81 protein-coding genes, 2 tRNA genes and 2 riboswitches (1 of these 85 running past the window's edge) are annotated in these 115343 nt (G+C 56.2%); of the genes, 36 read left to right on the top strand and 47 right to left on the bottom strand.

Going from position 1 to position 115343, the window contains the following annotated elements; genetic code table 11:
- Positions 1-647: the 5' portion of a hypothetical protein gene (locus OQH67_RS00415; RefSeq protein WP_215437211.1), read on the bottom strand. 139 nt of this gene lie to the left of the window's left edge; the window shows 647 of its 786 coding nt (coding positions 1-647); its start codon is at positions 645-647; its stop codon lies beyond the left edge, outside the window.
- 223 nt (positions 648-870) lie between these two features.
- Here OQH67_RS00415 and nspC point away from each other — a divergent pair, with 223 nt between their 5' ends.
- A complete protein-coding gene (gene nspC / locus OQH67_RS00410) occupies positions 871-2073 on the top strand; it encodes a carboxynorspermidine decarboxylase (protein ID WP_215437213.1) in 1203 nt (400 codons plus the stop codon).
- Positions 2074-2096: 23 nt separating this feature from the next.
- Positions 2097-4034 (top strand): biosynthetic arginine decarboxylase, encoded by a 1938-nt coding sequence (gene speA, locus OQH67_RS00405; RefSeq protein WP_215437215.1) that lies wholly within the window; start codon positions 2097-2099, stop codon positions 4032-4034.
- Between the two features lie 54 nt (positions 4035-4088).
- Here the strand turns inward: speA and OQH67_RS00400 are convergent, their stop codons facing one another.
- Positions 4089-5180, bottom strand: coding sequence for a tyrosine-type recombinase/integrase (locus OQH67_RS00400; protein WP_215437217.1), 1092 nt, complete (start codon positions 5178-5180; stop codon positions 4089-4091).
- A gap of 393 nt (positions 5181-5573) precedes the next feature.
- Here OQH67_RS00400 and OQH67_RS00395 point away from each other — a divergent pair, with 393 nt between their 5' ends.
- The 3 genes from OQH67_RS00395 to OQH67_RS00385 all read left to right on the top strand — a co-directional run bounded on the left by OQH67_RS00395 (position 5574) and on the right by OQH67_RS00385 (position 14263).
- Positions 5574-7643: a glycoside hydrolase family 2 protein gene (locus OQH67_RS00395; RefSeq protein ID WP_215459005.1), complete on the top strand. Its 2070-nt coding sequence runs from the start codon at positions 5574-5576 to the stop codon at positions 7641-7643.
- 21 nt (positions 7644-7664) lie between these two features.
- The gene (locus tag OQH67_RS00390) at positions 7665-11534 is read left to right on the top strand and encodes a glycoside hydrolase family 2 TIM barrel-domain containing protein (RefSeq protein WP_215437232.1); all 3870 of its coding nucleotides are present in this window, start codon (positions 7665-7667) and stop codon (positions 11532-11534) included.
- 149 nt (positions 11535-11683) lie between these two features.
- Positions 11684-14263 (top strand): glycoside hydrolase family 2 protein, encoded by a 2580-nt coding sequence (locus OQH67_RS00385; protein WP_215437235.1) that lies wholly within the window; start codon positions 11684-11686, stop codon positions 14261-14263.
- Here OQH67_RS00385 and OQH67_RS00380 read toward each other — a convergent pair.
- The gene (locus tag OQH67_RS00380) at positions 14258-15637 is read right to left on the bottom strand and encodes a replication-associated recombination protein A (RefSeq protein ID WP_251828273.1); all 1380 of its coding nucleotides are present in this window, start codon (positions 15635-15637) and stop codon (positions 14258-14260) included. The two genes, OQH67_RS00385 and OQH67_RS00380, sit on opposite strands and share 6 nt — an antisense overlap.
- A 165-nt stretch (positions 15638-15802) precedes the next feature.
- On the opposite strand from OQH67_RS00380, the gene OQH67_RS00375 reads away from it, so the two are divergent.
- The 4 genes from OQH67_RS00375 (at position 15803) to OQH67_RS00360 (ending at position 20998) form a co-directional block, all read left to right on the top strand.
- Positions 15803-17443, top strand: coding sequence for a beta-N-acetylhexosaminidase (locus OQH67_RS00375; RefSeq protein ID WP_215437238.1), 1641 nt, complete (start codon positions 15803-15805; stop codon positions 17441-17443).
- Positions 17444-17761: 318 nt separating this feature from the next.
- A complete protein-coding gene (locus tag OQH67_RS00370) occupies positions 17762-18436 on the top strand; it encodes a hydrolase (protein WP_215437241.1) in 675 nt (224 codons plus the stop codon).
- 92 nt (positions 18437-18528) lie between these two features.
- Entirely contained in the window at positions 18529-19113 is a 585-nt protein-coding gene (locus OQH67_RS00365; protein ID WP_215711578.1) for an antibiotic biosynthesis monooxygenase, read from the top strand.
- A gap of 22 nt (positions 19114-19135) precedes the next feature.
- Positions 19136-20998 carry an amidohydrolase gene (locus tag OQH67_RS00360; RefSeq protein WP_251828274.1) on the top strand — a complete coding sequence of 621 codons (1863 nt, stop codon included), beginning with the start codon at positions 19136-19138 and terminating at the stop codon, positions 20996-20998.
- 106 nt (positions 20999-21104) lie between these two features.
- Here the strand turns inward: OQH67_RS00360 and OQH67_RS00355 are convergent, their stop codons facing one another.
- The 4 genes from OQH67_RS00355 to OQH67_RS00340 all read right to left on the bottom strand — a co-directional run bounded on the left by OQH67_RS00355 (position 21105) and on the right by OQH67_RS00340 (position 25337).
- Positions 21105-21392 (bottom strand): putative quinol monooxygenase, encoded by a 288-nt coding sequence (locus OQH67_RS00355; RefSeq protein ID WP_215437250.1) that lies wholly within the window; start codon positions 21390-21392, stop codon positions 21105-21107.
- 80 nt (positions 21393-21472) lie between these two features.
- Positions 21473-22408 carry a hypothetical protein gene (locus OQH67_RS00350; RefSeq protein WP_215437254.1) on the bottom strand — a complete coding sequence of 312 codons (936 nt, stop codon included), beginning with the start codon at positions 22406-22408 and terminating at the stop codon, positions 21473-21475.
- Positions 22409-22568: 160 nt separating this feature from the next.
- A complete protein-coding gene (locus OQH67_RS00345; protein WP_215437257.1) occupies positions 22569-23813 on the bottom strand; it encodes a 6-phosphofructokinase in 1245 nt (414 codons plus the stop codon).
- A 417-nt stretch (positions 23814-24230) separates the two neighbouring features.
- Entirely contained in the window at positions 24231-25337 is a 1107-nt protein-coding gene (locus OQH67_RS00340) for a GntR family transcriptional regulator (RefSeq protein WP_167506785.1), read from the bottom strand.
- Between the two features lie 964 nt (positions 25338-26301).
- Between OQH67_RS00340 and OQH67_RS00335 the strand changes: the two genes are divergently transcribed.
- A complete protein-coding gene (locus OQH67_RS00335; RefSeq protein WP_215437260.1) occupies positions 26302-27528 on the top strand; it encodes a hypothetical protein in 1227 nt (408 codons plus the stop codon).
- A gap of 309 nt (positions 27529-27837) precedes the next feature.
- On the opposite strand, the gene OQH67_RS00330 is transcribed toward OQH67_RS00335, so the two are convergent.
- Positions 27838-27920, bottom strand: a tRNA-Leu gene (locus tag OQH67_RS00330).
- 130 nt (positions 27921-28050) lie between these two features.
- Positions 28051-32028: an autotransporter outer membrane beta-barrel domain-containing protein gene (locus OQH67_RS00325; protein WP_215437263.1), complete on the bottom strand. Its 3978-nt coding sequence runs from the start codon at positions 32026-32028 to the stop codon at positions 28051-28053.
- Positions 32029-32062: 34 nt separating this feature from the next.
- Positions 32063-32200, bottom strand: a riboswitch (cobalamin riboswitch).
- Between the two features lie 54 nt (positions 32201-32254).
- Here OQH67_RS00325 and OQH67_RS00320 point away from each other — a divergent pair.
- Positions 32255-33370, top strand: a complete 1116-nt coding sequence (locus OQH67_RS00320) for an acyltransferase family protein (RefSeq protein WP_336296841.1) — start codon at positions 32255-32257, stop codon at positions 33368-33370.
- Positions 33371-33377: 7 nt separating this feature from the next.
- Here the strand turns inward: OQH67_RS00320 and OQH67_RS00315 are convergent, their stop codons facing one another.
- From OQH67_RS00315 to OQH67_RS00285, 7 genes are read right to left on the bottom strand one after another with little or no spacing between them, the layout of a single operon-like run.
- On the bottom strand, positions 33378-33956 hold the full coding sequence (locus tag OQH67_RS00315; protein ID WP_215435816.1) for a bifunctional adenosylcobinamide kinase/adenosylcobinamide-phosphate guanylyltransferase: 579 nt from the start codon (positions 33954-33956) through the stop codon (positions 33378-33380).
- Positions 33940-34752, bottom strand: coding sequence for a cobamide remodeling phosphodiesterase CbiR (gene cbiR / locus OQH67_RS00310; protein WP_215435815.1), 813 nt, complete (start codon positions 34750-34752; stop codon positions 33940-33942). The genes OQH67_RS00315 and cbiR overlap by 17 nt, the downstream gene beginning before the upstream one ends.
- Entirely contained in the window at positions 34749-35492 is a 744-nt protein-coding gene (gene cobS / locus OQH67_RS00305; RefSeq protein WP_215435814.1) for an adenosylcobinamide-GDP ribazoletransferase, read from the bottom strand. Before cobS ends, cbiR begins: the two co-directional genes overlap by 4 nt.
- Before the next feature lie 16 nt (positions 35493-35508).
- On the bottom strand, positions 35509-36549 hold the full coding sequence (cobT, locus tag OQH67_RS00300) for a nicotinate-nucleotide--dimethylbenzimidazole phosphoribosyltransferase (RefSeq protein ID WP_215435813.1): 1041 nt from the start codon (positions 36547-36549) through the stop codon (positions 35509-35511).
- Complete coding sequence (gene cbiB / locus OQH67_RS00295) at positions 36546-37547, bottom strand: adenosylcobinamide-phosphate synthase CbiB (protein ID WP_215435812.1); 1002 nt, start codon at positions 37545-37547, stop codon at positions 36546-36548. The genes cobT and cbiB overlap by 4 nt, the downstream gene beginning before the upstream one ends.
- Before the next feature lie 3 nt (positions 37548-37550).
- Entirely contained in the window at positions 37551-40148 is a 2598-nt protein-coding gene (locus OQH67_RS00290) for a cobyric acid synthase (RefSeq protein ID WP_215435811.1), read from the bottom strand.
- Positions 40145-40705, bottom strand: a complete 561-nt coding sequence (locus OQH67_RS00285; protein ID WP_215435810.1) for a phosphotransferase-like protein — start codon at positions 40703-40705, stop codon at positions 40145-40147. The genes OQH67_RS00290 and OQH67_RS00285 overlap by 4 nt, the downstream gene beginning before the upstream one ends.
- Before the next feature lie 351 nt (positions 40706-41056).
- Between OQH67_RS00285 and OQH67_RS00280 the strand changes: the two genes are divergently transcribed.
- A complete protein-coding gene (locus OQH67_RS00280) occupies positions 41057-41974 on the top strand; it encodes an IS1595 family transposase (protein WP_215435808.1) in 918 nt (305 codons plus the stop codon).
- A gap of 101 nt (positions 41975-42075) precedes the next feature.
- On the opposite strand, the gene OQH67_RS00275 is transcribed toward OQH67_RS00280, so the two are convergent.
- Positions 42076-42699, bottom strand: a complete 624-nt coding sequence (locus OQH67_RS00275) for an outer membrane beta-barrel protein (RefSeq protein WP_215435806.1) — start codon at positions 42697-42699, stop codon at positions 42076-42078.
- Positions 42700-42873: 174 nt separating this feature from the next.
- Between OQH67_RS00275 and OQH67_RS00270 the strand changes: the two genes are divergently transcribed.
- From OQH67_RS00270 to OQH67_RS00260, 3 genes are all read left to right on the top strand, one after another.
- A complete protein-coding gene (locus OQH67_RS00270; RefSeq protein ID WP_215435805.1) occupies positions 42874-43221 on the top strand; it encodes a hypothetical protein in 348 nt (115 codons plus the stop codon).
- 208 nt (positions 43222-43429) lie between these two features.
- Complete coding sequence (locus OQH67_RS00265; protein ID WP_215435804.1) at positions 43430-43723, top strand: hypothetical protein; 294 nt, start codon at positions 43430-43432, stop codon at positions 43721-43723.
- Positions 43710-44627 carry a hypothetical protein gene (locus tag OQH67_RS00260; RefSeq protein ID WP_215435803.1) on the top strand — a complete coding sequence of 306 codons (918 nt, stop codon included), beginning with the start codon at positions 43710-43712 and terminating at the stop codon, positions 44625-44627. Before OQH67_RS00265 ends, OQH67_RS00260 begins: the two co-directional genes overlap by 14 nt.
- Here the strand turns inward: OQH67_RS00260 and OQH67_RS00255 are convergent.
- Entirely contained in the window at positions 44624-45031 is a 408-nt protein-coding gene (locus tag OQH67_RS00255) for a hypothetical protein (protein ID WP_215435802.1), read from the bottom strand. The two genes, OQH67_RS00260 and OQH67_RS00255, sit on opposite strands and share 4 nt — an antisense overlap.
- 415 nt (positions 45032-45446) lie before the next feature.
- Positions 45447-45584, top strand: a riboswitch (cobalamin riboswitch).
- 37 nt (positions 45585-45621) lie between these two features.
- On the opposite strand from OQH67_RS00255, the gene OQH67_RS00250 reads away from it, so the two are divergent.
- The 3 genes from OQH67_RS00250 (at position 45622) to OQH67_RS00240 (ending at position 52625) form a co-directional block, all read left to right on the top strand.
- Positions 45622-47619, top strand: a complete 1998-nt coding sequence (locus OQH67_RS00250; protein ID WP_215435801.1) for a TonB-dependent receptor plug domain-containing protein — start codon at positions 45622-45624, stop codon at positions 47617-47619.
- Positions 47620-47769: 150 nt separating this feature from the next.
- Positions 47770-49902, top strand: a complete 2133-nt coding sequence (locus tag OQH67_RS00245; RefSeq protein ID WP_215435800.1) for an ABC transporter substrate-binding protein — start codon at positions 47770-47772, stop codon at positions 49900-49902.
- Between the two features lie 380 nt (positions 49903-50282).
- Positions 50283-52625, top strand: a complete 2343-nt coding sequence (locus tag OQH67_RS00240) for a beta-galactosidase (RefSeq protein WP_215435799.1) — start codon at positions 50283-50285, stop codon at positions 52623-52625.
- Positions 52626-53074: 449 nt separating this feature from the next.
- Here OQH67_RS00240 and OQH67_RS00235 read toward each other — a convergent pair whose 3' ends face one another.
- Positions 53075-53677: a porin family protein gene (locus OQH67_RS00235; protein WP_215435798.1), complete on the bottom strand. Its 603-nt coding sequence runs from the start codon at positions 53675-53677 to the stop codon at positions 53075-53077.
- Positions 53678-53822: 145 nt separating this feature from the next.
- On the opposite strand from OQH67_RS00235, the gene OQH67_RS00230 reads away from it, so the two are divergent.
- Positions 53823-55145: an amidohydrolase family protein gene (locus tag OQH67_RS00230; protein ID WP_215435795.1), complete on the top strand. Its 1323-nt coding sequence runs from the start codon at positions 53823-53825 to the stop codon at positions 55143-55145.
- A gap of 160 nt (positions 55146-55305) precedes the next feature.
- Positions 55306-56694 carry a dihydrolipoyl dehydrogenase gene (gene lpdA / locus OQH67_RS00225; protein WP_215435793.1) on the top strand — a complete coding sequence of 463 codons (1389 nt, stop codon included), beginning with the start codon at positions 55306-55308 and terminating at the stop codon, positions 56692-56694.
- A gap of 298 nt (positions 56695-56992) precedes the next feature.
- Here the strand turns inward: lpdA and OQH67_RS00220 are convergent, their stop codons facing one another.
- Positions 56993-57850 (bottom strand): glycosyltransferase, encoded by an 858-nt coding sequence (locus tag OQH67_RS00220; RefSeq protein WP_215458954.1) that lies wholly within the window; start codon positions 57848-57850, stop codon positions 56993-56995.
- An 814-nt stretch (positions 57851-58664) separates the two neighbouring features.
- Here OQH67_RS00220 and OQH67_RS00215 point away from each other — a divergent pair.
- The 5 genes from OQH67_RS00215 (at position 58665) to OQH67_RS00195 (ending at position 66933) form a co-directional block, all read left to right on the top strand.
- The gene (locus OQH67_RS00215) at positions 58665-60953 is read left to right on the top strand and encodes a PA14 domain-containing protein (protein ID WP_215458955.1); all 2289 of its coding nucleotides are present in this window, start codon (positions 58665-58667) and stop codon (positions 60951-60953) included.
- The gene (locus OQH67_RS00210; protein ID WP_215458956.1) at positions 60889-64401 is read left to right on the top strand and encodes an RHS repeat domain-containing protein; all 3513 of its coding nucleotides are present in this window, start codon (positions 60889-60891) and stop codon (positions 64399-64401) included. Before OQH67_RS00215 ends, OQH67_RS00210 begins: the two co-directional genes overlap by 65 nt.
- Positions 64392-65426, top strand: a complete 1035-nt coding sequence (locus OQH67_RS00205; RefSeq protein WP_215435789.1) for a hypothetical protein — start codon at positions 64392-64394, stop codon at positions 65424-65426. The genes OQH67_RS00210 and OQH67_RS00205 overlap by 10 nt, the downstream gene beginning before the upstream one ends.
- Before the next feature lie 343 nt (positions 65427-65769).
- A complete protein-coding gene (locus OQH67_RS00200; RefSeq protein ID WP_215435788.1) occupies positions 65770-66057 on the top strand; it encodes a hypothetical protein in 288 nt (95 codons plus the stop codon).
- A 240-nt stretch (positions 66058-66297) separates the two neighbouring features.
- Positions 66298-66933 carry a hypothetical protein gene (locus tag OQH67_RS00195; RefSeq protein ID WP_215435787.1) on the top strand — a complete coding sequence of 212 codons (636 nt, stop codon included), beginning with the start codon at positions 66298-66300 and terminating at the stop codon, positions 66931-66933.
- 864 nt (positions 66934-67797) lie between these two features.
- Here OQH67_RS00195 and OQH67_RS00190 read toward each other — a convergent pair.
- The 5 genes from OQH67_RS00190 to OQH67_RS00170 all read right to left on the bottom strand — a co-directional run bounded on the left by OQH67_RS00190 (position 67798) and on the right by OQH67_RS00170 (position 73437).
- Positions 67798-68826: a hypothetical protein gene (locus tag OQH67_RS00190; protein WP_215435786.1), complete on the bottom strand. Its 1029-nt coding sequence runs from the start codon at positions 68824-68826 to the stop codon at positions 67798-67800.
- Positions 68827-69750: 924 nt separating this feature from the next.
- On the bottom strand, positions 69751-70290 hold the full coding sequence (locus OQH67_RS00185; protein ID WP_215435785.1) for a hypothetical protein: 540 nt from the start codon (positions 70288-70290) through the stop codon (positions 69751-69753).
- A 248-nt stretch (positions 70291-70538) separates the two neighbouring features.
- Positions 70539-70613: transfer RNA gene (locus tag OQH67_RS00180), tRNA-Gly, on the bottom strand.
- Positions 70614-71181: 568 nt separating this feature from the next.
- A complete protein-coding gene (proS, locus tag OQH67_RS00175; RefSeq protein WP_215435783.1) occupies positions 71182-72702 on the bottom strand; it encodes a proline--tRNA ligase in 1521 nt (506 codons plus the stop codon).
- A 42-nt stretch (positions 72703-72744) separates the two neighbouring features.
- The gene (locus tag OQH67_RS00170) at positions 72745-73437 is read right to left on the bottom strand and encodes a site-2 protease family protein (protein ID WP_067569936.1); all 693 of its coding nucleotides are present in this window, start codon (positions 73435-73437) and stop codon (positions 72745-72747) included.
- 100 nt (positions 73438-73537) lie between these two features.
- On the opposite strand from OQH67_RS00170, the gene OQH67_RS00165 reads away from it, so the two are divergent.
- The 6 genes from OQH67_RS00165 (at position 73538) to OQH67_RS00140 (ending at position 79658) form a co-directional block, all read left to right on the top strand.
- Positions 73538-74260: a hypothetical protein gene (locus tag OQH67_RS00165; RefSeq protein ID WP_215435782.1), complete on the top strand. Its 723-nt coding sequence runs from the start codon at positions 73538-73540 to the stop codon at positions 74258-74260.
- A gap of 75 nt (positions 74261-74335) precedes the next feature.
- Positions 74336-75244: a nucleotidyltransferase family protein gene (locus OQH67_RS00160; protein ID WP_251828234.1), complete on the top strand. Its 909-nt coding sequence runs from the start codon at positions 74336-74338 to the stop codon at positions 75242-75244.
- A 9-nt stretch (positions 75245-75253) separates the two neighbouring features.
- Complete coding sequence (locus tag OQH67_RS00155; RefSeq protein ID WP_067569930.1) at positions 75254-76348, top strand: phosphotransferase enzyme family protein; 1095 nt, start codon at positions 75254-75256, stop codon at positions 76346-76348.
- Between the two features lie 30 nt (positions 76349-76378).
- Positions 76379-77305 (top strand): NAD-dependent epimerase/dehydratase family protein, encoded by a 927-nt coding sequence (locus OQH67_RS00150; protein WP_215435781.1) that lies wholly within the window; start codon positions 76379-76381, stop codon positions 77303-77305.
- A 367-nt stretch (positions 77306-77672) separates the two neighbouring features.
- The gene (locus OQH67_RS00145) at positions 77673-78059 is read left to right on the top strand and encodes a hypothetical protein (RefSeq protein WP_215435778.1); all 387 of its coding nucleotides are present in this window, start codon (positions 77673-77675) and stop codon (positions 78057-78059) included.
- A gap of 210 nt (positions 78060-78269) precedes the next feature.
- Positions 78270-79658 carry a replication-associated recombination protein A gene (locus tag OQH67_RS00140; protein WP_215435822.1) on the top strand — a complete coding sequence of 463 codons (1389 nt, stop codon included), beginning with the start codon at positions 78270-78272 and terminating at the stop codon, positions 79656-79658.
- Positions 79659-79822: 164 nt separating this feature from the next.
- On the opposite strand, the gene OQH67_RS00135 is transcribed toward OQH67_RS00140, so the two are convergent.
- Complete coding sequence (locus OQH67_RS00135; RefSeq protein ID WP_215435777.1) at positions 79823-81244, bottom strand: GDSL-type esterase/lipase family protein; 1422 nt, start codon at positions 81242-81244, stop codon at positions 79823-79825.
- 102 nt (positions 81245-81346) lie between these two features.
- On the opposite strand from OQH67_RS00135, the gene OQH67_RS00130 reads away from it, so the two are divergent.
- Complete coding sequence (locus OQH67_RS00130; RefSeq protein ID WP_215435776.1) at positions 81347-81514, top strand: hypothetical protein; 168 nt, start codon at positions 81347-81349, stop codon at positions 81512-81514.
- Positions 81515-81517: 3 nt separating this feature from the next.
- Here OQH67_RS00130 and OQH67_RS00125 read toward each other — a convergent pair whose 3' ends face one another.
- From OQH67_RS00125 to OQH67_RS00105, 5 genes are all read right to left on the bottom strand, one after another.
- Positions 81518-82732, bottom strand: a complete 1215-nt coding sequence (locus OQH67_RS00125; RefSeq protein ID WP_215435771.1) for a hypothetical protein — start codon at positions 82730-82732, stop codon at positions 81518-81520.
- Between the two features lie 27 nt (positions 82733-82759).
- Positions 82760-84988 carry a discoidin domain-containing protein gene (locus OQH67_RS00120; RefSeq protein WP_215435768.1) on the bottom strand — a complete coding sequence of 743 codons (2229 nt, stop codon included), beginning with the start codon at positions 84986-84988 and terminating at the stop codon, positions 82760-82762.
- A gap of 125 nt (positions 84989-85113) precedes the next feature.
- Positions 85114-85662, bottom strand: a complete 549-nt coding sequence (locus OQH67_RS00115) for a manganese efflux pump MntP (protein WP_265145545.1) — start codon at positions 85660-85662, stop codon at positions 85114-85116.
- Between the two features lie 57 nt (positions 85663-85719).
- Entirely contained in the window at positions 85720-85896 is a 177-nt protein-coding gene (locus OQH67_RS00110; protein WP_215458957.1) for a hypothetical protein, read from the bottom strand.
- A gap of 142 nt (positions 85897-86038) precedes the next feature.
- The gene (locus tag OQH67_RS00105; protein WP_215435765.1) at positions 86039-86764 is read right to left on the bottom strand and encodes a GDSL-type esterase/lipase family protein; all 726 of its coding nucleotides are present in this window, start codon (positions 86762-86764) and stop codon (positions 86039-86041) included.
- A gap of 136 nt (positions 86765-86900) precedes the next feature.
- Here OQH67_RS00105 and rpoN point away from each other — a divergent pair, with 136 nt between their 5' ends.
- Both rpoN and OQH67_RS00095 read left to right on the top strand, forming a co-directional pair.
- Entirely contained in the window at positions 86901-88295 is a 1395-nt protein-coding gene (gene rpoN, locus OQH67_RS00100) for an RNA polymerase factor sigma-54 (protein WP_215435763.1), read from the top strand.
- 159 nt (positions 88296-88454) lie between these two features.
- Entirely contained in the window at positions 88455-89606 is a 1152-nt protein-coding gene (locus OQH67_RS00095) for an MFS transporter (protein WP_215435762.1), read from the top strand.
- 93 nt (positions 89607-89699) lie between these two features.
- Here the strand turns inward: OQH67_RS00095 and OQH67_RS00090 are convergent, their stop codons facing one another.
- Entirely contained in the window at positions 89700-90659 is a 960-nt protein-coding gene (locus OQH67_RS00090) for a zinc-binding metallopeptidase family protein (protein ID WP_215435761.1), read from the bottom strand.
- On the bottom strand, positions 90656-91924 hold the full coding sequence (eboE, locus tag OQH67_RS00085) for a metabolite traffic protein EboE (protein ID WP_215435760.1): 1269 nt from the start codon (positions 91922-91924) through the stop codon (positions 90656-90658). The genes OQH67_RS00090 and eboE overlap by 4 nt, the downstream gene beginning before the upstream one ends.
- Positions 91925-92029: 105 nt before the next feature.
- Here eboE and OQH67_RS00080 point away from each other — a divergent pair, with 105 nt between their 5' ends.
- The gene (locus tag OQH67_RS00080; protein WP_215435759.1) at positions 92030-94414 is read left to right on the top strand and encodes a glycoside hydrolase family 95 protein; all 2385 of its coding nucleotides are present in this window, start codon (positions 92030-92032) and stop codon (positions 94412-94414) included.
- 366 nt (positions 94415-94780) lie between these two features.
- Here the strand turns inward: OQH67_RS00080 and OQH67_RS00075 are convergent, their stop codons facing one another.
- The 7 genes from OQH67_RS00075 to pheA all read right to left on the bottom strand — a co-directional run bounded on the left by OQH67_RS00075 (position 94781) and on the right by pheA (position 105446).
- Positions 94781-96226 carry a Gfo/Idh/MocA family protein gene (locus OQH67_RS00075; RefSeq protein WP_215435758.1) on the bottom strand — a complete coding sequence of 482 codons (1446 nt, stop codon included), beginning with the start codon at positions 96224-96226 and terminating at the stop codon, positions 94781-94783.
- A gap of 536 nt (positions 96227-96762) precedes the next feature.
- The gene (locus OQH67_RS00070; RefSeq protein ID WP_215435756.1) at positions 96763-97368 is read right to left on the bottom strand and encodes a hypothetical protein; all 606 of its coding nucleotides are present in this window, start codon (positions 97366-97368) and stop codon (positions 96763-96765) included.
- Between the two features lie 160 nt (positions 97369-97528).
- Positions 97529-98770, bottom strand: a complete 1242-nt coding sequence (locus tag OQH67_RS00065) for a DEAD/DEAH box helicase (RefSeq protein ID WP_215435754.1) — start codon at positions 98768-98770, stop codon at positions 97529-97531.
- A gap of 447 nt (positions 98771-99217) precedes the next feature.
- Positions 99218-99826, bottom strand: a complete 609-nt coding sequence (pgsA, locus tag OQH67_RS00060; protein ID WP_067952083.1) for a CDP-diacylglycerol--glycerol-3-phosphate 3-phosphatidyltransferase — start codon at positions 99824-99826, stop codon at positions 99218-99220.
- Between the two features lie 417 nt (positions 99827-100243).
- Positions 100244-102556 carry an NAD-dependent DNA ligase LigA gene (ligA, locus tag OQH67_RS00055; protein WP_215435752.1) on the bottom strand — a complete coding sequence of 771 codons (2313 nt, stop codon included), beginning with the start codon at positions 102554-102556 and terminating at the stop codon, positions 100244-100246.
- 24 nt (positions 102557-102580) lie between these two features.
- Positions 102581-104233, bottom strand: a complete 1653-nt coding sequence (locus OQH67_RS00050; protein ID WP_215435750.1) for an alpha-L-fucosidase — start codon at positions 104231-104233, stop codon at positions 102581-102583.
- A gap of 55 nt (positions 104234-104288) precedes the next feature.
- The gene (gene pheA / locus OQH67_RS00045; RefSeq protein WP_067952082.1) at positions 104289-105446 is read right to left on the bottom strand and encodes a prephenate dehydratase; all 1158 of its coding nucleotides are present in this window, start codon (positions 105444-105446) and stop codon (positions 104289-104291) included.
- A 453-nt stretch (positions 105447-105899) separates the two neighbouring features.
- Between pheA and OQH67_RS00040 the strand changes: the two genes are divergently transcribed.
- Entirely contained in the window at positions 105900-106436 is a 537-nt protein-coding gene (locus tag OQH67_RS00040) for a TlpA family protein disulfide reductase (protein ID WP_215435748.1), read from the top strand.
- A 45-nt stretch (positions 106437-106481) separates the two neighbouring features.
- On the opposite strand, the gene OQH67_RS00035 is transcribed toward OQH67_RS00040, so the two are convergent.
- From OQH67_RS00035 to dnaA, 7 genes are all read right to left on the bottom strand, one after another.
- Positions 106482-107456, bottom strand: coding sequence for an RluA family pseudouridine synthase (locus tag OQH67_RS00035; RefSeq protein ID WP_251828276.1), 975 nt, complete (start codon positions 107454-107456; stop codon positions 106482-106484).
- A gap of 13 nt (positions 107457-107469) precedes the next feature.
- Positions 107470-108243 (bottom strand): Nif3-like dinuclear metal center hexameric protein, encoded by a 774-nt coding sequence (locus tag OQH67_RS00030; protein WP_215435745.1) that lies wholly within the window; start codon positions 108241-108243, stop codon positions 107470-107472.
- Positions 108244-108259: 16 nt separating this feature from the next.
- The gene (locus OQH67_RS00025; protein WP_215435743.1) at positions 108260-110326 is read right to left on the bottom strand and encodes a DUF4340 domain-containing protein; all 2067 of its coding nucleotides are present in this window, start codon (positions 110324-110326) and stop codon (positions 108260-108262) included.
- A 27-nt stretch (positions 110327-110353) separates the two neighbouring features.
- On the bottom strand, positions 110354-111931 hold the full coding sequence (locus OQH67_RS00020; RefSeq protein ID WP_215435740.1) for a DUF7088 domain-containing protein: 1578 nt from the start codon (positions 111929-111931) through the stop codon (positions 110354-110356).
- A gap of 40 nt (positions 111932-111971) precedes the next feature.
- Entirely contained in the window at positions 111972-112754 is a 783-nt protein-coding gene (locus OQH67_RS00015) for an ABC transporter permease subunit (RefSeq protein WP_130083518.1), read from the bottom strand.
- Positions 112755-112803: 49 nt separating this feature from the next.
- The gene (locus OQH67_RS00010; protein ID WP_215435738.1) at positions 112804-113739 is read right to left on the bottom strand and encodes an ABC transporter ATP-binding protein; all 936 of its coding nucleotides are present in this window, start codon (positions 113737-113739) and stop codon (positions 112804-112806) included.
- Positions 113740-113899: 160 nt separating this feature from the next.
- Positions 113900-115306, bottom strand: coding sequence for a chromosomal replication initiator protein DnaA (gene dnaA, locus OQH67_RS00005; RefSeq protein WP_215435737.1), 1407 nt, complete (start codon positions 115304-115306; stop codon positions 113900-113902).
- Positions 115307-115343 lie beyond the last annotated feature (37 nt).

Raw genomic sequence — 115343 nt, 5'->3', positions numbered from 1 at the left:
GCATCTTCCACATCCGTATTGACATCGGCATTAGCGGCCGGCGGAGCGGCGGCAGGTTTGCCGGCAGGGGCTGCCGGAGCGGCTTCCTTGGGCGGAACGACTACTTTGACGGCGGGAGGCGCCGGGATGGGGGTGGTCAGGCCGTCAGCCTTGCGGGTGCTGACGCGCAGTCCGTCGGCATAGGCCAGGTTCTTCAGGATGGCGTAGCCCAGGGCCGGAGCCTTGTCCGTGGTGTTGACCAGCATGTTGAAGTGGTTGTTGACGGAAATCTTGCGCGCGTCCTTGCCGTTACGGAAGGGAATGATGCCTGCGAGGTTGCCGTCGTTGTCCGTGCAGATGGCCCAGAAGGAGCGGTCCACCTGGACGAAGTACTGCGGCCGGATGTAATCGGCCTTTTTCCATTCGGCTCCCTTGATGTATTCCGTCATGGCCCGGCGCGCGTTGGCCGGCATGCCGCCCCAGTCCGCATATACTCTGCTGGTCAGCGTTTCGCGGCCGTTGTACCCGTGCACGGATACGTTCTGCGCGGTGGCGAACTGGCGGGCGTAGCTCTCGGGAGAGGTAGGTTGGCAAGAGCTGGTGAAGAGCGCTGTCCCTGCGGTCAGGATGCAGGCTGCTGCTGTGGTGAAGGGATGAATGTTAGTCATGGCAATCGCAATGGTTGTGTTATAAAAGAGGAAAATCCACCCCATTTCAAGGAAAAGAATGCGGGTTGTGCCGTTTTATGGCGTTTTTTTACGGTTCCGCTTGCTGGAGAAACGTGCCGCCTGGGCCGGAAGTCTTTGGTATATCTTAAATTGGAGGTATGATGGGAAATTACTAAAATTTTTCTCGCAAATAGTTGCAGATCGCTTAGGTTGTCGTTGCTTCATGTCCGCCTTTATCGTCAGCCAGCCAGCATTGGAACGCAACGCCCGCATCCTCAGGGAGGTAGCGGATGCCGCGGGGTGCCGGGTCGTGCTGGCTCTGAAGGGGTTTTCCACCTGGCCCTGTTTTGAGGACCTGCGCCCCCTGCTGGACGGCTGCTGCGCGTCCGGACTGTGGGAGGCCCTTCTGGCCCGGCGCAGGTTCGGCAAGCATGTGCTGACCTATTCTCCCGCGTACGCCCCGGAGGAGATTGCGGAACTGGCGGAGATTTCCGACCACCTTGATTTCAACAGCCTGACCCAGTGGAACCGCTTCCGGAAGGAGGTGACGGCGCATCCCCGCTTCCTGTCCGGGGAACTGAAGTGCGGCCTGCGCATCAATCCCAAATTTTCCACGGGCCATACGCCCCTTTACGATCCCTGCGCGCCCGGCTCCCGTCTGGGTGTGACGCCGGAGCTGATGCGGGGCGCGGACCTGTCCGGAATTTCCGGGCTTCACTTCCATACCCTGTGCGAGCAGAGCGCGGAGGACCTGGCGGATACGTTGGAAGCCGTGGAACAGTACTTCGGCTCCATCCTGTCCCGGCCGGAGATCACCTGGCTGAACATGGGCGGCGGCCACTGGATCACCAAGCCCGGCTACAACCGGGAACTGCTGGCGAACCTGGTGCGCGGCATCCGCTCCCGCTACGGCGTGGACGTATGGCTGGAGCCGGGGGAGGCGGTCGCCATCCATTCCGGCGTGCTGCGCTGCCGGGTGCTGGACGTTTTTTCCTCCGAGGGGGTGGAACACGCCATTCTGGACGTTTCCGCGTCCGCCCACATGCCGGACACGCTGGAAATGCCCTACAGGCCGGATGTGTTTCAGATTTTGAAAGACCCCTCCCTGCGGTCCGGACAGCAGCCCGCCGTCGTGATGGAGGGGGAAAGCTATGCCGTGGCCGGGGAGCCGGGTGAAGGGCCCTTCGCCTACCGCCTGGGGGCGCCGACGTGCCTGGCCGGGGACCGCCTGGGGGATTATTCCTTTGCGGAGTCCCTTTCTCCGGGAGACGAGCTTGTGTTTGACGACATGGCCCATTACACGATGGTGAAGACCACCTTTTTCAACGGCGTGCGCCATCCGGACATAGCCGTGCAGAAGCACGACGGCTCCGTGGAGACGGTGCGCCGTTTTTCCTACGAGGATTTTGAAGCCCGCCTGGGCTGAAACATTTGACCAGACCTATTGACATGGCAGCAGCTAAAGAAGGCATTAAACAGAAAGTCCGGGGGTGGAGCCATCATGATTCCGCAGATTTGTACGGCATTGACGACTGGGGCAACGGCTATTTCCGGATCAGCAAGAAGGGGGAGGTGACCGTCCGCCTGAATGATGAAGACGGCGGCAAGAAGGACATCAGCCTGTGCGACCTGCTGGAAGGGCTGAACGAGCGCGGCACGACCGTTCCCGTCCTGTTCCGCTTCCGCGACCTGTTGCGCAGCCGCATTGCGGAACTGAACGAAAGTTTCCGCAAGGCGATCAAGGAGGCGGATTACCAGGGCCATTACCAGGGCGTTTACCCCATCAAGGTGAACCAGCAGCGCCAGGTAGTGGAGGAGATCGCGGAATACGGCACCAAGTACGACTATGGGCTGGAGGCCGGCTCCAAGCCGGAACTGATTGCGGCCATGGCGCACATGCACAACCCGAACGCCTACCTGATCTGCAACGGGTACAAGGACGACGAGTTCATCGACCTGGCCCTGACGGCCCAGAAGATGGGGCTGAACATTTTCATCGTGCTGGAGATGCCTTCAGAACTGGATGCCATCTTCGCCCGCGCCAAAAAGATGGACATCCGCCCCAATCTGGGCCTCCGCGTGAAGCTGGCGGCCAAGGGGTCCGGCCTGTGGCATGAATCCGCCGGGGACAAATCCGTCTTCGGCCTGAACGCGGCCCAGGTGCTGGACGTGGTGGACAAGCTCAAGCAGATGGAGGCCCTGGATTGCCTGAAGCTGCTCCATTACCACCAGGGTTCCCAGATTCCGAATATTTCCGTGGTGCGCGAGGGATTGACGGAAGCCGCCCGCATTTACGTGGACCTGGTCAGGGAAGGGGCTCCGCTGGGCACGCTGGACATGGGCGGCGGCCTGGCCGTGGATTACGACGGCTCCAAGACCAACTTCCATTCCTCCTGCAACTATTCCATTGCGGAGTTTGCCCGCGACGTGGTGGAAGTGGTGGGGGACATGTGCACCAAATACGAGGTTCCGCACCCCACGCTGGTGACGGAATCCGGCCGCGCGGTGGTGGCCTATTATTCCGTGTTGGTGTTCAACGTGCTGGACGTAACCAGCGCCCCGGGGGAGGAACCGCCCCCGGAACTGCCGGAAAACGCGCCCGAACTGCTCAAGGCCTTTGCGGACACGGACAGGACCCTGGCCCGGAAAAACATGCAGGAATGCTACAATGACGCCTGTTATTACCGGGACCAGCTCCGGGCCCAGTTCTTTTACGGAAACGCCACCCTGCGGGAACGCGGGCTGGGAGAGGCGTATTACTGGCACATCCTCAGCCGCATTTCCCGGATGCTGGCGGAGATGGAAACCATTCCGGAAGACCTCCGGGAGCTTTCCTGCTCCATGGTGGATTTCTATTACGGCAATTTTTCCCTGTTCCAGTCCCTGCCGGATTCCTGGGCCATCCGCCAGCTTTTCCCGGTCATGCCTCTTCACCGCCTGAACGAGCGGCCCACGAACAAGGCCGTGCTGGCGGACATCACGTGCGACTGCGACGGGAAGATCGACCATTTCATTGACCGCGAAGACGTGGCCACGGCCCTTCCCCTGCACGCCATCAAGCCCGGCGAGGAAGACTACTACATCGGCGTGTTCCTGGTGGGAGCCTATCAGGAGACCCTGGGGGACTTGCACAACCTGCTGGGGGACACGAACGTCGTCGGCGTGCACTTGGAAGGCGGCCGCCCCGTGTACACGCATGAGGTGGAGGGAGATACGGTGGCGGACGTGCTTTCCTACGTGGAATACGATCCCAAGGAACTCGTCAACAAGTTCCGCATTTTTGCGGAACAGGCCGTAGCTTCCGGAAAAATCACGCCGTCCGAACGCCGCCGCGCCCTGGAAGTATTCCGTTCCGGGCTGAATGGCTATACCTATTACGAACTGTAGGGAAAAGCCCCGCTCCGGCGCGGCGGAACCTTCCGAACCCTGCCGGAACAACGGTTACTGGGGCATTTCCGCAGGGGCCTCCATTTCCTCGATCACCTTTGCCGGAGTCAGGGCCCAGAAGCGGTTGGCCGTCTGGACGGAAATTCCCTTCATGTTCAGGTACCGGGTGCGGAGCAGGGAGGAGGAGCGGTGCCCCATTTCCATTTGCAGCAGGTTGTAGTCCTTGAAATGCTTGGCGTGATAGCTGGCGTAGGTATGCCGCAGGCAGTCCGGCACCCATGATCTTTTTCTGCTGCCCCATCCCGCTCTTCTCCGGATTTTGCGCCATTTGATCGTCCATCCCTTCGGGCAGATGGGCGTGAGCGGGCCCGGCTTTGTCCTGTCGCGGCAGAATTTGAGCCATTTGGCCAGCACGGGCAGAATGGTGACGTGGCGCGCGCCGCCCGTCTTGGTATGTTTGGAATTCAGGATCACGCAGCCGTCCCGGATGGCGATGTTTTCCCAGAGCAGGCGCTCCACTTCCTGCGGCCGGATGCCCGCAAAAATCATCAGGGCCGCGCCGGCAACGCAGGTTCCGTTGAATTCGTCCATGCATGTCTTGAGCAGGAGTGTCACTTCCTTCAGCGTCAGGGCGGGAATTTCCTGCTCCTTCAGGAACGGCGTGTCCACCCTCAAGATCGGGTTTTCGTCGCACCAGCCGCGTTTGACGGAGAAGGAAAAGATGCCGCTCAGGATCAGTCTTGCCTTGTGCCTCTGGCGGGAGGTGGTGAAGGTATTCATCAGGATGCTCTGGCAGTCCTCCACGCTGATGTTCCGCAGGGGCGTCTGTTCCAGTTCCGGATTGCTTTTCTTGAGCTTCTGGATGATGCTCCTGATGTCCGTCAGCGTGCGGGGCCTGCGGTGGCTTTTGGAACGCAGGCATTCCACCGCTGCCGTCCCGAAGCTAACCGTATGGTGCTTGTTCTTGATGGCGTTCAGCCCCAGGGAAACGACTTCCCGGCATCTGTTGATAGTGCAAATTTCGTCACCCAGGGCCTCCTTGATTTCCAGTACCAGCCTGGCTGCCTGAATCAGAGTAACGGATTCATCCTCCAGGAGCGCGGCTCCAACATATCGCAATTTATTCGTTTTCGGTGTTTTTCTCATATTGGTTCACGTGTTGTCACAAACACGGGTTTAACGAAAAAGGCATTCCTTATAGTAAAGAAAAATTATGTTTTCTATCGGAAAACGCGTAACCAACAAGGTTATGTTGTTACTTCCGATTTCTTTGATCCGATCGGAAAAATCAAGGTTCCAGAAAAGCAGTGGGAAAAATGTTGGAAGCCGGCGGCCTTCCTTAATTCCGTGCGTAAAGCCGCCGGAACGCTTATTCCGGTAAAAAGCGTCCCCTGGCGGAATGCCGGCCCGGTATCATGAAAGATATTGACGGCAGAGAACGTATGCAGTAAACTCATTATCCATACCATGGTTATCCGAATTCATTCTCTCACTGTGCCATGCGCAGGGCTGTGCTGCGCTCTGGGTTCTCTCCTGGCAATGGCGGATGCGCGTGAAGTGTATCCCCTGACCGGTTCCTGGGATTACCGTTTTGACGGAGGCCCTTCTGAAAAAGTAACCGTGCCGCATACCTGGAATGCGTCGGATGCCGCGGACGGGGTGAAAGGGAAGCGCGGAGACGCCAAGTCCGTCAACAGCGACGTTTACCGGCGCGGCCCCGCCGTTTATACCCGTACTCTTCCGGTGGCTCCCAAGCCGGGCAAGAGGTATTTCATCCGCGGCGGGGGCGCCAGCATCGTTTCCGAGGTTTCCGTCAACGGGAAGCCTGCCGGCAGGCATGAGGGAGCATTCACCGCATTTTGCTATGAAATCACCCCTCTCCTGAAAAAAGGCGCCAATACGGTTTCCGTGCTGGTGGACAATACGCAGCGGGACCACATCGCGCCCCAGCGCGGGGATTTTTCCATGTTCGGCGGACTGTACCGGCCCATTGAACTGATTGAGACGGACGGCGTCTGCATTGACCCCCTCTTTTACGCCTCTCCCGGCGTTTTCATTACCACGAAGTCTCTGGACAAATCCAAAGCGGAAGTGGAGGTGAAGACCCTTCTCAATTCGGACGGGAAGGCGGGGGACGTGGATGTGGCCGTGGAAATTCTGGACATGAAGGGCAGGAAGGTAGCCGGAAAGACGGTGAAGGCCGCCGCCGGGGAAAAGAAGAATCTGGAAGTTCCCGTAACACTGGCGATTCCCAATCCCGTGCTCTGGAACGGTGTCAGGAATCCCTACCTCTACCAGGTGAAGACCTCCGTCAGGACGGCGGACGGCCAGACGGATGAAATGGTGCAGCCGCTGGGGCTGAGGACCGTTTCCGTCAATCCCAAGGAGGGGTTTGTCCTGAACGGAAAACCCATGCAGATCAAGGGAGTCAGCCGCCACCAGGATATGAAGGGGAAGGGCTGGGCGCTCTCCCCGGAGGATGAGGAGCGGGATATCAGGCTGATTGCGGATATGGGGGCGGACGGTTTGAGAACGGGCCACTATCCCGCCTCCAGCAACGTTTACGACCTGTGCGACAAGACGGGGCTGGTCGTCTGGTCCGAGGTGCCCAACGTCAACCTGGTGCGTGATACGCCGGAGTTCCGGGAGAATAACCGCCTCCAGGCCCGGGAGATGATTTACCAGAACTGGAACCATCCATCCATCTGCATGTGGGGCATTTTCAATGAGATAGGCCACCAGCCGGAGGCTTCCTCCAAAGGGGTGGACATGGAGGCCGAATTGACGGAGCTGAACAAGTTCGTGAAAGAGACGGACCCCTCCCGCATGACGGTAGGGGCCAGCAACCAGGCGGGCCGCAGGAAGCTGAACAATATTCCGGACCACATCGCGTTCAATACCTATCCCGGGTGGTACGGGGGCGGCCCTGAAACCATGAAGGGCAACCTGAACGGCTACATCCGCGACTACGGCGGCAAGATGGGCATCGCCGTCAGCGAGTACGGCCATGGCGCCAGCACGGGCATGCATGAGAATCCGGCAAAGAGGCCGTCCCCCACGGGATTCTGGCATCCGGAGGAATGGCAGTCCCAGGCGCATGAGATCAATTACAAGTGCATCAGGGAGAGGCCCGAGGTGTGGGGCTCCTTCGTCTGGAACATGTTTGACTTCGGTTCCGCCTCCCGCTTTGAGGGAGAAAGCCCCGGCATCAACGACAAGGGACTGGTGACCTATGACCGCAAGACGCCCAAGGACGCCTATTTCTTCTACAGGGCCAATTGGAGCCCGCAGCCGACCGTGTACATTACGTCCCGCAGGTTTGCGGAGCGCACGGGAAAGACGGTGCCCGTGAAGGTTTACAGCAATGCCCCCATGGTGAAGCTGGCCGTCAACGGGAAGGCCGTGGGAAGCGTCAAGCCGGATGAATTGAAGCGCGCCGTCTGGCCTGAAGTAACTCTCAAGCCCGGCGTCAACACCATCACGGCCACGGCCTCCGTGGGCGGGAAAACGTATACGGATTCCTGCAAATGGACCTTGAAGCTTTCCGGAGAGGATGGGAAGAAGGGGGGCGAGCGCTATCAGGACCCGTCCATCAACAAGTATAAGTAACCATTCAGCACCCAACCCGAAATGAAGACGGCACGAGCATTCCTGTTTTCCATGATGTGCCTGGCCCCGGCCCTTCCCCTGCTGGGGGAGGCCCCGGAGTGGGAAAATGAAGAGGTGACGGGAATCAACAAGGAGGCTCCCCGTGCCTCCGTTCTCCCGGCGGCAGACAAAACGCTGAGCCTGAACGGCGACTGGAAGTTCAAGTTTTCCATGACGCCGGACAAAAGGCCCGCCGATTTCTTCAAGCCTTCCTATTCCGTTTCCGGATGGGATACGATCAAGGTGCCTTCCAATTGGCAGCTTGCGGGCTATGGAACGGCCATTTACACGAACGTTCCGTATCCTTTCAAGGCGAATCCGCCCAAAGTGATGGGGGAACCGCCCAAGAACTGGCCGGCATACAAGGAGCGCAATTCCGTAGGCTCCTACCGCCGGGATTTCAACCTTCCCGCCTCCTGGAAGGGAGAGCAGGTGATGATTCGGTTTGACGGAGTGGAGTCTGCCTTTTACGTGTGGGTGAATGGCCGCAAAGTCGGCTATTCCGAGGATTCCTATACCGGTGCCGAGTTCAACCTTACTCCCTACGTGAAGCCGGGCAGGAACACGATTGCCGTGGAGGTGTACCGCTGGAGCGACGGCTCCTATCTGGAGGACCAGGATTTTCTGCGCCTTTCCGGCATCTTCCGGGACGTGACCCTGTTCGCCCAGCCGCAGGTGCACGTGCGCGACCTGTTCTTGAAAGCCGGGCTGGACAAGAAGAATTACACCACGGGCGCCTTGGACGGAACCTTCACCATCCGCAATTCCGGGAAAAAGGACATTCCCGCCGGGATGAAGCTGGAATATTCCATCGACGGGGTTTCCACCAATCTGAACTGGGAAGGCAAAAGCGGTTCCGGCAGCGTGAAGACGGACAACAAGGGCAGGCTGGATTCCGGTACGCTCACGGTGCCTGCCATTCCCGCCGGAGGGGAAGTGCAGGTTTCCCTGAAAAAGGAATATCCCGGCGTGAAGCCGTGGACGGCGGAAACGCCCAACCTGTACAGGGTGACCTATTCCCTGAACGGCAAGGATTCCCGTTCCGTCAACATCGGATTCCGCACCGTGGAAATCGCTGACGACGGAGCCGTGCTGGTCAACGGCAAGGCCGTCAAGTTCAAGGGGGTCAACCGCCATGAATCCCATCCGGACTATGGCCGCGCCATTCCGCGGGAGGTGATGGAGAAGGACGTACAGATCATCAAGGCGCACAACATCAACACCGTGCGCTGTTCCCACTATCCCAACCACCCCTATTTCTACGACCTGTGCGACCGCTACGGCCTGTACGTGATGGATGAAGCCAACTGCGAGGCCCACGGAATCCGCAACAGCGGCATGGACATTTCCAGAAAACCCTCCTGGAAGAAGGCGCACGTGGAGCGCAACATGAGCATGGTTCACCGCTCCAAGAACCATCCCTCCATCGTCTTCTGGTCCCTGGGCAACGAGTCCGGCAACGGCCCCAACTTCGTGGCGGCCTCGGAAGCCATCAGGGCCTATGACGATACGCGCCCCCTCCATTACTGCGAATTCCCGCACGGCCACAAGGCCGTGGATATGGATTCCGCCATGTATCCGCCCGTGGACCGGGTGGAAAACTGGGGGAAGCAGAAGACCTCCCGCCCCTTCTTCGTGTGCGAATACGCCCATTCCATGGGGAATGCCCTGGGCAATTTCAAGGAGTACATGGAAGCCTTTGAGTCCTCCCCGCGCATGGTGGGCGGGGCCATCTGGGATTTTGTGGACCAGTCCCTCCGCGCCAACCCTGCCGGAAACGGGATTTACAAGCCCGCGCCCTTCAAGGGCGTGACGCAGGCTTACGGCGGCATGTTCGGGGACAGGCCCAACCAGGCCAATTTCTGCGACAACGGCATTATCCTGGGCAACCGGAACACCACGGCCAAGACGAAGGAGGTGAAGAAGGTGTACCAGTACATGGCCTTTGTCCGCAAGGACGGCTCGCTGACCGTGCTGAACAAGTATTTCCACAAGCCGTTGAAGGGGTATGCGCTTTACCTGGTGTCCCTCGCGCCCGGCGGCAATCATGCCGTGGAGCGCATGGCGTTGCCGGAAATAGCTCCCGGCAAGTCCGTGACGGTGAAACTGCCTTCCGCCGCCATGCAGACGGGTTCCCTGATGGTTCTGGCGGACGCCCGGTTCAAGCTGCCGGAAGACGTGAAGGAGCTTTCAGCCAAACAACTGGAACATGTGGCGGACGAGTGCGAAGCTTACGAGTGGTTCCCGGCGACCGTGGAGAAGGAGGCCTCCGTGAAGGCTCCGGCGGTTCTTCCCGCCGTCTCCGTGCGCCAGGGCGATCCCGTGGTGGTGCAGGGGAAGGGCTTTTCCGCCTCCTTCAAGGACGGGATGCTTTCCGCCCTCCGGTACGGCAGCCAGGACCTGATTCTGCCCGGCTGTCCGGTGGCGCTCCAGGCGTACCGTTCCCCGGTGGATAACGACGCCTGGATCAGGGGCAAGGTGGAAGGGAAGATGAAGATGCAGAACATGAAGGCGGAGTATTCCGACGTGAAGGCCGCCGTCATTTCCCCCGGCGTGGCCCGCATCACGGCGCAATTCCGGACGAAAGGCTCCGACCTTTCCTTCTCCGGGGAGGTTGCCTGGACGGTGTTCGGCAACGGCATCATCAATGCCTCCGTCAGAATGTATCCCTCCGCCAAAGGGGAAGAGCTTCTGCGGCTGGGCGTCACTTTCGGGATTCCTGCCGCCTATGACCAGGTGGAGTACCTGGGACTGGGGCCGTGGGACAATTACCGGGACCGCCGCACGAGCTGCTGGAAGGACGTCTTCCGCACTTCCGTGGACGACATGTTTTTTGCCTATTCCCGGCCCCAGGACATGGGCAACCGCATGGAGACGGACTGGGTGGCCCTGTCCAAACCCAAGGCGGCTCCCGCGCTATGGGTGGGTTCCGCCTCTCCCAGGGCTCCGCTGGAGGTGTCCGTCCTGCGCTATACGCCTAAGGAGCTCAACAACGCCAAAAGCCTGGACAGGCTGCCGGAGAAGGACAAGGTGATCGTGAATCTGGACGCCTTCCAGATGGGGCTGGGCGGTTCCTCCTGCGGGCCGCGCCCCCTGGCAAAGTACCAGACGCTGAGCGAGGCCACCCCCCTGGGTTTTGTGCTGGCCCCCACATCCGCCCTGCTGAACCTGGCGCGCGCGGGCCTGGGCGTGCCCCATTCCCCCGTGATTGAACGGGACGGGGACGGCATGGTCAGCCTGGTTTCCTCCACGCCCGGAGCGGAGATGAAGTATTCCGTCAACAAGGGGCCGGAGAAAACGTACCGGAAGCCCTTCAAGCTTCCCGAAGGGGAAGTCAGGGCCTGGGCCGCCGCCGGGAAGTCCGGCAAGGTGCCTCCCACGTCTCCCGGCGAGCGGAAATTTCCCCTCGTCAAGGGGCAGGGCGAATGGAAGATTCTGAGTGCTTCCTCGGAAGAACCGGATACCGGGTTTGCCCACTTCGCCATTGACGGGAATCCGGATACCTACTGGCACACGTCGTACACGAACGGCCTCCCGGGCTTCCCCCATTCCATTGCCGTGGACATGGGAACCAGGATGAAATTCACGGGGTTCATCTACACGCCCAGAATGGACAAGGACAAGGGCCTCATCAGCCAGTACACGTTCTCCGTTTCCGATGACGGCCAGAACTGGAAGGAAGTGAAGAAAGGCCAGTTCACGTACCATTATATCAGGAAGGACCCCGCGGTTCAGCGCATCGACTTCGGCAAGCCTGTGGAGGCCCGCTATTTCAAGCTGGATGCCCGGTCCCCGGTGAAGGGCGGTGAGCAGAGCGCCACCGTGGCGGAACTGAATATCATCACCCAGTAATGGATCCGCGGGAGCGCCTTTTTCCCGAATGAAGGCTTTTTCCAGCCGTGCAGCCCGGAAGGGGTGCACGGCTGGTTGTTGTGGACGCTTCAAGGCGCGGAAATGTTTTTTGATTGAAAGAAAGAGCACAGGGGAGTGGTAGCATACACATGTTCAAGATTGTTGCCTGCATGCTGGGCGCCGCCGTTCTGAGCCTCTCCGCGGCTGGTGCGGAAACAGGCGTTTCTACCGCTGGGGAAGCTTCCTCCCCCTGCAAGAGGATGGTCTGGAACCGCGGCTGGGAGTTCCGGCTGGAAGACGACCCCGGAAAGAGCGGCTGGCAGACGGCGCATCTGCCCCATACGTTCAGCCTGCCCTATTTCATGTCCGACTCCTTTTACACGGGGCGCGGTTCCTACCGCAAGAAACTCGTTGTGCCGGAGGAATGGCTGGGGCAGAAGGTTTTTCTGGATTGCGGCGCAGCCTTCCAGGTGGCGGAGGTGACGGTGAACGGGAAGGCGGCAGAAAGGCATGAAGGGGGGTATACGGCGTTCCGGACGGATTTGACGCCTTTCCTGAAGCCTGGAGAGAATTGGGTGGAAGTGCGCGTGGACAACCGCTGGAATCCCCGCATCGCCCCGCGGGCCGGGGAACATACTTTTTCCGGCGGCCTGTACCGGAACGTGCATCTGCACGTGTGTTCCCCCGTGCATATTCCGGCCCACGGCGTGTGGGTGCAGACGCCGGAAGTGACGCCCTCCCGCGGGAAGGTGTGCATCCTGACGGAGGTGAAGAATGAGTCCGTGGAAATGAAGAAGTTTTCCGTGCGCCACACCGTGCGCGAGGAGAAGGGCGGTCGTGTGGTTTTGCGCGGAGAGAAGCCCGTGAAGCTGGCTGCGGGAGGGGCGGACCGCATTCAGACGGACCTGCCTCCGCTGGCCGCTCCCAAATTATGGAGTCCGGCAGCGCCCAACATGTACCGCGTGACGACGGAGCTGGTGGACGAGAAGGGGAAGACGCTGGACCGGACTGAAAGTCCCCTGGGTTTCCGCTCTCTGGAGCTGACGGCGGACAAGGGGATGCTGATTAACGGGAAGCCCGTTTATCTGCAAGGGGCCAATGTGCACCAGGACCATGCCGGGTGGGGGGATGCCGTGACGGATGCCGGGGCGCGCCGTGACGTGCTGCTGATGAAGAACGCCGGGTTCAATTTCATCCGCGGCTCCCATTATCCCCATTCCCAGGCTTTTCTGGACGCCTGCGACCGGGAAGGCATGTGCATGCTGAATGAAGGCATTTTCTGGGGCATGGGCGGGTTTAAGAAGGACAACCGCTACTGGAATTGCGACGCCTATCCCTCCGATGAAAAGGACCGGGCCGCTTTTGAGGAAAGCTGCATGCGCCAGGTGAGGGAAATGGTGCTGCAATTCCGGAACCATCCTTCCATCGTCATCTGGAGCATCAGCAACGAGCCGTTTTTCACCCAACATGCGCAGGAGTCCAGGGAACTGTGCTCCAGACTCATCGCGCTGGTGAAGGAGCTGGACCCGACGCGCCCCGTGTGCGCGGGGGGAGGCCAGCGCGGGAATTTTGACAAACTGGGGGACCTGGCCGCTTTCAACGGGGACGGCTCACGCGTGAAGACGCCCGGAAGGCCCAGCATGGTGACGGAATACGGTTCCGTGAGCTGCAAGAGGCCGGGAGCGTACGCGCCGGGCTGGGGGGACATGAAGAAGGACAAGGACGCCGGCGTCCGCTATCCCTGGCGCATCGGCGAGGCGGTTTGGTGCGGGTTTGACCACGGCAGCATCTGGCCTTCCGGCGGCCGCATGGGCATTGTGGATTATTTCCGCATCCCCAAGCGCGCCTGGTACTGGTACAGGAATGAGTTCAAACGCATTCCCCCGCCGGAATGGCCTGTGAAGGGAACGCCCGCGCTGGTGAAGCTGTCCGCGGACAAGAAGGTGATCAGCCCGGCGGACGGCACGGACGACGTGCACGTGACCGTGAAGGTGGCGGACGCTTCCGGGAGGCAGATAGCCAATGCCGTTCCGGTGACGCTCACGGTGGAGTCCGGCCCCGGGGAGTTCCCCACTGGCAAGAGCATCACGTTCACGCCCGGAACGGACATTGACCTCATTGACGGCTGCGCGGCCATTGAGTTCCGGTCCTATTATGCCGGAAAAACGGTCATCAAGGCATCTTCCCCCGGATTGAAGGGGGACAACCTCCAAATCGTTTCCCGGAAGGCCCCGGCGTACGCGGCGGGCAGGAGCGCGGAAACGGGCGACAGGCCCTACAAGCGTTTCACCGCACAGGAAAGGGACGCCCAGCTGGCGCGGTACGGCCAGTCCGGAACCGGGGAAAAAGCCAATCTGGCGGCATTGAGGCCCTGTTCCGCTTCATCCAATGTCCAGGACGCGATGAAGGCGTCCGACGGGGACGCCGCTTCCGCATGGAAGCCGTCCGCGGATGACAAGGAGCCGTGGTGGCAGCTGGACATGGAGTTTGAATTCCGCCTGGACCGGGTGGAGGCGAAGGCCGCCGGAAACTGGAAGGGGCAGCCCCCCGTGGTGCAGGTCAGCAGGGACGGCAACACCTGGAAGGACGTCAAAACCGTTCTGAACAAGGATGGGACGGGGCTGACCGCAGCGTGTCCGGAGGACGCCGGAGCTAGGTATGTCCGCATCCGGCTGTCGCCGGGGCAGGGGATTGCGGAAGTGGCCGTATGGCCGGCGGATGCCTCATGAGGGCTCCCGTTCCTCCGGAGCGGGAGGCTTTTTCCGGCTTCTCCGCGTTCCGGAGCCGCCGGAATCCTCTTCCGCCCGCTGGCGGCGCAGCTTGTCCCAGTACGCCAGCCGCTTGTTGATTTCCCGCTCAAAGCCCCGTTCCGGCGGCTTGTAGAACTGGCGGCGGGGCATCTTGTCCGGAAAGTAGTTCTGTCCGGAAAAGGCGTCCGGCGCATCGTGGTCGTAGGCGTAGTCCTTTCCGTATCCCAGTTCCTTCATCAGCCTGGTGGGGGCGTTCAGGATGTGCGCGGGCGGCATCAGTGAGCCGTGTTCCCTGGCGGCTTTTTGAGCGGCTCCCCATGCAGTGTAGGCACTGTTGGACTTGGGGGCGCACCCCAGGTAGATGACCAGTTCCGCAATGGCCAGCTCCCCTTCCGGAGAGCCCAGCCGTTCGTACGTGTCCCACGCGGCGATCGCCATCTGGAGCGCAGCGGGGTCCGCCAGGCTGATGTCTTCCATCGCAAAGCGGGTCAGGCGGCGCAGCAGGTAGAGAGGGTCCTCCCCGCCCTGGAGCATGCGGGCGGCCCAGTACAGGGCCGCGTCCGTGTCCGAACCGCGCAGGGATTTGTGCAGGGCGCTGATCAGGTTGTAGTGGCCTTCCCTGTCCTTGTCGTACACCGGGGCGCGCTGCTGGACGATTTTCAGCAGGGCCTCCGTGTCCAGGACGTCGTCCGGCCTGCACAGGTCAAAGACGCTTTCCATCAGGTTGATAAGGTAGCGGCCGTCGCCGTCCGCCAGGTCCACCAGGGTGGCGCGGGCTTCCGGAGTGAGCGGCAGCTTCCGCTGGAGGAGGGATTCCGCCCGTTCAATGATGCTGTCCAGCGCTGCGGCGTCCAGAGCGTGCATGACGAAGACCTTGCAGCGCGAGAGCAGGGCGCTGTTGAGTTCAAAGGAGGGGTTTTCCGTGGTAGCGCCCACCAGCGTGACGGTGCCGTTTTCCACATAGGGGAGGAAGCCGTCCTGCTGGGCGCGGTTGAAGCGGTGTATTTCATCCACGAACAGGAGGGTGCCTTCCCCGTATTCCCGGCGTTTGGCCGCCTCGTCAAAGGCTTTCCGGAGGTCCGCCATGCCGGAGAAGACGGCGGAGAGCGCCACGAAGTGCATGGACGTGCGCGTGGCCAGAATGCGCGCCAGCGTGGTTTTTCCGCAGCCGGGCGGCCCCCACAGGACGAAGCTGGTCAGTTTGCCGGAGTCCGCCATGCGCCGTATGGGGCCGTCTTCCCCCAGAAGATGGTCCTGCCCCACGATTTCAGCCAGTGCGGACGGTCTCAGGCGGTCCGCCAGGGGACGGTCCGCAAAGGCGGCGAACAGGCTGGGGGCTTCATCTTTTTTCATGGTGCCCATCGTACGCCGCCCGGAGGGGAAAGGCAAGGGAGGGATGGCGGCACGGTTGCTGTTTGTCGGTGCCGGCGTGTCATGGGAACTGTCCGGAAAGGGTTTTTGTGCCTGGACGCAGGAAAAGAGAAAGACATGGAGGGGAAAGTGTGTATCATGGCTGCCATGATGCGCTTTTTCCGCCCCTTTTTCGTGCTGATGCTTTCCGGCGCGGCCTGCATGGCCGCGCAGGGGCAGGAGCAGATCATTCCCCGGCCCGTTTCCGTGAAGTATGGAGAAACGGGGCCGGAGGGAGGCATCGTTCTGGATGCCGGAAGCCGCGTCGTCTGCCGGGAGAAGGACCCCGGATTCCAGAAGCAGGCCCGTTTTCTCCAGCAGTTTTTAGCACAGGGAACCGGGCTTGCTTTGGATGGGCCGGGTGGAACTAATGCCATCCGCATTGAGAAGGATGCCTCCCTGAAGCAGTACGGGCCGGAGGCCTACAGGCTGGAAGTAAAGCCCGGACTGATTTCCATCCGCGCCGCTTCCCCCAGAGGCGTCTATTATGCCGGGCAGAGCCTGGCGCAGATGCTCCCGCCAGCCTTTTTCCAGAGCAGCGCGGACAAGTCCGCCGTGGCCTGGAAAGTGGCGGAGAAGCCGTTTTCCATGCTGGATTACCCCCGGTTTTCATGGCGGGCCTTCATGCTGGATGAGGCGCGGCATTTTTTCGGAGAGGAAGAGGTCAGGAAGCTGATCGACCAGATGGGGCTGCTGAAGATGAACGTTCTGCACTGGCATTTGTCCGATGATGCGGGATGGCGCATCCAGATTAAAAAGTACCCCAAATTGACGTCCGTGGGCAGCAAAAGGAAGGATACGGAAGTGGAGACCTGGGGGAGCGGCAAGTATGCCGGCAAGCCCCATGAAGGATTTTATACGCAGGAGCAGATCAGGCGCATTGTGCGCTATGCGGCGGAGCGCAATATCACCATTGTGCCGGAGATAGACGTGCCCGGCCATTCCGCCGCGGCCATCGTCTCCTACCCGGAACTGAAGCTTTCCGCTCGCCCCCTGCCGGAGATTCCCGTCAGCTTCAACGACGGAGCGGCCTTTGACCCCACCAGCGAGCGCACCTACCAGTTCATCGGGGACGTGATGACGGAGCTGGCCTCCCTCTTTCCGGGGGGAATCATCCACATTGGCGGCGACGAAGTGCGCTACAAAAAGTACTGGGAGGGTGTTCCCCATATTGAGGCGTTCATGAAGAAGAAGGGCATCAAGACGTTCCCGGACCTCCAGATTATGTTTACGAACCGCATTTCCGGGATGCTCGCCAAAAAAGGGGTGAGGACGATCGGCTGGAATGAAATCCTGGGTACCGACGTTCACCATGACGGGGGCCAGGGAGCTGCCCTGGGACGTCTGGATGGAAAGGCGATCATCCATTTCTGGTACGGGTCCGACAAGATCGCCACCAAGGCGATCGAGGACGGCCACCAGGTGGTCAATTCCACCTCCCACATGACCTACATCAACAAGGACGAGCAGAAGCTGCCTCTGTCCAAGTCCTATTCCTTTGAGCCCGTTTTCCCCGGATTAAAGCCCAGGTATCATGACCAGGTCCTGGGGCTGGGATGCCAGGTGTGGACGGAATGGATTCCGGATGCGGACAAGCTGGAACGGCGTGTGTTCCCGCGCATAGCCGCTTATGCGGAGACGGGATGGAGCCGGAAGGAAGACAAGAATTACCCGGATTTCCTGAGGCGCCTGAAGAGGTATGTGGAGATTCTGGATGCACGGGGCATCAATTACGGGGAAACCCGCTAGGGCCGCCGGAGGGGGCGGCAGAGGCATGGTTTCTCCGCTGTTCCCGCAGTGCGATGATCCGGGAATTCTCTTTTTGACGGGGATTCCGGGGAGGTGTTTTTGAGCGTTTTTTCCGCCGTGGCATGACACGGACGGAAGGCGCTTGCGGATCATGAGTTGCTGTTTTTCCCGGATTTGTTCCTGCGTCACCCTCCGGCATGAAATCAACAAATGTGCCAAATCCTTTCTCCAACTGGCAAGGGATGCAGTTTAAAAAGACCGTTTGAATCCCGGATACAACCATCAATATAGATATAGGAGAATCATAGGATGTCATTCATGTCGTCACACTATCATCAGCTTTACACCCCGGAAGATACTGCCGTGGTATTCATTGACCATCAGCCCCAGATGACCTTTGGCGTAGCCAGCATCAACCGGGCGGACCTGATCAACAACGTTACCCTGCTGGCCAAGGCTTCCAAATTGTTCCAGGTGCCCACCATCATCACCGCCGTGGAAACGGAAAGCTTTTCCGGGTATGTCTGGCCGCAGCTGCTGGACGTGTTCCCCGGCCAGCACGTGATTGAACGCACCTCCATGAATTCCTGGGATTCCGACGAGTTCCGCAAGGCCATCAAGGCGACGGGACGCAAGAATATCCTGCTTACCGGTCTTTGGACGGAAGTGTGCGTCACCTGGCCGGCCATTGAAATGATGGGCGACGGATACAACATTTACGTGGTGGAAGACTGCTGCGGCGCCACCTCCCGTGATGCCCAGAAGGCCGCCCTTTCCCGCATTACCCAGGCGGGCGGAACCCGGCTGACGACTATTGCCGCCATTCTGGAATTCCAGCGCGACTGGAAGAACAAGGAACATTACGATGCCCTGATGAATCTGCTCAAGCAGCAGGGCGGAGCCTACGGCGTGGGCGTGGAATACGCCTACACGATGATTCACCACGCTCCCCAGTCTGCGGTGTCCCCGCAGGTGGTGAAGCATGATCATTAATTGATCCAGGAGCATTCCCCTGCCGGAAAGTCCGTGTTTGCGGGCTTTCCGCCGGAGGAAGCTCCGGAAACACTGAACACTGCATGAAGGCCATGGACCCTTCCGATGAAGTGACTGTAGTCGTGCGCCGGCACATTCTGCCGGGCCATGAAGCCCAGTTTGAGCATGCCATGAGGGATTTTGTCAATTTTGTACTGGGTTGTCCCGGGCATGTGGGCATCAGCGTCTTGAGGCCGAACGACGGGAACGGGGAATATGTGGTGGTGGACCGTTTTGCCAATGCCGCCGCCAGAAAGGCCCTGGTTTCCTCCCCTGAGTATGAACGCTGGATGAAGTTGCTGGGGGCCCATACGGAAGGCGAACCGGACATGCAGGAGATGAATGGGCTGGACGCCTGGCTGAACCAGCCGGGCAGCCCCATGAAGACGCCTCCGCGTTACAAGACGGCAGTGGCCACCTATCTGGGGGTGTGCGTCGTCATTTTTCTTTTGAATATTACTGTGGGAGACCTGATTCACAGCCTGCCCGCATGGCTTTCCTTTCTCTTCTTCAATGCCTGCGTGGTGGCTCTGCTGACCTGGGTGTTCATGCCGCTGATCAGCCGCATGCTGTCTTCCTGGCTTTTCAGCCCGGCTGCGGAGACAATCCCTAACCATAATGAAAATAGTGAAAAATAATGAAAAAGTTTACGCCGATTTGATGATCTCAAACGGCAAGATAGCAACGCTGGATGAACGCGGCACCATGGCCGAAGCCGTTGCCGTGAAGGATGGAAAAATTCTGGCTGTCGGTTCCGACGAAGACATCGCCAAATACAAGGGGCCGGATACCCAGGCCATAGACGCCGGGAAAAGAACAGTTATTCCCGGCCTGAACGATTCCCACCTCCACGTCATCCGCGGCGGCCTTAATTACAACATGGAACTGCGCTGGGACGGCGTGCCCTCCCTGGCGGACGCCCTCCGCATGCTCAAGGAGCAGGCCAGAAGAACCCCTCCCGGCCAATGGGTGCGCGTGGTAGGCGGCTGGAGCGAGTTCCAGTTTGCCGAACGCCGCATGCCCACGCTGGAGGAGATCAATGAAGTGGCTCCGGATACGCCCGTGTTTGTCCTGCACCTGTACTGCCGCGCCATGCTCAACAAGGCCGCCCTGCGGGCCTGCGGGTACACGAAGGATACGCCCAACCCTCCCGCCGGAGAAATCCAGCACGACAGCGACGGCAACCCGACGGGCCTGCTGATTGCCCGGCCGAATGCCACCATTCTTTACGCCACGCTGGCCAAGGGACCCAAGCTGCCCGTGGAGCACCAGATCAATTCCACCCGCCATTTCATGAGGGAACTCAACCGTCTGGGATTGACCAGCATCATTGACGCGGGAGGCGGCTACCAGAATTATCCGGAGGATTACGAGGTGATTGAAGAATTGCACAAGCGCGGGGAAATGACCGTGCGCATTGCCTACAATTTGTTCACCCAGAGGCCCAAGGAAGAGAAGGAAGATTTTGCCAAGTGGATCAAGATGACGGAACCCGGGGAAGGGGACGATTATTACCGCTGCAACGGCGCGGGCGAAATGCTCGTTTTTTCCGCCGCGGATTTTGAAGACTTTCTGGAACCCAGGCCGGACCTTCCCGCAGATATGGAGTCCGAATTGAAGGGCGTAGTCAGCCTGCTGGCCGCCAATAAATGGCCGTTCCGCCTCCACGCCACCTATAATGAGAGCATTTCCCGCTTTCTGGATGTGTATGAGGAGGTGAACCGGGAGATTCCCTTTGAAGGGCTGCACTGGTTCTTCGACCACTGCGAGACCATCGACGAAAAGAACCTGGAACGTGTGAAGGCGCTGGGCGGGGGCATTGCCGTGCAATGCCGCATGGCCTACCAGGGCGAATATTTCATGGACCGCTACGGGAAGGAAGCGGCGGAACATACTCCCCCCGTCCGGAGGATGCTGGAAATGGGCATTCCCGTGGGAGCCGGAACCGATGCCACCCGTGTGGCCAGCTACAATCCCTGGGTGTCCCTGTACTGGCTGACCACCGGGAAGACCGTGGGCGGCGCGCGCATGTACCGGGAGGAAGATTGCCTTTCCCGCGAGGAGGCTCTGCGCCTGTACACTCAGGGCAGTACCTGGTTTTCCTCGGAAACGGGCAAGAAGGGAGCCATTGCCCCCGGGCAGCTTGCGGACATGGTCGTTCTAAGCGAGGATTATTTCACCGTTCCGGAGGAAGATATCAAGAAGATCGAGTCCGTGCTGACCATCATGGACGGCAAGATCGTTTACGCCACGGGTCCGTTCAAGGATCTGGACCCGGAACCCATTCCGGTGCTGCCGGAGTGGTCGCCGATTGCGGTATTCGGCGGTTACGGCGCGCCTCTGCACCCGAAAAAGGCGGCCCGCGCGGGCGTACCCTTCCAGCAGGAACATCAGCATTCCTGCCATTGCCATGAACATGGCTGCATGCATTCCGCTTTCATGCTGATGGAGGGGATGGCCAATGCCTCCCGTCCCAAATACTCCGATTTCTGGGGCTCCGGGTGTGGATGCTTCGCGTTCTGACGGTAAACTTATGCGAAGCTCCGGCGCTCCGTCTCCTGCAAAGGGACGGAGCGTTTCCTTTTTCCGGAAAAGAGGGGAAATGCGGGGCCTTGCCCGTTTCCGGCCCCTACAGGACTTCCCGGTACAGGGAAATCTCAATGGCTTCTTCCGTCATGTCGCTGAGCAGGGGGATGATGCGCTGGAAGTGTTCGGAATCCGCGTGGACGTCCACGGCCGCCTGGTCCTTCCATTCTTCAATGAAAGTCAGGATATAGGGATCGTCCATGTCCTCGTACAGGTGGTAGGATATATTGCCGGCTTCCGCGCGGCTTTTTTCCACCAGTTCCCTGGCGGTAGCGATGAATTGGTCCCTGGCTCCGGCTTTGACGGTGCTTTTGGCGGTGATTTTGATCATGGCTGTCGATAATTTGGCTTCCGGCAGAGTAAGGGGGGCCGGGAGGAGGTGTCAATCATCCTTTTGGGACGTTCCGGTCATTATTCCACCTCGTGGAGATTTTTCAGCAGTCTGGCCCGTGTCTCCCGGGTGTGTTCCACTCCGGGCATGCAGGAGCGCCCGCGGTAGAGGCCTATGATTTCCAGTCGATTTTCAATGTCCGGACCGTACAGGTCCTCCGGGTCCGCAGAGGGATAGTTGGAGGAAGGGCCTCTCAGCATTTTGACCTGCATGGTGGCCAGATTGAGCAGGCATATCTGGATTTCATTGGTGAAGAGAAGACTGCCTTCATTCCGGCCCCCGGCAGGCCGCAGCCTGTAGATGGTAATGGCGCTTCCTCCTCCCGGGTTGATCAGGATGGAAGGGAAGACGTACTTGTGTCCATTCGCGTTCCGGACGACCAGGTCGAAGTCGCTTTCCCCAAAGAACCTGTTGGTGACGCGTGAGGAAATGAGGATTTCCGGCGCGTTTTCCTCCGGCAGGGGAATGGGCGTGGATATCAGGAACGCGGAGCCCGGAGGCAGTTCCGGCACCGGGAGGGTGATCGTGAAAAGGTCAATGATGAAAATGATGACGCCGATGATCAGAAACAGGCAGATTCCCCTGTTCCGGAGCCGGCAGGCCAGTCTGGCCGTGCTTTCTCCCGGATTCAGCGTGTCTTTGATGCCGTCACGGTGCATGTAGTAGTTAGTCAGCCGGGAGATAACGGCCAAGGCTCCCGCCAGGGCCAGTAGCCGTGCCAGTATGAAAACCGCTTCTTCCCAGGTTTTCCCCGTGCGGATGGCGGAAAAAAGGCATGAGACGAGAAAGGTCAGCACCGTAAGCAGGATGATGAACGCCAGGCAGCCGGAAGGGGCGGCGCGGACCGGAATCCATTCCCTGCCGCGTTTGCTGTAGTGGTGGAGAATCAGCGCGGCGAGCAGGAACGCGATGATGGCCAGAGTGGAATAAAAATGCTGAAACAGGTAGTCAGGCATGGAGGCTGATGATGCTTGCGCATTGTGTCTTTTGTAACTGGCTCCGCGCCCGGTTCCGGGAAAAGGGGTACGGGGAAGGGACCGCTCCGGGGTGCGGAACGGCTGGATGTGTTCCGGATTCCTCCGTTATACGGAAAAACCCGGAGGAAAGGGAAGATTGTCAGTTCCGGACCGGTTCCGCCTGGATTTTTTTGAGCTTCGCGAAACGGGGAAGGGAGTGTTCCTTCCGCATGGACGTTTCCCCCTGGATGAGCGGAAGAACATAGTCGATGAACGGCTGCTCCATTCCGTTGCCGCGGGGATTGATCCATTCGCGCGGCACCAGTTTTTCCACGTTGGCTACGTCCGTGAGGCCGATGAGCTTGGCCTTGCAGACGTACTGCCCGTTTTCCGTGCTTCTCTCGAAAGCCACCATTTTGTCCGTCTGCCCGGCCACGGCCGCTTCCACAGCGGCCTTTCCGGCCATGTAGGCTTCGTCAATGTCCGTTTTGGAAGCGACGTGGGAGGCGCAGCGCTGGAGCAGGGAGAGTTCAATGCTCCGGACCTTGGCCCCGGTCTGTCGTTTGACGGATTCCGCCAGCATGGCGCCCAGGCCGCCCAGCTGGGTGTGGCCAAAGACGTCCTTGTCTCCTGATTCCGCGATGAAACGGCCATCCGCGTGCCGCACCCCTTCAGAGACGGCCACCATGCAGCTTCCCTTGCTCCGGTAAATGCCGTTTACGTTCTGCCAGAATTCTTCCATGTTGAACGGAACTTCCGGCAGGTAAACCAGGTCGGGGCCGGCTCCGGCATAAGTGGCCAGGGCCGCGGACCCGGCCAGCCAGCCGGCATGGCGGCCCATGATTTCCACGATGGTGACGCGACCCTTGTCGTACACGCGCAAGTCCTGGTGCACTTCCATGCAGGAAGTGGCTATGAATTTGGCGGCGGAGCCGAAGCCCGGACAGTGGTCCGTGCCGTAGAGGTCGTTGTCAATGGTCTTGGGGATGCCGATCACGCGGCATTCATACCCGGACTGCTGCATGAATTTGGAAATCTTGTTGCAGGTGTCCATGGAGTCGTTGCCGCCGTTGTAGAAAAAATAACGCACGTCGTACTTGCGGAATACTTCCAGAAGGCGGCGGTAGTCCGCATCGTCCACGGAGGGATCAGCCATTTTGTAGCGGCAGGAGCCCAGGGCGGATGCGGGGGTGTATTTAAGCAATTCCAGTTCTTCCGGGTCCTCCAGGGCCATGTCGTACAGGCGTTCGTTCAGCACTCCTTCAATGCCGTTGGCGGCCCCCAGCACGCGCGTAACATGCTCGCATTGCAGGGCTGTCTGAATGGCTCCCAAAGCGCTGGCGTTGATAACGGCGGTAGGACCGCCGGACTGCCCGATGATGCATGCTCCTTTTAATGCGTTCATGGAGGAATGTTGGATGAGAGAGGTGCCTGTTTTCGCCTCCGCCGCCGTGTTTCCGCGCCGGGAACAAAATCAAGTTTGACCCTATCCGCACGCCGGAGGGATGTCAAACATTATCAGCCTCCGGGTTTTTCCCCCGAATGCCGGAAAATGCGGGATATGGCGGCCGCCGGGATTTTTCCGTTTCTTTTTCAGAGCGGGATAAAGCATTCGGCAAGGGAGGATGTCGCAGACAAACGGATAAGAGCGTTCCGTGCGCTGCCTCATGCCCCGATCCCGGAAAGCGGAGCATGATGGATACGGGGAATGTGCCGCCGTATGCGGAAGGAAGGCGGATGCCTTTTCTCTCTTTTCAATAGCCGACGGGGACGTCCGTTGAATTGCCCGGCTTTTTGCGGGAACGAAAGCAACGCAAGACGGTCACGAGGATGCCGGGACGGGACGCTGGATGACGGATTGCCCCGGATGGAGTTCCGGAATGACGGAGATGCTTTTGAGGTGCTTGCCGGAGATCAGGGAACGGAGCATCCGGATGAGCTTGTGGACCGTTTTGGTAGAATTTTCCTCGTAATAGGTAATGGCGGGAAACAGCCGTTCCATGAAAGGCTCATACGTCAGGCTTACCAGGCTGAGCTGGCCGGGGATGCTCAACTGGCGGGCCTCCACGTAGGAAAGGATGGGAATGATCTGGTTGCCGCGCGTAGCCACCAGGGCGGACATGTCCGGGTGTTCCGTGAAAGCCCTGGTCAGGTGTTCGAAGAAAGCAGGGGTTTCAAAGGGAGTGGGAATCAGAACGGGATTCCAGCCCTGTTCCGAAAAACCGAAGAAGCCTTTCTGCATCAGGTGGTGGCCTTTCAAAGGATCCGGAGGGAGGCACAACCCTACGGTTCTGTGCCCCTTGTTCCACAAATGCCGTGCCGCATGATGGGTGGTTGCGGCCCAGTGGCGGTCCAGATAGGGCAGGTTGCTGCTTTGATAGGAAGTCCCGCGGACAATGCAGGGAATGCCGTGTGTCTTGAACCAGAGCTGGGATTGCTCCGAGGAACGGTGAAGAATCCAGCAGACGCATTCCGATTTGCCCACCAGCTTGGCAAGCCGTTTGTCCGGATTGTTGCCCAGAAGCCAGGGGGCTTCAAAGATGCGCACGCTGATTCCGTCCTCCTCCAGAATTTTCAGGATGGTATATACTTCCACCAGGACGCTTTGCGCCAGTCTTTTGATTGGCTGAGACGTCAGAAAGCCAATGGTGGCCTTTTTTTCCTGGATGGGGAAGGAGGAGGCGTCCGGCCCCATGTTGTCTGCGGCGGCTTTCAGAATACGTCTTGGCACCTTGATTCGTGCCGGGGCAATCCAGTTTTCCTTCTCCAGAATGGTCAATGCCTTTCTGACCGTCTCCCGGCCCACGGATAATCTGTTGCCCAGTTCCCGCTCGCCGGGCAATACGTTGACCAGGCTTCCGCTGAGAATCATTTGCTTGATTTTATTGGCCACATTTTCTGCCAGTGAAAGGGCTGGTGCTGGATTCATATATTCTTCTAGTACGTCTTGAAACACGGGAATTCGAGCCATTTGTTGAGTCTTTCCGACCGGAAAGGTTCGGCTGCGTCGTCCGCATATTGATAAGACATTCTATCTCTGTTAAATATTCAGATTATTGTGAAGTCTGGTCTTTTTTATTCGGAGGAGGATGTCCGGGCACTTCCATATAGTGTTTTTGTTGAAAGATTTATAATATCTCCTGAAACAGTCGGAAATGAAGGGACATGTTTTTTATATTCTTATTACAAGCATATTATAACTATTTGTCCGTGATTTGCGTTTTTATATGCGGAGACAGTCCCGTTTTGAACGATTTCCGAACATGGCTTTCTAAAGGGTTTGCACGGTCCGCCTTTCAAGTGGAATATTCCTGGATGAGCATTAAAGGAGCACTGCACGTCCGTACCTGGCAAGGCTCCGATGGGACGACTTGAGATGAAGGGCCGAGTTGTTCCGATACGATGTTTTATGCAAGTATGGGGTTGTCCGGTCACAACTGGCATCTGCCATTTGTCTTGATTGAGCTTATGTTTGTTCTATTCGGTTCTTTCAGTATTTCCACAGGGAAGCACCATCATTTATCATTGGTCCAAACAGCTCATCAATATTCGCACATGGGGAACAGCAATGGGACGGTTTTCGATGGAACTTGAGATGATAGAGCATTAATAATCAACATAATATCCCAGGAATTATTCATAAACAGGGGGGTGTAATCGCTGTTCCTCCTGATGGATAATTTCCGGGGAGATTCTGCATAAAGATATAGCCGGAATTCTGAAGCGATTGGATGATTGCCGCATCTGGGAAAACCTTACGTGTCTGATTGGAATAAATAAATGAAGGTGTCCTTCATTGCCATTTTCTCCGATGAAAGAAAACTGCCCCAGGTTGCGAACGGTAAGGCAATGAAGTATTCGACTCATTCATAGACAATAATCAAAGAATAATCATGAATAAAATTACTCCTACCGACGGAAGCTCGCGGCATCTCAGAATGAACTCTCAGAATGAACTGAATGGGCCTATGGAGAATGGCAGCCCCCATGTTACAGAAAAAAAAGATATCGCGCGGGCCGCCCAGGCAAATATTTACGCAGTTGATTCCAAATCAGCTATGGCAGCCTCTAATACGTATGTCGGGCATACATCCATTTATATCACAGACGAAGAACGTAAAATGTGGAATGCCAAGCAGGATACTCTTGTGAACGCTTCCGGCAATATGGATTTTGCGGGTAATCTCACGGCCCGTGGGGGCATCGATATTCCCCTCGACGTTTCCCCCATTACCTCCACCAGCGGCATCAACAGGTTGCTGGCTTCCGGTCTGTCTGTCGTTTCCGAGGCGTTCAGTCCTCAATCCTACTTGTCGTCTTTCAAAACTTATGGGGACAATGTATCTGTGCAACAGCCCGTTCCGGGCATGTGCTGGCAGTTGTTTAATTCGGCTTCGCCTCTCGCTCCAGTTCCAGGGACGGTTGAGGTTAATTATTTATCTCCGTTTGTTGGAGTTAACAATTATTCGGGCTGGCGGGGATTTTTGCTTCCTGTCATGCTTGGTACCAACGGCGAACGAACGCCACGTAAGTTAACATTTTATGTCGGTTCCTTATCTCTATTTGAATGTGTGGTATCTACAGCAGCGGATATCGACACTTTCACCGTCAGTCCCAGAAATGGTACGGGTTTTCCTTTTGCCCGTATTTTTGACGTAACGTTTTACATGATTAAAGATTCAACACTTTCTCCCGAAGGGTATCCGGTGAGGGTGCGTGAGTTGATTTACGACAAGGAAAGCGCCCGATATATGCTCCATACTACTGTATCTGTCATTCCTTCCTTCAATACCAATCCGTCCTGCAATATGTTCATATCCTATCAGCAGGCAAATTTGTCTGCGGCCAATCCTGCCGGATTATGGATAGGAAGCAATGGCTATGATGGGCAAAGATTATTGAGGATTGCCGATTTGCACGCAGTGAGAGATACATTTGGCTATATGGGTAGGAATAACATCTATTGGGATTGTGGCGCAGGGATGATTTATCTTGGCGCACTCCGGCATATTTTGGCCCTGGGCAATAGTCAGCCCAATGGGGCTTATTACGCTTTCAAGTCATTGGAGACCAGATTGATCCAATCAACTTCAACGGAAGAGTTTATATCTTATGAATAAGGTAGGGATTCAGATATGATTCTCTTTCTGCGGAGAGGGGGCAAGTTTTAACTTGCCTTCCCTCTACGGTGACGCGGAGGGATACGCGCATGCCAGTTTTCATCCTCCGGGTGGTATTCCCGTCCAAGGACTATTTGGTTTTTGTGGATGGATGGCAAAGGAGAGAATGGTATCAATAGTATGCTCATTTTGCCAGGTGCATCATGAGTTTTATGAGTTCGTTCTCTTGCTCGGATTTGCACAAATGATTTATGAGAAGTTTAAAAAATAAAAACCCGCTTCGCAGGAGACAGGTATTTTAGATGATTTTGGTACCGACGGTGGGACTCGAACCCACACTCTTTTGGAACTCGATTTTGAGTCGAGCGCGTCTACCATTCCGCCACGTCGGCATGTGCAGTGCGGGGATTAAGCATCAACCGCCGGGGAGAGTCAAGAATTTACTGTGGAATGAATGTGGGGCCGTTCCGGAAAAACGGAGGGAATCCGCCGTGGATTCCCTCCGTGTGTCTTTTCAAATAATCAGAACGAGTAGCGCACGGTGGCGGTGACGCTCTGGTTGGTCATGTTTTCCCGGCATTCCAGGTGATAGAAGGCTCCGGCGCTCCAGGCGCCGGAGATGGCCCAGTTCAGCCCGGCGTTGACGATGAGGGCGTGGCGTCCGGGATAGATGCCATCCACCCGGAACGCGCTGCCGAACGCATCCGTTTTCACGGATGCGTTCCGTCGGGAGACGTCTCCCGCGTACGCGACAGTCGCTTGAGGCATAAGAATTTGTCCTTTGCCAACTGCGATTTGTTTTTGCCAGGTGAAGCCGACGGGAATGCTCCAGTTCTGTACGGAACCGTCCCGGTACCAGGCGGCGCCGGAACCGGAACGTTCCCCGAAGGAGCCTTGGGAACCGTTCAGGAATTCGATTCCTGCGAAGGGCTTTAGGATGTCCGTGTTACTGAGCCGGATGTTCCAGGTCCCTTTCAGGCCGAAGCCGTAAATATCATCGTTCCAGGAGGCTGTAGTGGGGCTGTCTCCCAGTGTGCCGTCCGCGTCGTTGTCCATGCGGCCATAGGTGAAGTAGCCGTCGATGTCCAAGCTGTTTCCCCCGTGCAGGTCGCGGTGGTAGCGCTGGTAGAGCGCGAACATCAGCCCGTCCTGGTCCGCCTTGAACTGCTTGTCCGCAGAGTGGAAGGAGCCGAAGGTCTGGCCGAAGGCCGCCCCGGTAATCCAGCCTTTTACGCAGGAGTAGTCCATGCCCAGGGCATAGCCGCCGCCCTTGTAGTCAAGGCCGGAGATTCCTGCGGATGAGGATACGTTCATAAAATCCCCCAGGCCGGAGAACCAGACGTTGCGCCTGCCCGGACCGCGGAAGTCAAGCTGGGAGGCCGCCGTATGGGCGAAGCTGTCCACTACCCGGACGGAGGACCACAGCGTGTTGGCGATGCGGGAGGCTTCCTGCCCGCGCAGGGCTTTCACGGCGTCCAGATTGATTTTCCCGTTGAAGATCAGGTGCAGTCCGTCAGCGGATACGGTGAAGCCGGTGTCCGTAACCAGGTCGGTGCGTCCTTTCAGCGTGGGGGCGATGCCGGTCAGGTCCCACAGGTCTCCGTCCGGATCAATAACGGTGCCGGGATCCAGGTTGACCAGGGACAGGGAGAAGCTCTGTTCCGAGTTGAAGAGCAGATTGTCCCCGATGACCACGTTGACGTGGGCTCCGTCCACATAATAAGTGGAAGAGACGTTCAGTTGGGAATAGGTGTCCGCACCGGTATGGGCGGCGTCTGCCGGAGTCGTTCCGTTGACGAAGAACGTGAATTCCTGCACTCCTCCCCAGGCGTTGAGGCCTCCTTCATAGTTGTGGCAGCCGGCGGAGGATTCTCTGCCCAGAACCAGTTCACTGCCGTAGTATTTGACGAGTCCCTTGAAGGTGCCGGAGCCGGATATGGAGGAACCGCTGTTGGTTTCCACGGCGGACAGGACGGTGGAGCCGTTCAGCACCAGGTGTCCGGGAACGTCCGGACGGGCGAATGATTCCCCCAGGGTGACGGTTCCGCCTTCCACGCCCAGGCTGGCATCCCTGCCGTCCAGAATGAGGGTGGCGTTGTTCGTGATGGCGACGTTTTCCGCCTTGTAGGAGCCGCCGGCGACAATCGTGCCATCCCTGGCGGTGACGTTGAGATTTCCGAAGGCTCCTTCGTTTGCGGCGGAGGCATGGTAACCGGCCGTGCCGGAGTTTTCCCAGTTCAGGGTTTGTTCCTCCGACAGCGTGAGCTGGCCGGAAGTGCCGCTGACGGAGCCGGAAGAAATGACGGCGTCCGACTGGCTCAGATCCGCTTCACCGCCTTCCAGAACGATGCCATGTTCGGGCAGGTCCTGTCCGATGATGACTTTGGATCCTTCCCCTATATGGATGCTTTCTCCGGGCTTCACGATGACGGGAGTGCCTTCACCCAGGAATACCTGGCCCTGGAGGCGGTAGGTCATGTGGTAGTTGTCCAGGTCAAAGCCGCCAACCTTGGGGGTGTACATGTCCTTGATACCCTGCCTGATCTGGTCCAGCGTGACGACCCAGGCGGTATCCGTGGTGTTGAGTACCGTGGTTCCCACCGTAGCGTTTTCGGCCAGGTCCAGATTGATGTCCAGACCGTTGGTTCCCACTTCCAGGGCGGTTCCCGCTGCATTCTGCACCAGGGTTCCGCTGATCAGCGTCATGTCTTTCGCAATGGTAAGCGTGCCTGTTCCGGACAGGGTGCCCAGATTGTTGACAAGGGCTCCGTCACGGAGAATTTGGGAGTCTCCGGTCAGGGTAACATTAGAGCCGTAGGCCACGTTGAACCGGTTGACCAGCCCGGCGGCTTTTTCCGTGGAGATGGTCCAATTTGCCTTGTTGTCCGCACTGCCTGCATTGAGCGTAACGGAGGAGTGGTGGGTGGCGGTATCCGACTTGTTGGTGTTGACGGTCGTCCGCACCGTGTAGTCGAACAGTCCGGGATCGCTTCCCGTGCCTGAGAGCAGCGTGATGGTATCCACGGAGCTTTCCTTGCCGGAACCGCCCAGTTCCCAGATGCCGGTGATGGAGGCGCCTGCGTGGACGGTGATGTTGTCCGCGGTGTTTTCCGTAGAAAAGTCGGAGTTCGTATAGGAGCCGCTGTACAGGGCATAGGCCGTTCCGCCGTCTCCCGTTGCCGCGGCTTCAACCATACCGGTGGATCCGATGGTTGTTGTGATGCCGGCACCCCCCATCAGGGCTGCGGCCGTGCCGCCGGCGGTTGTCGCGCTGACGGTTCCGTTGATGGTACCTGTGGTGAGGGAGAATTCCGCCAGTAGGCCGTGCGCTGCCGCGTTTCCCGTGGAGGCGGCGGAAATGGCGCCGCTGATGTCACCCACGGCCAGGGAGCCTGTGGCGGAAGCCCCGGCGGCCGTACCGGCCATGGCCTCGGCCCGGATGGTTCCGGCTACGTTGCCTATGGTGATGTTGGAATGGGTTTGGTTGCCTGATTCCTCTCCTGCGTAGATTCCATAGGCATCCATGCCGCCGGAGGCGGCGGTAATGGCGGCCGCAGCGCTGATGTTGCCCAGCGTGATCTCTTCTCTGGCCTCAATGCCGAGAGCGGAGAATTTCCCGCCGGCATCAGTGGATCCGGAATTAGCGGTGATTTGCCCGTCGATTTGGGAAATATTCACCCGTCCGTAATTGGACTGGATACCTCTGGCTCCATATCCGGAAGTTGTCACTGCGGAGATGTTGCCGGTAGCCGAGATGGTGCCGATTTCGACATCCTTGTAGCGCGGTCCCTGGTAGTCCATGGTGTTTCCGTAGGAATACAGTCCCCTCGCAAAGTTCCCGGTACCCAGGGTGACGGAAATTTGCCCCGCAAAGGTGCCGATGTCCAGTCCTCCCTGGTAGGCATAGATGCCGTTGGACGAGAAGTTGGCCGTAATGGTCATGACGGAGGATTCCGCCATGGTTCCGATGTTGATCATCTTGCCGTAGCTTCTGATGCCCGTGGCATTGGTATTGGCTGCGGAGACGTTGAACTTGCCGGCGATGGTTCCGATGTCCAGGCTGGCTCCCGATGACGTATCAATGCCAAAGGCATTGTTTCTGGTAGAGGAAACGTTGAAAACGGCTTCTTCCGCAATCGTGTCTATGCTGAGGGGATCGGATTTGCCCCAAATTCCGCGTACGTTGCTGGAACCGGTCACATTGATGGTGGCGGAGACCGTTCCCAGAGCCGGGTCTGATGCGGTTCTTTCCACTGTGGCGTCACGGGTTCCGTTCAGGTTTTCCCTGCCGGCGTCCTGTGCGTGGACCGGGGCCAGCATGCCAAGGCAGGCCAGAGTCATGGCCACGGCCTGCATTTTATGCCTGGTGTGGCAGGAGTCCGGTGCGGCGTACGTGCCGCAGGAGGGAAAGTCCGCAAAAGCGGGGGAAATCCCGGCCGCCAAGGGGGCCGGGCCATCATGGTCTGCTCCGTTCAAGCGGAGCGTTTTTAATGAATGCATGTGTATGGTCTGAATGCCGGAATACTCGCCGACGGTTCATAAATACTTCGAGGCTGGCGATCTGGCTCATTGCCCGGTTGTATTCCGGACAACATACAGTGGCGGTACCGCTCCGGATTCACACCGGATTCCCCATTTATTTCCTGCTCGTGCCGCGAGCTTCCCAGAAGTGCCTCCCGTATTTACGGAGGCAGGGCATGCCTAACATACCGTGCCGCGGCTGTCAATGGGAAGTTGTACAACGTCCGGAGGGTCGGTTTCTCTTGTCATGGAACATCGTTGTGGTAAAATCATCCCTCCCATTTGGGTACTTTGTTGTTTTATAAATGGAATAAAATTAATGAGTTATTTACCCCCCCCCCCCCCCCCTCTTTGTTTATCCGGTGCAGATAATGGAATAAAGCCCAGGGATGCCTGGGTGGATATTATGCGGGTTCTAGCCATGCTTTTCATAATGATTCAGCATACTCCTACTCATCATAGTCCTGTGACTGGTATGACTCGTGCGGGCGTGTTTTTCTTTTTTATGGCGGCGGGTTATTTCCTGGCCCGGAATTATGCCGCCGCTTCTTCCCCGGTATCCTGGCTGAACTGGAAAAAGGCAGCTTTGATTTTATGCGCCTATGTGTTTTGGATTTTCGTTTCCATGGCTCTTTTCGGATTTCCTTCCACCCTGCTGGGATGGATGGCAAATATGGGGATCGGACACGTTCCGCTGGGAGTAATTTTATGGTTCCTAAGGGACTTAATGGTTTTTGTACTGATTTCGGGCATATTGTTCCGGATTCCGAGACCCTGCCTGGCCGTTCTCTGCCTAGCCGCCCTGATCCCGTTCAGTACGGAAAGTTCTATCAGGCTGACGTTCCAGTACGGGGACATGGCCTGCAACATCATTCATCCCAGAGGATTGGGCGCATTTGCCCTGGGGATGCTTTTAAGCCCTTATTCCCTTAAAGAGTTAAAGGATATGGTTGAAAAGGCTTGGGTGTATGTCCTGATTGTTTTTCCGGCGGTTTTTGCATGGGAAGTGTACCACAGGGGGCATGAGTCCGCATTGTTCCTCTGCATGGGAGTGTTGTGGATAGCGTCGTGTTCCTTGCTGGCGACGCGGTATTTCCGGAAATTTTCGTCTTTTTGCGCACGCCTTGGGCCTTCCATCTTTCTTGTATATGCCGCCCATACTCTGGTGTATCGCTTCCTGATCCGGCTTGGATTGCCGGAGGGAAGTTATTGGATGTGGGGACTTGCTGTGCCTGCGGTTTTTCTTGTTCTCAGCGGCGTGTATTTCCTGCTGGGCAGGATCTGTCCGGGTGTGTTGAGGTATATTGCGCTGAAGAGTTGAGCTTCCGTCACTTTTTTACGGTGACAGGCAGCCCCGCCACCATCAAGTAAACTTCATCCGCGCTTTTTGCCAGGAGCTGGTTGGCGATGCCCAGACCGTCGCAGTAGTGGCGCGTTTCCGGGTCCGGCTGGACGATGCCCATGCCGGTTTCCGAAGAGACGAGCACCCATGGTACGGGAGACCGGGAAATGAGTTCCTTCAACGCTTCTATTTCCCGGATCAGGGCATCCTGAAACGGAAGGTATTCCGCAGGGTCTTTCTGGTCATACAGGATGTTGGAGGCAAGCAGGGTGATGCATTCCAGAATGACGCCGTCCACTTGCTCCAGAAGACCGGACGCCTGTACGGTGGCGGCCACGTTGCGCGGGCATTCCAGCGTGGGCCATTCCTGCGGGCGGCGTTCGCGGTGCTTGCGGATGCGGTATTCCAGGGAGCCGGAGCCGTCCCAGACTTCCGCCGTGGCAACATACAGGATTTTTTTCCCGAAGCCGGAGGCGATTTTTTCAGAGTACTGGCTTTTGCCGCTTCTGGTGCCCCCTACGACGAGCGTCATGCGGGGGCGGGAGGTGTCAGTGTTTGGAGACATGGCGTTGATAGGATTCCAGCATGGCCTGGTGGGAGTTCAGGAAGTCATCCAGACTGAATACTTCCAGCGTGATGAGGGGGGTGAAGCTGATGTCCCACATGGGGTGGAGCAGGGCGTCCAGCACGGAGGCGGGCATGTGGTGCAGGGATTTGTGGTCCCTTTTTTCCAGTCCGTGCAGATGGCACATGCGGATGTCCGGCAGCCAGAGGGGAAGGAGTTCCTCCGGTTTCAGCCCTTCCTTCCAGACATGGCCGATGTCGAAGCAGCGGGAATGTTCCGTGGCGGCGACCAGCCCGTCCAGATAGTCCGTAGGGTGGCGTTCCAAGTTTTCCAGAGCCAGGTATTCCGGTGCGGGCAGATAGGGCGTGATTTGCTCCAGGGAGCGGAGGATTCTTTCCGTCTCCTCCTCCGTCAGATGCGGCCGCATGTCCGGTCCGGGGATGTGGTCCGTGACCACGTGCATGACCCAGGTGTGCGGCTCCAGTTCCCGCGTGAGTTCGATGGTGCGGATGATGTTTTCCGTGTACTGGCGGCCAGATTCGGGCGTGGCGAATCCCCCGTCCGTCGGCAGGTGGATGTTCCACGTTATTCCAGCGTCCCTGGCGATGCGGCCCAGTTCCCTGATTTCCGCGAGGGTGATGAGGCTTTCCCCCTTGCTGCCCGCCTCCAGCAGGAGCAGGGCGATGTCGTCCGCATAACGGACACATTCCCTGACGGCGGGAACGTAGTAGTCCGGGATGATGAAGGAGGTGCAGCCGATGTTAAGGCCGGGAATGCGGCATTTATGCGGGGTCATAGGGCGGTGCAGAAGGTAAGCAGTACAATCCATTCCGTGCATTCCACGGTGCAGCCGAATACGTCCCCGGTGACGCCGCCCAGCCTGCGCCGGGCATACAGGAGCAGGGCCAGGGATGCGGCCAGAGCGGCCCCCAGGGCATACAGGCCGGACCAGCCTGCCAGGACGCAGGCACCCAGGGTGACGGCGGCGGCAATCAGGGCGTGGACGGGGCGCGTGCCCTGCCTGAAGGCTTCCCCCATGCCGCCGGGCCGCGCGCCGGGAAAGCGCATGGCGATGAAGATCTGGCTGCGGGCCAGGAGTCCGGCCAGGATGCAGGCCGTGAGCAGGAGAGGCCATGAACCGGAGGCCGCCAGCACGGCCAGGGCGGCCGCCTTGAAGGCCAGATTGAAGAAGAGGGCCGTGCCTCCGAAGGTTCCCAGCCGGGAGTCTTTCATGATTTCCAGCCTGCGTTCCTGCGTGACTTCCACCGGGAGGCCGTCCCCGCAGTCCGCCACGCCGTCCAGATGCAATCCCCCTGTGACGGCCACCCAGCAGGCGCAGCCGATGACCCCGCAGAGGAGGGGGGAAAAGAGAAGGGAAGAAAGGAAGGTGAGTCCTCCGACCAGTCCGCCCACCACAATGCCGACCAGCGGAAGCCATGCGGAAATTCCGTTCAGGTCGTTTTGCAGGGGCCACGGCCCCACGGGTAGGCGGGTCAGGAAGCCGAAGGCGGAGCGGATGGCGGTGATGACGGTCATCTGGGGAGGTACAGTATTAGCGGGGCACGGTGATGTCCAGTTCCGGCAGGGTCTTCATTTCTGAAAGAACCCGCGTGGCGGCGTCCAGCACGGGGAAGAAGAGGGCCGCGCCCGTGCCTTCTCCCAGGCAGAGGCCCAGGTCCATGTACATGGTGACGCCGATGTGGTCCATGATGAGTTTGTGCCCAGGTTCCGCGGAGTTGTGGGAACCGAGGAAGTACCGGGCCGCCTCCGGGCGGATTCCCTGGGCAATGGCCGCCGCGGCCCCGGCGATGAAACCGTCGATGACGATGGGAACGCGCAGGGATGCCGCCCCCAGCATCAGCCCCGCCATGGCCCCTATTTCCGGGCCGCCCACCTTGGCGAGCACATCGATGGCATCGGCGGGGTCCGGCTTGTTCAGGGCGATTCCCCGTTCAATGAGTTCTATTTTTTTGCGGATGACTTCTCCTTTGACGCCGGAGCCGCGCCCGGTCACCGTTTCCACCGGGGTTCCCGTGAGAACGGCCACAATGGCGGAGGACGGCGTCGTGTTGCCGATGCCCATTTCCCCGGCGGCCACGATGTCCAGCCCCCTGGCTTTTTCCTCCCGCGCGATGTCAATGCCCACTTGCAGGCATTCCAGAGCCTGCTCCCGGGTCATGGCCGGACCTTTGCTGAAATCATTGGCGCCGTGCATGACTTTTCTTTTGACGAGGCCCGGCAGGTCGCCGAAGTCGTAGTTCACGCCCACGTCCACCACGGTCAGGCGTGCTCCGGCATTGCGCGTAAAGGCATTGATGGTCCCCCCTCCCTGAAGGAAGTTGCGCGTCTGGATGTACGTTACGTCCGTGGAGGTCAGGCTGAGGCCGTGGTCGGCAATGTGGTGGTCGGAGGCGAAGAGAACCACCGTCTTGTTTTTCAGGCGCGGAGCGGGGTTGCCGGTCATGGCGGCTATCTGGATGGCTACCGGTTCCAGCTTTCCCAGCGCAAGCGGCGGCTTGGCCAGAATTTTCTGATGCTCCAGGGCGGCCTTGGCGGCCTGTTCGTCCAGCGGGGGTATGTGCAGTTTGTTCATGATGGTTGCAAGTGAGGAAGGGCAAGGATGAGGGAGAAGAGGAGCGTGCCTATGGCCGTAGTGAGCCACATGAGCCGTATGGCGCGGTCCAGGTCGCCGGCCGTGGCTTCTTTCCGTCCGGAGCCTATCCAGGGATAGTCTGCGGGCATACCCTTGTAGGAGACGGGGCCGCCGATGCGGAGTCCGAGCGCCCCGGCGAAGGCCGCCTCGCTCCAGGCGGAGTTGGGGCTGGCGTGGGCGCGGCGGAAGGTCCAGCCCACGGTGAGCGCGTGGCGGGAGGAGGCGCCCGGAAGGAACAGGGCCGCCAGGGAAATGCAGGACAGGATGAGACGAGCGGGAATGAAGTTGAGGGTGTCGTCCGTGCGGGCGGCGAAGGTGCCGAAGTGTCTGTATTGTTCGTTTTTCTTTCCCCACATGGCATCCAGGATGTTGAAGACGCGGTGGACGAGCGCGGCGGCGGCCGCGCCGAGAGCGCCCCCTATCAAACACCCTGCGGCGGCCCAGAACAAGGTGGAAAAGACGCCGTCCATCAAATTTTCCGCCACGCTTTCGATGGCGGCCCGCGCCACGCCGCGGGAGTCCAGCCGTTCCGTGTCGCGCCCCACGATCATGGAGACGGCTTGCCGCGCTTCTTCTCCGTTTTCTCTGCGCAGGGCGGAGGCCACCCGCGCCGCATGTTCCGCCAGTCCGCGCGGAGCCATGCAGATGTAAACGGCCAGAACGGCGGGAATCCACGGTAGCCAGGGAGATGCCGTCAGGGAGGAAAGCGTGAAAAAGGGAAGAAAGAGCAGAAATAGCCCGCATTCCGCAGCGGCGCAGACACCCAGGGCCGCCAGCATGCCGGCCTTGAAACTTCCTCCCCACAAACGCCGCGCCGCAGGTTCGAGACGGCGCGCGCACCAGCCGATGAGGCAGACGGGATGCCGCCGGTTGGGCGGATCCCCGAAGAGAATGTCCAGCAGCAGGGCCGCGGGCAGCAGCAGGAGGCACGGAATCATGGTTCAGCGTTTCAGTTGCAGGAGGCGGTAGATAGCGTTCACATCCAGATGTTTCCGGACGATGTCCGCCAGACGGTCAAGAGCGCCGTCAACATCATGGGATACGTGCAGGGAAGGTTTGGGCGGCAGGCCGGAATCCACCCGGACCCTGTTGATGAATGCCCGCCGGAATTCGTCGCCGTCCAGAAAGCCGTGCAGGTACGTGGCCCAGACGCGGCCCTTTCCGTAACCGCATGGAGAACTGTCTTCCCGGAACATGAGGGGTTCGCAAGGGGATTCATGGCTGGTGATGCCGTGGTGGATTTCATAGCCGGAGGCGTCCGGGGCCAGAGGCGTTCGGGCGCGGCGTACATTGAGCAGGGTCTTGACGGGGGAGAAAGTAGTGGTCAGTTCCAGCAGTCCCAAGCCGGGAGTGCGTTCCTCCGCCGATTCCTGATGATGCGGGTCCAGAATTTCCTTTCCCAGCATTTGCAGGCCGCCGCAGACGCCCAGGATCCATTTTCCTTTTCCGGCGTGTTTCCGTACCAGGCTGTCCAGTCCGGCCCGGCGCATTCTTTCCAGGTCCGCCGCCACGCTTTTGGTTCCGGGCAGGATGACCAGGTCCGGCTGGCCCCACTCGTCCCCGGTCCTTACCTGCCGCAGCCGCACGTCCGGTTCCGCCGCCAGCGGGGCGAAGTCCGTGAAGTTGGAGATGTGCGCGGGCATCACGACGGCTACGTCCAGCGAGTCCGCGTGTTTGGAGCTTTCATCGTATTCAAAGGGGAGGACTGCCCGGTCCTCTTCCGGAATGTTGATGTTCCGTATCATGGGGATGACTCCCAGCACGGGTTTTCCCGTGTGTTCCTGCATGTAACGGTGCGCCGGGGCAAGCAGGGAGGAATCCCCTCGGAATTTGTTGACCACGAATCCCGCCAGCAATTCCCTTTCCCACGGGGAGAAGGTCATCCACGTGCCCAGGAAGGAGGCGTACACGCCGCCCCGGTCAATGTCCCCGGTGAGCAGGACTTTAGCGCGGGCGTAGCGGGCCATGTTCATGTTGACCACGTCCGCGGATTTCAGGTTGATTTCCCCCGGACTTCCGGCCCCTTCCAGGCAGACCAGGTCGTATTCGTCCGAGAGGGAGTCGTAGGCGGCGCGGACGTCCGGCCAGAACCGGCGCTTGGCCGTGAAGTATTCCCCGGCTTCCATGTGCCCTACCGCCTTTCCCATCACGATGACCTGGGAACCCGTGTTGGAGTGGGGTTTGAGCAGGATGGGATTCATCCGGGCGTCCGGATCGATCCGGCAGGCCTGGGCCTGGACCATCTGGGCACGGCCCATTTCCTCCCCCAGCGCGGTCACGCCGGAGTTGAGGGCCATGTTCTGCGCCTTGAAGGGGGCCACGCTGAAGCCGTCCTGATGGAAGATGCGGCAGAGGGCAGCCGTCAGCACGCTTTTGCCCGCATCGGAACAGGTGCCCTGGATCATCAGCGCCGACTTGGGGGGCCTGCGCAGGATGGCGGGAGCATGTTTGTCCAGTTCCACGCGAAGCGCCCGTTCCAGAAGTTCATGTTCTTCCGGAGTCCGGACTCCGGCGCGGAACCAGCCGCCCGTTTCCAGGCCCGGATAATTGGAGCAGTCCCTGACGGCAATGCCGTGTTTTTTCAGCAGCAGGGAAGCCAGGCCGGAAGGAGCGCCGGAAAGGCGGAAGAGAAGGAAGTTGGCGCAGGAAGGCAGGACGGCAGCTCCCGGCAGCGCGGACAATCTGTGGAACAGGTCTTTCCGGCGTTCCCTGTTCAGGGTGCGTTCCTGTTCCGCCCAGGAAGAGGGCTGTTTCAGGATGGCCCGTACCGCCGCCGCCGCGAAGACGTTCACATTCCATGCGGGAAGATTTTTTCGCAGCCGTTCCGCCAGAGGGGCGCAGCACACGGCAAAACCGCAGCGGATACCCGCCATGCCGTAGAATTTGGTCAGGGAGTGCAGAATAACAAGGTTGGGAAGGGTGGCTGCGTCAGGAAGAAGGGATTTTTCCCCTCCCGCGTAGTTAATGAATGATTCGTCCAGAATCCAGACGGTTCCCGGGTTCTCTTTTATTGTCTGAAACAGCTCCTTTTTATCCAGCAGGCCGCCGGACGGATTGCAGGGATTGGCCAGGAAGACGGCAGTTTCCTGTTTTTCCCCTTTATGATTTGTTCCGACGCGTTCCGCCAGAGCGGACAGAGAGGGAGTAAAAGACGTTTTCTCTCCGGCAGGAACGGAGTCAATTTCCACTCCGTGACGCAGGCAGGCCAGTCGGTATTCGGAAAAGGCAGGTTCCGGAATGACGGCACGTTTCAGGTTCAGGGCGCAGGGGAGGGCATGAATCAGCTCGTTGGCCCCGTTTCCGAAGACGAAGCATTCCGGAGACAGACCGTAGTGCAAGGCGGCTTTTTCCCTCAGTTCCTGCATGTCCGGAGAAGGGTAGGGCGTGACGCCGTTCATGGCGCGCCACAGGGCGCACGTGATGAATTCCGGGGGGCCTTCCGGTCTCAGGTTGACGCTGAAGTCCAGAATGTCGCGTTCGGGGCGCCGGGCATCCGCCGCCAGGGATTTCAGGTTTCCTCCGTGTGAAAAGTCGTTCATGCCGTTGTTGTTAAAGCTGTATGGCCTGCGTGTGGAACCAGCAGGGCCGCCGCCTGCTGCGGGGAAAGACGGGTGGTGTCTATCTCCAGGTCGTAAAAGAGCCCTTCATGAATGGACGTGTGCTGCCGCAGGGCGTGGAAGACATCCGCTTTCCGGTCCGTGCGGGCATGTTCCCGGCGGACCAGTTCTTCCACGTCGCAGGCGACTTTCACAAGGAGAAGTTTTGCTTCCCCGCATTGACGGCGGAGTTCGTCCGGCCAGTCCGGAGATTCTCCGATCACATGGTCCACCAAAACGAAGGGCGCGTGCAGGGAGGCCCGGAATACGGTTTCATGAAAAGACCGGACGAGTTCCGGTCCTATCTTGCGGACGGCGTGGATCAGATGCATGCCGCCCATTCCGTTGGCATCCAGGAAATCATCCACGGAAAGGAGGACGGAGCCGGCAGGAAGCAGGGACAGCAGTGCCTTGCACAGGCTGGTTTTGCCGGAACTGGAAGCCCCGTTGAAGATAAAGATGCGCCCGGAATGTTGAAAAGGGGACGGAGGGCGGATCATGGGCGCATCATGTTCCGGCGGGGAATGCAATGACAAGACAAAAATGGCGGTGCGGTTCCGGAGGCGTTCTGGGTTTGCCGGGTAAAAAGGGAATGGGAAATTGCCCGTTTGTCTATGCGCGGAACAGAGAGAAATGTTCCTCCGTGCTCCGGAAGGGATTGAGCAGCGGAACTGGAGATTTCCATTCCGGGCAGAGATGGGGCGGAAAAAATGATGGAAGATGTGGCCGCCCAAAAGATGCTCCTGTTTTTTCATCAGTGGAACGTAAAAGTTTTTCGGAACTATATACTTTAGTCTTGTAATCCCTCTCTAATTTGTTACACTACTCCTAGAAAAAGAAAGGAGTAGAACATGACGTACCTCGAGTTTATTGAAAAATTCCCTGATGATGAAAGTGTGGCAAAATATCTCATTGAAAAACGGTTTAAGGGGAAAATAATCTGTCCGTTTTGCGGGAAAACAGAGAAGGTTTATCATGCTCACTATAACTGCCGCAATGCCTATTGCAACAACTGTAAGAGGGAATTCTCTATTTTCAAGGGAACCATTTTTGAGGAAACAAGAATGCCTTTGAGGCATTGGTTGTATGCTATTAATATGGTTTGTTTGTCTAAAAAAGGAATTTCAGCCATGCAATTGAAAAGGGAGTTAGGTGTTTCTTATAAAACCGCTTGGAGGATGATGCACAAGATTAGAGGGGCAATGGCAAAAAGAGAGGTAGGAGAGACTTTTGAGGCGATTGTAGAAATTGATGAAACCTATGTTGGAGGAAAACCCCGGAAGAAGAATGAGCATGGGGATGATGACGATTTGCCGAAAAATCCTAGAGGAAGAGGAACGGCCAAAGTTCCTGTTATTGGAGTCAGAGAAAGGGGAACTGGGAAAGTTCATGCCGTGGTCGCCAATAGGAATGAAGAAGGAAAACAATTGACGGGCAAACAATTATTCAATGTCCTTAGCAAGGTTTGCAAACCTAATACCAAAGTCATGACTGACCAGTTTAAGGGCTACAATATTCTAAATTATCCTAACAATAAGAATCTTACCCGCATCATGATTGACCATAATGTCATGTTTAGTGCAAGCAATGGGGTTCACACTAATGGAATTGAAAGCTTTTGGGCCTTACTGAAAAGAGGGATTCATGGGATATTTCACCATGTCTCTCTTAAACACCTACAGAAATATGTGGATGAATTCTGTTTCAGGCAATGTTATAGGAACGAGAATGAAGCTTTTGAAGTTTTGATGGGCTTGTGCTGGAAATGAAAAGCCGCCACCCTGCAAACAAGGTGACGGCCAGTCAATGCAAATCAAAGAATCGCCCCCTTCCCCGAAAGGAAGGAGGCCCGTTAATTCACCGCCGAAAATTAGAATGACCAGCTAAAGCCAACTGTGATAAAGTGGTATGGGTCAACATCTGACCAGTATTTTGTTATTTCATATCCAATAACGAGGTCTGTTTTTTCTGCAACAGCAAATTTGAAACCGATTAATGCCGAGTAAGTTCCACTAGAATCAGACTCAGAAGCTTTTTCTCCTCCACCAGAGAGTTCCTGTTTATAATAGTGAAAACCAATTTTGCCGCCTAAATAGAAAGTGGCAGAATCAGATAAGGGGACATTGAAAGAATATCCAGCGGTGAAGGGGAATACTTGTTGTTTCCATTTTAACTCCCCTCCGTACGTTTTAGAACCTGTAAGCGCGCCGAGATTGAAAGATAATTCATGGAAAACAGAACCCGATGGAATATTTGCGTGAAGTCCTAATTGGGCACCATACAGGTCTGGCATATCTATTCCATAATCATTTCCTGAGTGGAATCCATACATACCTTTGATACTCATTCCAAAATTGGAATCATACCGTGTTGAATATGCGGAACTATAGTTCCCTCCCATTCTGTAATACTCCCAAGGATTGTTGGATGCTTGTGCCGAAAAAGCACCGGACAACAGGCCTAATGCACACGTTATAAATAAGTTTCTCTTCATGGTCGTTTATGAGTTGAAGTCATAATGAAGTCACGATAGCCAACAAAGATTCCTCCTTTAGAGTCTCAATTGTGAATCGCAATAATCATCATATGCGAGTTATTATCATAACAAATGCGAACAACACAAGCTCTTTCTTTCTATGAACTGGGTTCTATCAGATAATCAAACCGCATGTTTACGAGCAATTCCAAGCCTGAACCGGACTATGTGGACACTAAAAAATTAGGTCAATGGCTCAACGAACATTCCATTAGCCGTGCTGAAATAGCCAAGGCTCTTGGAGTCCAAACCACCGTGGTTCATAACTGGTTTGCCCGTCAGAGAATCCCTAAGAACGTGCAAGGCTCATTGCGTCATTTGATGAGTAAGGACTATCCTTCGGAACTCGAATCTCAAATTGCCGTTCGAATGAAAAATTCTACTTTGAATGAGATAGCCAAGCGGGCCGTTAAGGAAGGATTGTCCATGGAGGAATGGATTTTGAAGGCGGTGGAGAGGAAGCTGGAACGTAGGTATTAATGATTAAGTAAATGAAGTTGAGCATAAATAACCTTCTGCACAAATCTAACAAAAATGCAATAAAATATCTTTTCTATAGATTAGATGTTCAAAAGCTAATTGTGTAAATATTACGTCAGTATGCTGATTTTGTAATTGACTTTTTCAACATGATACATGCTAATTATCCTATTGAGGTATTTTTATACAATACGAATATTTTGATGAAATGAAAAATATAAAAAACCATATAATAAAATCAAGTGAATTACCCTTTCTAGATAGTGAAATAAAGGAAGCTGTCAATATGGGAATCTTGATTTTATATACAATAAAGAAATCAGATATACCTGATTCTAAATATTTAATAAAATCAAATATCAATTCATTAATATTGAAAAACAATGGCGATTTTCTTAAATTAAGAGAAAATGAAAATATTGTTTTAGATGCTATTGTTTATTTTTCAGATTTGGATAGACCTCAATCAGCTTCTAATTTAATAAAAAATGGGATTATTTAACGAAAAAACTCATTGGATATTTTTATTATCTTGTGCTAATAATGAGCCAGAAGAACGACATATCCAAGATATAGTATTCGGAGTTTCGTGTTTACAAACTAAAAATATCAAAAAACAAAATGTTACTATAATTATTGATAGTAACGCAGAAATTAAAGATTCTAACTGGTATGTTTACCTGAAGTCTAGATATTCTATTAATTCTATTAGAGATATGAATTCTCTAGCAGAAAACAATAGCTATGATAATTTAGTGCTTTTTGTAACTGGTCATGGAGGTATAGAAGGAATTCCTGCAAATCCATCAATCAGTCCATTTATTTTGTTAGAATGGCTGAAACACACAAAAGGATTGAAGCGTTCTGTAGTTTATTTAGGTCAGTGTTATGCAGGAATTTTTAATTATATGCCAGTATGGCAAGAGAAGGATGAGTTAGGTGAAGTTATAAGCCCAGAAATAGTTATTATCGGTGCGACTAGTCTATTCAGTAGTATTAGTAGCTCTATGACAGAAGAAGTTCACCAGGGAAAAGATTTAGTTGAAATGACTTGGATTGCTAATTTATTCCTGTACTATATATTTTATTGGTTAAAAGAACCTTTTGATGTGGATGGTGATGGAAAATACACTGTCGCTGATTCTTATAAATTTTCTGGAGCACATACAAATAATTATTTAGTTAGCTCAAAATGCAAAATATTTCACGAACTAATAAATATAAGCAATAGAATTCGTGAGATAGATAAAACTTTAAATATTGAAAAAGATGTAGGTAAGCTATTGATATTTAAAATGTTGAAAAATATAAAAGAACGCGATTTTTTGCAAAAATCGGATATCCATTTTACCCATCAAGAGCCTTGGATTCTTAATTCTATTCCGGCTCAATCTATAGAGTTTTAAATTCCAAGTTCATCTTGGCATATCTTAGTAAGGGGTTGTATTTCTTCTGGACTTATGTCTTCCTTTTTGCATTTTTCACCCAATTCTGTAAATTTTTTGTCAAAAGCTGGACTACAAAATATACATCTTTGACTTTGTAACTCATTTAGTTCATTGATTAAAATGAAAAATTTTCGGTTAGATTCTTCTGCGCTCATTTCAGATAAATTTCTTTTATAACCAGCGTAGTTAATCATCCAACGTATCATTGTTGAGTATATTTCTTCCTTTTTCCTTTTGAAATATTTTTTCTCTTCTCGTTTAAATCTCAATTTATCCTGCCACCAAAGGCCAAATATTGTAATAAAAGACCCCAAAGCAACTCCTGCGATACTGAATAGAGATGCTAAAACTGTATCTGACATATCTTGTATGATAATCGCAGGAATGGGAATGACAACTCTGATTCTTTAGTGGTTCCCAATTTTTTCTCTTTACTAAAGAAGAGGGCGAAGAATTTTCTTTGAAAGGAGCTTTTTCGTTCCTACTCCTACGAAGTAGGAAGGTGGGACAAGATTAAAGTATATAATTCCGAAGTTTTTTAGCCGCTGGAATTCCTTTTCTTTATATTTGATTTGGAAAATAAGTTATTTATAATCAATTATTAATTTTTTTTCTTCCAGGCTTCCCTGGAAGAAACGTCTTACGGAGGAGGCAGACCGGCCAGAAGAGGCAAGATTCCGGGAAAATCCATCCAGTGACGAAATGTTCAAAGAAAATTTTTTTTGTCTTGTCATGGTGGGGGCTTTGGTATTTCATCCATCCCATGAGCCCTTATGGGAAGGGCTACAGACCTCAGGGACGCCCGTAGCCGGGCAGGAAATAGATGGGGAATACCGGTGCAAATCCGGAGCGGTACCGCCACTGTAAGCAGGATATCCTGCAAGCCAGAAAACCAGCCTCAGGGGGTTGTCCAAACTGTCCGGCGAGTTACCGGACGTAAGGCGTTACAACCATGCTTTATACGAAGAAAGCCCTTCAGATGGGCGCTATTGCCGTTGGCCTTGCCGCATTCGCAGGCCAGTCCTCTCTTGCCGAGTCCGCTAAAAAGGAAGACTCCAAGACCTCCGCCAGGACGGAAACCATGCAGGTCATGCCGGAACTGACCATGGCGTCCCATTTTGTGGGCGTGCCGTACAACCAGTCCGGGGTTTCCGTTTCCGTGATCAATCCGGAAGAGTTCCAGAAAGAGGGAATTGAAACCCTGACGGGAGCCCTTTCCCAGACGCCCGGCGTGTTCACGCTGGACGGCGGCGGCACCTGGCAGCGCGGTTCCGTGAGCAACACCGTCATCCGCGGGATGAACAAGGAAACCTACACCCTGACGATGGTTGACGGTATGCGCATCAGCGATGTCAACATGTCCGGCAACAAGCTGCTGGGCATCACCAATCTCTTTACGGTGGGCAATGTGGAAGTGGTGAAGGGAGCCCAGGGCGCCGTGTTCGGTTCCGGAGCCATTGGCGGCGTAGTTGCCATGGATACGCCGGAAGGGGAAGGCGACCCGGTGACGAGAATTTTTGCGGAGGCCGGTTCCTTCGGAACGTTCAACAGCTATGTGACGTCTTCCGGCAAGATCAAGAAGTTGTCCTACTTTGTGGGCGTGGGTTTTGAAACCACGGAGAACGATCCCACGATTTATGATTCCATTTATGACAACAGGACGGGCATGAACGACTTCCGCCAGTGGCAGGAAGCTCTGCGTCTGGGTTATGACGTTAATGACAAGGTGAAGCTCAGCTTTACCTACCGCCGCCTGGATTCCTACTTTGAGTATCCCACTCCTTATGTGGATTACAGTGACTGGATGAATCCTGTAACGGATTCCCACCTGTACAATACGGAAGACAAGAACCGCAGCAACCTGGTCACGGGCCGCGTGGATGCGGAACTCAGCAAGTTGTGGTCCACCAGTTTCATGGTCGGTCATTACAACATGAATTATTCCACCCATACGCCGGAATACGACTTCCAGCCCAACGTGATGCGCAACCGCCGTTTCCAGGCAGAATGGCGCAATGCACTTACCTGGAACAAGCAGTGGACGACGATCGCCGGGATGGCCTGGGACCGTTCCGACTACATGAGCGAAAACAACTACGTGTCCAAGGACGAATGGCAGAGCACCCTGGCGTTCTTTGCGGAACAGATGTGGGCTCCCACGGACAATTTTGACGCCAGCCTGGCCCTGCGCCTGGAGCATGACAACGTCTGGAACAACCATTTCACCTGGCGTTATTCCAACTCCTGGAAAGTGACGGGCAAGGATTCCCCCACCCGCATTTTCGGTTCCGTGGGGTCCGGCTTCCGCGCTCCCACGTACTTTGAACGGTATGCGGCCAACTACGGCTACGTCGGCAATCCCGATCTGGACATTTCCAAGTCCCTGGGCGGCGACCTGGGCGTGGAACAGCGCCTGGCGGACAACCATTACGCCTCCGTGACGGGGTTCTGGACGCGCGTCAATGATGAAATTGGCTCCGATTCCAGCGTTTATCCTTATACCTTCAAGAATTATTCCCACTGCACCTCCTACGGTGTGGAAGTAGCCTTCAAAGGGCAGTTCAAGGACGCTTGGAACAGCGGCTATTACGCCAATTACACGTTTACGATGCCCAAGCGCGACTCCATCGGCAAGTATGAAACCATCCAGATGGCCAATACCGCCCGCCATACCATCAATGCGGAGATCCATACTTCCCCGCTTGAGAAACTGACGGTAGGCTTCGGCGTGACGTCCGCAATGGGCCGCACGGACTATGATTACGCCCGTCTGGACAATTTCTTTACGGCGCGCGTGTTTGCCAGGTACCAGGTTACGGACAACGTGGCCCTGCATGTGCGCGTGGAAAACCTGTTCGATCAGAATTTCATCATCACAAATGACTATAACTTCGGTCCCCGGCAGGCCCGCGGACTGGGTGTCTTCGGCGGTGTGACGGTCGAATTTTAAACTCTCTCCCAGCGTTAATTGTTGATTGCATCCCCATCTTCCGTTTTGCGGACTGTTTCAGGCGAAGGAAACTGTCCCGGGCGGAGGATGGGGATTTTCTTTTTCATCCGGACCGGATATAGGTTAAAAGAGGACGGGTAATCGTTGATCGTGTTTCGCTGGCTGTCCATTCTGGGGGCATTGCTCCTGGCTGTTTTTACAGGGGGAGTGTTTTACTTCTCCCTCCGGGAGTCCGCGGTCTGGAACGAGGCGGCCGGGAATGTCGACGAACGGGGGATGCCCGCCGTGTTTGACGGATTTGTGGAACGCTGGAACAGGTCCGTGGAAAGAGAACTGCGCCGGGAACTGGCGGCAGGGGAGCAGCAGAGAGAGCTGCTGACCGTTTCCCGCGGGGAAGGCGACGGGTGCCGTCTGGCGGAACGTGAACGTTCCGTGGAACGCCTCAGGAGGAGGCTGGAGGAGGGGGACCATATTCGCGTGCTTCCGCTGGAAAAGATGCCCTCCGGCCTGGAATGGCATACGGGCATGGAGGAACCGGAGATCGGGGACCCCCGCGCCGTGAAGGGCGGCCAGGTCCGGCTGTGGATCAATACGCCGTTCCCCGGCACCTTGCGGGCTTTCGGCCCCGGCAGCGAGAATTTTTTCAACTATTCCGCCATTGACAATGTGTGGATTCCCCTGGTGGGACTGCATCCGGAAACTTTTCGGCCCATCCCCGGGCTGGCGGACCGCTGGGCCGTCTCCGCGGATGGCCGCACGGTCTTTTACCATCTGGACCCCGAAGCGGCCTATTCGGACGGACGGCCCGTGCGTGCGGAGGATTTTCTGCTGAATATCTGCCTGCGCACGTCGGACGCCGCCAGGGACCCTTTCTGGACAGCCCTGTTCCGCTCCACGTTCGACCGGATCACCGTGTACGGAGATTCCGTCATTGCGCTCACCGTACCGTCTCCGCGGCCTCTGCTGCCTTACATGGCCTGTGTGGATTTTCATCCGGCGCATCCCGGTTTTTACCATGATTTCAATGCGCTGTTTCTGGAACGCTACCAGTGGAAGGCCGCGCCGAACACGGGCGGGTACATGGTGGTGCCCGGAAAAATCCGGCAGGGGGAGCGCATCACTCTTGCCCGCGTAAAGAGTTGGTGGGCGAAGGACAGGAAGTATTACCGCTATTCCTGCAATGCGGACCAGGTGGAGCATGTTTTTGTAAACCTGGAGAACAAGGCGATTGAGATGTTCCGGCGCGGGGACCTGGACATGATGAACATCCGCAAGCCGGAAATATGGGAGGGCAAGCTGGAACTGCCGGAAGTGCACCGGGGCTATATAGACAAATACAGCCTGGAAGCGGGCTATGCCTGCCCTCCGTATGGCTTGTACCTGAATTGTTCCGACGGGATGCTGAGGAATACCGACATCCGCAAAGGGCTGGCCCACGCCGTGAACATGGGGATGGTGATTGACTCCCTGTTCCGCGGGAACATGAGGCGTCTCGGCTCCTACATGGAGGGATACGGCGACCTGACATTGCCGCTGAAAGCCCCGGAATACAGCAAGAAAAAAGCCATGGAATATTTTGCCCGCGCGGGCTTCCGGGAGATGGGGGAAGACGGAATTCTGAAAAACGAACGTGGGGAACGCCTGTGTCTGGAGCTGACTTTTGCGGATTCCTCCCACGTGATGACCAACGTCTGCTCCATCATCAGGCAGGAGGCCCTGAAGTGCGGTGTGGACCTCAAGCTGGACCCCCTCACGTACAGCGTGTGCTCCCGCAAGGTTTTTGAAAAGAGGTACCAGGCCGCTTTGTGGGCGTGGCCTCTGGACACGCCGTTCCCCCGCCTGTATGAGACGTTCGCCTCGGAACTGGCGTATGACGGGCGGGGAAATTCCGTAGGAAACACGAACAATATTTTCGCCGTGGCGGATGCCGAACTGGATGCCGCGCTGGATGTGGAACGGGAAGCTCCCGATTACCCGGCTTTGAAGGAAGCACTCCACCGTGCCCAAAAGCGGATTCATGACCTCTGCATATGGATTCCGGGCTGGAGGGAGCCTTATACCCACATTGCCTGCTGGCGCTGGATACGCTGGCCGGAGTCCCCCACCCGTTTTTGTTCCCCCCGGCTCTACAATCCGCTGGAATCCCATCTGTACTGGGTGGACGACAAAATGAAGAAGGAGACGCAGGATGCCCGCCGCCGTGGCATTCCGTTTGAGGAAAGGCATGAGGTGATACGCCTGAAGGATCGGGATGACCCGTTGCGACCTTCTTCCGGAGAGTAGCCTCTGCCCAGGTGGCCTGAATATAAAAGGCCAGTCGGGAAGAAACCGGGATGCAGGAAGGGAAAGACGGCGAAGCAGTATCGAGGCTTCGGCGCGTCGGAGCAGCGGGTTCCTTTCTTGGGTTGAAAGCACTGCCTGCCTCAAATGGCGAGGGCACCCACAGAGAAATTTCCGTCTGCCATTTCCGGCCCTGCAGGGTAGGAAAAGAGGGATTGCAGCGCAAACAATCGTTGATTAAATATTGTAGTATTCAGTATTAAAAATTCATGACTAAATCCGTTCGGGACGGAAGTGGTCTCTTTCTGGTCTATCCTTTTTAATATTGAATGCAGACGCATTTTTGCGAAAGTAATTCCGATCACCATTCGCTTTATTTTATCATGAAATTATCCCTTTTTTCCGTTTTGCTGCTGGCCGCCCATTTGTGTGTGGCCGCTCCCATGCCCATGCCGGAGTCCAATGACGGCGCCAAGCACGTCTTCACCACCAATCAGGAAAATTTCCTGATGGACGGCAAGCCCGTGAAGATCATTTCCGGAGAGATGCACTATCCGCGCGTGCCGCGTTCCCACTGGCAGGACAGGTTCCAGCGCATGAAGTCCATGGGCATGAATACTGTTTGTACCTATCTGTTCTGGAACGTGCATGAACCGGAACCGGGCAAATGGGATTTTTCCGGGAACCGGGATTTTGTAGAGTTTGTCAAGGAGGCCCAGAAAGCGGGACTGTGGGTTATCGTGCGTCCCGGTCCCTATGTGTGTGCGGAATGGGAATTTGGCGGCTTCCCCGGATGGCTGCTCAAGGATGAAGACCTGAAGGTACGTTCCCAGGACCCCCGCTTTCTGGAACCGGCCATGGCTTATCTCAAAAAAGTCTGCTCCATGCTGGAACCCCTGCAGATCACCAAGGGCGGCCCCATTATCATGGCCCAGGTAGAAAACGAATACGGTTCCTACGGTTCGGACAAGGATTACGTGAAAAAGCACCTGGAGGTGATCCAGAAGGAGCTCCCGGGCGTGGTGCCCTTTACCTCGGATGGTCCGAATGACTGGATGATCAACAACGGCACGCTGCCGGGAATTATTCCCGCCATGAACTTCGGCGGCGGAGCCAAGGGCGCCTTTGCCAATCTGGAAAAGCACAAGGGCAAGACGCCCCGCATCAACGGAGAATTCTGGGTGGGCTGGTTTGACCACTGGGGCAAGCCCAAGAATGGCGGCAGCACGGAAGGTTTCAACCGCGACCTGAAGTGGATGCTGGAGAATAACGTCTCCCCCAACCTGTTCATGGCGCACGGAGGAACTTCCTTCGGATTCATGAATGGTGCCAACTGGGAAGGGGCCTACACGCCGGATGTGACCAATTACGATTACGGCGCCCCTATTTCTGAAAACGGTACGCTGACTCAGCGCTTCCATACTTTCCGGAAGACCATTCAGGATTATTACGGGGATACCGTCAAGCTGCCGGAACCTCCTCCCCAGCCGGACATGATGGAGCTGCCCCCGATTACCTTCACGGAAAAGGCGGGCATGTTCGGCCGGATGCCGCGCCCGGAAATCCGCAAGGAGCCTGTCCACATGGAGGCGCTGGGGCAAAGTCTGGGTTTCATCCTGTACCGGACAAAGGTGAAGGGGCCCGTGAAAGGCGTCTTGAAGATGGAGAACATGCAGGATCGCGCCATCGTTTACGTGGACGGTAAAAGGCAGGGTACGGCGGACCGCCGCTACAAGCAGGATTCCTGTGACGTAAACATTCCTGCCGGAACGCATACGGTGGATATTCTGGTGGAAAACATGGGCCGCATCAACTTTGGCCGCCAGATACTGGATGAACGCAAGGGCATCCGTGGTCCCATTACGCTGAACGGGAACAAGCTGGAATATTTTGCCATTTACAGTTTCCCGTGCAAGGGCGTGGGAACGCTGTCCTTTTCCGGCAAAAATCCGGGAGGGGACCAGCCCGTATTCCATAGGGGGTACTTCAATGTTTCCGAGCCCAAGGATACTTATCTGGACATGCGGGACGGCTGGAAGAAGGGCGTGGTGTGGGTCAACGGGGCCAATTTGGGCCGTTTCTGGTTCATCGGTTCCCAGCAGGCCCTGTATTGTCCGGGAGAGTATCTGAAACCGGGCAAGAATGAAATCGTGGTGCTGGATCTGGAAGGCGGTTCCGGCACCGTGAAGGGCGTGAAGGAAGCCATTTACGAAGTGAACAAGGATCCGGCCATGGCGGATGTGTTCCGCGTAGGCAAGCCTGTGGCTCCCGAACCCGGCCAGATGGTGCACAAAGGCACCTTTGCCAAAGGGGCGGAACAGCAGGAGATCAAATTCAAGGCCCCCGTGCAGGCCCGGTACATTGCCATCGTCAGCAGGAACGCCTATGACAACGGCCCTCATGCGGCCATTGCGGAGCTGAACTTTTTAGATGCCTCCGGCAACCTTCTGCCGCGGGAACAGTGGTCCGTCGTTTATGCGGACTCCCATGAAACGGCGGGAGAAGCCGCCCAGGCGGGCTTGGTCATGGACAACCAGCCCACGACTTACTGGCATACCAAATGGCAGGGGGACAATCCTCCGCATCCGCATATGATCGTGCTGGACCTGGGGAAGGTGCAGAGGCTCTCCGGCTTCCGCTACCTGCCGCGCCAGGACCGGGAAAACGGACGTATCAAGGATTACGAGGTGTACGCTTCTCCCAAGCCGTTCAAGCCTGCCAAGTGAGGACTGTTTTCTTGTCCGGGAACCGGGGCGGGGAGCCCTGGTTCCCGGGCGATTTTATCCCTGAAAGGCCCCGACCGGGGCCTTTTTTGGGCTGTATCTCCGGCCTCCGAATACGGAAAGTTGGTTTTCTCATTCCGCTGGGGTCGTTTGTCTGGCGGATGCCGTCCATTTTACTTCGTTTTTCGTGGACGGAATTCCTCCTCTGGTAGGGGAGGTATTTTTTATCTCGGAGTTAACTTTTCCTCCTTCAAAGAAGCATGGAACGTCTCGGGCTTCCCGGCAGTTGAATAGTCATACGCTTCCAGAAGGTGCCGCCTTTTGAGAAAGCCGGCTTTGCGGCGCTCGCCTTGTTTTCCGGCTATCCGAAGGGAGTTGCCCCGTTTCAATCACAAAAAAAGACGGCTCCGCATGATGCGGAGCCGCCGGAGATAGCGATGAACGCAATGTACTTAGAAATCCCACGAGAAGCCCAGCTTGATGATATGGTAGCCGGGATCGTTGTAGCCCTGGATCTGGTAGTATTCGTAGCCGATCACGAAGTCCGTGCTCTGGGACACGCTGAACTTGAAGCCGGCCTGGGCCGCCCAGGAAAATTTGGTGGTGGAAATGGTGCGGGACCGGCTGCCGTCTTCCAGACCGTGGATAGTGGCTTTCACATCACCGTAAGTGGCGCCCGCCTTGCCGCCCAGGTAGAACATGGTGTAGTCGCCGATGGGCAGGTTCAGGGTATAGCCGGCCATCATCGGAATGTACGTGGAACGGAGGCTGGCGGTGTAGGGGCCGCTGATGCCCAGGTCGTGAACGCTGGGATGGTGGGAGCCGGCCAGAATGCCGCCGTTCAGGGAAATCTGGTGAACAATGCTGCCTGTTTCAATGTAGTTGAAAATGCTCAGATTGCCGCCGGCCACATTGGGCATGGCGTCCTTGGTGGCAATGCCGTAGGCCCCTTCCAGGGACATGCCGAACTGGCCGTCATATTTTTCAACATGATACGCGTTTGCGGCGGATACGGAGGCCGCAAGGGCCAAACCTAACAGTATAGTTTTGTTCATGTGGGATAAATGGTGAATTTAACTGTCCCGCATTCTTGTCAATTTTTACGTTTGAAGTCAAACAGAAATGTCATAATTGCATGAAATCATGCCGGACGGGGGGATGAAATTGCTAAAACCGGCCTTTTACGCTACATTCTGCGGCATGGAGAAACAAACGTGCGATCTGCTGGTGACCGCCTCCCGTCTGATTACGGGGACGGAACAGCCCGGCGTGGACGGCAAGGCCGGAGTGGCCGTCCGGGACGGGAAGATTCTGGAAACGGGACCTGCGGAAAAGCTGGAGGCGGCCTGGATGCCTGCCGTCCGGCGCGATTTGGGAAATGCCCTGTTGATGCCCGGGCTGGTCAACGCGCATACGCATGTTCCGATGACTTTCCTGCGCGGTTTTGCGGACGACCTGCCTCTCATGGAATGGCTGACCAAGCACATTTTTCCGGTGGAGGCGCATCTGACGGACAGGATAGTCTCCTTGGGAGCGCGGCTGGGCATGTATGAAATGATGCGTACGGGCACGACTGCCTTTGTGGATTCCTATCTGCTGGAAATCAATGTTTTGCAGGAAGCTGAACGCATGGGTATGCGCTGTGCGGGAGGCGAGGTCCTTTTTGCGTTCCCGTCCCCGGCCTATGACGGCTGGAACGGTGCGGAAGCCCTGTACCGCGAGCAGGCCGCCCGCTTTGGAGGATGCGGCAGGGTGCAGTTGGCGGTGATGCCCCACAGCGTGTACACCACGAGCGACGACGTTCTCAGGCGTTCCATGCAACTGGCGGAGGAACTGGACCTGATGCTCCACATTCATCTTTCCGAGTCTGCGGGGGAAGTGGGACAGTGCCGCTCCCTGCACCAGGACAGGAGGCCTGTGGCCTATGCCCGTGACATGGGGCTGCTGAACGAACGCGCCGTGCTGGCCCACATGGTGGATGTGACGGATGAGGAACTGGAAACGGTGGCGGCCTCCGGCGCGGCCATCGTGCACAATCCCGTGAGCAACCTGAAGCTGGCGTCCGGATTAGCCAGGGTACAGGGCATGCTGAAGGCAGGCATTCCCGTTTCCCTGGGGACGGACGGCGCATGCAGCAACAACAGCCTGGACATGTTTGAAACCATGAAGCTGGCGGCCATCCTTGCCAAGGGATGCACCGGGGACGCCACAGCCGTTCCTGCCATGAAAGCCCTAGGCATGGCAACCGTGGAAGGCGCACGCATTTTCCGCACGCCGGGCCTGGGAACGCTGGCCCCCGGAGCCCCCGCCGACATGATTGCCCTGGATTTGGACGAACCCAATTTGTTCCCGATCTTCAATGAAGTTTCCCACGCTGTTTATGCCGCCTCCGGCAAGGATTGCGTGTTCACGATGGTGGACGGCCGTGTCCTGTATGACGATGGCAGCTACACGGACGGCCTGTATGCGGATACCGCCGCGGAAATGCAGGACTTGGTGGAGTGGGTGAAGGGGAAGGAATAAAGACGGAAGACTAAATACAAAAGAGAAAATAGTTTTTAACAGGCATTTCCCCTCTATTTAATCTTTAGTCTTTCATCTTTTGTCATTGAGTCGCCGTTCAGGCGCCCCATGTTCATATTCCTTCTTTACCCGCAAGGGGAGATGCCTTTATAGTACGTTCATGCAATATGATTTGATCGTCATTGGTGGCGGCCCCGCCGGATATGTGGGCGCCATTCGCGCCGCCCAAATGGGAAAAACCGTGGCGTGCGTGGAGCGCGACCGGGTGGGGGGAACCTGCCTGAACTGGGGCTGCATTCCCACCAAGGCGCTCTTGAAGAATGCGGAAGCGTACCTGACCGTGACGAGCCGGGCCAAGGAATTCGGCATGACGGTGGAAGGCGTGAGCGTGGACTGGAGCGAGGTCATCGGCCGTTCCCGCAAGGTCAGCGACCGCCTGGCCGGCGGCGTGGGGTTCCTTTTCAAGAAAAACAAGGTGGAATCCGTTACCGGGGAAGCCTCTATCACGGCCCCCGGCAAGGTGGAAGTGAAGGCCGCCGACGGCACGACACAAGTACTGGAAGGAAAGAACATCCTCATCAGTACCGGATGCGTGACCCGCTCCGTTCCCAGCCTTCCGCTGAACGGCACTACCATCATCGGCTCCCGGGAAGCCATGGTTCTGGAGAAACGGCCCGAAAGCATGATCATCATCGGTTCCGGGGCCATTGGCACGGAGTTTGCCTATATTTACAACTCGTTCGGCACGAAGGTGACGCTCATTGAAGCGCTGCCGCGCATCCTGCCCAATGAGGACGACGATTCCTGCCAGACGCTGGAGCGCGCCTTCAAGAAACAGGGCATCAAGACCATGACGGGCGTTTCCGTGGAGTCTGTCACGGAAACTTGCGACGGGAAGGTGAAGGCCCTCGTGAAAAACAGCAAGGGGCAGGAAGAGGAAATTACGGCGGACATTTGCCTGGTGGCTATCGGCGTGAAGCCGGTCGTTCCCGCCGCTTCCGGCCTGGAATTGACGGAAAAGGGATTCATCAAGGTCAACGACCGCTATGCCACGTCCATTCCCGGCGTTTATGCGGCGGGCGACGTGATTGGCGGTGTTCTGTTGGCCCATACGGCCACGTATGAAGCCGTGCAGGCGGTGGAAGGCATGTTCAATCCGGATTATCAGCCCAAACAGGTCGGCTTCTTCCCGAGCTGCACGTATTGTTATCCGCAGGTGGCTTCCGTCGGCAGCACGGAACGCGCCCTCAAGGAAGCGGGCGTGGAGTACAAGGTGGGGAAGTTCCCCTTCCAGGCCATTGGCAAGGCCGTGGCCGCCGGAGAGCCGGACGGCTTTGTGAAGACTTTGTACGGCGCCAAGAACGGCGAATTGCTGGGGGCGCACATTGTGGGGCCGGAAGCTACGGAACTGATTGCCACGCTCGGCGTGAGCCTTCAGGCGGAATTGACGGATGAAGATATTCACGCCACGATTTTCGCCCATCCGACCCTGTCCGAAGCCATTCATGAATCCATGCTGGCCTCGGAGGGAATCGCTATCCACATGTAAGAATCATGCGGAAGAGCCTTGGAACGGGGCTCTTCCCGGCAATCCGTACCCGGACGAACGGTATTGACGGGCGTTGGCGCGCGTCTTATCGGTTTTGGCCGCAGGAAGGGATAGGAGAGTTCCATGGAAAACATGCGCTTCCGTGGACCGGCATCGTTTCCTTTGAGCCTTTGGGCCGTGATCATGGGTACGGGGGCTTGCATGGATGAAGTCCCGGCGGCAGATTCCGCATTTGCTTGTTTTTATTGTTCCTGCATGATTTGCAGGGAAACGCCATGAGGCTCCCGATGGCGCGGAATCATTTGGGAGGGGGAATTTCCATATTCCGGTAGGTTTCCGTCAGGCGTTCGTATTCCTTGTTGGCCCAATCGCAGGAGGAGTGCGGGAGCTTGGTGTCCCCGTAGGCGTGGACGAGAGCGATGTCGCCCTTTTCCAGATTCATGAAGGGGAACCATTTTGTACTCATGTTGTACACGCTTGGCATGGTTTTACAGCAGGGTCTTTTGATATCCCTGGTCGCGTTGTTGAAAATCAGCCTGTTGAGGATATCCTGGTCGTGCTGGGGCGGCATGGTGGGGAAGGGGTAGGTTTCCAGGCTTTTTTCCCAGATTTGGTGTTTTACGAATGAACTTATATGGATGAGGGCTACGCCGGTGTTGTAGAAGCACGGGTGATCGATTCCAAGGGAACGGTTGTGGTCCAGCACCCATTCTGGGTATTTCCAGATTCCCGTGTCAATGACCATGGCCATGCATTCGTGATCGGCAAGCGGAGTTTCGTACAGCGCCTGCAGGGGTTTTCGGGCATACAGGTCCGTATCCAGCAGGAGCAGCCTGTCATCCGTCAAGAGATGGCTGATCGACTCTGTCCACGAGAGATCGAATTTATGATAAAAGTATTTTCTGGAATCGTTCCCGTCCAGGTCCTTCATTTTTTTCAGAAGGACCGATTGTTCATAGGGAATATTGAAGGGAACTCCATACACGGAAACGCGGGGGATTGTCAGGAAAAAGTCGCGCCATGTTTTTTCTTCCAGCTCCGTTTTCAGAAATACGTTGTAGCGGGTGGAGGAATCGTCACAGGAGACGATGCTCCAGAGGGCCACGGCGGCATGAAAGACATGATGGCAGTTGTTGGCGACGAAGTAGAGGTTCATATGGTTTTTCATCAGTTGGTCTTCAGAAAAATGCCGGAATTGTATTGAGACGGATTTCCGGCTTTTCCTTTCATTTTCTTTTCCGGAAGAGTTGATACTTCTTCCCTAATTTCCGGCATGAAAATGGTATCCGTTAAAAATGGACAAACTGTTCGGGAAGTCCAAAAGACACATGATTCAGGAAAATGATGATTACCTATAAAACCCCGGCAAAGTGCTTGCAAGAGAAAACAAGTCGTTTTTAAAGAATGGATTAAGCGTCTGGATTCTAGTGAGAAAGAGATGCCTCCGTTCATTGTGCAACTGTCCTGAGAGTTGGTATTTAGGAAGGAAAATAACGTTTTTAATGTGGATGATTTTTTGGAATTTTATTGTTTTCTGAACAAAGATATTTATGGTCAATAATAGTTTTTAAATATATTGAGTAGAATGGGGGTAATGTAATCTTCCATTTGGAGGAAGAAGTGGATTGACCTACTTGGTTTTCTGAGAGGAAGCTCCAGCGAAGGTTTGATCATGGGAAAGTGATGCTCAAAAGCCGACCTGCAGCGAAGTGTAGAGTGATGAATAAGCTTTTTACGGATGGTAGCTTCTCTTCGACCGACAACATAACGTATTCGGATGGGTGCGGATGGGAAGAGGAATAGCGATCTTTGAAAAGAAGCGGGAGTTTCTTGTTTATAAATATTTTTATAACGTTTCCGCAAAATATCAACCATTACTACCAGAACGTCCCATGGCAGCCGCCAGTCTTCCGGGCATTTTCCAGGACGGCTGCACCAATCATTAAAACTAAAAACTCAATCATCCAACCATGAACAACTCTATTACTTTACTTGAAGCGGAATTTCCCCTGGACGAATGGGAAGGCCAACTGAAAGGCGACCAGCCCCATTTGAATGTGGAAGCTCCCGCTCCCGAAAAAACCACCCTTTGGGACGGCTACATCAAAATTGAAACCACAGGCTCTTATGAAATCAAAATCGGCGCGGACGATTATGGTTATTTTACGCTGGGAGGCCAGACAGCCAGCCTTGCCAACCCGGGACAATACCGGGAATCCGATCCTGTCACCGTGGAACTGGAAGCGGGATGGCACCAGGCCTTCCTTTCCCACACCAACATCGACTACAAGCCGGAATCCGGCAACGTCTCGCGCTTCGACTCCTATCTGAACGGAGTCCAAGTGGAACTCTACGACATCGTGCCTGCAGAAAACAAGCCGGTGGTGTGCAAGAAGGGATGTGACGGCAAGGAAGTTTGTGAGGACCCGGACGCCCCCAGCGGGGGAACCAGCCCCAGTTCCTCTCCATCCTCCGCCCGTATGTCCTCCCGGCTGGCCCGCTCCACGGTGTCCGGCTCCTCCGCAGGAACGAACGTGGCGGCGGATGCCTCCCAGGAAAGCATGTACTGGCAGTGCAACTTTGGCCTGTTCCGGGGATTGCCCGGCGTACCCGGAGGCCAGATTGAAATCGTGGAGGAGGACTTTACAGAACGCCTCTGGTCCCCCTCCGCCCTGTTGTTCCGTCATGTGCTGCACAGCAAATTGCTCAAACCCACGGAAGGCTTGAGCAACAACTGCATGGTAGCTGTTCAGAAAGGTTCCCTGCTGGCCTATTACTTCATCACCCAGGGGGAAGAGGACAACGGTAGTGTGGGCAACATCGGCTACAACACGCGCCTGACCAACCGCGCCCGGATGCTGGGAGAAGATTTTACACCGGTCGTTTCCAATCCGGTTTACATTGAAGTGGCGGAAGCTAATGGAAGCAAGGTAGTCTATTCCGTGGAAACGGGAGATCCCGTGCGTTTTACGGCATCCAGCGGCCAGCAGCTCACGGAAGCGGATTTTCATGCTTTTATGGATGTGGTGTATGCGGAAGATGGTTCCCTGCGGCAGGTAAGTAATATTTCAGACGGCCTTGCCAGCGTGCAGGACGTGACGGAAGCGGGCTATACGCTGGCCCTGTACCTTCCTTCCCAGGTAGGAGCCAAGGATGAGACGACGGGGCTTTATGCCGTGACGGGAGAGCCGTTCAAGCGCTTTGTTTTTGCCCGCAATGAAGAAGGGGACAAGGCGAGCGTGACGGAAAGAACGCCCGGAAGGAATGATTTTGTCACAACCTGGTGGAAGAATGGAGAGGTATGGTGCCTGGGCAAGGGCACGGGAGACTCCGCTATTTATACGGTCAGGACCCGCACAGAGGCCTCCGAAAAGGAATGGAACCTGCTGACGGAAGTGCGGATGGGGGAAGAAGGAATGGCGGTTTCCAGCCTGATGGAGAGCTACAAATCCACCCCGCAAGGCAATCTGCTGATGAGCAGAACGGAAGGTTACGGTTCCGGCATGGCCCGCACGACTTCTTATGAATATTCCGCCAACGGGGTTCTGACGAAAGAAACGCGTCCGGACGGTTCCGAAGTCAAGTACGAACAGGATCGTCTGGGCCGCCAGACTCTCGTTTCCACACCGTATAAAGGCTTTGCGGAAAAGAGAGTGAAGACGACCTACTGCGAAGCGAAGTTCAACGATCACGATCCCGTAGAAATGACCACCATACTCCGGCAAAAGAACAAGGCGGACGTGCAGTTGATCCAGACGCTTTATACCTATACGGAAGAAAACGACGTCAGGCGCGTGGAAGAAAGGACGACCGCGCTTGGGGCTGAAGGAACGCGGCTGGAAGTGACGGAAACATGGCTGGCCTCCGCGCCCAATCCGTATGCCAGGGGACGCCTCAAGATGCGCCAGGGTATTGACGGCGTACAGAGGGTTTATTCCTATGAACATGCAATCCGGCATGGAGCGGCCTATACCGTGACGGAGGAAACGCAAATCGACGGAGCGCCCGTACCGGGGCAGAGCCATCGGATGGTGTCCTTCATCTCGGCGGAGGGCAACACGGTCAGGACGGAGGAATACATCCTGCTGACGGATGGAACCTGGTCGCTGCTGGACAGTGCCGACTACGAGTTCGACCTTCAACCGCTGGACCAGGAAGACGCGCGGCAATGGACGAATAACGGAACGGGAATTGATGTGCGACGGGCGTCCCCTATGGGAAAAAGACGAAGACGGCATCCTGACCAGCTACGGCTATGACAGCGCAAGACGGCTGGTGGAAATGATCCGCTCCGCGACGGAGACGACCCCTGAAACCATCATCTCCTATACGAGGGATGCCCTGGGGCGTGCGGTTGAGGAGAGAAAGGACATTGGAGCCATGAGTACTGTGCGCCGGACGGCCTATGACGTGCTGGGGCGCGTCAGCTCCGAGACGGATGAACTGGGAAGGATTACGGCCTACGCCTATAGCGACGACGGATTGGAAGTGACTGTTACCACGACAGCGGGAGCCACTATCGTTACCACATATAATACGGACGGTAGTATTCGGGAACAAAGCGGTACGGGACAAAGAAACCTTGTTTATGTTTCAGACCTTGTTTCTGATGGCATCCGTACTACGGAACTGCTCCCAGGCAGTGGAGGAGAACAACCATCGGTTGTCGTTTCCAAGAAAATCACAGACGGCTTTGGTAGTGTGATTAGAATCGGCACAGCCAACTGCTCCAATAGTTGCTACTATGAACGTTTCCTTTATAATACCAAGGGGCAACTCACCAGACGGGGAGTGGATAACATGGCCCCGACCTTGTACGAATACGATGCCTTTGGTAACGAGATCAAGGAAACGTGGAAGTTGGAAGCCACCCCTAACCTCTCCAACTCCCGCATCACGACTTATTCCTATGCGGTAGAACGAAAAGAAGATGGTGTTTACCGTATTACCCTCACTACAAAAAATAACGGAAAGGGAACCACATATCAGGAAAAGATAGAGAAATTAATTTCCCGTTTTTCTTCAGTACAGGAAAGTAAGATCCTTAGTACCGATGGGCGAGGTAATGTCATGACGGCATGGACGGAATACGGAACAGGAACGGAACGTCTACAGAAAAGCAGTGTCTCCACCTCAACCGTCATGGCAATAACAAAAACGGTGGACGGTTTTACCGTCTCTCAAACTGACTATGAGGGTATTACGACTTCTCAACAAAGAACTTACACAGTTACAGGTACCATCCATGTAAGTTCCGATTCTCGCGGTAATCAAACGATCTCTCATATGGATCTCGCAGGCCGGGTTATTTCTGTTACTGACGCAGCAGGAAATATCACAACAACAGCATACGATTCGCTTACAGGTAATCGCTCTATTGTTACCGATTCACAGGGAAATACTGCCTGTTATACCTACGATGTCCGAGGTCGCAAAACCGCCGAGTGGGGTACTGGTATACAACCGGCCCTTTTTACCTATGACGACGCTAATAGAATGACCAGTGTGACCACCTTTCGAGTGAAAGATGGAGTCATCGCCACTGATCCGACCGGCAGGACGGATGGAGACACAACCACTTGGGAATATCATGATGCTAGCGGGTTGGAACTCAAAAAGACCTATGCGGATGGAACGCATGAGGATCGAGAATACAATGCCCTGAATATGCTTGTCAAAAAGACGAACGCCCGTGGAATTGTGACCACTTACACATGGAATACCAACAAAGGCGTATGTTACCGCATCAAATATAGCGACGACACTCTTACGCAGGACTTCGTTTATAACAATGTTGCCAACCTGTACCGGATCACGGATGCATCAGGCACTCGTAATATCACTTACAATATCTATAATGAACAGGAAACCGATGCCATTGAAGTGAACGGTGACAAACATACTATTACAGAGAAAAGAGATTCTTTCGGACGTAGTAGCGGCTATATCCATGACAAAAGCGGCACTGTCCTTCAAACGATAGCCACCGATTATGATTCCACAGGACGTCTCTCCACAAGCTCTTTCCGCCACAGCGATGGAAGTGTCCAAGCCTTCACCTATGGTTATGTTCCAGGAACAAGGCTGCTACATTCCATTGCCCATCCCAATGGTATTACCGTCACTTATACCTATGATGAGAACCGGGATTTAATCACCGCTATCAACACAGTAAAAGACAACACAGACATTGTACTTAGAGGTTACACCTACAACGCACTGGGACAGCTCATTACTCGTACCCAAAATAGACAGGGAGAATCCCGCAACGACAACTTTGGGTACAATTCACGCGGTGAGTTGATCAGTGCCACGTTGGGGACTTCTCCCTATGACTATCAATATGAGTACGACAATATAGGTAATCGCATCTCATCTCAGGAGTATGGCAATCAACTCGACTATACAACTAACCCACTTAACCAATATACCAGCACTATTCCCCATATCGGTACCAACTCTATTTTCAATACTATTGATACCTTACCGGACGCGTTTGAAGCGAAGTATGACGAAACAGGCAATCAAACATTGATAAAAACGTCAACCGGCATTTGGTCGGTGGCGTATGACGCTAATAACCGTCCTATCAGCTTTATCAGTGAAAACGGTCAAACCATCATTACCTGTGGTTACGATTTCCTAGGTAGACGTTTTGAAAAAAAAGTCGTTCTCAATGGTTCAGTTATACTTCATCATCGTTACATTTACCGGGGTTACCTGCAAATTGCTGCACTGGACATGACCTTGCCTAACCGTACGCCTCTGCGGTTTATTCACTGGGACCCGGTGGAACAGCAGAACTCCCGCCCACTTTCCATATGTAAAGATAACACTTGGTACACTTATGCCCACGATTTGACCAAAAATGTCACGGAGTTATATACCTCAGACGGGGTACTTGCCGCTGCCTACGACTACACACCCTTTGGGACAGTGGATGCTACAGGGAGTACTGAACAACCAATTCAATGGAGCAGCGAATTCTATGATTTGGAATTAGGGCTTGTTTATTATAATTACCGACATTACAATCCAAACGATGGAAGATGGATTACACGTGATCCCAGTAATGAACAAGATGGATGGAATTTATATAGATTTATAAAAAACAATTGTTATACTTTCATCGATATTTTGGGTAAAAAGTTAGAAAAACTCGATCTATCTTCAGACCAAATTCCATTAGAATTTGTGAGAAATTTCCCTGACTATATAGGAGGAGAAACAAAGCTGGATGTTGAAGTTGGCATCAAAAAGGAGAAAGATGAAGACGACGAAGAAAAGAAAAAACCTGTTATATTCATTCGGAAACAAGAGCTGACAATACGTATCAATGCGAATTTGGGTACTGATCCCAACGCGGGAAAACATTCATTTACTATCAAAGGACATAAGCAAACAACAGAATGGCACGAACGTCATCATGCTGCTTTATACATTGAAGGATGGAATAACGGGATAAAGTACGTCAATGAACGTGAAAAAAGCGTATGTGAAAAATGCTATATTTATCAAGAAAGTATTATTGAAAATGAATTCAAATTAATGGTAAATAAATATCAATTGGAAAACAAAAGGTTTGATAAAGAATATAGTAATGAAGATACAGCTCCTATTATTCAAGCGTTACAAATGGAATTTATTTCATTAACAACACAGCTTGCCATTCTCGAAAACTTGAAAGAAAGTATGTCATGCGAATAACCTGTCTTATTTATTTATTTGTTATGGTATCATGCGGATATTCAGCCGATGATATAAAGATCATTAAATCTATTAGTCAATCGGTAGATGGTACATCAAATAATGTTGTTTACAAAAAAAATGACAATAATAATGCTTCATTCATGAATTGTCTCTTAACAAGAGAACGAACGATTAATGGAGGCCCTTATAGTTATTCTGTGCCGGGTACAGATATTGTATGGCCTTCTCCCATCCCTGAAAATGAACGTTTATTCTGGCGTCAGTCTATAGAAAAATATGCTCATTACCATTTGGAAGAGTTCCCATTAAAACGTAACAATGGAATGAGTGAAGATATTGGTGATTTGGCATGGAGAATCTTGCTTTTCTCAAAATACCCAGATATAGATTTACTTCTTTATTTGAAACAAGATGAAATGTCATTTCCAATCATTCTCTTATTACGCGAAGGAAAAATAAACGCTGTTGATTTCAGGAAACTGTCTTCTTCTCCTAAAGTATTACAGAGAAAATTCTTGTTTCAAATTGCTTCCTATGGAATAGATGATTTTAATTTATTGGTAAATAAATTAGAGGATTCTTTGGTTAAATTTTCTGTGTCAGAAAATATGTATAACAATATTTTGTCTACGTTTTATTTGGTAAATTTGTCGGCAAAAAAAGCTTCATATAAATTTAATGAATCCATGATTTTATATAAAACAGATATAAATCATGTTAGAGAAATGTCTGGAATGCCATCAAGAACCACGTTTAATAATGGAAGTAGTTTAGTAATTCAAAATAGAGAAAATATATCCGAGTATTTTATGTTGGAACTTTATAATAAAAACGAACTTCCCGGATTAGTTCAGAGTGTTGTATATGCAATGTATAATAGCTGTATAAATCCAAATGAAAATTCGTTTATTGTAAATTCGGATTTGCAGAAGATAAAATATAAAGTTTCTACTCTAATGATTGGATGTTTTATATCTAATTGGAATATTTCTTCATCTAAATTGAAGGAAAAAATGCTCTGAAAATTTTATTTATCAATTAACTTTTCATCGCAGTCCTTTTAAAATATCTTGGATGTTATCAAACAAGAAGTTTTAATAAAAGGAACTGCGATGGATTGTTTTCTGTTCCTAAAACCATCGACATCAGTTTGAGGCAACAGATAAAGTTGAGATTTTTTTTGAGGTATGAGACATCGATGGTAGACTCTCTTGGGAAATTGTTCCTATGGAGAGTCTTCTTTTTCATTCGGTTAAAAAATTGTAGAAAATAAGAAGTGAAGGTGTAAAGAATACATGATTGTTCTTTTCCTGATGGATTTTTCGGGAAAGGAGCAGTAGGTTGGGAATTGTTTCCTAGCCATTTATGAATACGCCTCTTCATTGCCTGTTGCTCCAGACGCCGGGAGAACTCCTGGAAGGTGAAAAAGACTTCCTCCGGCTGGGGTATGCCGTGGAAGCCTTTCCTTCCATGCAGGACGCCTCCTGCCTGGATGATGCGGAACCGGAAGAACTTCCGCTGCATGCCTATGCTCCCGGCTGGCGCCATGGCGACCTGCCGGAGGTCCGCTCCCGCCGTGCCTCTCTAGTACGGATGCTTGCCGATCCCCGCTGGCAGAAGGAAGATTTGGAGCAAGTGACGCCGTGCCGCTAGTGGAAGCTACTACTTTGCGCGACGCCCTGGAAAAGGAACTAAATGCTCATCCGGAGACGCATCTCCTGCGCTTCTTCCATTCCCTTTCAGCACAAAGTTCATTTTCCCGGATCACCGGAAGGTGGAACCTCTCTGCGCTTTTTCGTGTTCCAGTCCCACAGGAAATGTAGCAAGACCCCTGCAAGGTTAAATTCTAATAATTTAAGAAATTAATTATCCTTAACAATATTATATAGAACCATGAGGAAGATCATCATCGCATTTATTGTAATCATTGTACAAATATCTTGCTCACCTTCTTCTAAAAAAGAATATAATTTCCCAAAAAACTATGATAATTTATCATCATATTTAAATTGGAAGGATCAGGAAAATATGGAGATGGCTTTTTTGAGGCCGTTTGAATATAGAAAAAACACCTTCCTCATCATTATTCCCCAAGAGAATATTGTTCTCTTCGAAAGAAAATCAGATAGTAATCTTGAGAAAAGCGTTTTTGACGTATATGATATGCAATTACCAAGCAATCAAGAGGATAATGCTGAACTAGCATTTTGTCAGGGGAGGTACAGCAATTCGGATCAATTTAATTATTTTATGAATTGTTTTTCCAATGTACTCATTTTTAGAGAAACAATAGAAATAAGGGAAAATAATTTTGATATCCTTGAAAATATTATTCATGGTCTCTGCGTGGAAGATTTGAATATTATTGATGATTGGACCAAAATTCATATTGCGAAAAAATTAAGAAGCATCAGTATTAATGTTCAGGGAGCAATAACAATACAAACGACTACATTTCATTACGAATATATTGATAATAAAACACCAGCAAAAAAAATAGATGAATCCTACTATTTCAGATTAAATTAGGGAACGATCTATATAGTATTTATTTTTATAACAAGAGAAAGAGATTTGAATTAGAATTTCACGTCTCTTTTATTATGTTATAAGTTTCAGTATGAGGGGATTTTCTCTACCCGGAAATTATGGAAAGGCGGAAAAGAAGGAATCCTTCCCACGCAAAAGCTTTGCCGGGATTCGAAAAGGGAGATGACAGAGTGGATGATGGATTTGTGATAAATTATTATCCGATAGTTACATTGATCTGTCACTCTTCTCCAACAGCCGTATCGCAAAAAAGGCGACCACCCGGAGCCGCTCCTTTGAATGTGAAACGTATCAATATGGCGGAATTGAACCACAGAGAATTTTCTTCTCAGAGAATGGAAATCACAGTTTCCTTCACGATGTTTACGACGTCCATGCCGAAAGCCGCTCCCTCCAACAGGATGTCGATTTAATCATGCGGCCGGAGCTTGTGGAATTTGGCGTTTTCCCACATGCTGTACGCTTGGTCTTTGGAACGCCGCATCGGATAGACGCATGCATACTTCTTGGTGTTGGAGTGCCGATGTTGATTAAAGACAGGGAATCAGTGATCAGGAAGCAGACGCCGGGCTGCAGGCCAATGAAGCTGACCTGAAGGACCTGGAGGTCATAGTCGTTATTTACGATTTACGATTTTTCCCGGACATCATGCTGAACGCCTGCCGCCTTGTGATGGTCACGCACAGAGTGCTGCCGTTGAGGGTATGGCAAGCCTGCATGAATGTTTTGGCAAAGAGCAGCTTGTCGAGAGCTACTGGGGCGCAGGCCAGTCAGAGGCTGGAATAAATATCAATGAGGAACTGTTTAAGACATGGAAACGAGACTGCATCCCTTTTTATGTTTCTATGATTGCGTTTGCAATTTAAGAAGGGTTTTTAAATTGATGGACACATTCAGGGATATTGATTTGCCTGAGATGGCTTTTTCCAGATTTTTATTTCCAAAATATTGAGAGGATTTTATTCTGGCCCATTCCTGATGAAATTGCTGCATTGCTTTTTGATAAGCGGGCTTCCAGGTCTGAAGCATATATTCGGAGTCTTTTTCAGACTGGGGACTCCTGTTGAGCAGGGAAATTTGAAAACGAAGGGAATTAAATAATGAGACAAGGCTCTCCTCATTCACTTCCGCCGTGTTCCGATCCGTGATCCTGGCGGCGGCTGCACTTAAACGGGGAAGAATTTCCAGAATGCCATCCATGATTTTGCGGGGGCTGGGATGCGCACAGAGCGCTTCCATGAGTTGCGCCTCCTTGCTCCCTTTCTGTGCACCTTCCCGGAAGAATAGCCTCGCCGCATTCATGTCTTTTTTACGGTACATCGCAAAAAAAGCCTGGAGCAAATAGGGATATCCCTTATTCTTCTCAAAAGCATTGATGCAGTCCTGATCGGAAAGATAGGATTGATGCTTGTCCAGATAGCCCTCAAGGATGGAGCGCTTTGTTTCCAGCATAAGTTCAAATTCAATTTCCAACAGATTTCTTTTTTGCAGGTCACGCAACAGGTTTAATGTATCCTTGAGCTGCTGGTTAACTGTTACCAGGGCGGCATGCAACTCTTTTGCTTCATCTTCCGTTGCCTCGTACTTTGCGGGGTTGCTCCGAATGCTGTCCGCTAGAATAACATTGTTCAGTACAGCACGTTCCCAAAGAAAGGAAATTGTCTCTTCCTTGTTTTGTCCGGTTTCCGGCGTTGTAATGGAATCGAGAATGTCTTTTAATTGTTTACAATCTTGCAAGATATTATGGACCAGCAAGACGCCGTATTTGAATGAAGAAAGGTCCGTTCCAAGGTCGTTTTGCCGAGGAGCGGGTGATTTTTTCTGCCCAGATTCCGCAGCCTCCCGGGTGAAGGAACCTTGGGCTCCACTCATCCATAGGATGCATGTCAATACCAATAATTTTGAGAGATACATATAATGAATGTTATAAAATAAAACAAGATGTTTAGAAGGAGTAATTTATTTGGGTGGGGCTGATGTAGCTGGCTCAAATTTTCTCCCTTGCATGCTGGTACTCCCGGAGGATAATCACATGGTACATTGTATATTAACACGGCCTATTTTCACATCCAGTAATTTCAATCCTGCTTTAACCGAGAAATCTTGCTGATCTGGAAGGCCCAACTTGCTGTGGAATTTATCTTGTGGGAGAGAAGCAACACGTCCTTTTTTAGCCGGCTCATTTGTCTCCATTGTTGTGAAGGGGGAATTGATCAGAAATGGAAGGATTTATGATGAATATGGATGGTAATTGTTGTAAAAGGCTGGCGGTAACGCTGTTTTATGGGGCGAAAGCTCTGTCCGCGAATGCGTCTGTACCCAAGTCGGCGCAAGGATGTCTGGTTGCAGCCAAGAAGAAGTAGAAACCAAGAGAATGGCCCGTACGATGGCAGGATTGTTGCTGCTGGGGGCCTCCAGGGATGGAAATGTAGCCCGAACAGGTTATATAATACGGTGGTTTTTCACGTGTGGGGAAGCGCCGGATGGGGATTATACGATGGCAAGGTGTGTAAGACGTATCTGGATGGAGGGCGATTCATTAAACGAATCGGACGTGAGAGCATTTATCAGGTAATTATCTGATAAAATAGTGTTGCCACTATTTTCCGGCATTGCGTCGTTCTTCCTCCTGGTCAAGGAAAGGGTGCAGGAGATTTCTTGGGGGTAAAACAACGTAACCCAATAACACGATTTCCCATATTTCCCTTCTTGAAGCATGGGAAATCGTTCTGCGGGGGCTTCCCCCCGATTTAGCAATCGGAAGGGCTGTTCCAGCCTCGGGCAGTTCTTTTCCGTTTATTGTTTTTCTGAAGATTTTTTCAACATGAATGAGATGTTTCCACCTATACTTTCTTCCTCAAAAACATAAGCATTGCCTGCATCAGATGTCTTAAAATAAAGGAATAAATAGGGTTCAATCGCTTTAGGAACACCATTTTCTATCATTACGGATTTGATAACCAATCTGTCCTTTCCTATTTTTTCACAAATATAACTTTCTGAATCTTGCCCCCTTGTCCATTGGCCTTTGGAAAATACGATCGTGGCATTGTAGGAGGAATCGGAAGTATGTGATACACGTTCTTTATATTTTTCGTAGTAGTCTCCAATTCCTCCATTTCTGACGATTGCACCATTATCAAGAGCTTGAGTATAAAAGCTGATATGGACGTATTTTAACTCTTTACTCGTCATGGTCAGCGTATACCCGTCAAGAGAATCGGGAATCGTGATGGCCTGGTCGCTAGAAGGAGAAATGCTTTTTTCTTCCGCCGACATGGAAGGATGAGCGGAGAGCAGAAAAGCACATGCGCTTATTGGCAATAATATATTCATGGTGAAGTAACGCTAATAACCAGAATCATCTTCACCATATCAGTGATGGAATAGTAGTCAATACGTTTATAAGTGATTATTGCTTATTCAGTGAATGATGGGCATAGCGTGATCTATTGGCTTACGGAATGTGTCACCAATCAAAGCAGAACTCAGAGGTTCAGCTCTGCCTATTTTGGCTCATCGTCAAAATCAGTAGATGACCACACAAAAAACTGCCCGGAAGGAGCAAGTTGAAAAAGAAAAAATGGAGCGGATGATGGGATTCGAACCCACGACATCAACCTTGGCAAGGTTGCGCTCTACCCCTGAGCTACATCCGCTTTGGATGACCGGTTGCCTTGCGGCGTCCGTGTGGCAAAAAATATATATGGGGATTCGAATTTGGCAAGATTTTTTTAGAGAAAAGTCCGTCTTTTTCCCAGGAAGCTGTCTGAAAATTACCGTTTGCCGTGTGGCGGATGGAAGTCTCCATATTTATCAGAGGCATCTTGAAGGAAGAGGGAGGGAAGTTTGCTTGTCCAGACTATTCCTATTTCACGGAGAACCCTGTCAGCAAAGTGTTTGTCGCGTCCAGATTGTCCCCGGTTTTCAGGTGGACATGAACGAATAGGTGATTCCGCCTGGCTGTTATCACGCAATACACTCATTCCAAGGATGGTGGAGATTGGCATTCAGGAAGGTAAACCAGAGGTCTATGATTTTATCCTTTATGAGGGATTAAAAGATAGAGAGGTCTGGTGCCCGATATCCGATATGAATTGTTTTTCTGAACAAAGTGTCGGAGGGGCTGGAAGAATCTCCGCAGCATGAAAAACGGGACTGTTCCGGAAAGGCTCGTTTACCTTGCCGCGGAACAGTCCCGTGAAAGCGGATGGTTTTATGAGAGGGTCAGTAGCTTCTGGCCCAAAGGACGCGGCGTTCCGTCAGGCGGCCCGTGAGGATGCACGGGGCGGGGTCTCCGTGTCCCAGTTCTCCCAGAGGAATGCAGCGGATGGAGATGCGCAGGCGTTTGGCGAGTTCTTCCTCCTCTTCCGGAGAGCCGTCCCACGGCACTTGCAGCCAGTCGGCGTCTCCTTCTCCGGAGAAGTTTTCTTCCAGTTCCCGGAGTGTGGAGGCGGGGCGGATGTGAGCGTCCCGGAAGGCAACAGCCTTGTTGAGCAGGGTGTCCTGAATGTTCTGGAGAATATCCGTGATGGTGTCCGCCAATTCCGTTTCAGGGAGGAAGGTTTTTTCGTTGGGGGCCTGGTCGCGCCGCTGGAAGCAGACGGAGCCTTTTTCCAGGTCGCGGGGGCCTATTTCCAAGCGAACGGGCACGCCTTTCTTGATCCATTCCCATTTTTTGGCGCCGCCGCCCAGGTCGCGCCTGTCCACCAGCACGCGGAGGGGCTGGCCGTGGAAGGTTTTGGCGCGGAGGGTGCGGGCCAGTTCCTCGCAGTGGTCCAGAACTGCCTGGCGCGTGTCTTCCTTGGGCGTAACGGGAATGATGACTACCTGCTGAGGGGCTACGCAGGGCGGGCATACCAGGCCGTCGTCGTCGGAGTGCATCATGATCAGGGCGCCGATCATGCGGGTGGAGACGCCCCAGGAGCTGGTCCACGCGAATTGCTGGGTGTTGTCCCGTCCGGCAAAACAGATGTTCTGCGATTTGGAGAAGTTCTGGCCCAGGAAGTGGGAGGTGCCCGCCTGGATGGCCTTCCGGTCCTGCACCATGGCTTCTACAGTGTAGGTCTGTTCCGCTCCGGGAAAGCGTTCCGCTTCCGTTTTTTCTCCAGGGATGGTGGGGATGGCGAGCACGTCGCGCTGGAATTCCTCATACACCTTGTGCATGGTGAGGGTTTCTTCAATGGCTTCCTCCCGCGTTTCATGGGCGGTGTGGCCTTCCTGCCACAGAAATTCCGCAGTACGCAGGAAGATGCGGGGCCTCATTTCCCAGCGCATGACGTTGCACCACTGGTTGATTTTGAGGGGGAGGTCGCGGTAGCTGGACGTCCAGCGCGCGAAGGCTGCGCCGATAACGGTTTCCGACGTGGGGCGGATGACGAAGGGTTCCGTGAGCTCCCCGGTAGGGATCATGTGTGTTTTTCCGGTGGCTTCATCCTTTTGGGCTTCCAGCCTGTGGTGGGTAACTACGGCGCATTCCGTTGCAAAGCCTTCAGCATGCTCGGCTTCCTTTTCCAGGTAGGAGATGGGGATGAGCAGGGGGAAGTAGGCATTGGTGTGGCCGGTGTCCTTGAAGCGCTGGTCCAGGTCCTTCTGGATGAGTTCCCAGATGGCGTAGCCCCACGGCTTGATGACCATGCAGCCGCGCACTTCGGAGTTTTCCGCCATGTCGGCTCCCTTGATGACTTGCTGGTACCACTCGGGGAAGTCCTGGGCGCGGGTGGGGGTGATTGCGGTTTGTTGAGACATATGGATGGTGTGTTAAAAGGGAGGGGAGAGCCCGCGAATGCATTAAAAGGGGGCGTTTTTATATTCCCGGTAGTTGCTGAAGGCAAAGAGGGCCATGAATATGGGGATAAAGTAGCCGTGGAAGAGCTGGAAGCTGACCAGGCCGATGGCGATGGAGGTGATGAACCCGGTCATGAATACTTTTTTGGGGGAGCGGACGAATTGGGCGACCAGCTGGCCGCCGTCCAGGGGATAGATGGGAAGCAGGTTGAGGACAGTCCACCATTCGCCGATCATGATGAGGCAGGAGAGGATGTACAGCTTGGGAGAGACGGCCGTTGCCAGATAGGGATAGAGCACCAGATCCCAAAAGTCCTTTCCGTTGGCGGTCAGAACGGGGCCGACGATGTTCCACGCAACCAGGATGCTGATGACGCCCAGAACCAGCGTCATCATGGGACCCGCCAGAATCATCAGGACGCGTCCGGCGCGGGTGAGCTGCATGCCGTGGCTGCTGGTCACGCCGCCGAAGAGTTCCAGGATAATGGTTTGCTGGCCTCCCCCCAGTTTGCGGCCCACCAGGGCATGCCCCAGTTCGTGGGAAAGAATGGCAATGAACCCGGCAATGACGAAGAGGGCCGGATAAATGAGGGATTCCACACTGCTTACGCCGAGTATGCCGCCGAAGATGGCCAGCACTATCCAGAATGTAGGGCGGATATAGATGGGTATCCCAAACAGCGTGAAGTGAATCATGCGCGAGAGGGTAAGGGCATAATCCCCTTTTGCCAAGTCCGGAGAATGTGCATGCACCGTTTTGGCGTTGGAAAGGCGCGGCCGGATGTGTTAAATGAACGTGATGAGGCTTTTTGCCATGATCCTGTGCTGTGCCGCGCTTGCGGCGCAAGGTTACGAGGGGCCCCCGCCGCTGACGGAGATGGACGGGCGTTCCCCCATACGCATGGGCGGCGAATTGTTGGGCGGCTACCGTTCCCATTACGTTTACCGGGGGGAGAAGCTGGGGAACAATTCCGTGGAAGGGCAGCTTTCCGGCGGTTTTTCCCTGTCCAATTCCTGGGCTGTGAGCGGGGAGCTTTTTTCCGTACGCAACTGGCAGGGGCGGAATTTCAAACAGACTTCCCTGCACGGGGAGCTTCAGTATTACCTGGCGGATGAGTGCACGGCCGGCCTGTTTTTGAACGGGCAGTGGTATGATTCCTGCCCCCTGAAGAGCGGTTCGGAACCGGGGCTGGCGCTGAGGTGGAATCCCAGCCGGGACTGGTCGTTCCGGGGTTCCCTGCTTTATGATTCCGGGCAGGATGGGCTTTATTCGGAGTGGGCGGCCACCTGGCAGCCCCTGCTGTCCGAGTCCGTGGCCATGGTGAATACAGTGTCGCTGGGCTTTTCCCAGGATTATCTGGGCAGAACCGGCTTGAAGGAGGTGATGGTGCGCACGGGATTCCTGTGGGGCGCCTCCACCGGGCTGCGCGTGGAGCCTTTCATTGGATTGTATTGCGGCTACGGGCGCGACGATTTTAAAAAAGTGGTGCTGGGCCTTTGGTGCTCTTACGCTTTTTGACCGGGCATTTTCTCCCTCCTCCCGGCATTTTCCAGTTGCCAAACAGGGAGGCTTGGTCATAATGGCCCGCGTATTATGAAGCCTACACTTCTTGTTTTAGCAGCTGGCATGGGCAGCCGTTACGGCGGCCTCAAGCAACTTGACCCGATGGGCCCCAACGGTGAAGTCGTCCTTGATTATTCGGTTTATGACGCCATCCGCGCCGGATTCGGCAAGGTGGTGTTCATCATCCGCCGCGATTTTGAAGATGTGTTCAAGGAAAAGGTCGGCAGCCGGTTTGCCGACAAGATTGAAGTGGATTATGCGTTCCAGTCCCTGGACGACCTGCCGGAAGGCTTTTCCGTGCCGGAAGGCCGTGAAAAGCCCTGGGGTACCGCACACGCCCTGCGCGCCGCCCGCAATGTGGTGAAGGAGCCTTTCGCCGTCGTGAACGCTGACGATTTTTACGGTGCGGACGCTTTTGTCCAGGCCGCCAGGTTCCTGACTTCCACCACGGATGAACCGAACAAGGCTCATTACGGCATGATCGGCTATCCGCTGAAGAACACCCTGTCCGACAACGGTGACGTGAACCGCGGCATCTGCTCCATCAAGGAGGGTCTTCTGGACGGAGTGGAAGAGTTCGTGAAGATTCAGGCCGATGAAGACGGAGTGGTGCGCGGCAATAACCTGAAGGGCGAACGCCTGCCTGTGAATCCGGAAGAACTGGTGTCCATGAATTTCTGGCTCTTCTCCCCCTCCTTTGTCGAATTGACGGAAGACCGTTTCATTGACTTCCTGAAAGAACACGGACAGGAGCCCAAGAGCGAATGCTTCATTCCCACCGTGGTGGACGCCCTGATTCATGCGGACCGGGCGGACTGCAAGGTTCTGCCCACTACCTCCACCTGGTTCGGCGTCACCTATCCGGATGACAAACCCATGGTTGTGGAAGGCATCAACAAATTGATCAAGCAGGGCGTGTACCCTGAAAAGCTCAACTAAGTTCCCGCAATGCACGATCTCAAGGCTGTTTCTTCCCTGTTTGACCTCCGGGGCGATTTCGTCCAGGGCTATTCCTACGGCAGCGGCCACATCAACGATACCTACTGCGTCTGGGTGGACCAGGCCGGCCTGCGCATCCGCTACATTCTCCAGCGCGTCAACCATAATGTGTTCAGACAACCCATTCCGCTGATGGAGAACGTAAAGCGCGTGACAGACCACGCCCTGAAGCGTTTGAAGGAGGAAAACTGTCCGGAAGCCTACCGCCGGACCCTCACGCTGGTGCCCGCCGTGGACGGCAAGCCCTACGCCCTGGATGCGGACGGCAATTGCTGGCGCGTGTATCCGTTCATCGAACGCGCCCGGACCTACGACCAGATTGAAACCACCAAGCAGTGCGTGGAAGCGGCCCGAGCCTTCGGCGACTTCCAGAAGCTGACGGCCGACCTTCCCGGCGAACCCCTGTTTGAGACCATTCCGAATTTCCATAATACGACTTCCCGGCTGGCCGCCCTGAAGGACGCCATCCAGGCGGACCCGCTGGGCCGTGTGAAGGAAGTGCAGAAGGAAATCGACTGGTACCTTTCCCGTGAGGCGGACTGCCACCTGGTGGTGGATTACCTGAAATCCGGAGAACTGCCCCTGCGCTGCACGCACAATGATACCAAGCTGAACAATGTGATGCTGGACGACGTGACCGGGGAAGGCATTTGCGTGATCGACCTGGATACCACGATGCCCGGTTCCGCCATTTACGACTTCGGGGACATGATCCGCACGGCTACGTCTCCCGCCGCGGAAGATGAGAAGGATATTTCCAAGGTAACCATGCGCATGTTCATGTTTGAAGCCCTCGTCCAGGGTTATGTAAGCTCCGCCAAGAGCTTCCTGACTCCTCTGGAGAAGAGCCTCCTGCCGTTCTCCGGCAAGCTGCTTACGATGGAGTGCGGCATCCGCTTCCTGACGGACTATCTGTCCGGGGACGTGTACTTCAAGATTCACCGTCCGGAACACAACCTGGACCGCTGCCGCACGCAGATGGCCCTGGTGGAGTCCATTGAAGCGCAGATGGACGAGATGAAGGCGGTCGTGGACCGTTATTAAGCCCAACCATTCAACCATATCGGACAAATCATGAAGATTCTCGTAACCGGCGGCGCCGGATTCATCGGTTCCCACATCGTGGAACATTATCAGGACAAGGCGGAGGAAATCCGCGTGCTGGACAATCTCCGCACCGGGTACCTCAAGAACCTGGACGGCCTCAAGCATACTTTTATCGAAGGTTCCATCTGCGACCGCGAACTGGTGCGGCAGGCCGTGCAGGGCGTGGATTACATTTTCCACATGGCCGCGCTCGTCTCCGTGCCCGAGTCCATGAGCAAGATCAGCGAATGCATTGACATCAACGTCAACGGCCTGCTGAACGTGCTGGAAGAGGCGTCCGCCGCCGGAGTCAAGAAGATCGTGCTGGCGTCTTCCGCCGCCATCTACGGTGACAATCCCACGGTCCCCAAGCTGGAGACCATGTACCCGGAACCCAAGAGCCCCTATGCCATCACCAAGCTGGATGGGGAATATTACCTCAACATGTTCCGTTCGGAAGGGAAGATCAACACCGCCGCCGTCCGCTTCTTCAACGTGTTCGGCCCCAGGCAGGACCCCAAGGGGGCCTATGCCGCCGCGGTGCCCATCTTTATTGAGAAGGCCGTGAAAGGGGAGGATATCACCGTTTACGGAGACGGAACCCAGACGCGCGACTTCATTTACGTGAAGGACATTGTGGGGGCCCTCACCTTCGTGGCGGAGCATCCGGGAGTGACCGGCGTGTTTAATGCCGGGTACGGCGGCCAAATCACCATTGAAGAGCTGGCGGACAATATCATCAAGGCAGCCGGTTCCTCCTCCAAGGTGCTCCACGCTCCTGAACGCGCCGGGGATGTAAAGCATTCCCGCGCCTGTGCCGACAAGCTCCGCAATGCCGGCTGGCAGCCCGGATATACGCTGCCGGAGGGGCTTGCCACCACCCTTGACTACTTCAGGGGCATTCTGGGCAAGTAAGCTTTCGGAGTTTTGATTTCCTGATTTTCCGGGGACCATTCCGCCGCATCCGGCGGGGTGGTCCCCGTTGTTTTTGCGTTCAGGCTAGGGCCTGTATGACAAATTTTCCGTGTGCCGCAATTTATGCCATCCAGCCGTATTTGTTAATGTATTGAGCATGATTAGGGAGGTTTTCCAAAAAGGAATATTCACGTATTTAAAATGAGCGGTCAGCAAATATGACGATGTGTTTTTACTGCGGAGGGAAGTGTAAGTATGCCTGATATTTAATATTTGTTAGATAAAAGGATAGTTGAAATAAACGGCCCGTTTTTGCCGTTGAATAGCGTTGACAGGAAAGGGGCAAACGAATAGAGAACCTGACAATATGTTTGGTTCAGGTCATTCCACATTCGATTCTGCCCTGGTTGCAGAGAGCCCTTATCTTGAGCTGGTCTTTGCCCGTCGGAAGGAAGAAGCCAGTTGGGGCTGGATTCCTTTTGCGGCATTCATCGCCTTTTTGTTCATTGACTGGCTGTTCGGCCTCTGCCTTCCTGAGGGCGACCCGGAAGGTGCGTGGACCTGCATGTTTATTTTGCTGGGATGGGGCTTTCTGGCTCTCGTGCATTTGATCATTCTTCCCATCTGGATGCTGATAGCTTCCCTGCGGTATTGGGAAGTGAGGCAACGGGCCGTTGCCGTAGCTGCTTTCCTGTTCAGTTTGCTTGCTCCGGCGTGCATGGTTTGCATGCTGGCGGCTTGGTCCGTTCTCTGAAGAAAGGGGAAAGCGGGGAGGATAGGGAGGATAGGGAGGATAGGGAACGCGGGGATTTCCGTTTGAAGATGGCCGGGGGCGTCATGCCATGGGTGCGGGAATGGGGTCACCGTGTTTTTTGCGATTGCCTGCGCGGCTTTTCGTGCCTTCTGCCGGACAAGTCAGACTTTCCCGTTCCACGGCGGAGAGTTTGTTGCTAGCATGTCGGTGATGGATTTGTTCAGTTTACAGGAGGCCGAATCCCGGGAGGGCTTTGAGCCCGGCGCGGATACGTCCGTCATGCCGCTGGCCGCGCGCATGCGGCCCCGTTCCCTGGACGAAGTGGCCGGACAAAGGCATTTGCTGGCTCCCGGCAAGCTGCTGAGGCGCGCTATTGAAACGGACAGGTTCACTTCCCTGATTTTTTACGGCCCTCCCGGCTGCGGCAAGACCACGCTGGCTTCCGTCATCGCACGCACGACAAACGCCCATTTCATGATGCTCAACGGGGTGGAGTCCAACGTGGCCGAGATCCGGGAGCGCATCGCCCAGGCGCAGATGCGCATGAGCATGCATGGCCGCAAGACCGTGCTGTTCGTGGATGAACTGCACCGCTTTAACAAGGCCCAGCAGGACGTGCTGCTGCCCCATTTGGAGAAGGGCACCGTCAGGTTCATCGGAGCCACGACGGAGAATCCCTATTTTGCCATTAATTCCCCTCTGCTTTCCCGTTCCCAGGTGTTTCCGCTGGAGCCAGTTCCGGAAGAGGAACTGGTTTCCCTGCTGAAGCGCGCCCTGGCGGATGCGGAACGCGGCCTGGGTGCGTCCCGCGTGGACATGGAGGAGGAAGCTCTGAACCATCTGGCCGCCAAGGCGGACGGAGACGCCAGAAAGGCTCTCACGGCCCTGGAAGTGGCCGTGCTTTCCACGCCTGTGGGGGATGACGGAATCGTCCACGTGGATCTATCTGTGGCGGAGGAGTCCATCCAGCGCAAGGCGATCAAGTATGACCGCCTGGGCGATTCCCATTACGATACGATTTCCGCCTTTATCAAGTCCATGCGGGGTTCCGACCCGGACGCCGCCCTGTACTGGCTGGGGATGATGCTGGAGGCGGGGGAGGATATCCGTTTTATTGGGCGGCGGCTGGTGATCGCCGCTTCGGAGGACGTCGGTCTGGCGGATTCCAATGCCTTGCGCGTGGCCCTGGATGCGGCCCGGGCGGCGGAAATGGTCGGGATGCCGGAAGCCCGCATTCCCCTGGCTCACGCTACGGTATATCTGGCGACCGCTCCCAAGAGCAATTCCGCCTATATGGGGATTAACGCCGCCATGAACGACGTGCGGAATGGCAAGACACTTGCCGTGCCGGAGCATCTCCGGACGCCCACGCGCAAAAAAATGGCCGCGGCCGGAGGGGCGGACGCCGCCCGTCTGGAATACCTGTATTCCCACGATTATCCGGAGCATTACGTTCCGCAGGCCTACCTGCCGGAAGGGCGCGTGTACTACACGCCCACCCGGAACGGCCTGGAATTACGCATCAGCGAACGGATGGAATACCGCCGCAAAATGGCGGAAGAAGCCGTAAAGGGGCCGGATAAGCCGACAAAGGAGTAGGTTTTGACCCGAGGCTTCCGCTTGTTGTGAGAATGGGAGTTTCCCTTCCGTTTGTTCTTCTGGCTCCGGAGTGTCTGCAAGGAGTGAAGCATTTGCCGCACCTTCCCCATGCTTTTTCTTTTCAGGGGAAGCGCCCCGGCTTTTTCCCAGGAGAGAGGGAGTTTTCATTCCGGCATTTTCCTGCCGGTGATTGCCTTGTAGATATGCTGCGCCATGATGGCATGTCCTGCGCCGTTGGGATGCACCTTGTCCGGAACCTTGCTTCCTTCTCCTTTCATCGGGGTATAGAGGTCGATCACCCGGCATTTGGCCTTTCCGGCCACTTTCCTGATGGCCGGGATGACTTCCCCTCTGATGATGGAGTCGCGGATGCCGTAGTTTCCGGGATAGGCGGGGACGGGAAGCAGGCAATAGATTTCAGCCTTCGGATTGCCGGTTCTCAGCTCCTTGATCATTGTTTCATAGTCCCTGGAAAATGCAGCGGCATTTTTCCAGTTGGCAGGTTTCGAATCATTGGTGCCGAGCGCGATCAGAATAATATCCCCTTCAATCTGCCGGGCAATCGTGTAGTTGTCCTTGGCGGTGTACGGGCTGTCCCCTTTACTTTGCAGTGTTGTTCCGCTGATGCCGAGATTGAAAACCTCGTATTTTTCACCAAGGGCGTTTTGGAGGCGGGCGGACCATCGTTCCTCCCGGTTTGAGCCCGCTCCGAAGGTGATGCTGTCTCCGATACACACAACCCGTACCGGAGGAACCGCGCCTGCCGCCCGGAATGCGAAGTTGACGATGGCCGCCGGATTCAGGAGGCCGTGGGGATGGTGGCTGATGCCTGGCTTGTGGATCACACGGATGGGACCTCCCAGTTTCCTGTATTTCTTCTCAACCACGGCAGTATTTTCGGAAACGGGCACGGTGTCATCGTCATCTCCGACCACAGCCAGAATGGGGATTTTCGCCTTCGCCAGGGGGAGCAGTGTATCGACGGGATTCTTTTTGTAAGCCAGGGCCTGTTCGGGAGTCAGTCGGTAGGCCTGGCACAATCTTTTCCAGTCTTCGGGGGAACCCTTTCCCGTGCCTTTGCCTCCGGGCCAGCTTTTGAAGTCGCACACGGGAGCGTCCACATACAGACCCGCTACCTTTTCCGGATTCCGGGAAGCCCAGTTAAAGGCAAAGAGGGCGCCGCGGCTCAGGCCTTCCAGCACCGGTTTGGGATCAAGCCTGTATTCCCGGGTCATGTAGTCGTAGTAGGCATCCATCAGTTTCATGGCATCGGGGGAGCCGTACATATTTTCCATGTTGATGTAGCCTATATGGAATCCCTTTTTCGCCAGAGCGATGTCGGCCGCAGGAAAGGCATTGAAAAATTCCGTTCTCCAAATCCAGGGATTGCCGGGAAGCGGCTTGTCCGGCACGATTACCAGGGCGGGGCGTCCAGCCACGGTGAAGTCCAGACGCTTCATATCCTGCCAGGAGGATTCTCTGGCGGGAGCGGCAACCGCGGCGGCATCCTGGCGTGCCGGGGCCGGGTCGGCTTTGCTCCACACGGCCACGCACATCAGAAAGCAGATGAACAAGGAAGATTTCATACCTATTTGCCTTTTACGGGCCTGCCATGAATCTTCTTTCATGGTGCCCTTGTTCTTTCCGGAGCAGGCGGCAGCCCTGCTTTTTCCGGATCGTCGGAAGGGGTGATTAAAATTCGTTCCGAAGCCGACAGGAAATATACCTTCTTCGGCAGGTTTATTTTCGCGGCATTTTTTCCAGAGCCGGGAAAAAAGAAGGCGGCATTCCCGGTGCAGAATGCCGCCTTTTCGATGGTGCTGCCGGGCTGTGTTGCCAGGCAGTGGTTTCCGTGATTTTTATTCCTTGGTGACGATGATGTCGCAGTCCACGTCAAACCAGCCGTGGCCCTGGCAGTCGAAGACCAGGTCCGGTTTTTCCGAGCCGGAGAGGCGCAGGGTGAATTCCCTGCCATTTTTGTCCTGCTGGTCCCTGGGCAGTTCGCTGACGACGCGCGTTCCCCTCATGAAACGGGGATTGCGGATGCTGCAGCCGCCGCTGTTCATCTTGAAGGTTATTTTGTAATTGCCCGGGCCGTTGAGCATGTCGGCAATGTTGACGCGGGTAGGCGTCATTTCCGGGCGGAGGTAGTAGCCCGTGATGCGCGGCTCCTTGAGAGTGACAGGTTCCGTCAGGTAGCGGTAATAGCTTTGCGCTCCCACGCCCATCAGCGTTTTGGGGGAGATGCGGGCTATGTCCTTCAGGGTTTTCAGGGCCAGGTCCTTTTTCCCCTCATTGCGGTAGAGCCAGAATCTGGCGGCCATGACCTGCTGTTTCTGCAGGGGAGTCATGCCCGGTATTTTAAGCTGCTTGTCCACATAGGCGTGGGCGGCCTTGTAGTCCTTCCGGCCGCCGTCCTTGGCGGAGTCGTTCACCATCCTCTGGACTTTTTCAATGTAGGGCAGGTGGTTGAAGGTGTATTTGAAGTGCATGCCCCGGGTGTCTTCCGGGTCCGCCTTCCTGATTTTTTCCAGAATGTCCTTTCTTTCCCGTGCCGCATAGGGCGGAAGCTGCTGGAGGCCTTCCCCATACAGGGCGGCAGCGTTTGCTCCGGAGGCGGCAGCGGCTTTTTCCCACAGCGCATCGGCCTTGTTCTGCTGCTTGACGGCTTCCACGGCCTGTTTCACGACGGCGGGCAGTGTGTCCCTGGAAACGCCTTCCGAAAGGAATACCGTGTGGCCGTCCGGGGAGACTACCTGGATGGCGGGAATGTTCCAGACGGCACCGGGCGGCTTGGGCAGTTTCTTTTCTTCTTCCGTCATTTCCTCCCGCTCGTCCTGGACGCACCAGAGAACGGGTTCCGCGGAGCTTTTGGAAAGGTGTTCCGCGGCGCGCGTGACTTCCCGTGACTTGGGAGACCAGTCCGTGCCGGCCCAGACGACGATCATGTATTTATTGACGGTTTTTGCCTCATCCTTGACGGCATGGTAGGCGGGCAGGGCGGCCTGAAGAGGCGCCGCAAGGATGACGGCCGCCGCCAGAAGGCGGGGGAGTGTGGTGATGCTGTAAAACATGGAGTGAGTGGCGGAGAGTGGTTGATGTTACTTTTCGTAAACGAGGATGTGGCGCAGGTGCATGAATTCGGGCTGGGCGTTTTTGGCTTCCACCTTGATCCACTTTGCCCTGGTGCCTTCCGGAGCGGTGACGATCCATTCCTTGGGCATGTTGTCCGTGGAGGCCAGGGGGAACCAGGTGGCGCCGTCCGTGGAGGTGGAGACTTCCATCTTTTTCATGCGGTCTTCATTACCGTTGCGCTTGGTGATGATGAGTCCCGCCAGATTCACGCCGTTTTTCAGTTCCACAATGACGTTCGGATTGGTTTCCTTGTCCGTGTGGTGGGAGCCGCCGCAGGGACGCAGCAGGTTGATGTGGTCCCACGGGCTGTCCCACTGGCAGGTGGTGGAGCATCTGACCATGCCGTCGGCGGGGACGAGTTTCCAGCCCTGGGGAACAGGTGTGTTGACGGTGCTGGAGGAGGTGTTGGCGTCCGAGAAGGAGGCCGCGGCCTTGCTCAGGGTCTGGAAGGCCGGAATGGAGCGCGCCACTTCCGTGGCGTAAATGGCCTTTCCGTACGCTTCTTTCAGCTTTTTGGGGTCAGGAGCAGCGCCGGAGGCGTCATTGCCGCCTGCCTGCTGGGCCACCTTGGCGAACGCGCTGGAGAAGGTGTCGGCCTGTCCGTTTTCCACAAAGGTTTTGACGGCCCATTCCAGCGCCTGTCCGAAGTTGGTGCCGTCTCCCGTTTTCAGATGGGTGGAGAGAACCGTTTCCAGATAGGCCGCCTTTTCCTGCGGGGTGGTCAGGAAGGCGGACTGGGAATCCAGCACAGGCTGGAATTTCACCGCCCATGAGGTGGGCGTGGCGGCAATCGTTTCATGCAGGTCCCGGAACCAGGCAATGCGGTCGGCGGCGGGAATGTCCATCAGGAATTTGTTCTGTACGTCCTTGAGGATGTTGAAGGCGGCGAATCCGTTGCCCTTGTAGTGGGAGAGGGCGTCCTTGGCGTACACGTACCAGTCGATGGGCTGCATGCCCTGTTTTTCCAGAAGAAGCCGCTGAAGCTCCGTGCGGAAGAAAGGATGGAGGGGCGTTTGTTTGAGCGCTTCCTGCCAGGATTGGATGGCCTTGTCCTTGTTGCCTAGGATTTCGTCAAGCCGGGCCTGGGATGCCCACTGGTACGCCAGGTCTATTTTTTCATTGTCCGCAAAAACGGCTTCCATCAGCAGGTAGGAGGTAGGCGCCTCGCTGCCGAAGATGTGGTTGTGCATGCCGCCGTCCGGACCGCCGAAACCGCCTTTCCATTGTCCGCGCTTCACGCGCACCGCATAGGCGCAGTGGCCGGGCTGGCCCACGGGATAGGCCGGAATGCCGTGCGCCTGCGCCGCCATGGTCCCGAAGTGGGAGAGGCCGCCGCAGACGCCGCCGATGGTCCGGGTGTTTTCCGCCTCGCCGCTGGAGTCACGCCACGGGACGTAGAAGAGGGGGCCCTGGATGGTGTCTCCAAAGAAGTTGCTGCCCGTATAGGGAGCGGCCCAGCAGGCGTCCGTGTAGCGCCGCCAGGGCAGGTTGATGTGCTCGTTGAGCCATTCATAGGATTTGTCGTCCCAATGGATGCCGGTGACGAAGCGGATTTCCCACGGGCGCAGCTTGATGAAGCCGGGGTGCAGCTTGTTTTCCTGATGCAGTTTTTTAAAGATTTGGTAGCGGCGCACGGGGTTGCAGTTGGCGGAGTTGGCCTTCAGTTTTCCAGCGAAGGGACCCGTGGAGAAGACGGAGGCGATTCCCGTAGCCAGAGACTGGTAGGTGCGGAAGTCCGGGCTTTTGCCGTCGGCTTTCCAGATATCGGAAAGAATTTGGATGCCGGCCGGGGAGTTTTCCGGAATGAGGCCCGCGCCCAGGTAGAGTTCCATCCACACCGGGTTTTGCAGGAATGCCTTGACGAAGGCCGCATCCTGGGGGCTTTTGGAGAAGATGGCTTTCATGTTGTCCGGTCCCGTAACGCGCAGCAGCTCGTGAATGTCCAGCAGGTGCCGGTATTTGTTGTCTTGCAGCAGTTTCTGGGTGGCCTTGGTTTGTTCGCCGGCGGCTTGCAGGGCTTCCCTGATTTCCGTTTGCAGGCCGGCAAAATCGCCGGAGGAAATTTTTTGTGCCATGGAGGAAGGCAGGGGACTGGCAACGACCGGAGCTGCCGCTTCCGGTTCCGTAAAGTCCTGACCCGCGCAGATGGGCGCGGCAAGCAGGGAGGTACAGAGAATAAGGTGTGAAATATTCATGTGGAAAAGCTTTTATAAGTGTAGCGGAAAAGGGTGCGCGGTACCAGTTCCTTTTCCGGCTTATTACGGTTGGATAGGAGCGTTTTTATCAGTGATGGAATGAAAAACCTCCGCCATTCCGGGGGTCAGCACATATGGTCGCAGAGCATTTTCACTCCCAGGCCGATGAGGATGATTCCCGCACCAGCTTCCAGATGAAAAGAGGGGAACCGGTGCAGTTTGCGGGCCAGGAAAAAGCCGGCAGCCGTGCAGAGGAAGGTGGTGGCTCCAATGACTGCCGCGGGTAGGAATACCGCGTGGAACGGCGGGGAGGCCCCGCATTGGACGGAGGAAAGGTAAATGCTGATGCCCGCTACAAGGGCGTCTATGCTGGTGGCTATGCCGACGCCCAGCAGGGTGAAGGCCGTCAGGGAAGAGACGTCGGGCAGTTCCTTGTTCGTCCTGTGGTTCCAGCCCTCCCGGATGACGTTGATCCCCAGTATGGTGAAGACGGCAAATCCCAGCCAGTGGTCCCATTCCGCTATGTAGCCGTGTACGGTTCCCGTGAGGAAGAAGCCCAGCACGGGCATCAGGAATTGGCCGCCCCCGGTGGCCAGGGATATTTCCATGCCGTTGCGGAACCGGTTTTTCTTGATGATCAGGCCGAAGGAGAAGGCTACTACAAAGGCGTCCACGGATAGCGCAAATGCCAGAAAGAGTAAATCAGCCGGATTCATGAAGGGAGAGGGAATTTAGGGGCAGATGGAGAAAAAATCAATGTTTTTCCGATTTTCCGGCCTGGAGATGCGGCCTGCCTTGCGGGCGGCCCCGCCAAGTTTTCCCCCATGGATGGAGAGTTTTTTCAAAGGATTCTCCAGGGCCGTTTCCGTGGAGGTTTCCATCCCTCCGGACCCGGCTGCTCCCGGCATTCGGGCACCCGGCCTTCATGGTTTTCCTGTCATCCGCAAAAGGGGTGATTCCATCTGCCGCTGATGCTTTAGGCAGGATGGGAAAAGGAAGGAGGCAAGGCCGCGCTGGCAGCAGCAGGTGGCACTGCCCTGGAAGCTTCCCTTACTGCCTGCAGTATTTCTTGATGTAGGGGAGTACGGCGTCTGCCCAGATGGCGTAGCCTTTTTCCGTGAAGTGCAGGTTGTCCCTGCTGATGCCGGGCAGAAGCCTGCCGGAGGAGTCCAGAAAACGCTTGTTGATGTTGACATAAGTGGTGCGGGGCAGTTTGCATTGCGCTACAATGGCGTTGATTTTATCATTGTGCTGGCGCAGCTTGTCTTGCGGGCCGCTGCCGCGGGGGAAAATTCCCAGAAGCAGTACGTGCGTGTCCGGGAAGCGCACCAGCAGGTGCTGCGCCACCCCCAGGATGCCGATGGCCGTTTTTTCCGGGTCTTCCCCTCCCTTGAAATGTCCGGTGTTGTTGGTGCCGATCATGACGATGCACAGTTTGGGATCCGTCTGTGCCGGCATGCCGGAATGAGTGATGCGGTAAATCAGGTTGGTAGTCTGGTCCCCGGAAATGCCGAAGTTGCAGGGATGGTAGGGTTTGAACATCTTATCCCATGCCTGTTTTCCGCCCCGGTCCCAGTAGTCCGTGATGGAATCCCCCAGGAACAGGACGCCGCAGGGATTGTTCCTGAGCTGCTCCACCTGTTGATCGTAGCGGTCTTTCCAGTTTTTCGTCCCTTCCCGGGAAATGGGGGACAGGGGGGATGGGGCGTCCGCCAGGACGGACAGGGCGAGACAAGGCGCCAGGCAGGCCAGGACAAGTGCATGTAAATTCTTCATATGCCAATGGTACGGAAATCCGGGAAAAATGTTGCGCCAAACAGGTGGTTTTTTTTGATTTCCATGGATGAGGCACATTGTGTGCGGGTCCCTTCCCCCTTGCCAGAATTCGGCGGCTGGTGTAGTTTGTCCCGGTATGAGCGAGGTGTCCCTGCAGCACGGAATGACGCGCCAGATGGTGGCGGGACAGTCCATGCAGACGGGGATGCAGATTCTCCAGGCTTCCTCTCTGGAGCTGAAGCAGTTGATCCGTCAGGCCCTGGAGACGAACCCCCTGCTGGAGGATGTGCCGGACGCTTCCCCGGAGGCGCTTGCGGATGAGCCGTCCGGAGACCTTGACGACGTGAGGGATGACGGCTGGAACGAGTTTACGGCGGAAGGACGCCCTTCCGCGGAGGCCGCGGCACGGCGGGATTTCATGTATGAGTCCGTGGTGGCTCCGGAGTCTCTCAAGTCCCATCTGATGGACCAGGCGGTTCATTCCGCGCTGACCGGGCGGACCAGGGAAGCCCTGCTGCTGCTGATTGATTCCCTGGATGACCGGGGATTTCTGACGGAGTCTCCGGAAGAACTGGAAGAGAGGGAATGTTTCAGCATGAAGGATATGGGAGAGGCTCTCGCGGTGTTGAGAGGGATGGACCCGCCCGGAGTGGGGGCCCGGGATTTGAGAGATTCCCTTCTGATTCAACTGGAACAGCGCGGGCTAAAGCGGTCGCTGGCGTTCCGTCTGGTCAAACGGTGCTGGCGGGAGCTGGCGGCGCACAAGTATGGAGAGGCCGCTCTCCTGTTGGGTGCGGAACCGGAGGAAGTGGCGGCGGCTCTGGAGATTGTCAGGAGCCTGACTCCCGATCCCGGCTGCGCCTATGCGCCGGGCGGCAATCCGCATATTCTGCCGGATGTGGTCGTGGAGGAGTCGGCCTCCGGTGAACTGGAAGTGACGCTGACTTCGGAATACCTTCCGAAATTGTCCATGAATGAACAGTACATGGAGATGATGGCGGAAGGGTCCGGAAACCGGGATTTGCGCCAGTACCTCCGCAAGGCGTTCCGGGAGGGCCAGGAACTGATGCGCGCGCTGGACATGAGGCAGGAGACCATTCTCAAGCTGGCCCGGGCCATTGTCCGGAAACAGGAAGCCTTTTTCAGGGCCGGGCCGTCTCATCTGAAGGCTATGGGCATGGAGGAGATTGCGGACGAGCTGGGCGTGCATGTTTCCACCGTTTCCCGCGCCTGCCGTGACAAATACCTGTTGTGCAAGTGGGGGATGAGGGAGTTGAGGGCCTTTTTCAGCTCCGGAGTCTCCGCGGGCGGTGAGGCCGCATCCGGCGCCGGGGAGAATTCGGTTGCTTCCGGAGCTGTCCAGGAGTTGATGCGGGCGTTGATCGCGGCGGAGAATCCGGCCAGGCCCCTCAGCGATGCCAGGCTGGCTGCCGCCCTCCAGGAGAAGGGGGTGAATATCGCCCGCAGAACGGTAGCGAAGTACCGCGAACAGATGAAGATTCTGCCCGCCTCCCTGCGCAAGGGGATATGACATTTTTAAAGAGCGTTTTCAGATGCTTCAACATGTTGATTGCAGGTTGTTTTTGTCAGGATTGAAAAGGACATGCCGGATACTGCCGTTTCTGGCAAAGGCAACGGTTGACTGACGCGGCTTTAGTGATATAGTCGCCTCCTTTATCGCTTTATCGTTATGCGTACATTTACATGGCCCATTGCATTGTTGCTGCTCGGTTTGCTGTTTCAGACCGTGGCGTTCGCCGTACTGAATACGGTGGTTCCGCTGTGGATGGAGCAGGCGGATGCGGCCGTGTGGGAGACCGGCATGGTGGGGTCTTTCTTTTTTCTGGGGAACCTGGCCGGCACCCTCATGGCCGGGTGGCTGATACGCAGGACGGGGTTCAACGGCAGCTACCGCTGCGCGTGCGTGCTGTGCGCCGTGTCCACGCTCCTGCTGATGGCCGTTTCCGGAGTTGCTGCCTGGAGCGGTCTCAGGTTTTTGACGGGAGCAAGCTGCGCCCTGGTTTGGGTGGTGGTGGAGAGCGCCCTGCTGAGGGCGGGAACGCTGAAGACCCGCGGCGTTCTTCTGGCTTCCTACATGGTGGTTTATTATCTGGGCACCGTGCTGGGCCAGTTGCTGATCGGCTGGTTCCCCAGCGACATGGTTGTGGTGGTCTCCGAAGTGTGCGGATTGTCCGTCGCCGGCATGATTCCGCTGTTGTTCGCCCGCTTGAAGTCGGATGCCGGCAGCGGGGAGCTTTCCCCCCGCGTGGAAATCCGGCCCCTGCTGAGACGCCGCAGCGTGGTGCTGGGCGTGGCGGGCTGCATGATTTCCGGCGTGGTTCTGGGAACGATTTACTGTCTGATGCCCCTGTTCCTGAAACACCAGGGCATGAGCCATTCCTCCGTGGGGTATTGGATGGCCCTGCTGATTGCCGCGGCCATTCTGGGGCAATGGCCCATGGGGCGGCTGTCTGACAGGTACGGGCGCGCCTTCGTGATGAAGTGCCAGTCCCTGCTGGTGATAGCCGCCTGCGCCGGCCTGATGGCCAGGGGCGGATTGATGGCCCCCTCCCTGGTCGCCCTCGGCCTGGCGGGTTTTTCCCTGTATCCCATCGCCATGGCCTGGGGATGCGAAGAAGCCTCCCGCGACGAGCTGGTGACGATGAACCAGCTCCTGCTGCTGAGCTATTCCGTGGGGACGCTGGCCGGTCCTTCCCTGACGTCGTTCCTGATGCAGCGTTATTCGGACAACTGGATGCCGCTGGTCATTGCCCTGGTGGCCCTGCTGTACATGCCCGTGCTGATCGTAGGGGGACACCGGGCGGGCAGGGCGTCCCGGTAGGAGTAGTATCCCGCCGGAGCAGGGCGGAAACATGTTTTCCCGCAGGGGGATAATTCATGAAAGAGGGCGGTTTTCAAAAGCGTTCCTTCCCGGTCAGGGCTGTTTCGGCTTTTGGGCGGCGTCCGGCTGCTTGTCCGTTTTGGATACGTCGTTGTCCGCCACCTGGTGGATCATGTCCGTCAGCGCCTGCACATAGTTCTTTGTCCGGGAGTCCGTGACGCTGTATTCGCATTTGCAGGAGAGGGTAGGGATGTCCAGGACCGCATAATGGCGGTCATTGCTGTTGATGGCCGCTGTTTTCCGGTGAAGGGTGGAGGGCGGCTGTTCCCAGCTTTTTGCAAAGGGGGCTGCGCATTGCGCGGCAAATTCCTGTCCGCGTGGAGTGGTCAGGAACAGGACCGGTGTCTGGGGTTCGGCTTCTTTCGTTTGCTCCCCTTCTCCGGGAACGGCGGTTTTCTGGGGTTCCAGGTTGATCATTCCCAGGATGTTGGAGGCTCCGATGAGGCCGCTCAGCATTTTGGCATGCACGCCGGCTCCGGAGGGACCGGACTGCCCCGCGGACTGCGCCCCGTTGGCGTAGGCTACAAAGTAGATGTTGTGGTTGGTCGCAATGTCCCTGAGGTCCCTGGCCGTTTCCATCAGCACGGCCGCTCCGCTGCCGTTGTTGAAGCGCTCGTCGGAGTCGTAGTTGGCCCCTACCACAATGCTCTGGTTGTCGGAGAAGAGGCCGGGCTTGTACACCACGATGTTGTAGATGGCGGCTTCCTTTTTGGAATTGCCGCTCGTGACGGGCTGGAGCGTCACGGCATACCCCATGTCCGAGAAGTTGTTTTCAATGTATTTGGCGGCCGCCTCCATGGATTTGGGCTGGCGGGAGTTTCTGGGGCCTATGGTTTTTTGCAGGACTTGCGTATGGCGTTCCATGCGTTCCGCCAGGGAACGGGGGGTGTCCGGGCCGCCGGGGGAGGACGGAAACAGGGTGCAGGACGACAGGACGGCGGCCAGCAGCAGGCCTCCGGAAAGTTTTACGGCGTATGTGTATGGGGATGTCATGAATGCTGAAGCGCGGCAATGTAGTTCATTTCCCGTGCGATTTGGGAGGCCAGGGGAATTTTCATGTGATCCGGAAGTACGCTCCATGTGTAGGTTTCCACTTCCAGATGGGGGCGGAGGGAGGGATGGGAATGCAGGTAGTCCAGTGTTTTGGCGATGAAAGACCTCGTGTCTTTCAGAGGCGGTTCCGGAGACGCGTACAGGGGAATGTGGTAATGAATGCGCCAGACGGAGTTCCGTGTTTCCTCCGCATAATCCCGCGCGTAGGCCAGGGCATTCGGCATGTCCGGGAAAAGCATGGTGTGGTTTCCGTGCCGGATGCTGGTCTGGTGGAAATAGACTCCGTCGTCAAATTCCTGGAGAAGGTCCAGGCTTTCCAGTCCGTTCATGTGGAATTCCAGGGCGTTGGAGAGCTGGACCTTGCACAGGGCGATGTTGTTTTCCTCCCAGGCGGAGAGGGTGAAATCCGGTTCTTCCCGAAGAATGGCGAAGTGGCAGGTATCGTAGGTCAGCCCTATGTGGCGTTCGATGAGTTCCGGGCGGCGGGAACGGTTGCGCAGGTTGTCAAAGAAGCGAATGGCCCCGAATGTGTCGTGAAAATGGCCGAAGGGTTCCGGCTCCAGGCCGAGCTGCATGAGGCGTCCCGTCTGTCTGCTCAGCGCGTCCAGGAATCCGCTCATGGCTTCCAGCCGCGCGAAAATCCGCTCTTCATCCGCGTGGAACCAGCTGTGGGATGCGGGAAGCGTGCTGACGGTCAGCGTGTCGGCCCGTTCATCGCCGATGAGGGCCAGGATGCGGAAGAGGTTGCAGGTATATTCAAAGCGTTCCGGAGTAGTCCAGTCCGGCTGGAAGACGCGCTCCTTCACCCGTTCTCCGTGAAAACTGCCGTAGGGAAAGCCGTTGAGGGTTTCCACCCGCGCATGGTTGTCATTCAGCCAGATTTTCAGGGAGTCCAGGTCCTCAGGGGATTCCAGCAGTTCCCGCGTCGCCCGTGCCGACAGGCGCAGTCCGATTCCCAAAGGCTGGTTCCGGAGGGGAGCGGAGAGTTCCCGGGCAATGCGCGGCACATGGAGGCGGAGCGCCTCCATGGTTTCCGCCCAGGATTCGGCGGGGTGGATGTTGGTGCAGTAGGAAAGCATGGCGGGAACGGGCGGGTGTTGTCGAGGAACGTGCTTCCGCTCCGGGAGCGAGATGGCGGAAGGTGGCTGTGCCTGGGGTGCGTTCCTCAGACGTACATACGAACGGCAGGCCGGGTAAAATTTCATGGATTTGCGTCTTTGGCCGTCATGGGAAAGGCATTTTGCACAGTGGAGCAAATAGGCTTGCAGAAGCACGGATCCATATGGTAAAGGTCGGCTTCCATGTTCCATATGCGTCTGTTTTTTTTTCTGGCTTCCGGAGTTTTTCTGTATGGAGCCGTTGCACGTGCCGCGGAAGGCGGCAAGGACGGGGAGGGATGGAAATCCTCCCGCTTCTGGTTCAGCCGTCCGGCGGAATGGAAGGATACGCGGCCCCAGAAGGGGACAGGCGATACGTCGTGGGCGAAGGACGCCACCCCCATCGGCAATGGAAGAATAGGCGCGCTTATTTATGGCGGCGTGGGGAAAGACCATCTGGAACTGACGGAGATCAGCATGTGGTCGGGCGGCTTTTGCAGTTCGGAAGCCAAGGACAAGGGACCGGATTCCCTGAAATTCGGGTCCTATCAGCCGTTTGGAACGCTGGAAATCACTTATCCGGCTGCGGATGGAATGAAGGATTACAGGAGGGAGCTTGACGTGGGCAGGGCACTGGCGTCCGTGTCCTATTCCACGGGGGATGTCCGTTACAGGAGGGAATATTTTGCCAGCATTCCCCATCAGGTGATTTCCATGACGGTGGAAGGGGACAAACCCCGTTCCGTGGATGCTGTCTTCCGACTGACAACTCTCCATCCGCAGGACCGGATTACGTCCACCGCCGGAGGAGGACGGGGCATGATTCTGATCCAGGGCAAGTTGAAGAACGGGCTGGCGTATGAAGGCCGCATCGCCATTCTTCCCAAGGGGGGAACCGTCAAGGCTTCCGACGGTTCTGTCGTTGTGGAAAAGGCGGATTCCTGCCGTGTGCTGGTCTCCCTGGCCACGGATTATGTCCTGGATGCCGCCCGGAACTGGAAGGGCGAATCTCCGCGGAAAAGGAACGACGCCGTTCTGGCGCGGGCGCTCAAGGTGCCTTCCGGGAAAATGAAGCGGGATCACCTGCTGGCCTATGGAAAGTTTTACAACCGGGTTTCCCTGGATTTGGGAGAAACGGAGGACGCCACGGCCGGACTTTCCATCGACGAACGCCTGAAGAAGTATAAAAAGGCTGTGAACGAGGGGACGGAATGTCCGGACCCTGATTTGGAGGAATTGATTTTCAACTTTGGCCGCTACGTCATCATTTCCTCCTCCCAGCCGGGCAATTTGCCCGCCAACCTGCAGGGGCTCTGGAATTACAGCCTGATTCCGCCGTGGGATTCCGATTACCACAACAATATCAATATCCAGATGTGTTATTGGGGAGTGGAGCCCGCCAACCTGCCGGAATGCTATGAGCCCCTGGTGCGTTACATCAGGGAGATGGCGCCTGCGGCGCGCAGGATTACCCGGGAGACGGCGGAATTCAAGGCGGCGTCCGGAACTCCCGCTCCGGGGTGGACGAGCAGAACCGCCCAGAATATTTTCGGCGGCCAGGGGTTCAAGTGGAACAAGCCCGCTTCCGCCTGGTATGCCCTGCATCTGTGGGAACATTACCTTTTTACGCTGGACCGGGATTACCTGAAGACGACGGCCTATCCGATGATGAAGGAGATCTGCCAGTTCTGGGAAAGCCAGTTGAAGGTGATGAATGAGGGAGGAAGCAATTTCAGGACGGAGGACAAAAAAGTGACTCCAGAGGTGGTTTCCCGTGATTTGAAGGATATCAGGGCAGGCATGCTGGCGGCTCCCATGGGGTGGTCTCCGGAACACGGACCAAAGGAAGACGGCTGCGCCCATGACCAGCAGATCGTGTGGGAGTTGTTCCATGACACCGTGCAGGCCGCCGAGGTGCTGGATGTGGACCGGGCGTGGAGAAAGGAACTGGCCGCCAAGAGGGACCTGCTGGTAGGGCCCAGGGTGGGGGAGGAAGGTATGCTGCTTGAATGGATGATCGACCGAAAGCCGGGCAGCGGTTCCTGGGACCCGCACCACCGGCACACCTCCCACCTGTTTGCCGTCTATCCCGGCAGCCAGATCAGTCCGGCAAAGACGCCGGAATGGGCGGAAGCCGCGCGCAAGTCCCTGCTGGCGCGCGGAACGACGGGTGATTCTCGCCGCTCCTGGACCTGGGCATGGCGCACCAATCTGTGGGCGCGCTTTCTGAATGGACGGAAGGCGTACGAGATGATTCAGGGCATGATCCGCTACAGCATGATGGACAGCCTGTTCACCACGCATCCGCCCATGCAGGTGGATGGCACCATGGGCATTGTGGCGGGTTTTGCCGAGATGCTGCTCCAGTCCCATACGGGGCGGCTGCATTTGCTGCCGGCACTTCCCGGAGCGTGGAAGGACGGCAGCGTCCGGGGGCTGAAAGCCCGCGGCAATATTTCCGTGGACATGGCCTGGAAAGACGGCAGGGTGACGCAGTTCAGCCTGTCCTCTCCCGCCGCCCAGTCCGTCAAGGTGTTCTTCAATGGGGAGGAAAAGACTTATGCGTTGACGCCGGGAGTTGCCGTTAAAGAGAAGTAGGGGCGGTGGTTCGACGGCTTTCGGCTTTCAGACGGGAGGGAGCGGTTTTTTCAAGTGCCGGGTTCAAATATTGCGGGGTGCTCTGAACCGGGGCTGGAGAAGATACCGTGAACGGTGCCGGGTTCCGGACGGAGTTACGCTGCCGGAGAACAGGGGGCCGTCTGGATGAAAAAAGGTGGTCGCGAGGGTGTGGCTGTCAAAACTGGAACGGTTGTCCGGGAGAAGACAGGCAGAAGGGAGGAAGAACAACGGACGAACCTGTTTGAGAAGGGAAGGCATTAAACCGATTTGCGGCCGGGACCTGCAAAAAAGGCTGTTCCGCCGTAAACGGAACAGCCTTGTTGTAAAAAGACAGGTAATGCTTAATTATTGCACGATGCCGAGCGGGGCGGTCGTTTTCCAGTCGCCGCGGGTGAAGTCCGGGAATACCTGGGGCATGCCGCCCTGGGCCACGGAGTATTCGGAGAGCTCGGAAACGGAGGACCAGAAGGCTCCTTCATAGACGTTCTGGTCCATGGGTTCGCCGTTGCGGAGGCATTCGATGATGCGGAAGAGCATCACGAAGTCCATGCCGCCGTGGCCGCCCATTTTCAAGGCCAGCGGGCCGACGCGCTTCCAGAGCGGGTGCTCGTATTTTTCAAAGATGGGCGCCAGCTTTTCATTGCCTTCAATCCATTCGTGATAGTTGCCGTTGCCCAGTTTTTCACCGGCCACACGGGTCGGGAAGCCCGCCAGCGTACCCAAGGTGCCCTGGATGAGGTTGAGGCGGGAGTAGGGGCGGGGGCTGGTTTCATCCCATTCCACCAGAACGGTGCGGCCCATGGTGGTTTTAATGAGGGAGGTGTTCATGTCTCCGCAGGCGAAGTCCAGCTTGTTCCACTTGTGGTCCGCCGGGAAGTTTTTCCTGGCATACGCGGCGCGGCCGAGGGCCGGGCTGGAGAAGGAAACGAGCCTGCCGAAGCAGTCGTCCTTGCGGGCCAGGTTCATGTACTGGGCCACAGGGCCGAGGCCGTGCGTGGGGTATACGTTGCCGTTGCGCTTGGCGTAGTGGTAGGTTCTCCAGGAACCGGTTCCGCGCTCCACCTGCTTCATCTGGCCGCGCAGTTCGTGAATATAGGCGGCTTCTCCGTACAAAAGGTCTCCGATGACGCCCTGGCGCACCATGTTCAGGTACATGAGTTCTTCACGGCCGTAGTTGACGTTTTCCATCATCATGCAATGCTTCCGGGTCTGTTCGGAAGTATCCACGATTTCCCAGAGTTCCTTGATGGAGACGGCCATCGGCACTTCCACGAAGGCGTGGGCGCCCATTTTCATTACGTCGCAGGTGACGCGGCAGTGCCATTCCCAGCTGGGGCAGACGATGACGGCGTCCGGCTTGACTTCCTTCATCATGCGCTTGTAGTCTTCCGGTCCCTTCGTGAAAATGGGGGGACGCTTGCCCGTCTTTTTTTCCACGAGGTCCGCGTTGCGCTTGGCCCAGTCTTCGTAAAGGTCGCAGATGCCGACGACTTCCGCTCCTTCAATGACGGCCATTTGCGCGACGTGCATGGAGCCGCGTTCGCCTACGCCGACAAAGGCCACGCGGACCTTGTCCAGCTTGGGGGCCCGGAATCCGCCCATATACTGGGCGCCCGGCTTGCGCGCGGGCCACGTGGTCATGGGGCCGATGTTGTTTGGATCGGGGATGATGATTTTTTTGGGAGCCAGGGCTTCCACTTCCTGCGCGTTGGCAAGGGAACCGGCGGCCAGAGCTCCTGTAGCCAGACCCAGGGTCTGGAGGAAACGACGACGTGATGATGAAGTATCCATGAATGAATAGTATGTGAGGGAGGAATAGTATGTGAGGGAGGAATAGAGTCCTCAGTTTGCCATAGATACCGGGCCTTGAAAATCTTTCTTTCATGAATGGTGCAAAAAGTCCACGGCTTTTTCAATAAGAGTGGGAGAGACTGCGGAGGTCCCGCGTCGTTTTTCACGGGACCGGGAAGAGGCGCAACCCGGGGACGAATACGGGTGAAAGGAGGCGTTTCCGGAAATGAAAGAGGCCCCGTCCCTCCGCGGTGCGGGGACAGGGCCTGTGGGAGTGCATCACCCGGTTGTGCCGATGTTGCAGGCCGTTGCTTGGGAATGAAATGGGTGCGTAGCAGGCACCGCGTTCCGAAGGATCGGCTCTGGATCGGAGACATCCGGAAAGTGTTGCGTGGTCGCCGGTGCGGCGGCGGGGCCGTTCCAGGCGGCCGGAGAGATCATCCCGTTTCTTTCGGCTTATTCAGTAAGGGAACCTGTTGCGGGTTCCGCATGCCGTAGAATCGGGGTCATCTTCCCGGTCGTCTTTGATGGTTCGGTCAATCCGCCTTGGCGGCGGGAAGTGCTGGCGCGGCGAGTTTGGCGTAGGCTTCACTCAGCGCCTTGCCCAGCTTGGGGCGGAAAACCGTGGTGGTCGGCAGTTTGGCGCCTTCCATGTCACAGGAGCGGAGGATGGCGGGGATGGAAGGAGCCAGCGCATGCTGCATGATTTTCATGCAGTCTTCCAGGTCCACCCCGTATTTTTCCTCAATAAGGTTTTCGATCCGGTCCGCCATGTGTTCCATGCGCTCTATCTGCTGTTTGGTCAGGATAGGCTGGATGGTTGCATTCGGGTCGGGAACGTAGCTGGTCAGCATCTCAATGGCCCGCTTCAGGTCGTCCGGCAGGTTGGTGACATTGCCGCTGTTGAGCACCTGGACAAGCACTTGATAGCTGTTGGTTGCGTTCTCGTCATAATCATGAATTCCTGATGCCAGCGCCACGCCTGCGATGCTCTGCACGTAACTGGCTACTTCCGGGGAATGCTTGCCTTCCACGAAGGTGGAGGGCACTTCATCCGCGTAAGCCAGAACGGCGGCCTGGCAGGCGAGGGAACTGATTGTGCCCGCGCACAGCGTTTTAGTGATTAACGACAGGATTTTCATGAGTGAAACCTTGGTTTGGGTTTCCCGGCTGCAACGGCCCGGCGGACCGTCTGTAGCAAGTGAGACCGTTTTCCCCCGGATTGCGTTCAAACATTTTTTGAATGGTTAAAATCCGGGTTCTTTCGGCGTCCTTGCACTATCTGCGTGAACGGCTGCGGCTTTATCCGTTACGTGATTGCCTGCGGGAGGGGGCACCGTTTTCCCGGGCGGAATTTTTCTGCCTCCTGTCAGCACCGGGAACGGTCAGCAGTTCTGCCGGAAGTTCCGTGCTGGAGGCATGCACGGGAAGGACGCGTCCGAGCATTTTGTGGATATCCCGGGCCTTGCCGACTTCATCCGGAGCGCACAGGGCAATCGCCTGTCCGTCGGCTCCGGCGCGGGCAGTACGGCCTATGCGGTGTACGTAAACTTCCGATTCCGCCGGCAGGTCATAGTTGATGACGAGCTGGACGTCCTTGACGTCGATGCCGCGGGCCGCGATGTCCGTAGCGACGAGAATGGGCGTTTCCCCGGAGCGGAATTCGCGGAGCATGCGCTCCCGCGTACCCTGGCTTTTATCCCCGTGGATGGCGGAGGCCGGATAGTCCCTGCCGGTGAGGAAGGAGGCCAGCCGGTTGGCTCCGTGCTTGGTGCGGGTGAAGATGAGGGTGCGTCCCGGATGTTGGCGCTGTTCCAGCAGGTCCAGCGTGCAGGGCCTTTTGTCCGCCTGGGAGCGGACCATGCAGAGGGATTGTTCCACCCGGTCCGCCGTGGCGGAGGGAGGCGTGACCATGACCGTTTCCGGTTCCTGGAGGAAGGCCTGGGCCAGTTGCCGGATGTTGTCCGGCATGGTGGCGGAGAACATCTGGGTGTGGCGCTGTCGGGGAATTTTGGCCACGATTTTTTTCAGGGCCGGGGCGAATCCCATGTCCAGCATGTGGTCGGCTTCGTCCAGAATCAGGGTTTCCACCTGGTCCAGATTGACGGTCTGGCGTTCCAGATGGTCGATCAGCCTGCCCGGCGTAGCGACCAGGATGTCCAGGCCCGCCGCCAGTTTGCGGAACTGGGGGGCATACCCCACGCCGCCGAAGATGACGGCCGTGGACAGGTTTTGTCCCTTGGCATACGCCGTGATGTTGTCGTGAATCTGGGAAGCCAGCTCCCGGGTGGGGCTCAGGATGAGCGCCCTGACCTTCCGCGGCCGGGGTTTGGCGGGATGTTCGGAAAAGTGTTGAATGAGGGGCAGGGCGAAGGCGGCGGTCTTTCCCGTACCGGTCTGCGCCAGTCCCATCAGATCCTTTTTCTGCAGCAGCATGGGGATGCAGGCGGCCTGAATGGGGGTGGGGGTCTTGTACTCCAGTTTCTCCAATTGGCGGAGAATGGGAGCCGACAAGCCAAGCTCCCTGAATGTGGTGGATACCATATTGATTTCTTTATCTGTGAATGCGTCCCGGCTGCAGTGAACTGACGGAATCACAAAATGGCAGGGAAAAAATCCGCCGGAAGCGATACTGAAAGAATCAATACGGAGACGCCCGTATCCCGCCAACCGCAATGACCATCAAATGAACAACCAAGCTTCCATTCAGCGGGAACGAAGTGATAAAATCACGGCTGCGCTCCGGCGTCAAGGGAAATAAAAACTTCCGGTACGTTAACGTGCCTGTTTACCGGGATGTTCTGTTTATTATATTTGTTTTATACAACATTGATTTTCTGTAATTATTGACAGTTTTTTCCTTCCTGCGGCGCAACAAGTGTTCCATGTCTTTTATTTCTTTTCCGCAAAACAACATGTTCCCGCATTTGCAGATAAGTCATGGACGGGAAGGCGGGAATTTCCTCCATGCCTCACTGTATTCCGCCGTTTCTAGCTTTTCAGAAAACGGCGGGCGCCCACGCAATACACGGCTCCCGAGTACACGGTCAGGATGACGGCGCCCCAGAGCGTGAATTGATACAGGAAGTTGGCGATTCCGTCGCCCTGCCAGTGGCAGAGGGAGGCCACCGGGGACAGGATGGACGGAATGTATTCCGGCGTGTGCACCCAGGTCAGCGCCAGCAGGCAGCCGATGCAGAAGGCCAGTTGGAAGGCCGTTTTCCATTTTCCGGAGGTTCCTGCGGGAATGATGACTCCGTGGTCCTGGGCGATCTGGCGCAGGCCGGTGACCAGGAATTCCCGGCTGATGATAATGATGGTGACCCAGAATGGGCACAGTCCGGCGGCCGTCAGGTAGATGAAAGCCGCGGAGACGGCTATTTTATCCGCCAGGGGGTCAATGAGCTTGCCGAAGGTGGTGACCTGGTTCAGGCGGCGTGCCAGATAGCCGTCCAGCCAGTCCGTGCACGCGGCCAGCACAAAGACGATCAGCGCGGCCGGATATCCCCAGGGATGTTGGGCCGCCAGGCTGATGACTGCCGTGAAGACGACCACCAACGCGATTCTCGTCAGGGTAATGGTATTCGGCAGATTCAGCATATGCGGATATTAGGGCGCAGATGGAGTTTCGTAGCAAGCGTTTTTTGCATACTCCGGGAATTAATTTTGTCTGAAGGATGGGGAAGAAAAAGGCAGGAGTGAAAAGGGGAAGAAGCTCATGGAAAGCCGCGTTTTTCCGTATTCCGGAGATTTCCGGCGGGAGGGCCGCTTTTTCTTCGTGTGGAACGGAAGAAAAGGGATGGCAGGATGGCGCCTCCTCGCGGAGAAGCGGCTGGAAGGCCGGTAATCCGGGCTTTCTGAAATGCCCGGTTCCGTGCCCTTTGTTTGTTCCAATAGCTCCGGAGAAGGGGCGGCTTTCCGGATCGGATGGAAACCGGGATACAGGAAATGCAGGTTCCGGTTTCCCCGTTTTGGGAAGAACCGTTTATCCGGCAAGGAGTACTGTACGGTCTCCTGTCAGTTGCCGATGAGCTTGCCGAATTCTTCCTCGGAAATGACCGGAACGCCGAGTTTGAGCGCCTTCTCCCGTTTGGAGCCGCCTCCGCTGCCGGCCAGCAGGTAGGAGGTGGATTTGGAAATGGCCCCTGTGGCTTTTCCGCCGTGTTCGGCGATCAACCGCTCAAAGTGGTCCCGCGGCTGGCTGAGCGTGCCGGTGATGACAAAGGTTTTGCCGGACAGGATGCCTGCCGGGATTTCCAGAAGGTTGGCCCTGTATGACTGGGACTGTGGATTGATTCCCAGCCTGTGGAGAACGTCCAGCGTATGATGGCCGGCGGCGGAGGTGAAGAAGCTGTTGAGGGATTTGGCGGCAGCCACCCCTATTTCCGAGCCGTAACTGAGTTTTCCCGTGTTTTTCCGGAGATAGCCCGTTTCCAGATAGGGGCCGGTCAGGGCATCTATTTCATCCGTCAGTTCCTTGTAGCGCTGTTGCGCTTCTTCTGCGGAGAGCGTGCCTTCCCGGACCGCTTTCCGGTTTTCACGGGTGTTGGGGTTGGCCTTGAGCGCCGATTCCACCAGTTCATCCAGGCGGATGATGTCCCGGATGTACGGTGATTCCGCCACATGGTCCAGGTCCGGGTGGGTATCCGCCAGCGCCTTGGCGACCACTTCCCCGATCTGGGGAATGCCGAAGGCGATGAGCCAGCGTTCCAGAGGGAGTTCCCGCGCGTTTTTCAGGGCGTCCAGGGCTTTCTGCGCATTTTTTTCCCCGTAGCGGCGCGGTTCTTCCGCCGTTCCCAGATTGAGGTTGGCAAGCTGTTCCAGCGTCAGGGAGAAAAGGTCCAGCGCGGAGGCGGCCAGGCCGGAGCCCCGCAGGGCCTCCGCTACGGATGAACCGATGCTTTCCACATCCAGCGCGGCGCGGGAGCAGAAGTGGGTGATGCCCGTGACGGCCTGGGCCGGGCAGGTGAAGTTGGTGCAGCGCCATGCTACTTTCCCTTCCTCTTTCATGATGGGGTTGCCGCAGGCGGGACAGAGGCCGCCCGTAGCTTCCAGAATGCTGTACGGCTTTGAGTTTTCCGGCCTCCTGGAGAGGTTTACCTTGAGTACGGCGGGGATGATTTCCCCCGCTTTTTCCACCAGCACGGTGTCACCGATGCGGACGTCCTTGCGGTCGATTTCATCCTGGTTGTGGAGGGTGGCCCGCGCCACCGTGGAGCCGGAGAGCAGCACGGGCCGGAGTTCCGCCACCGGGGTGAGCACGCCCGTGCGCCCCACCTGGACGACGATGTTCAGCAGGGTGGTTTCCTTCTGTTCCGGGGGGAATTTGTAGGCGGCGGCCCAGCGGGGGGCGCGCGCCGTGGCCCCCAGCGCTTCCCGCGTGGCCATGGAACGGATTTTGATGACGGCGCCGTCCGTGCCGTAGGGCAGGGAGTGGCGCCCCCTGTCGATGTCGCGGACGGCCTGGCGGGTGGTTTCCAGCGTGTCCGTATAGTGTACCGGTTCATTGCAGGGAATGCCGCAATGGCGGAGCATGTCCCAGAAGTCTTTTACATCCTTGAGTTCCGGTCCTTCGTAAGCGCCCAGCCCGTGGGCCAGGAAGGCCAGGGGACGCGCCGCCACCTGCCGGGGGTCCAGCTGCTTGAGCGTTCCTGCGGTGGCGTTGCGCGGATTGGCGAAGGCGGCCAGACCTTCCGCGTCCCGCTCTTCATTGAGCTTGGCGAAAGCTTCGTTGGGCATGAAGACTTCTCCGCGCACTTCCAGCACGGCGGGAGCGTTTGCCGGAAGGGTCAGGGGAATGGTGCGGATGGTGCGCACGTTGGCCGTTACGTCGTCCCCCACCTCGCCGTCCCCGCGCGTGGCCGCATAACTCATGCGCCCGTTGCGGTACATGATGGACAGGGCCACGCCGTCGATCTTGGGTTCCACGGAGACGGGAACGGCGTCCGTTCCCAGCGTCCGGACCAGCTTATTGTAGAATTCCACCAATTCCTCGTCCGGAATCAGGGCGTCCCGCTGTTCGAAGATGTCGTCAATGGAGAGCATCGGAACGGCGTGCCTGATCTGATTGAACCCCTGGAGGGGGGCGCCCCCTACGCGCCGCGTGGGGGAATCCGGGTCCGCCAGTTCGGGATGGTCCCGTTCCAGTTTTTCCAGTTCCAGGAAAAGGGCGTCGTACTCCGCGTCGGAGATTTCCGGTTCCGCCTGTTCATAATACAGCCTGTTATGGCGGCGCAGCTCCGAGCGCAGAAATTCCGCGCGCCGGCGCACGGCTTCCTCTTCCGTTCCGTCCTGCCTGCGGCCTGCCAGGGAAAAAAGGTCTTCCTCCATGAAGGGAATGAGTGAAAAAGGTTGCTATTTGCTCAGTTTGATGACGGAACAGGGAGATTTGGAGTGTTCGTGGGCTTTGAACAGGATTTTTCCATCCGCAATGGGCAGGGCGGCATTGTCGCCCAGCAGGACCGCTTTGGTATAGCCTGCCGGCAGGGTGACGGAGACTCCTTCATCGTCCTCATATCCGGTGGCGTCCAGGGGCTGCATGCGGGCGTATTCCGTGCCTTCCGTCAGTTCCTTCATGGTTCCTTCGCTGGGCGGTTCCGCGGGGCCCTTGTCCGGCGGGGGGATCAGGAAAACGAAGATGTCCCCCTGTTCATTGATGGAAGCGGGCTGGTCCAGTTCCGTCCAGGCGCGTGTGCCGTACACGGCTTCCGCATTGAGTTTGAGCCACTGTCCCACGCCGCGCATGGCGGCGGCCACTTTTTCCGGAACGGTGCCGTCCGCCTTCGGGTTGACGTTCAGCAGCAGGTTGCCGCCTTTCGTGACGCATTCCACGAGTTTTTCGATGATGACCTCCGGGGATTTGACATTGGTGTCATAGCGGTTATAGCCCCATTTGTCGCTCACCGTCATGCAGGTTTCCCAGTCCACGCCCGGATAGCCGTGCCGCGGAATGAAGCGTTCCGGCGTGATGTAGTCCCCGCAGCGCAGGTCCAGGGTGCCCGCCTGGTTCTGGTTCAGTCCGGAGTAGGCGTACAGGCGGTTGTTCATGATGACGCCGGGATTGAGAGAGCGTGCCATTTCCATGAGTTCCGGGGCCTTCCAGCCCTTTTCCCCTTCCATGGCCCCTTGGGAGTAGTCCCACCACATGATGTCTATGGGGGCGTAGCTGGTCATCAGTTCCCTCACCTGGGCGTGCAGGTATTTCTGGTAGGCGGCGTGGTCGCGCGGAATGTTCTTTTTTTTGAGCATTTCCGCCTGTCCGGCGGGGTAGCAGAGGTCCGGGCAGATCGTGTTGTCGTAGGACGGGTGGTGCCAGTCGATCACGGAGTGGTACAGGCCTACCTTCAGGCCGCGCTTGCGGCAGGATTCCGCATATTCCCGGACGATGTCCCGGTCGATCTGGCTTTTGGCGTCATAGTCCGTCTGTGCGCTATCGAAGAGGCCGAAACCTTCATGGTGCTTGCTGGTGAGCACTACGTACCGGCAGCCCGCATCCCGGGCCAGCTGGGCCCATTCTTCCGTGACTCCTTCCCGCGGCTTGAAGAGGGGGAGCGCTTCGGAGGCGTACGTGTCCGTATCCACTTCCACGTTTTTCTGAATCCATTCGGAACCGCCGGGCTTGCCCTTCCATTCTCCGGCCAGTCCGGAGTACAGGCCGTAGTGAATGAACATGCCGAATTTGGCGTCCCTCCACCACTTCATGCGCCGGTTGCGTTCCGCTGCGGTTTCCCTGACGGCGGCATGGTTGGAGTCGGCGGCCATGGGCAGTCCCGGAACTGAAGGGGAGAATACATGGTTCCATGGTTCCGCATGGGACCCGGCGGGGGCAGGGGGTGTGCCCCCGTCTGCTTTGTGGATGGAACTTTCCTGTTTTAGTTCCCGCAAAAATCCTTCGTCCAGGGCCAGCGTCGGCTGGCCGTTTTCCCGGACGATTTTGGTGACGGGCTGCTGGGACCAGGCCGGAAATCCCAGGGAAAGAGCCAGTGCGGCGATTGTGGAAATGTTCATGGTTTTGCGGAAAATAGGTGCTGGTTCTGTAAAGGGAAGAGGAAGGCGGCGCAGATCAGACAACGTCCGTGTCCGCGTAACTGCCCAGGATTTTCAGCATGGAACAGTGCTGTTCCAGTTCCTCCAGGGTTTCCCGGAGCGGGGATTCCAGGGCGTGTCCCACGGCGTCTATATGGAAGACGTATTCCCAGTTGATGGCTTTGGAAGGGCGGGATTCAATGCGTATCAGGTTGATGCCGTGCCGCTGGAAGCAGTCGATTACTTCCGCCAGGGTTCCCGGCTTGTGCTGGATGCGGATCAGCAGGGAGGTGCGGTCCCGGCCGCTGGGCCGGGTGTCCTGGCGGCCGATGACGGCAAAGCGCGTGGTGTTGCATGCCTGGTCCTGCACGTCTTCCTCCAGAATGTTCAGGCCGAACAGTTCCGCCGCGAGGGGACAGCCCAGGGAGGCCGCGCCCATGGCGGCGTTTTCCTTGGCCAGGATGCTGGCCTTGGTGGTGGAGGAGGTTTCCACGAGCTCCGCATTCGGGTAACGCCGGAGAATCCAGTCCCGCGTCTGTCCGAGAACTTGGGGATGGGAATAAAGGATGCGGATGTGTTCGCGCGGAATGGCGGCCATCAGGCTGTTGCGGATGTTCAGATTGATCTGGGCGCAGATTTTCAGACTGGAGGTGACAAAGAGGTCCATGACGGCGGTCACGGAGCCTTCCGAGGAGTTTTCTATGGGCACCACGCCGTATTGGGCTTTCCCGCGGTCCACCATGTCAAACACGTCCTTGAAGCTCTGGCAGGGAATAAGCTCGCAGCTTTTTCCGAATTGCTTGAGCGCCGCCTGGTGGCTCCAGGTTCCCTTGGGGCCCAGGTAGGCGATGGTCAGCCCTCCTTCCAGGAAGAAGGAGCAGGAGATGATTTCCCGGTAAATGGCTTGCAGGGAGGATTCCGGGAGAACGCCCGCATTCAGGCGGTTCAGCTTGCCCAGCAGAGCCGTTTCCCGTTCCGGAACGAAGATGGGGGAGTTGTCCGCTTTCTTGATCCGGCCGACTTCATGAACCCATTGGGCACGGGTTTTAAGCAGTTCCACGATTTGGGCGTCCACCTCGTCAATGGCCAGCCTCGCCTTGGTCAGGGCGATGGTCTGTTCGTCCGTTTTTCCGTTTTTCTGCTGCGGGGCGGGGGTGTCCGGAGAGGGGGATTCTCCGTGGTGCGTGTTCTCCATGTCTCTGTGCGGGGTATGCGTTGAAAGTCGGTTCAGGGTAGCGGTTCCCCGTCTGCAAATCAAGTTCAAAGGCCCGGAGCTCCGGCTGCGGATTGATCCTGCCTGGACGAGACGTTTCTAGTAAGTTGAGGACTATTCAACAGGATGAAAATACCATTGTTAATAACTGCCGCGGCCATGATGTTTTTCTGCCGTTTCTTTGAGGAATTGAAGGAAGAGTCGCAGTGTCTTGAAATAAACAGCCGCGGTAAAAGGCCTTTGGCACTCTGCCGTGGGAGCCGCAGTGTTGCTTGTGCGATTGAATGGCTCTGAAAAAGTGGAGGACAGAGTGGTCCGCCTGCGGAAGGGAAGGAGGACGCATATGCACGATCTACGCAGCATGCAGGTTTTTCCAGGGGGGCGTGTTCCTGCATTCCTTGTTGACGTTTTAGTGGATAATTGATAATGAACAATATGATGAAAAAATCTATCAAGATATGTTCACTTGCTCTGGTTTTGGCCGGCTGCGGCGTTGCAGGAACTTTTTCCGTGTATGCCGATGCTCCGGCCGCCAAGGTGGAGGACGCCGCTTCTTCTCCGGTGGGAAAAGCTCTGGAAAAAGCCGATTATCTGACCAAGGACAGGCCGAATACGAAGGCCAGGTATTACCTTTTTCTTTACTCGGCAAGCTGGTGCGGCCCCTGCCGCAGGGAGATGCCCCATGTCGTGCGGACCTACCGTAAGATACGGCAGTCGGACGATGTGGAACTGGTGCTGTTTTCCTGCGACAAGACGGAAGAGGCCGCCAAGGCATGGGCCAAGGAGGAACGGATGAAATTCCCCATCATCAAGCCCAAAAAGGGCAACGGCATTCCCGGTTATGCCCCCGGCGGGACGATTCCGCGCCTGGGCATTGTGGACAATACGGGCAAGCCCGTGATTACCGGACATCCCGCCAAAATTCTGGACGACTGGCGCAAGCACTGCAAGAAAGAGGGAGAAAAGAAGTAAACTTCCGGCTTTTGTTTCCCTTTCTCTGCTGCCTGAAGGAGAGTTTTATTCCCCTTCCAGGTCTTCCGGTACCGGCCTGGTTTCCGGGATGGCTCCGTAAAGACCATTGGGGAAAAGCTGGAGCCAGGGCGTGTATTCTGGAGGCACGGGAGCCTCGAATTCCATGCGTTTTCCCGTGCTCGGGTGGTCGAAGCCCAGCCGCCAGGCGTGGAGCATGAGCCTGCCGGGCTGTGCCTTCTGCCTGGAGGGCTTGGCGTAAATGGGGTCTCCGATCAGGGGATGGCCCAGATGAAGCATATGCACCCGGATCTGGTGTGTTCTGCCCGTGTGCAGGGTGCACAGGACCAGGGCCGAGTCCGTGGCGGGGTCTGCACAAAGCAGGTCGTAGTCCGTGATGGCGGCCTTGCCTGAACCGGGATTGACCACAGCCATTTTCAGGCGGTTGACGGGATGGCGGCCGATGTGCGTGAAGACGGTTCCGGAACTCTGGCGGGGAATTCCCTGGACGACGGCCAGATAGCGCTTTTCCGTGCTGCGCGCCGCGAATTGCCCGGTCAGGGATTGGTGCGCACCGTCGTTTTTGGCAATGACGAGGCATCCCGAAGTGTCCTTGTCCAGACGGTGAACGATGCCGGGGCGCTCCACTCCGCCGATGCCGGAGAGGTCCCCGCAGTGGTGGAGCAGGGCATTCACGATGGTGCCGTCCGGGTTGCCGGCGGCGGGATGCACCACCATGCCGCTTTCCTTGTTGATGACGACCACGTCTTCATCCTCATACAGGATGTCCAGCGGAATGTCCTGGGGCCTGGCCTCCGCCGGTTCCGGCTCTGGGATGTTGACGGAGATGGAGTCTCCGCGGCTGACGGGCGTTTTGGGTTTGGCGGCGGAACCGTTGATCTGTACGTCCCCGCTTTTAATCAGGGCCTGGATTCTGGAGCGGGAGAGTTCCGGCAGGTGGGCGGCCAGGTACTGGTCCAGGCGAATTTTTCCGTCGGCGTCGTCCGTGGTCAGGTTCATCATCCGTGGCGTTTGATCAATGGCTGTAGGCGGAGGGAGGCATGTCGATGAAGGCATAATCCAGTCCGTACACGTCTTTGAGCAGTTGTCCCAAGGCCTTGACGCCGAAAGTTTCCGTGAAGTAGTGGCCGCCGAAGACCAGGTTGATGCCCAGTTCGTCAGCCATGGGGATGTTCCAGTGGGAGCCTTCCCCGGTCACGTAGGTGCGGCAGCCAAGCCTGGCGGCCTGGACGAGTTCGTTTCCCGCGCCGCCGGAGCAAATGAAGACGTTCCCGGCCGGGGCTTCCTCCGATTGCGCCCAGAAGGTTTGAACGGGTGCGCCGAGGGCGGATTCCAGCCGTTCCGCCAGCTCCCGGCAGGTGCCGGCGAATTCCCCGCAGACGCCCATGGAAACGCCGTGGTAGTCCAGTCCCTCCCCGGCGGGACGGATGCCGCATGTCTTTGCCAAAAGGGCGTTATTCCCGTAAACCGGATGAACGTCCAGCGGGATGTGGGCGGAGTAAATGGCGAGGTTGCCGTCCATGGCCGCCTTCAGCTTGCGGTAGGAGATGCCCGTGACGGGTTGCATGTCCTGCCAGAAGATGCCGTGATGCAGAATGAGCAGGTCCGCGCCCAGATCCAGGGCCGCATGAATGGTTTTTTCCGAACCGTCCACGGCAACGGCTATTTTTGAAACGGCGCCTTCGTTTTCCAGTTGAAGGCCGTTCAGGGCGCGGGAGGCGTCCGGGATGGAGTCCACGGACAGGGTTTTGTCCAGAAAGGCGGTGATTGCGCTCAGATTGATGCTCATGTGGAGAACGAGGATGTTAATTGTCTTCCGCCAGGGAGGCGCCCAGCAGACGGACGGAGTCCATGTTCAGGATAAAGTAATAGGGCGTCGTGTTGATTTTTCCGTAATAGAACCGGCTGAAGCCGGCTTCTCCCGCAGGGGCTATTTCCATGGAGATGGTTTTTTCCTCCATTTCCGGCTCGGCGGAAAAGGTGATTCCGTCTTTTCCCGTGATTTCCCGGTGCTCCTGCCGGGAGGCATCCTTGTACACCTGAATGACGAGTTTCAGGCGGAAGACCGGTTTTTTCAGGGCTTCGCGCGCCTCAGGATTTGTGTAGGGAAGCCATGAGACTACCTCCATTTTTTCCAGTTCGTCCAGGTAGCGGTTGGCCCGGTTCGGGTTGATGTTCAGTGTTTCGTCCCTGCCGTCCTTGCTGGCCGTCCAGGAGTCGTCCAAGCGGTCGAATTTCAGGACCAGCGCCCCCCCGGAGCCGATGCGTTCCAGGTGCATTTCCTTGAGATTGTACCTGTTGAAGGACAGGAGGCTCTTCTTTTTCCAGGCGAGCGCGTTCGCCGTAAAGTTTTTCATGTATTCGTTGTCCAGCATGACGACCGTGGGCTTGCCGGACTGGCGGGCGTACCAGGAGCCGTCCGTTCCCTTGGAGAAGAAGACGGTGACCGGGGGGCGCGGCTCTTCATTGGGCTTGGGCAGCAGGGACATCGTGAGCGTCAGGAGCGGGTTGTCCAGGCCGTACACGGCAAGGTCCGTGGCCTTGTCGGAGGCGAATCCGGCCACGTTGCCCGTTTTCACGGTTTTCAGCAGGGAAACGAGGTGGTCCGGGTTGACTTCCTGGTAGCGGGAGCCTTCCGCCGTGTACATCCATGTGGGCTGCTGGCCGGTCTTTTCGTCTCCCTGTACAAAACGGACGATGGTCGGGTAATCCTGGAGACTGCGGCGGATGGAAAGCCCCGTGATTTTGTAGTCTCCGATGTCCGTGAGCTGCTTGGAGCGGAGCAGGTTGAGGTCCAGGGGAATGTTCCGGACGCCGGGAACTTCCTTGTTGCTTCCCGTCGTCTGGGCCAGTTCAAAGACGGCTTTGCGGTCGGAGACGGTGGCTTTCACCAGTTCGGCAAGGTTGCTGTTGTCGGAAGGAGGATAAATGCGGAGAGTGACGGGCTTTTCCTCCACGGCCAGGGATTTTCCGTCTCCGGCAAGGCGCCCCGTGAAGTTCCTGATGGAAACGGAGGTGACCTGGTCGTCCGTCATGTCCGGAACGCTGGTTTCCTCCGGATCATACACGCGCACGGCCGTCAATTTCTGGAGGGTTCCCAGCAGGACGTCCATCATCTGCGGGTCCGTGTCCAGCGGGAGGGGATAGGTGATTTTCCAGGGAGTTCTGGGATCGGGAGAGGGGCGTTCCAAGGCGATGCGCTGCCCCTTGTTGTTGATTTCAATGGAGGCGGGCATCGCCGGATGTATGAGCAGGGGACGATGGTCCCGAAGCTGGCGGATGCCGGACTTGAAGAGGGGCAGGATGTTGCCGGTGCCCACCAGAATGCGTGAGTCGCGGCCGTAAAAGTCCGTCTGCATGTAGGTGGTATCGTCCGTCGTCTGGTTCTCCGTATCGTCCACCAGCCAGGGGGCCGTGGACCCCAGGGTGTAGCGCGCCATGGTGGAGGAACGCCTGCCGTCGGCGCTCATTTCTTTCAGAGTGATGGTGATGGGCGTGGTCTTGACGCCGAATTCCTTCAGGGAGGCGGAGTCAATCTTGTGCAGGGGGAGCGCATCCACGATGCTGGTGGAGTACGTGTACTGGAGGATGGCCGCCGCGGCGCGCGGGTCCATGCGGTCGTCCCACGGTTTTTCACCCCACCATACGCCGTTGGGCCTGCGGCGGAATTCCGCCATGTCTCCGCCGCAGTTGATGCGCATCCAGGAGATTTCGTTCATTTCCTCCTTGGTGTAGGGAAAGAGGCGTTCTCCCGAACTAAAGGCGGTGCGTCCGATGATGCGGGACAGGTTGCCGTCAATGGTCAGCAGCACCGCCGCCCCGATGGCGGCAAGGGTGACGAGGACGAGAAGGATGAAGCGGAGTATGCGCATGTGCTTCCGGTAATGGGGCGTGACGGGTTAATGGCGGCGCGTGTTCCAGATGATCAGGGCTATGAGAAGCGCCAGCAGGGGAAGCCCGATGTTTGTCAGGAGTTCCAGGACGCCGAGGGCGTTACGGTCCAGGTTGAGCTTGACGGTCAGGTCATGCCGGGAGCCCAGACCGCGCAGTTCTTCGCGGTCCGTCATCCATGCGATGAGCGTGCGCACGAAGTCCCGCTGTTCCGGCTTGATCTGCCGGGGCTGGAGCAGGTCCGTATTGCCCAGCAGAACCAGGCGTCCGGTGGTTTTGGTCTGGTTGACGTCTCCGGAATTGCCGCGGATAAGCGCCGCGCCGATCATCAGGGGGCCGGGGTTGTCCTCGTGGGCGTCAAATTGGACAGGGAACTGGTTGTACTTGGTTTCCCCGTAGTATTCCTCCGTGGTCACCAGCAGGGGATACGGCGTGATGCGCTTGTGCTCCATGGAGGCATTGTCCGAGTCCAGAATTAGGGAAATGCTTTCCCCTTCCAGCCCGGTGCTGGAGTTCCAGAATTCCTTCGTGCAGTTCAGTCCCGGTGCAAAGATGGCGTTGATTTCAAATACGGAGCGCTTGTTCCTGTTGCGGAGCATTACCCGGTCGTTCTGGGGGCGCAGCCCCTGTTCCCGGAGGAATCTGTACAGTTGCTTGGGGGTGTCCTGCTGGGGTTCCAGCATGATGAACAAGGCGGCGTTCGGCCTGTCCCAGTATCTTTGCAGGACTTCCGCTTCCTGGGGAGTCAGATCGTATTTGGAGCCGACGATCATGAATCCGGCGGCATCCTCCGGAATTTCCTGCAGGCCGCCCAGGCGAATGGGGACAAGCTGAAGGTTGACGGAGCGGCAGAGACGGGAAAGGGTGGTGAAGATGCTTTCCTCATTGCTGTTGCTCATGGCTTCGTTGAAGTTGCTCTTGTCCGCCGCGATATACATTTTGCGGGGTTCCCCGTTGGCGGCTCCGAAGATGCCCGCCGTCATCATGTCCTCAATCTGAAGGGCCACGGCTTTCATGCTCTTGCCGTCCGGTCCGGGAGCGTACACGATGAAGGAGTCTCCGGAGAGGATGCGCACATGGGCGGCGTCCGGCTGGTAGTTGCCTGCGGAGTCCTTGAGGGCCACTTCCGTGTCTTCCCGGGCGTCAATGACTACCTGGTTTTTCCGGAATTCAACGCCGTAAATCATGGAAATCTCACGGGCCTTGTTCGGCTGGCGCAGGGGGTCCACGTAGTCCACCACCACTTTGCCGTTGGAATAGCGTTCGTATTCCTCAAGCAGGGAGCGCATGCGGGTATAGTTCTGCGTGGTGCGCAGGAAGGCGAAGGTGATTTTAATGGGAGTTTTACGGTTCTGGATTTCCGGGGACTGGAGCATGTTGATGCTCTGCTGGGAAATGTCATAGCGCTGGTCTTCCGTAAGGTCCCGGCGGTAGTATTCGTGGCAGCCCACGTAGTTCAGGCAGATGACGATGATGCACAGCAGGAAGAGCTTGATCCACGTCATCCAAGGGCGCCTGACCTTGCGGGCGGCAGGCCGGTTTTCCTCCTGGGGCGCCGGGGCGGGTGTTGCTGGTGTTTCACTCATAGATGGAGATGGAAAGGGGGTGAAAAGGCAGGGAGGGCGGTCAATGTTTCCAGCGGCGGTGGTCGATGATGCGTATGGAGACGGCCAGCGTCAGGACGGTCATGGTCAGGTAAAAGACAAGGGGGCGCGTGTCAACGAGCCCGGCTGAGAAACGGTCCAGGTGTTCCGAACAGGAGATGTAGTGGAAGATGCCCGCCGCGGGGAATTCCCCCCAGACCACCGGAATCAGGCCCATGAAGAAGATCAGCACCAGCAGGCCGATGGTGATGATGCCGGAGATGATCTGGCTGCCCGTGAGGGAGGAGGCAAAGATACCGATGGAGGTGAACCATGCCCCTATCAGCAGCAGGATGGCGTATGCTCCGGCCCAGTCCGCCAGACGGTAGGGCAGGGCCATGCCGGCGTCATATCCGTAAGCCCACTGCACGATCAGGTTGGACCAGTCTGCGAGCAGCGGGTACAGCAGCATGGGCAGCCACAGGATGATGTAAAAGACATAGGCGGAAAAGTATTTGCCCAGAACGACCTGCCAGGTTTTGACGGGAGCGGTGAGCAGGGATTCCAGCGTGCCCGTCTTCTCTTCTTCCGCCAGGGAACGCATGGTGATCAGCGGGAAGATGAACAGGAAGTAGAACCAGAACATGGGAGAATGCAGGATGAAGAACAGAATGCCTTCCTTCTGCGGGGCCAGTTGGAACGCTTTGAGCGTGCCGGACAGGGAGACGCTTTGCAGGGCCACGATGAAGGCCAGGATGACCCAGCCGTAGGGGGTCATCAGATAGCTTCTGAGTTCTTTTCTGAAGATGGTAAGTACCGGTGACATGAGAGGAAAAGGGGTGCTGGTTGAGGGGAAGAGGGGGAAAACGGTCGGACTAGTCTTTACGGGTCATTTCCACGAATACTTCTTCCAGAGTGGGAGTATGGCGGTAGATGTGGCGCAGGGGGCAGCCCTGTTCCGCCAGGAGCCGGGCGGCTTTTTCACGGGTGTCCGTTCCGGCTTCCGCGCGCACGGTAAGCGTGTGCCATCCGTCGGCGTCCGTGCCTTCATGGATCACTTTCTTGACGTGTTCCATGGCTTCCAGCTTTTCTGTGACCAGGGAGAGGTCCCCGCGGAATTCCAGAGTGATTTTTCCGGCGGCGCGGAGGTTGGCCGTCAGGTTGGAGGGGGTGTCCGCCGCCTTGATCGTGCCCTGGTCAATGATGATGACTTTGTTGCAGATCATTTCCACTTCACTGAGGATGTGGGTGGAGAGAATGATGGTGTGGTTTTCCGCCAGTCCCTTGATCAGTTCCCGTATCTGGCGGATCTGGTTGGGGTCCAGTCCGTTGGTGGGTTCGTCCAGAATCAGCAGGTCCGGCTCGCCCAGCAGGGCGTCCGCGAGGCCTACGCGCTGGCGGTAGCCCTTGGAGAGGGTGCGGATCATCTTGCGGCGCACGGGGTCCAGCCCGCACTGTTCCACCACCTTGGAGACGGACGGCCATATCTGCTTGGAGGAGATGCCTTTAAGGCGTGCACGGAATTTCAGGTATTCCGTCACGCGCTGGTCGTCGTAAAGCGGGACGTGCTCCGGCAGGTAGCCCAGGTGCTTGCGGGCGTTCAGAGGGTCTTTTACAATGTCGAATCCCGCGATGGAGGCTGTTCCGGAGGTAGGGGGAAGATAGCCGGTGAGCATGCGCAGAGTTGTTGTCTTGCCTGCGCCGTTCGGTCCGAGAAAACCTACAATCTCTCCCTTTTCAATAGTGAAGGAGGCATTTTTAACCGCTTGAAAGCGGCCGAACTCTTTGGAAAGCTGGTCGGCGTGAATCATAGAATCAGTGGGAACAGGGTGATTCTAATCCAAACCGCCGCAGCCTCAAGCTAATTCTCCCATTTGATCATGGAGCCGGATGCGGTGCCGGCGGGAAGGGGAGGGGAACGGCGCAAGGGATTGGAATTTCCCTGAGGCGTCGGAGAAGGAGGGGCGGAAATCAACCCTGGAGGTCTTCCTCCAGCCGGAGTACGATATCGCGGACGCGGACGTCGTTTTCCATGCGGGAGGCTACGAGCTTGTTGGCATGAATGACGGTGCCGTGGTCACGGCCGCCGAACGCGTTGCCGATGTCCTTCAGGGAACATTCCGTCAGGCGGCGGCTCAGGTACATGGCTATCTGGCGGGGGAAGGCAATGCTGTTCGGCCGGCGTTTTCCGGTCAGGTCGCTCACTTTCAGTTCATAAAAGTCCGCCACACGTTTCTGGATGGTTTCCACAGAGAGGACGCGGCTGGTTTCCTCCCGGAGGATATCGCGCAGGAGCTGTTCGATCTTGGAGATGTCCGGCATGTCTCCGGACAGGGAAGTAAATGTGGCTACGCGGAGCAGGGCTCCTTCCAGTCGGCGCACGCTTTTCTGGATGCGGCTGGCGAGGAATTCCAGAATCTCGTCGGATACGTTCATTCCGGCACGGTCGCGCTTGCTCCGCAGGATTTCCAGCCGGTCTTCGTCTCCGGGCAGGGTCAGTTCCACCGTCAGGCCGGATTCCAGCCGGGCGGCCAGGCGGACGTCCAGGTTGGAAATGTCGCAGGCGGCGGCATCGGCGCAAAGCACGATGGTCTTGTGGGCATGGAACAGGGCGTCAAACGTATGCAGGAATTCTTCCACCGTTTTTTCCTTGCCGGAAATGAACTGCACGTCGTCCACCAGCAGAACGTCCGCCTTGCGGTATTTGCGGCGCAGTTTGGCAAAGCTCTGGCCGTTTTGGGTGCGGGAAGCGTCAATGAATTCATTCGCGAATTGTTCACCCGTCACGTACACCACGTTTGCGGAGGATTCCTGACGGAGAACTTCATGGCCGATGGCTTGCAGAAGATGGGTTTTTCCTACGCCGGATTTTCCGTATAAAAAGAGGGGGTTGAAGAGGGGGCGCTCCGACTGGGCGGCGGAAATGGCCGCCTGGTACGCAAACCTGCTGTCTTCATACATCACGAAGGAGTCAAACGTGTACAAATCATTCAATGCGGCCCTGGCTCCCTGGGGGCGTGCCTTTTTGGCGGTACGGGCCTGGGATTCGTCCGGCTGGGCGGTTTTTTTGCGTGCGGAGGATTTCTGTGCCGGCGCGTCCGTTTCCTGTTCGGAAGCCACCTCGTCCGCGCAGACAAATTTTACATTGCGTTCCCCTCCCAGAGCCAGCATGGCCGCCTGTTTCAGTTCCGGCGTGTAGCTGTTTTCCACCCACAGGGCGGCCATCGGATCATCGCATACCAGCGTCAGGGTTTTTCCGGAGTCTTCCAGCAGGGAAAATTTGGGGAACCACAGCCCGTAAACCTCCGGGGACATGATCGTTTGAAGGGCTCCTGTGATTTTGGTCCATGCTGCTGGCAATTCGGATGAAGGGGTCATTGTTATGAAAATGATGAAGTTGTTTGGTTGTAAAGCC

It is taken from the genome of Akkermansia biwaensis (assembly GCF_026072915.1).
GTDB lineage: Bacteria > Verrucomicrobiota > Verrucomicrobiia > Verrucomicrobiales > Akkermansiaceae > Akkermansia > Akkermansia biwaensis.
Note: the sequence above shows the minus strand (reverse complement) of the source record. Positions and strands in the feature narration are given on the sequence as shown.

Coding starts and splice junctions, on each gene's coding strand:
- nspC (WP_215437213.1), top strand. CDS start 871: ATGTCCGCCTTTATCGTCAGCCAGCCAGCATTGGAACGCAACGCCCGC.
- speA (WP_215437215.1), top strand. CDS start 2,097: ATGGCAGCAGCTAAAGAAGGCATTAAACAGAAAGTCCGGGGGTGGAGC.
- OQH67_RS00400 (WP_215437217.1), bottom strand. CDS start 5,180: ATGAGAAAAACACCGAAAACGAATAAATTGCGATATGTTGGAGCCGCG.
- OQH67_RS00395 (WP_215459005.1), top strand. CDS start 5,574: ATGGCGGATGCGCGTGAAGTGTATCCCCTGACCGGTTCCTGGGATTAC.
- OQH67_RS00390 (WP_215437232.1), top strand. CDS start 7,665: ATGAAGACGGCACGAGCATTCCTGTTTTCCATGATGTGCCTGGCCCCG.
- OQH67_RS00385 (WP_215437235.1), top strand. CDS start 11,684: ATGTTCAAGATTGTTGCCTGCATGCTGGGCGCCGCCGTTCTGAGCCTC.
- OQH67_RS00380 (WP_251828273.1), bottom strand. CDS start 15,637: ATGAAAAAAGATGAAGCCCCCAGCCTGTTCGCCGCCTTTGCGGACCGT.
- OQH67_RS00375 (WP_215437238.1), top strand. CDS start 15,803: ATGATGCGCTTTTTCCGCCCCTTTTTCGTGCTGATGCTTTCCGGCGCG.
- OQH67_RS00370 (WP_215437241.1), top strand. CDS start 17,762: ATGTCGTCACACTATCATCAGCTTTACACCCCGGAAGATACTGCCGTG.
- OQH67_RS00365 (WP_215711578.1), top strand. CDS start 18,529: ATGGACCCTTCCGATGAAGTGACTGTAGTCGTGCGCCGGCACATTCTG.
- OQH67_RS00360 (WP_251828274.1), top strand. CDS start 19,136: ATGATCTCAAACGGCAAGATAGCAACGCTGGATGAACGCGGCACCATG.
- OQH67_RS00355 (WP_215437250.1), bottom strand. CDS start 21,392: ATGATCAAAATCACCGCCAAAAGCACCGTCAAAGCCGGAGCCAGGGAC.
- OQH67_RS00350 (WP_215437254.1), bottom strand. CDS start 22,408: ATGCCTGACTACCTGTTTCAGCATTTTTATTCCACTCTGGCCATCATC.
- OQH67_RS00345 (WP_215437257.1), bottom strand. CDS start 23,813: ATGAACGCATTAAAAGGAGCATGCATCATCGGGCAGTCCGGCGGTCCT.
- OQH67_RS00340 (WP_167506785.1), bottom strand. CDS start 25,337: ATGAATCCAGCACCAGCCCTTTCACTGGCAGAAAATGTGGCCAATAAA.
- OQH67_RS00335 (WP_215437260.1), top strand. CDS start 26,302: ATGAATAAAATTACTCCTACCGACGGAAGCTCGCGGCATCTCAGAATG.
- OQH67_RS00325 (WP_215437263.1), bottom strand. CDS start 32,028: ATGCATTCATTAAAAACGCTCCGCTTGAACGGAGCAGACCATGATGGC.
- OQH67_RS00320 (WP_336296841.1), top strand. CDS start 32,255: ATGGGAAGTTGTACAACGTCCGGAGGGTCGGTTTCTCTTGTCATGGAA.
- OQH67_RS00315 (WP_215435816.1), bottom strand. CDS start 33,956: ATGTCTCCAAACACTGACACCTCCCGCCCCCGCATGACGCTCGTCGTA.
- cbiR (WP_215435815.1), bottom strand. CDS start 34,752: ATGACCCCGCATAAATGCCGCATTCCCGGCCTTAACATCGGCTGCACC.
- cobS (WP_215435814.1), bottom strand. CDS start 35,492: ATGACCGTCATCACCGCCATCCGCTCCGCCTTCGGCTTCCTGACCCGC.
- cobT (WP_215435813.1), bottom strand. CDS start 36,549: ATGAACAAACTGCACATACCCCCGCTGGACGAACAGGCCGCCAAGGCC.
- cbiB (WP_215435812.1), bottom strand. CDS start 37,547: ATGATTCCGTGCCTCCTGCTGCTGCCCGCGGCCCTGCTGCTGGACATT.
- OQH67_RS00290 (WP_215435811.1), bottom strand. CDS start 40,148: ATGAACGACTTTTCACACGGAGGAAACCTGAAATCCCTGGCGGCGGAT.
- OQH67_RS00285 (WP_215435810.1), bottom strand. CDS start 40,705: ATGATCCGCCCTCCGTCCCCTTTTCAACATTCCGGGCGCATCTTTATC.
- OQH67_RS00280 (WP_215435808.1), top strand. CDS start 41,057: ATGACGTACCTCGAGTTTATTGAAAAATTCCCTGATGATGAAAGTGTG.
- OQH67_RS00275 (WP_215435806.1), bottom strand. CDS start 42,699: ATGAAGAGAAACTTATTTATAACGTGTGCATTAGGCCTGTTGTCCGGT.
- OQH67_RS00270 (WP_215435805.1), top strand. CDS start 42,874: ATGTTTACGAGCAATTCCAAGCCTGAACCGGACTATGTGGACACTAAA.
- OQH67_RS00265 (WP_215435804.1), top strand. CDS start 43,430: ATGAAAAATATAAAAAACCATATAATAAAATCAAGTGAATTACCCTTT.
- OQH67_RS00260 (WP_215435803.1), top strand. CDS start 43,710: ATGGGATTATTTAACGAAAAAACTCATTGGATATTTTTATTATCTTGT.
- OQH67_RS00255 (WP_215435802.1), bottom strand. CDS start 45,031: ATGTCAGATACAGTTTTAGCATCTCTATTCAGTATCGCAGGAGTTGCT.
- OQH67_RS00250 (WP_215435801.1), top strand. CDS start 45,622: ATGCTTTATACGAAGAAAGCCCTTCAGATGGGCGCTATTGCCGTTGGC.
- OQH67_RS00240 (WP_215435799.1), top strand. CDS start 50,283: ATGAAATTATCCCTTTTTTCCGTTTTGCTGCTGGCCGCCCATTTGTGT.
- OQH67_RS00235 (WP_215435798.1), bottom strand. CDS start 53,677: ATGAACAAAACTATACTGTTAGGTTTGGCCCTTGCGGCCTCCGTATCC.
- OQH67_RS00230 (WP_215435795.1), top strand. CDS start 53,823: ATGGAGAAACAAACGTGCGATCTGCTGGTGACCGCCTCCCGTCTGATT.
- lpdA (WP_215435793.1), top strand. CDS start 55,306: ATGCAATATGATTTGATCGTCATTGGTGGCGGCCCCGCCGGATATGTG.
- OQH67_RS00220 (WP_215458954.1), bottom strand. CDS start 57,850: ATGAACCTCTACTTCGTCGCCAACAACTGCCATCATGTCTTTCATGCC.
- OQH67_RS00215 (WP_215458955.1), top strand. CDS start 58,665: ATGAACAACTCTATTACTTTACTTGAAGCGGAATTTCCCCTGGACGAA.
- OQH67_RS00210 (WP_215458956.1), top strand. CDS start 60,889: ATGTGCGACGGGCGTCCCCTATGGGAAAAAGACGAAGACGGCATCCTG.
- OQH67_RS00205 (WP_215435789.1), top strand. CDS start 64,392: ATGCGAATAACCTGTCTTATTTATTTATTTGTTATGGTATCATGCGGA.
- OQH67_RS00200 (WP_215435788.1), top strand. CDS start 65,770: ATGAATACGCCTCTTCATTGCCTGTTGCTCCAGACGCCGGGAGAACTC.
- OQH67_RS00195 (WP_215435787.1), top strand. CDS start 66,298: ATGAGGAAGATCATCATCGCATTTATTGTAATCATTGTACAAATATCT.
- OQH67_RS00190 (WP_215435786.1), bottom strand. CDS start 68,826: ATGAGTGGAGCCCAAGGTTCCTTCACCCGGGAGGCTGCGGAATCTGGG.
- OQH67_RS00185 (WP_215435785.1), bottom strand. CDS start 70,290: ATGAATATATTATTGCCAATAAGCGCATGTGCTTTTCTGCTCTCCGCT.
- proS (WP_215435783.1), bottom strand. CDS start 72,702: ATGTCTCAACAAACCGCAATCACCCCCACCCGCGCCCAGGACTTCCCC.
- OQH67_RS00170 (WP_067569936.1), bottom strand. CDS start 73,437: ATGATTCACTTCACGCTGTTTGGGATACCCATCTATATCCGCCCTACA.
- OQH67_RS00160 (WP_251828234.1), top strand. CDS start 74,336: ATGAAGCCTACACTTCTTGTTTTAGCAGCTGGCATGGGCAGCCGTTAC.
- OQH67_RS00155 (WP_067569930.1), top strand. CDS start 75,254: ATGCACGATCTCAAGGCTGTTTCTTCCCTGTTTGACCTCCGGGGCGAT.
- OQH67_RS00150 (WP_215435781.1), top strand. CDS start 76,379: ATGAAGATTCTCGTAACCGGCGGCGCCGGATTCATCGGTTCCCACATC.
- OQH67_RS00145 (WP_215435778.1), top strand. CDS start 77,673: ATGTTTGGTTCAGGTCATTCCACATTCGATTCTGCCCTGGTTGCAGAG.
- OQH67_RS00140 (WP_215435822.1), top strand. CDS start 78,270: ATGGATTTGTTCAGTTTACAGGAGGCCGAATCCCGGGAGGGCTTTGAG.
- OQH67_RS00135 (WP_215435777.1), bottom strand. CDS start 81,244: ATGAAATCTTCCTTGTTCATCTGCTTTCTGATGTGCGTGGCCGTGTGG.
- OQH67_RS00125 (WP_215435771.1), bottom strand. CDS start 82,732: ATGTTTTACAGCATCACCACACTCCCCCGCCTTCTGGCGGCGGCCGTC.
- OQH67_RS00120 (WP_215435768.1), bottom strand. CDS start 84,988: ATGAATATTTCACACCTTATTCTCTGTACCTCCCTGCTTGCCGCGCCC.
- OQH67_RS00110 (WP_215458957.1), bottom strand. CDS start 85,896: ATGCCGGGAGCAGCCGGGTCCGGAGGGATGGAAACCTCCACGGAAACG.
- OQH67_RS00105 (WP_215435765.1), bottom strand. CDS start 86,764: ATGAAGAATTTACATGCACTTGTCCTGGCCTGCCTGGCGCCTTGTCTC.
- rpoN (WP_215435763.1), top strand. CDS start 86,901: ATGAGCGAGGTGTCCCTGCAGCACGGAATGACGCGCCAGATGGTGGCG.
- OQH67_RS00095 (WP_215435762.1), top strand. CDS start 88,455: ATGCGTACATTTACATGGCCCATTGCATTGTTGCTGCTCGGTTTGCTG.
- OQH67_RS00090 (WP_215435761.1), bottom strand. CDS start 90,659: ATGACATCCCCATACACATACGCCGTAAAACTTTCCGGAGGCCTGCTG.
- eboE (WP_215435760.1), bottom strand. CDS start 91,924: ATGAAATTTTACCCGGCCTGCCGTTCGTATGTACGTCTGAGGAACGCA.
- OQH67_RS00080 (WP_215435759.1), top strand. CDS start 92,030: ATGCGTCTGTTTTTTTTTCTGGCTTCCGGAGTTTTTCTGTATGGAGCC.
- OQH67_RS00075 (WP_215435758.1), bottom strand. CDS start 96,226: ATGGATACTTCATCATCACGTCGTCGTTTCCTCCAGACCCTGGGTCTG.
- OQH67_RS00070 (WP_215435756.1), bottom strand. CDS start 97,368: ATGAAAATCCTGTCGTTAATCACTAAAACGCTGTGCGCGGGCACAATC.
- OQH67_RS00065 (WP_215435754.1), bottom strand. CDS start 98,770: ATGGTATCCACCACATTCAGGGAGCTTGGCTTGTCGGCTCCCATTCTC.
- pgsA (WP_067952083.1), bottom strand. CDS start 99,826: ATGCTGAATCTGCCGAATACCATTACCCTGACGAGAATCGCGTTGGTG.
- ligA (WP_215435752.1), bottom strand. CDS start 102,556: ATGGAGGAAGACCTTTTTTCCCTGGCAGGCCGCAGGCAGGACGGAACG.
- OQH67_RS00050 (WP_215435750.1), bottom strand. CDS start 104,233: ATGAACATTTCCACAATCGCCGCACTGGCTCTTTCCCTGGGATTTCCG.
- pheA (WP_067952082.1), bottom strand. CDS start 105,446: ATGGAGAACACGCACCACGGAGAATCCCCCTCTCCGGACACCCCCGCC.
- OQH67_RS00040 (WP_215435748.1), top strand. CDS start 105,900: ATGATGAAAAAATCTATCAAGATATGTTCACTTGCTCTGGTTTTGGCC.
- OQH67_RS00035 (WP_251828276.1), bottom strand. CDS start 107,456: ATGATGAACCTGACCACGGACGACGCCGACGGAAAAATTCGCCTGGAC.
- OQH67_RS00030 (WP_215435745.1), bottom strand. CDS start 108,243: ATGAGCATCAATCTGAGCGCAATCACCGCCTTTCTGGACAAAACCCTG.
- OQH67_RS00025 (WP_215435743.1), bottom strand. CDS start 110,326: ATGCGCATACTCCGCTTCATCCTTCTCGTCCTCGTCACCCTTGCCGCC.
- OQH67_RS00020 (WP_215435740.1), bottom strand. CDS start 111,931: ATGAGTGAAACACCAGCAACACCCGCCCCGGCGCCCCAGGAGGAAAAC.
- OQH67_RS00015 (WP_130083518.1), bottom strand. CDS start 112,754: ATGTCACCGGTACTTACCATCTTCAGAAAAGAACTCAGAAGCTATCTG.
- OQH67_RS00010 (WP_215435738.1), bottom strand. CDS start 113,739: ATGATTCACGCCGACCAGCTTTCCAAAGAGTTCGGCCGCTTTCAAGCG.
- dnaA (WP_215435737.1), bottom strand. CDS start 115,306: ATGACCCCTTCATCCGAATTGCCAGCAGCATGGACCAAAATCACAGGA.